At 70.2% G+C, this 115,343-nt stretch carries 93 protein-coding genes, 2 tRNA genes and 1 pseudogene (1 of these 96 running past the window's edge); 24 read left to right on the forward strand and 72 right to left on the reverse strand.

All coding sequences use genetic code 11. The annotated features are described in order from the left end of the window. Nucleotides 1-227: 227 nt before the first annotated feature. The gene (locus tag AC5P09_RS24230; protein WP_493875894.1) at nucleotides 228-2,393 is read left to right on the forward strand and encodes a hypothetical protein; all 2,166 of its coding nucleotides are present in this window, start codon (nucleotides 228-230) and stop codon (nucleotides 2,391-2,393) included. A 13-nt stretch (nucleotides 2,394-2,406) separates the two neighbouring features. Here AC5P09_RS24230 and AC5P09_RS24235 read toward each other — a convergent pair whose 3' ends face one another. The 9 genes from AC5P09_RS24235 to rplU form a co-directional block, all read right to left on the reverse strand. Continuing rightward, nucleotides 2,407-3,633: a glycosyltransferase family 2 protein gene (locus tag AC5P09_RS24235; RefSeq protein WP_493875895.1), complete on the reverse strand. Its 1,227-nt coding sequence runs from the start codon at nucleotides 3,631-3,633 to the stop codon at nucleotides 2,407-2,409. A gap of 242 nt (nucleotides 3,634-3,875) precedes the next feature. Continuing rightward, nucleotides 3,876-5,990 carry a hypothetical protein gene (locus tag AC5P09_RS24240; protein ID WP_493875896.1) on the reverse strand — a complete coding sequence of 705 codons (2,115 nt, stop codon included), beginning with the start codon at nucleotides 5,988-5,990 and terminating at the stop codon, nucleotides 3,876-3,878. Nucleotides 5,991-6,181: 191 nt separating this feature from the next. Beyond that, nucleotides 6,182-7,681 (reverse strand): SDR family NAD(P)-dependent oxidoreductase, encoded by a 1,500-nt coding sequence (locus tag AC5P09_RS24245; protein ID WP_493875897.1) that lies wholly within the window; start codon nucleotides 7,679-7,681, stop codon nucleotides 6,182-6,184. 184 nt (nucleotides 7,682-7,865) lie between these two features. Then, entirely contained in the window at nucleotides 7,866-9,056 is a 1,191-nt protein-coding gene (locus tag AC5P09_RS24250; protein ID WP_493875898.1) for a hypothetical protein, read from the reverse strand. 108 nt (nucleotides 9,057-9,164) lie between these two features. Continuing rightward, on the reverse strand, nucleotides 9,165-10,715 hold the full coding sequence (locus tag AC5P09_RS24255; protein WP_493875899.1) for an alkaline phosphatase D family protein: 1,551 nt from the start codon (nucleotides 10,713-10,715) through the stop codon (nucleotides 9,165-9,167). A 194-nt stretch (nucleotides 10,716-10,909) separates the two neighbouring features. Beyond that, nucleotides 10,910-12,397 carry an FG-GAP-like repeat-containing protein gene (locus AC5P09_RS24260; protein WP_493875900.1) on the reverse strand — a complete coding sequence of 496 codons (1,488 nt, stop codon included), beginning with the start codon at nucleotides 12,395-12,397 and terminating at the stop codon, nucleotides 10,910-10,912. 144 nt (nucleotides 12,398-12,541) lie between these two features. After that, nucleotides 12,542-13,978 carry a GTPase ObgE gene (obgE, locus tag AC5P09_RS24265; protein WP_493875901.1) on the reverse strand — a complete coding sequence of 479 codons (1,437 nt, stop codon included), beginning with the start codon at nucleotides 13,976-13,978 and terminating at the stop codon, nucleotides 12,542-12,544. Nucleotides 13,979-14,092: 114 nt separating this feature from the next. Then, nucleotides 14,093-14,347, reverse strand: coding sequence for a 50S ribosomal protein L27 (gene rpmA, locus AC5P09_RS24270; protein WP_020940020.1), 255 nt, complete (start codon nucleotides 14,345-14,347; stop codon nucleotides 14,093-14,095). A 14-nt stretch (nucleotides 14,348-14,361) separates the two neighbouring features. After that, nucleotides 14,362-14,682 carry a 50S ribosomal protein L21 gene (gene rplU / locus AC5P09_RS24275; protein WP_164320786.1) on the reverse strand — a complete coding sequence of 107 codons (321 nt, stop codon included), beginning with the start codon at nucleotides 14,680-14,682 and terminating at the stop codon, nucleotides 14,362-14,364. 356 nt (nucleotides 14,683-15,038) lie between these two features. On the opposite strand from rplU, the gene AC5P09_RS24280 reads away from it, so the two are divergent. Beyond that, nucleotides 15,039-17,069: a glycosyltransferase family 2 protein gene (locus AC5P09_RS24280; protein ID WP_493875902.1), complete on the forward strand. Its 2,031-nt coding sequence runs from the start codon at nucleotides 15,039-15,041 to the stop codon at nucleotides 17,067-17,069. Nucleotides 17,070-17,127: 58 nt separating this feature from the next. Beyond that, nucleotides 17,128-17,730 (forward strand): dTDP-4-dehydrorhamnose 3,5-epimerase, encoded by a 603-nt coding sequence (gene rfbC / locus AC5P09_RS24285; RefSeq protein WP_493875903.1) that lies wholly within the window; start codon nucleotides 17,128-17,130, stop codon nucleotides 17,728-17,730. A gap of 81 nt (nucleotides 17,731-17,811) precedes the next feature. On the opposite strand, the gene AC5P09_RS24290 is transcribed toward rfbC, so the two are convergent. The 11 genes from AC5P09_RS24290 to AC5P09_RS24340 all read right to left on the reverse strand — a co-directional run bounded on the left by AC5P09_RS24290 (nucleotide 17,812) and on the right by AC5P09_RS24340 (nucleotide 33,001). Then, nucleotides 17,812-18,606 (reverse strand): class I SAM-dependent methyltransferase, encoded by a 795-nt coding sequence (locus AC5P09_RS24290; RefSeq protein ID WP_493875904.1) that lies wholly within the window; start codon nucleotides 18,604-18,606, stop codon nucleotides 17,812-17,814. A gap of 127 nt (nucleotides 18,607-18,733) precedes the next feature. Next, nucleotides 18,734-19,081: a hypothetical protein gene (locus AC5P09_RS24295; RefSeq protein WP_493875905.1), complete on the reverse strand. Its 348-nt coding sequence runs from the start codon at nucleotides 19,079-19,081 to the stop codon at nucleotides 18,734-18,736. Continuing rightward, the gene (locus AC5P09_RS24300) at nucleotides 19,027-20,148 is read right to left on the reverse strand and encodes an FG-GAP repeat domain-containing protein (RefSeq protein ID WP_493875906.1); all 1,122 of its coding nucleotides are present in this window, start codon (nucleotides 20,146-20,148) and stop codon (nucleotides 19,027-19,029) included. Before AC5P09_RS24300 ends, AC5P09_RS24295 begins: the two co-directional genes overlap by 55 nt. A gap of 138 nt (nucleotides 20,149-20,286) precedes the next feature. Then, nucleotides 20,287-21,186 (reverse strand): dTDP-4-dehydrorhamnose reductase, encoded by a 900-nt coding sequence (gene rfbD / locus AC5P09_RS24305; RefSeq protein WP_493875907.1) that lies wholly within the window; start codon nucleotides 21,184-21,186, stop codon nucleotides 20,287-20,289. Further along, nucleotides 21,183-22,217: a dTDP-glucose 4,6-dehydratase gene (gene rfbB / locus AC5P09_RS24310; RefSeq protein ID WP_493875908.1), complete on the reverse strand. Its 1,035-nt coding sequence runs from the start codon at nucleotides 22,215-22,217 to the stop codon at nucleotides 21,183-21,185. Before rfbB ends, rfbD begins: the two co-directional genes overlap by 4 nt. After that, entirely contained in the window at nucleotides 22,214-23,281 is a 1,068-nt protein-coding gene (locus AC5P09_RS24315; RefSeq protein ID WP_493875909.1) for a glucose-1-phosphate thymidylyltransferase, read from the reverse strand. Before AC5P09_RS24315 ends, rfbB begins: the two co-directional genes overlap by 4 nt. Before the next feature lie 222 nt (nucleotides 23,282-23,503). Further along, complete coding sequence (locus tag AC5P09_RS24320; protein WP_493875910.1) at nucleotides 23,504-27,754, reverse strand: Rne/Rng family ribonuclease; 4,251 nt, start codon at nucleotides 27,752-27,754, stop codon at nucleotides 23,504-23,506. Nucleotides 27,755-28,000: 246 nt separating this feature from the next. Further along, a complete protein-coding gene (locus AC5P09_RS24325; protein WP_493875911.1) occupies nucleotides 28,001-28,780 on the reverse strand; it encodes a TIGR03936 family radical SAM-associated protein in 780 nt (259 codons plus the stop codon). Between the two features lie 48 nt (nucleotides 28,781-28,828). Continuing rightward, the gene (locus tag AC5P09_RS24330) at nucleotides 28,829-30,088 is read right to left on the reverse strand and encodes a hypothetical protein (protein WP_493875912.1); all 1,260 of its coding nucleotides are present in this window, start codon (nucleotides 30,086-30,088) and stop codon (nucleotides 28,829-28,831) included. Nucleotides 30,089-30,178: 90 nt separating this feature from the next. Then, nucleotides 30,179-31,336 (reverse strand): M20 family metallopeptidase, encoded by a 1,158-nt coding sequence (locus AC5P09_RS24335; RefSeq protein WP_493875913.1) that lies wholly within the window; start codon nucleotides 31,334-31,336, stop codon nucleotides 30,179-30,181. Nucleotides 31,337-31,429: 93 nt separating this feature from the next. Beyond that, complete coding sequence (locus AC5P09_RS24340) at nucleotides 31,430-33,001, reverse strand: AbgT family transporter (protein ID WP_493875982.1); 1,572 nt, start codon at nucleotides 32,999-33,001, stop codon at nucleotides 31,430-31,432. A gap of 113 nt (nucleotides 33,002-33,114) precedes the next feature. Between AC5P09_RS24340 and AC5P09_RS24345 the strand changes: the two genes are divergently transcribed. From AC5P09_RS24345 to AC5P09_RS24360, 4 genes are all read left to right on the forward strand, one after another. Further along, a complete protein-coding gene (locus AC5P09_RS24345; RefSeq protein ID WP_493875914.1) occupies nucleotides 33,115-34,134 on the forward strand; it encodes an Lrp/AsnC family transcriptional regulator in 1,020 nt (339 codons plus the stop codon). Next, nucleotides 34,131-35,525 carry a M20 family metallopeptidase gene (locus tag AC5P09_RS24350; RefSeq protein WP_493875915.1) on the forward strand — a complete coding sequence of 465 codons (1,395 nt, stop codon included), beginning with the start codon at nucleotides 34,131-34,133 and terminating at the stop codon, nucleotides 35,523-35,525. The genes AC5P09_RS24345 and AC5P09_RS24350 overlap by 4 nt, the downstream gene beginning before the upstream one ends. Continuing rightward, complete coding sequence (locus tag AC5P09_RS24355; protein WP_493875916.1) at nucleotides 35,522-36,106, forward strand: TerD family protein; 585 nt, start codon at nucleotides 35,522-35,524, stop codon at nucleotides 36,104-36,106. Before AC5P09_RS24350 ends, AC5P09_RS24355 begins: the two co-directional genes overlap by 4 nt. 129 nt (nucleotides 36,107-36,235) lie before the next feature. Further along, nucleotides 36,236-36,937, forward strand: coding sequence for a DUF899 domain-containing protein (locus AC5P09_RS24360; protein WP_493875917.1), 702 nt, complete (start codon nucleotides 36,236-36,238; stop codon nucleotides 36,935-36,937). 13 nt (nucleotides 36,938-36,950) lie between these two features. Here AC5P09_RS24360 and AC5P09_RS24365 read toward each other — a convergent pair whose 3' ends face one another. From AC5P09_RS24365 to AC5P09_RS24415, 11 genes are all read right to left on the reverse strand, one after another. Further along, nucleotides 36,951-38,915: a TIGR03960 family B12-binding radical SAM protein gene (locus AC5P09_RS24365; RefSeq protein ID WP_493875918.1), complete on the reverse strand. Its 1,965-nt coding sequence runs from the start codon at nucleotides 38,913-38,915 to the stop codon at nucleotides 36,951-36,953. Between the two features lie 112 nt (nucleotides 38,916-39,027). Further along, a complete protein-coding gene (locus tag AC5P09_RS24370; RefSeq protein ID WP_493875919.1) occupies nucleotides 39,028-40,533 on the reverse strand; it encodes a CYTH and CHAD domain-containing protein in 1,506 nt (501 codons plus the stop codon). A gap of 72 nt (nucleotides 40,534-40,605) precedes the next feature. Further along, nucleotides 40,606-41,805, reverse strand: coding sequence for a rod shape-determining protein RodA (gene rodA, locus AC5P09_RS24375; RefSeq protein ID WP_493875920.1), 1,200 nt, complete (start codon nucleotides 41,803-41,805; stop codon nucleotides 40,606-40,608). Next, nucleotides 41,802-44,048, reverse strand: coding sequence for a penicillin-binding protein 2 (gene mrdA / locus AC5P09_RS24380; RefSeq protein WP_493875921.1), 2,247 nt, complete (start codon nucleotides 44,046-44,048; stop codon nucleotides 41,802-41,804). The genes rodA and mrdA overlap by 4 nt, the downstream gene beginning before the upstream one ends. Before the next feature lie 128 nt (nucleotides 44,049-44,176). Then, nucleotides 44,177-44,857 (reverse strand): rod shape-determining protein MreD, encoded by a 681-nt coding sequence (gene mreD, locus AC5P09_RS24385; RefSeq protein WP_493875922.1) that lies wholly within the window; start codon nucleotides 44,855-44,857, stop codon nucleotides 44,177-44,179. Between the two features lie 12 nt (nucleotides 44,858-44,869). Further along, complete coding sequence (mreC, locus tag AC5P09_RS24390) at nucleotides 44,870-45,817, reverse strand: rod shape-determining protein MreC (protein ID WP_493875923.1); 948 nt, start codon at nucleotides 45,815-45,817, stop codon at nucleotides 44,870-44,872. Between the two features lie 157 nt (nucleotides 45,818-45,974). Continuing rightward, nucleotides 45,975-46,994: a rod shape-determining protein gene (locus tag AC5P09_RS24395; RefSeq protein WP_004931372.1), complete on the reverse strand. Its 1,020-nt coding sequence runs from the start codon at nucleotides 46,992-46,994 to the stop codon at nucleotides 45,975-45,977. A gap of 266 nt (nucleotides 46,995-47,260) precedes the next feature. Then, nucleotides 47,261-47,674 carry a nucleoside-diphosphate kinase gene (gene ndk / locus AC5P09_RS24400; RefSeq protein ID WP_266439546.1) on the reverse strand — a complete coding sequence of 138 codons (414 nt, stop codon included), beginning with the start codon at nucleotides 47,672-47,674 and terminating at the stop codon, nucleotides 47,261-47,263. 66 nt (nucleotides 47,675-47,740) lie between these two features. Beyond that, entirely contained in the window at nucleotides 47,741-48,097 is a 357-nt protein-coding gene (locus tag AC5P09_RS24405; protein WP_307674843.1) for a DUF4233 domain-containing protein, read from the reverse strand. A gap of 8 nt (nucleotides 48,098-48,105) precedes the next feature. Continuing rightward, entirely contained in the window at nucleotides 48,106-49,560 is a 1,455-nt protein-coding gene (gene folC, locus AC5P09_RS24410; protein WP_493875983.1) for a bifunctional tetrahydrofolate synthase/dihydrofolate synthase, read from the reverse strand. 322 nt (nucleotides 49,561-49,882) lie between these two features. Further along, nucleotides 49,883-52,507, reverse strand: coding sequence for a valine--tRNA ligase (locus AC5P09_RS24415; protein ID WP_493875924.1), 2,625 nt, complete (start codon nucleotides 52,505-52,507; stop codon nucleotides 49,883-49,885). A gap of 136 nt (nucleotides 52,508-52,643) precedes the next feature. Between AC5P09_RS24415 and AC5P09_RS24420 the strand changes: the two genes are divergently transcribed. Continuing rightward, complete coding sequence (locus AC5P09_RS24420; protein WP_493875925.1) at nucleotides 52,644-53,654, forward strand: hypothetical protein; 1,011 nt, start codon at nucleotides 52,644-52,646, stop codon at nucleotides 53,652-53,654. Nucleotides 53,655-53,767: 113 nt separating this feature from the next. Here AC5P09_RS24420 and clpX read toward each other — a convergent pair whose 3' ends face one another. The 5 genes from clpX to AC5P09_RS24445 all read right to left on the reverse strand — a co-directional run bounded on the left by clpX (nucleotide 53,768) and on the right by AC5P09_RS24445 (nucleotide 58,668). Further along, complete coding sequence (gene clpX / locus AC5P09_RS24425; protein WP_217239967.1) at nucleotides 53,768-55,054, reverse strand: ATP-dependent Clp protease ATP-binding subunit ClpX; 1,287 nt, start codon at nucleotides 55,052-55,054, stop codon at nucleotides 53,768-53,770. A gap of 184 nt (nucleotides 55,055-55,238) precedes the next feature. Then, a complete protein-coding gene (locus AC5P09_RS24430; RefSeq protein WP_323186068.1) occupies nucleotides 55,239-55,919 on the reverse strand; it encodes an ATP-dependent Clp protease proteolytic subunit in 681 nt (226 codons plus the stop codon). A 51-nt stretch (nucleotides 55,920-55,970) separates the two neighbouring features. Next, complete coding sequence (locus AC5P09_RS24435; protein WP_493875984.1) at nucleotides 55,971-56,576, reverse strand: ATP-dependent Clp protease proteolytic subunit; 606 nt, start codon at nucleotides 56,574-56,576, stop codon at nucleotides 55,971-55,973. 382 nt (nucleotides 56,577-56,958) lie between these two features. Beyond that, complete coding sequence (tig, locus tag AC5P09_RS24440) at nucleotides 56,959-58,386, reverse strand: trigger factor (RefSeq protein WP_493875926.1); 1,428 nt, start codon at nucleotides 58,384-58,386, stop codon at nucleotides 56,959-56,961. Between the two features lie 205 nt (nucleotides 58,387-58,591). Then, nucleotides 58,592-58,668 (reverse strand) — tRNA-Pro (locus AC5P09_RS24445). Between the two features lie 164 nt (nucleotides 58,669-58,832). On the opposite strand from AC5P09_RS24445, the gene AC5P09_RS24450 reads away from it, so the two are divergent. Beyond that, nucleotides 58,833-58,906, forward strand: a tRNA-Gly gene (locus AC5P09_RS24450). A 124-nt stretch (nucleotides 58,907-59,030) separates the two neighbouring features. Here the strand turns inward: AC5P09_RS24450 and AC5P09_RS24455 are convergent. Next, complete coding sequence (locus tag AC5P09_RS24455; RefSeq protein WP_030044846.1) at nucleotides 59,031-59,225, reverse strand: hypothetical protein; 195 nt, start codon at nucleotides 59,223-59,225, stop codon at nucleotides 59,031-59,033. A 615-nt stretch (nucleotides 59,226-59,840) separates the two neighbouring features. Between AC5P09_RS24455 and AC5P09_RS24460 the strand changes: the two genes are divergently transcribed. Further along, on the forward strand, nucleotides 59,841-60,995 hold the full coding sequence (locus tag AC5P09_RS24460; RefSeq protein WP_493875927.1) for an acyltransferase family protein: 1,155 nt from the start codon (nucleotides 59,841-59,843) through the stop codon (nucleotides 60,993-60,995). A 73-nt stretch (nucleotides 60,996-61,068) separates the two neighbouring features. Here the strand turns inward: AC5P09_RS24460 and AC5P09_RS24465 are convergent, their stop codons facing one another. The 14 genes from AC5P09_RS24465 to AC5P09_RS24530 all read right to left on the reverse strand — a co-directional run bounded on the left by AC5P09_RS24465 (nucleotide 61,069) and on the right by AC5P09_RS24530 (nucleotide 77,740). Further along, a complete protein-coding gene (locus AC5P09_RS24465) occupies nucleotides 61,069-62,499 on the reverse strand; it encodes a DUF6177 family protein (RefSeq protein ID WP_493875928.1) in 1,431 nt (476 codons plus the stop codon). Nucleotides 62,500-62,503: 4 nt separating this feature from the next. Then, nucleotides 62,504-66,478: a type VII secretion protein EccCa gene (gene eccCa, locus AC5P09_RS24470; RefSeq protein WP_493875929.1), complete on the reverse strand. Its 3,975-nt coding sequence runs from the start codon at nucleotides 66,476-66,478 to the stop codon at nucleotides 62,504-62,506. A 48-nt stretch (nucleotides 66,479-66,526) separates the two neighbouring features. After that, complete coding sequence (locus AC5P09_RS24475) at nucleotides 66,527-67,963, reverse strand: MinD/ParA family ATP-binding protein (protein WP_493875930.1); 1,437 nt, start codon at nucleotides 67,961-67,963, stop codon at nucleotides 66,527-66,529. Between the two features lie 79 nt (nucleotides 67,964-68,042). Further along, on the reverse strand, nucleotides 68,043-69,398 hold the full coding sequence (eccD, locus tag AC5P09_RS24480) for a type VII secretion integral membrane protein EccD (RefSeq protein WP_493875931.1): 1,356 nt from the start codon (nucleotides 69,396-69,398) through the stop codon (nucleotides 68,043-68,045). A 111-nt stretch (nucleotides 69,399-69,509) separates the two neighbouring features. Then, on the reverse strand, nucleotides 69,510-69,821 hold the full coding sequence (locus AC5P09_RS24485; RefSeq protein WP_493875932.1) for a hypothetical protein: 312 nt from the start codon (nucleotides 69,819-69,821) through the stop codon (nucleotides 69,510-69,512). A 51-nt stretch (nucleotides 69,822-69,872) separates the two neighbouring features. Beyond that, the gene (locus tag AC5P09_RS24490; protein ID WP_493875933.1) at nucleotides 69,873-70,316 is read right to left on the reverse strand and encodes an HD domain-containing protein; all 444 of its coding nucleotides are present in this window, start codon (nucleotides 70,314-70,316) and stop codon (nucleotides 69,873-69,875) included. A 97-nt stretch (nucleotides 70,317-70,413) separates the two neighbouring features. After that, entirely contained in the window at nucleotides 70,414-71,643 is a 1,230-nt protein-coding gene (locus AC5P09_RS24495) for a DUF6508 domain-containing protein (protein ID WP_493875934.1), read from the reverse strand. Between the two features lie 53 nt (nucleotides 71,644-71,696). After that, nucleotides 71,697-72,104, reverse strand: coding sequence for a hypothetical protein (locus AC5P09_RS24500; protein ID WP_493875935.1), 408 nt, complete (start codon nucleotides 72,102-72,104; stop codon nucleotides 71,697-71,699). After that, a complete protein-coding gene (locus tag AC5P09_RS24505) occupies nucleotides 72,097-72,498 on the reverse strand; it encodes a hypothetical protein (RefSeq protein ID WP_493875936.1) in 402 nt (133 codons plus the stop codon). Before AC5P09_RS24505 ends, AC5P09_RS24500 begins: the two co-directional genes overlap by 8 nt. A gap of 47 nt (nucleotides 72,499-72,545) precedes the next feature. Next, nucleotides 72,546-75,251 (reverse strand): ADP-ribosyltransferase, encoded by a 2,706-nt coding sequence (locus tag AC5P09_RS24510; protein ID WP_493875937.1) that lies wholly within the window; start codon nucleotides 75,249-75,251, stop codon nucleotides 72,546-72,548. Continuing rightward, complete coding sequence (locus AC5P09_RS24515) at nucleotides 75,248-75,640, reverse strand: DUF6507 family protein (RefSeq protein WP_329340572.1); 393 nt, start codon at nucleotides 75,638-75,640, stop codon at nucleotides 75,248-75,250. The genes AC5P09_RS24510 and AC5P09_RS24515 overlap by 4 nt, the downstream gene beginning before the upstream one ends. A gap of 41 nt (nucleotides 75,641-75,681) precedes the next feature. Then, nucleotides 75,682-75,996 carry a pore-forming ESAT-6 family protein gene (locus AC5P09_RS24520; RefSeq protein ID WP_266439520.1) on the reverse strand — a complete coding sequence of 105 codons (315 nt, stop codon included), beginning with the start codon at nucleotides 75,994-75,996 and terminating at the stop codon, nucleotides 75,682-75,684. Nucleotides 75,997-76,076: 80 nt separating this feature from the next. Beyond that, entirely contained in the window at nucleotides 76,077-76,403 is a 327-nt protein-coding gene (locus tag AC5P09_RS24525) for a hypothetical protein (RefSeq protein WP_493875938.1), read from the reverse strand. Between the two features lie 149 nt (nucleotides 76,404-76,552). Further along, the gene (locus tag AC5P09_RS24530) at nucleotides 76,553-77,740 is read right to left on the reverse strand and encodes a PP2C family protein-serine/threonine phosphatase (RefSeq protein WP_307674872.1); all 1,188 of its coding nucleotides are present in this window, start codon (nucleotides 77,738-77,740) and stop codon (nucleotides 76,553-76,555) included. 162 nt (nucleotides 77,741-77,902) lie between these two features. On the opposite strand from AC5P09_RS24530, the gene AC5P09_RS24535 reads away from it, so the two are divergent. Continuing rightward, nucleotides 77,903-79,132, forward strand: a complete 1,230-nt coding sequence (locus tag AC5P09_RS24535) for a GNAT family N-acetyltransferase (RefSeq protein WP_493875939.1) — start codon at nucleotides 77,903-77,905, stop codon at nucleotides 79,130-79,132. Nucleotides 79,133-79,150: 18 nt separating this feature from the next. Here the strand turns inward: AC5P09_RS24535 and AC5P09_RS24540 are convergent, their stop codons facing one another. Further along, nucleotides 79,151-79,960, reverse strand: coding sequence for an Fpg/Nei family DNA glycosylase (locus AC5P09_RS24540; RefSeq protein ID WP_493875940.1), 810 nt, complete (start codon nucleotides 79,958-79,960; stop codon nucleotides 79,151-79,153). Between the two features lie 127 nt (nucleotides 79,961-80,087). Further along, nucleotides 80,088-80,573, reverse strand: coding sequence for a ribose-5-phosphate isomerase (locus AC5P09_RS24545; RefSeq protein ID WP_493875941.1), 486 nt, complete (start codon nucleotides 80,571-80,573; stop codon nucleotides 80,088-80,090). A gap of 229 nt (nucleotides 80,574-80,802) precedes the next feature. Between AC5P09_RS24545 and AC5P09_RS24550 the strand changes: the two genes are divergently transcribed. Continuing rightward, nucleotides 80,803-82,251 (forward strand): amino acid permease, encoded by a 1,449-nt coding sequence (locus tag AC5P09_RS24550; protein ID WP_493875942.1) that lies wholly within the window; start codon nucleotides 80,803-80,805, stop codon nucleotides 82,249-82,251. A gap of 60 nt (nucleotides 82,252-82,311) precedes the next feature. On the opposite strand, the gene AC5P09_RS24555 is transcribed toward AC5P09_RS24550, so the two are convergent. Continuing rightward, the gene (locus AC5P09_RS24555) at nucleotides 82,312-84,504 is read right to left on the reverse strand and encodes a serine/threonine-protein kinase (protein WP_493875943.1); all 2,193 of its coding nucleotides are present in this window, start codon (nucleotides 84,502-84,504) and stop codon (nucleotides 82,312-82,314) included. 144 nt (nucleotides 84,505-84,648) lie between these two features. Between AC5P09_RS24555 and AC5P09_RS24560 the strand changes: the two genes are divergently transcribed. Both AC5P09_RS24560 and AC5P09_RS24565 read left to right on the forward strand, forming a co-directional pair. Beyond that, on the forward strand, nucleotides 84,649-85,371 hold the full coding sequence (locus tag AC5P09_RS24560) for an LPXTG cell wall anchor domain-containing protein (protein WP_493875944.1): 723 nt from the start codon (nucleotides 84,649-84,651) through the stop codon (nucleotides 85,369-85,371). Nucleotides 85,372-85,449: 78 nt separating this feature from the next. Next, nucleotides 85,450-86,802 (forward strand): FAD-binding oxidoreductase, encoded by a 1,353-nt coding sequence (locus AC5P09_RS24565; RefSeq protein ID WP_493875945.1) that lies wholly within the window; start codon nucleotides 85,450-85,452, stop codon nucleotides 86,800-86,802. Here AC5P09_RS24565 and AC5P09_RS24570 read toward each other — a convergent pair. Together AC5P09_RS24570 and AC5P09_RS24575 are read right to left on the reverse strand one after the other, a co-directional pair. Then, the gene (locus AC5P09_RS24570) at nucleotides 86,792-87,370 is read right to left on the reverse strand and encodes a biotin transporter BioY (protein ID WP_266439502.1); all 579 of its coding nucleotides are present in this window, start codon (nucleotides 87,368-87,370) and stop codon (nucleotides 86,792-86,794) included. The two genes, AC5P09_RS24565 and AC5P09_RS24570, sit on opposite strands and share 11 nt — an antisense overlap. A gap of 200 nt (nucleotides 87,371-87,570) precedes the next feature. Then, the gene (locus AC5P09_RS24575; RefSeq protein WP_493875946.1) at nucleotides 87,571-88,845 is read right to left on the reverse strand and encodes an RNA-guided endonuclease InsQ/TnpB family protein; all 1,275 of its coding nucleotides are present in this window, start codon (nucleotides 88,843-88,845) and stop codon (nucleotides 87,571-87,573) included. A gap of 423 nt (nucleotides 88,846-89,268) precedes the next feature. On the opposite strand from AC5P09_RS24575, the gene AC5P09_RS24580 reads away from it, so the two are divergent. Next, complete coding sequence (locus tag AC5P09_RS24580; protein WP_266439494.1) at nucleotides 89,269-89,910, forward strand: superoxide dismutase; 642 nt, start codon at nucleotides 89,269-89,271, stop codon at nucleotides 89,908-89,910. A gap of 124 nt (nucleotides 89,911-90,034) precedes the next feature. On the opposite strand, the gene AC5P09_RS24585 is transcribed toward AC5P09_RS24580, so the two are convergent. Then, nucleotides 90,035-90,808: an SAM-dependent methyltransferase gene (locus tag AC5P09_RS24585; RefSeq protein ID WP_493875947.1), complete on the reverse strand. Its 774-nt coding sequence runs from the start codon at nucleotides 90,806-90,808 to the stop codon at nucleotides 90,035-90,037. A 144-nt stretch (nucleotides 90,809-90,952) separates the two neighbouring features. On the opposite strand from AC5P09_RS24585, the gene AC5P09_RS24590 reads away from it, so the two are divergent. After that, nucleotides 90,953-91,186 (forward strand): hypothetical protein, encoded by a 234-nt coding sequence (locus tag AC5P09_RS24590; RefSeq protein ID WP_493875948.1) that lies wholly within the window; start codon nucleotides 90,953-90,955, stop codon nucleotides 91,184-91,186. Nucleotides 91,187-91,205: 19 nt separating this feature from the next. Here the strand turns inward: AC5P09_RS24590 and AC5P09_RS24595 are convergent, their stop codons facing one another. Then, complete coding sequence (locus tag AC5P09_RS24595) at nucleotides 91,206-91,868, reverse strand: mycothiol-dependent nitroreductase Rv2466c family protein (RefSeq protein ID WP_493875949.1); 663 nt, start codon at nucleotides 91,866-91,868, stop codon at nucleotides 91,206-91,208. A 136-nt stretch (nucleotides 91,869-92,004) separates the two neighbouring features. On the opposite strand from AC5P09_RS24595, the gene pepN reads away from it, so the two are divergent. Together pepN and AC5P09_RS24605 are read left to right on the forward strand one after the other, a co-directional pair. Beyond that, nucleotides 92,005-94,584 carry an aminopeptidase N gene (gene pepN, locus AC5P09_RS24600; protein WP_493875950.1) on the forward strand — a complete coding sequence of 860 codons (2,580 nt, stop codon included), beginning with the start codon at nucleotides 92,005-92,007 and terminating at the stop codon, nucleotides 94,582-94,584. A gap of 209 nt (nucleotides 94,585-94,793) precedes the next feature. Then, complete coding sequence (locus AC5P09_RS24605) at nucleotides 94,794-95,852, forward strand: hypothetical protein (RefSeq protein ID WP_493875951.1); 1,059 nt, start codon at nucleotides 94,794-94,796, stop codon at nucleotides 95,850-95,852. A gap of 79 nt (nucleotides 95,853-95,931) precedes the next feature. Here AC5P09_RS24605 and AC5P09_RS24610 read toward each other — a convergent pair. Next, nucleotides 95,932-97,179 (reverse strand): annotated as a pseudogene (locus AC5P09_RS24610) (RNA-guided endonuclease InsQ/TnpB family protein). A gap of 374 nt (nucleotides 97,180-97,553) precedes the next feature. Then, nucleotides 97,554-97,940 carry an ATP-binding protein gene (locus tag AC5P09_RS24615; RefSeq protein ID WP_493875952.1) on the reverse strand — a complete coding sequence of 129 codons (387 nt, stop codon included), beginning with the start codon at nucleotides 97,938-97,940 and terminating at the stop codon, nucleotides 97,554-97,556. A 265-nt stretch (nucleotides 97,941-98,205) separates the two neighbouring features. On the opposite strand from AC5P09_RS24615, the gene AC5P09_RS24620 reads away from it, so the two are divergent. Then, nucleotides 98,206-99,087 (forward strand): helix-turn-helix domain-containing protein, encoded by an 882-nt coding sequence (locus AC5P09_RS24620; protein WP_493875953.1) that lies wholly within the window; start codon nucleotides 98,206-98,208, stop codon nucleotides 99,085-99,087. A gap of 3 nt (nucleotides 99,088-99,090) precedes the next feature. Further along, nucleotides 99,091-99,309 carry a DUF397 domain-containing protein gene (locus AC5P09_RS24625; RefSeq protein ID WP_493875954.1) on the forward strand — a complete coding sequence of 73 codons (219 nt, stop codon included), beginning with the start codon at nucleotides 99,091-99,093 and terminating at the stop codon, nucleotides 99,307-99,309. Nucleotides 99,310-99,317: 8 nt separating this feature from the next. Here the strand turns inward: AC5P09_RS24625 and AC5P09_RS24630 are convergent, their stop codons facing one another. The 3 genes from AC5P09_RS24630 to AC5P09_RS24640 all read right to left on the reverse strand — a co-directional run bounded on the left by AC5P09_RS24630 (nucleotide 99,318) and on the right by AC5P09_RS24640 (nucleotide 102,865). Beyond that, nucleotides 99,318-99,518, reverse strand: a complete 201-nt coding sequence (locus tag AC5P09_RS24630) for a hypothetical protein (RefSeq protein WP_493875955.1) — start codon at nucleotides 99,516-99,518, stop codon at nucleotides 99,318-99,320. Nucleotides 99,519-99,532: 14 nt separating this feature from the next. Continuing rightward, the gene (locus tag AC5P09_RS24635; protein ID WP_493875956.1) at nucleotides 99,533-101,995 is read right to left on the reverse strand and encodes an ATP-binding protein; all 2,463 of its coding nucleotides are present in this window, start codon (nucleotides 101,993-101,995) and stop codon (nucleotides 99,533-99,535) included. A gap of 162 nt (nucleotides 101,996-102,157) precedes the next feature. Next, complete coding sequence (locus AC5P09_RS24640; RefSeq protein WP_493875957.1) at nucleotides 102,158-102,865, reverse strand: Crp/Fnr family transcriptional regulator; 708 nt, start codon at nucleotides 102,863-102,865, stop codon at nucleotides 102,158-102,160. Nucleotides 102,866-103,063: 198 nt separating this feature from the next. Between AC5P09_RS24640 and AC5P09_RS24645 the strand changes: the two genes are divergently transcribed. After that, nucleotides 103,064-103,810, forward strand: a complete 747-nt coding sequence (locus AC5P09_RS24645; protein WP_493875958.1) for a hypothetical protein — start codon at nucleotides 103,064-103,066, stop codon at nucleotides 103,808-103,810. A gap of 9 nt (nucleotides 103,811-103,819) precedes the next feature. Continuing rightward, complete coding sequence (locus AC5P09_RS24650; protein ID WP_493875959.1) at nucleotides 103,820-104,257, forward strand: hypothetical protein; 438 nt, start codon at nucleotides 103,820-103,822, stop codon at nucleotides 104,255-104,257. 29 nt (nucleotides 104,258-104,286) lie between these two features. Here the strand turns inward: AC5P09_RS24650 and AC5P09_RS24655 are convergent, their stop codons facing one another. Next, nucleotides 104,287-106,059 (reverse strand): TIGR03767 family metallophosphoesterase, encoded by a 1,773-nt coding sequence (locus AC5P09_RS24655; RefSeq protein ID WP_493875960.1) that lies wholly within the window; start codon nucleotides 106,057-106,059, stop codon nucleotides 104,287-104,289. A 210-nt stretch (nucleotides 106,060-106,269) separates the two neighbouring features. Next, nucleotides 106,270-106,752, reverse strand: a complete 483-nt coding sequence (locus tag AC5P09_RS24660; RefSeq protein WP_493875961.1) for an NUDIX hydrolase — start codon at nucleotides 106,750-106,752, stop codon at nucleotides 106,270-106,272. Nucleotides 106,753-107,012: 260 nt separating this feature from the next. On the opposite strand from AC5P09_RS24660, the gene AC5P09_RS24665 reads away from it, so the two are divergent. Next, on the forward strand, nucleotides 107,013-110,318 hold the full coding sequence (locus AC5P09_RS24665; RefSeq protein WP_493875962.1) for a S8 family serine peptidase: 3,306 nt from the start codon (nucleotides 107,013-107,015) through the stop codon (nucleotides 110,316-110,318). Nucleotides 110,319-110,399: 81 nt separating this feature from the next. Here the strand turns inward: AC5P09_RS24665 and AC5P09_RS24670 are convergent, their stop codons facing one another. The 7 genes from AC5P09_RS24670 to AC5P09_RS24700 form a co-directional block, all read right to left on the reverse strand. Then, nucleotides 110,400-110,780 (reverse strand): hypothetical protein, encoded by a 381-nt coding sequence (locus tag AC5P09_RS24670; RefSeq protein WP_493875963.1) that lies wholly within the window; start codon nucleotides 110,778-110,780, stop codon nucleotides 110,400-110,402. Nucleotides 110,781-110,782: 2 nt separating this feature from the next. Beyond that, nucleotides 110,783-111,310: a hypothetical protein gene (locus tag AC5P09_RS24675; protein WP_493875964.1), complete on the reverse strand. Its 528-nt coding sequence runs from the start codon at nucleotides 111,308-111,310 to the stop codon at nucleotides 110,783-110,785. A 68-nt stretch (nucleotides 111,311-111,378) separates the two neighbouring features. Further along, on the reverse strand, nucleotides 111,379-112,155 hold the full coding sequence (locus AC5P09_RS24680) for a hypothetical protein (protein ID WP_493875965.1): 777 nt from the start codon (nucleotides 112,153-112,155) through the stop codon (nucleotides 111,379-111,381). A 228-nt stretch (nucleotides 112,156-112,383) separates the two neighbouring features. Then, a complete protein-coding gene (locus AC5P09_RS24685; protein ID WP_493875966.1) occupies nucleotides 112,384-113,079 on the reverse strand; it encodes a hypothetical protein in 696 nt (231 codons plus the stop codon). Further along, nucleotides 113,076-113,597: an RNA polymerase sigma factor gene (locus AC5P09_RS24690; protein WP_493875967.1), complete on the reverse strand. Its 522-nt coding sequence runs from the start codon at nucleotides 113,595-113,597 to the stop codon at nucleotides 113,076-113,078. Before AC5P09_RS24690 ends, AC5P09_RS24685 begins: the two co-directional genes overlap by 4 nt. Nucleotides 113,598-113,708: 111 nt before the next feature. Further along, the gene (locus AC5P09_RS24695) at nucleotides 113,709-114,467 is read right to left on the reverse strand and encodes a hypothetical protein (RefSeq protein WP_493875968.1); all 759 of its coding nucleotides are present in this window, start codon (nucleotides 114,465-114,467) and stop codon (nucleotides 113,709-113,711) included. A gap of 3 nt (nucleotides 114,468-114,470) precedes the next feature. Beyond that, nucleotides 114,471-115,004 carry an RNA polymerase sigma factor gene (locus AC5P09_RS24700; protein ID WP_266439476.1) on the reverse strand — a complete coding sequence of 178 codons (534 nt, stop codon included), beginning with the start codon at nucleotides 115,002-115,004 and terminating at the stop codon, nucleotides 114,471-114,473. Nucleotides 115,005-115,319: 315 nt separating this feature from the next. Here AC5P09_RS24700 and AC5P09_RS24705 point away from each other — a divergent pair, with 315 nt between their 5' ends. Continuing rightward, a protein-coding gene (locus tag AC5P09_RS24705; RefSeq protein ID WP_493875969.1) for an aspartate-semialdehyde dehydrogenase crosses the window boundary here: on the forward strand, nucleotides 115,320-115,343 show its start. The gene runs 993 nt beyond the window's last position; the window shows 24 of its 1,017 coding nt (coding positions 1-24); its start codon is at nucleotides 115,320-115,322; the stop codon falls past the right edge of the window.

The raw sequence follows: 115,343 nt of genomic DNA on the forward strand, positions 1-115,343 counted from the left end.
TCGAGCGAAGTCGAGAGTGGGGGAATCGGCAACCGACGACAACGCCGCAGATCGGCGCCCGCCGCGGAGCGGCTGATTGTCACTGCTGCCCCGCGCCTGCGGCATGATCCGCCGGACAGGCCCTAGCGACAGTCAGCGGTCACTCCAGGGGCTGCCGGACACGTGCGTGTCGTCCGGTGGTCGGCGGGCGTTAACCCGGGCGCACGACGTCCTGCGCCGACCTTGGAGTGACCGCAGTGTCTGAACCCCTCCCCCGCCGGCGGCTCGCCGGACTCTTCCTCGCCCGGTGGACGAACCCGACAGGGCTCCTGCTCCGCCGGCACGCGCCCAGCGCGCTGCTCACCGCCCTGTTCGCGGCCTCCTTCACCGTCCAGGCCGTCGGGGCGCTCCTGCCCCACCTGCCACTGCTGCTCGCCGCGACCGTCGCCTCGGTGGCCGCGGAGGGCGTGCTGCACCGCTGGCAGCGCGGCATGGTGACGGTGCTCGCCAAGTCGCACGCCGACCTGACCGTGCGGCACGTCCTGCGCGACCTGCTGCTGGTCTTCGGGCTGCTGCGGCTGGGCGAGCAGGACCGGGAGACGGTCTACGCCCCGCTCGTCGCCGGTCTGCTCGCCTTCTACGCGCTGCACTGCGCGATCCAGGCGCTGTCGGTCCTGGTCCGCCGCACCCGCACCCTGCCCGTGGTCACCCGGAACATCGACGCCTCCGCGCTGCGTCTGTCCCCGGCCCCGCCCGTCCTGCTGCGCCGCCCCGGCCACCGCCTGCTGGTCTTCGGCCTGCCGTCCACGGCCGGCCTGCTGGCGACGGCCGCCACCGGCGACCTGCGCTGCGCGGCCCTGGGGATCGCGCTGTCCCTCGGGCTCGCGCTGATGGGCCTGTTCGACCTTCTCCTGTGGCTGCTGCCGAGCCGCCGTCCGGCGGGCGAGCAGGAGGTCCTCGACTGGTTCGACGCGTGGCTGGCCGAGTACCGGCCGACCGTCGGCCTCTACTTCTCCGGCGGCGCTTCCTCGGCATACCAGGCGAACATGTGGCTGGAACCGCTCGCCGGGCTGGAGGGCCGTCCGCTGATCGTGCTGCGCGAACGCTTCATGGTGCAGAAGATCGCCGCGACCGACGTGCCAATCGTCTGCCTGCCGAAGGTGTCCACCCTGATGCGCCTGGAGCAGTCCACGCTCCAGGTCCTGATCCACCCCTCGAACTCCGGCAAGACCTCGCAGGTCCTGCGCATCCCCACCCTCAAGCACACCTTCGTCAACCACGGCGAGAGCGACAAGCTGTCCTCCTGCAACCCCTACGCGAAGGCGTACGACGAGGTGTGGGTGGCCGGTCCGGCGGCGCGCGAGCGGTACGCGCTGGCCGAGGTCGGCGTCGAGGACAAGGACGTGGTGGAGATCGGCCGCCCGCAGCTGGACGCCGTACGGCCGTACGGGGGCCCGCCGACCGGTACGTACACCACCGTCCTGTACGCGCCCACCTGGGAGGGCTGGGACGGCAACCCCGGCAACACCTCGGTGATCGAGGCCGGCGAGAACCTCGTGCGGGCGCTGCTGGCGGATCCGGGCGTACGGCTGCTCTACAAGCCGCACCCGCTGACGGGATCCGTCGACCCGCGCGCCGGTGAGGCGGACCTGCTCATCCGGGACCTGATCCGCGCGGCGAACCGGAAGCGAACCGGTGACCGGCCCGCCGCCAACGGCGAACTCGCCCGCTTCACCAAGGAGTTGGACGCCCTCACCTCGATCGACTGCCGGTCCGGCGCCGACCAGGTCGAGCGGATGCTGCTGCAGTCCACGCCCGAGCCGGGGCGGGCCGAGGCGGTGGCGCGGGCGGCCAAGGCCTGGGACGAGGCGTACTGGGCCTCGCTGCCGGAGTGGGAGCACCAGGTCGTGACGGATGTCCGACCCGCGCTGTACTCCTGCTTCAACCGGGCCGATCTGCTGATCAGCGATGTGTCGAGTGTGGTCAGCGACTTCCTCGCGAGCGGGAAGCCCTATGCGGTGGCCAACACCAGCGGGCTGCCGGAGGAGACGTTCCGGGAGATGTTCCCGACGGTGCGGGCCGCGACCGTGCTGGCGCCGGACGCGGGCGGGGTGCCGGGGCTGCTGGAGGCGGTGCGGCATCCGGAGAAGGACGAACTGGTCGCGGCGCGGGCCGAGTTGAAGCGGTATCTGCTGGGACCGGACGAACCGACGTCGCAGGAACGCTTCAACGAGGCCGCGCAGGCGCTGGGTGCGGCGGCTCGGGAGCATCGGGTGCGGATGGCGGAGCGGTCGGCGGCGGAACTTCCCGGTCAGCGGCTGGAAACGGCGACACCCTTCACCGAGCCCAGGCGCAAGCCCGGATCCGAGCGCAGGCCCGAGACGGAGCCCGAGCCCGCCACACCATCCCGGTGAGCTCCCTGCCGCGTCACGCCGCCGCGGCCCGCCCGCCCCGCGCCGCCCCGTCCCGCGCCGGCAGCGCCCGCCGTACCTTGCGTGCCGCCCGCTGCACGAACGTGCCGACGATGTCCTCGCGGTAGCCCGGGAAGGTGCGGGCCTCGCGGGGGCCGGCGAGGTAGACCGAGTCGGGGATGCCGGCCGGGGCGTCGCGGAAGTGGGGGTAGGCGAGATAGAGGCGGCGGCCCTTCCTCTCCAGGACGGCCGGCGCCTCCTTCTTCGCCCGGACGAACTCCACGACGTCCTCGAGGAGGTCCGGCCGCCCGGTGGCGACCAGGTGCAGCCGCAGCCGCTCGTGGACCCTGAGGCGGCGGGCGACGTCCTCGTTCCAGTACATCTCCGTCAGCGGCCGCGCCAGTTCCATCTTGTGCCGCCGGACCTCTTCGGTGTCCTTGAGGTACCTGGGGCCGAACTGCGGCAGTAGCGTGACGAGGAAGGGCCGGACCATCAGCACGTCCCGCTTCGGGCCGGGCGGGAGCAGGTCGGCTATCAGGGTCATCAGGGCGCGTGCGGAGTCGAAGCGCAGGACGTAACTCCCGCTCTTCGTCACGTGCTTGCCGTCCTCGCGGCCCACCAGGTAGTAGCAGGTGTGGTCGGCGACCACGGAGACGCCGTCGGCCCGCAGGTAGGCCTCCATCGTGAACAGCGCGTCCTCGCCCGTGAACAGGGACTCGTCGAAGCGCATGCTGTGGTGTTCCAGCAGAGAACGGCGGAACAGCTTCTGCGCGCTCAGCGTGAACTTGATGTTGGAGGAGAAGACGTCGGTACGGCCCACCGACGTGCCCCACATCGACTTCGGCGCGGACCGGTTGACGCCCTCGACCTTGCCGAGGACGACGTCCGTGCCGTTCTCGTCGGCCATGGCGACCATGCGCCGGAGCGCCTCGGGGCCGAGGCGGTCGTCGGCGTCGAGGAAGAAGACGTAGCGGCCGGCGGCCTTGCCGAGGCCGACGTTGCGGGGGCCGCTGGGGCCGCCGGAGTTGTCCTGCCGGATCACCGTGACCGGCATGGCCGCGCGGGCCGCGAACTCCTCCAGGTACTCCCCGGTGCCGTCCGTCGAACCGTCGTCGACCGCGATGACCTCGATGCGCGTGGGATCGATGGTCTGGGCCTCGACGGACGCGAGGCAGTCGACCAGGTAGGGCATCGCTTCGTACGCCCCGATGATCACGCTCACATCAGGCTGCGTCAGGGTCACGCTTCCCCCTAGTCACTGACTATTTCCCCGTATCGCCTCATTGGCGACCTGATAGACGGACGGTCCGGGCAAGCGGTTGCCCTGGCACCCTGCTTTCGTGAGCCGAGTCACACGGTGAATCGACAGGGAGGACGGCGAGTCGACGGAGGCGCACACCAGGGGATACGTAGAAGGGGCCCGGTTTTCGAGGATCACTCCCTCGAAAACCGGGCCCCTTTCAGCGAAGGCGCTTCAGCCCAGCGTCACGCAGTCAGCCCGTCCGCCTCGCCCGCTGGTGCCGCCCCCGGCGCCGGCACCGCGTTCGCGAGCTCCGCCTCGGCCTCCGCGGCCTCGGCGGCACCGGTCGCCGCCCGTGACTCCTGGCCGACGTTGCGCGTCTCGGCCTTGATCGCGAGGTTGGCCACCGCGGTGTTGAACTGCTCGATGGAGGTCGGCTCGTCCGGGCCCAGCAGGTACTGCTTCAGCTCGGTCCGGTCCGCGGCCAGCGGATCGGCGGCCGGGTCGCGCACCGCGTCGAGGAGTTCGCCCAGCTCGGCCGCGCTGTTGGACAGGATCACCGCGGCGCGCACCGCCGTGTTCTGCCGCTTGAACTCCTCCACGCCCAGCTCGGCGGAGTCCGTGACCGCGTACGGCTTGCCGCTCGCGATGAAGTCGGAGACCACGCTGGAGATGTCGGAGACCATCGCGTCGGAGACGTTGAAGCAGTCGTACAGGCGCGGCTCGGCGCCGGTGACGACCCGGTGCTCCCAGGTGGGGAAGGAACGCCAGTACGCGTCGTTCCACTCGGCCCGCAGCCGGGCGATCTCCTCGTGCTTCTTGACGTCGACCAGGCCATCGCGGGTGGCCTCGGCCTCGTCGCCCTTCTCGCCGCCCTTGCCGACCAGCTCGGCGATCCGGGCCTCGATCCGGACCAGGTCCGCCTTGGCCTCGGCCTGTGCGGCCGCGTCGGTCGTGAAGCGCGGGTCGGCACCGCGCTGGGCGGCGGCCTTCCCCACCAGGGCGGTGATGCGCTGGTGGGCGGCCTTGGCCCGGGCGCTGACGGTGCCGGTGAAGGGGTGCGGCTTGTACAGCACACGGACCGGCGGGTCGGCCTTGACCAGCTTCTTCACGATGCTCTCGCCGGCCAGCAGGATGGACGTGTTGCCGGGGTTGTCGTCCCAGCCCTCCCAGGTCGGCGCGTAGAGCACCGTGGGGCAGCGTCCGTCAGCGGCTCCGCCGCGGGGCCCCTCCGGCACGCCCTGCCAGGTCTGGATGGGCGCCAGCTGCGGGCGGCCGACCTCGACGATGTCCTCGTCGCGGACGCCGACGTCGGCGATGGCGTACCGGTCCCGGCCCGCGCGCCCCGCGGTCCACACCTCGTCGTACACCTTGCTGAACGGGTTGACGCTGGCCAGCTTGTCGCTGTCGCCGTGGCCGATGAAGACGTGCTTCATGGTCGGGACGCGCAGCAGGTGGATGTTCTTGCCGACGTTCGCCGCGTACAGCGCGACCCGCACGGTGGACAGGTCCATGTTCATCAGGTGCACCCCTCCGGGTACGCAGATGACGGGGACCGTACTGGGCGCCAGGTTCTGCAGTATGACGCGCTCGCGCAGGATGATCAGCGGCCTGGAGTCCAGTTGCTCCATGGTCTCCAGCCACATGTTGACCTGGTACGCCGAGTCCTTGGAGCCGGAGAAGTACAGCACCGTCTCCGGCCGGTACTCGCGCAGCCAGTCGTCGACCGCGTCCAGCACCTTCTCGGGGGTGGGAGGGGTCTGCCGGCCGCGGACGTACGGCAGCAGCGCGGCCACGTACAGGGAGCCCAGGACCAGGGTGACGCCGATGCCGATGAAACCGGCGAGGGCGGAGTCCAGGCCGGCGGAGACGAGTATGCCGACCACGGCCGCGAGGTCGAGGTGGAGCATCTTCTCGGCGGAGCGGTTCAGCAGGACCTGCGGCGGGGCGTCCGGGATGCGGATGCGCGAGGCCAGGTCGACATTGCGGGTGGCGACCGGCATCCGGCGGCGGTTGCGGATCAGGGTGACCAGCGCGCCGTGCGGGGCCTGGAGGCCGTAGAACGCGATGAAGCAGGCGGTCGCCCCGTAGAAGACCAGGTCGTCCGAGAGGGACAGGCGGGCCAGCAGCAGGATCAGCAGAAGCTGTCTGATCAGGAAGCGGATCGACAGACCGGCCCGCACCTTGCTGAGGCGGTTGATCAGATAGCTGCCCTTGCGGTGCAGAAAGTGGTCCGCCAGGTACGTCACGGCGGTCGCGGCCGCGAAGGCGGGAACGCTCGGGACGAGCGCGGCCAGCATGAGGGTGGGGTAGCCCAGAATCATGAGGGCCGCTGCGGCCAGCTCTGCCGCGCTACCCACCCGGGCGACGCGAATAGCGGTGCTTATCACGGAGAAACCTGCTCTTGGAGGGGTGCCGGTTTGTGAAAGTCGAAAAAATCCGGAAAAAAGCTTGTGCACGGTCCGGTAATTTTACGGATTCAGGCCCCTGCGAATGCTCCGCGAACGAGCAGCCACAGAGGCCTGAATGACAGACGACTAATTGTCGGTGATTATGCCACGCCGTCCTGACGATCCAGGACACTGGCCAGCGCCTGCTCGAATCCGGAAGCCTGCCCGGCGGACGCCGTCGGGTCCTGCTGGCGGACGTCGATGACATGCCCGGTCAGCTCGGACAGCAGCACGTCGAGCGAGGTGCGGGCCACGGCCTCCGAGGAGAGCAGGCTGCCCGCGGGCTCCTGGCCGAAGGCCTTGGTGCGCATCGGCGTGGCGGTGCGCTCCGGGTTGACGCAGTTGACGCGGATGCCCTCGCCGGCCCACTCGTCGGACAGGGCCTGGGTGAGGTTCACCATGGCGGCCTTGGTCGAGGAGTAGAGGCTGTACTCGGCGCGGCCTCGGGTGTAGCTGCTGGAGGTGTAGAGCAGCAGCTGGCCCTTGGTCTCGGCGAGGTACTTGTACGACGAGCGGGCGATCTGCACCGGGGCCAGGTAGTTGACCTTCAGCGCTTCCTCGATGGTCGCGTTGTCGGTCTCCGCCAGCTTGCCGATGCGCAGCACGCCCGCGGTGTTGACGACGTAGTCGATGCGCCCGGTCTCGGCGTACGCCTTGGACAGCGCGTCGTCGACCTCCTCCGGGTTCTCGACGTGGGTGCCGGTGGTGGAGCGGCCCAGCGCGTACACCTTGGAGCCGTAGGACTCGGCGAGTTCGGCGATGTCCTTGCCGATGCCGTACGAACCGCCGAAGACGACGACGGTCTTGCCGGTGAGGAGTTCGCGGTAGAGCTCTTCACTCATCTGCTCGGGTGTGGCGGTGGAGGCCAGCTGGAACAGCTTGTCGGCGATGAAGACGTCGACGGGCTGAGTGACCTTCATGTTGTACTCGTCGCCCGCGACGACGTGGATCGGCACGTCGGGCAGGTACCTGAGTACGACCGAGCAGTCGTCCGTGGCCTGGAAGTTGGGGTCGCCGGCGGCGACCTCGTAGGCCCGGCGGATCGTGGACAGCTTGAAGGCCTGGGGGGTCTGGCCGCGGCGCAGTCGGGAGCGGTCCGGGATCTCCGTGATGAACTCGCCGTCCTCGCCGTGGGTGCGGGTCACGATGATGGTGTCCGCGGACGGGATGGCGACGTCGACGGCTTGGAAGCGCTCCAGGGCCGTGACGCAGTCGTCGATCACGCGCCGCGACAGCAGGGGGCGTACGGCGTCGTGGAACAGGACGTTCAGGTCCTCGCCGTCGGCCAGCCCCTCGCCCAGGGCGGCGATGGCGCGCTCGGTCGTCTCGTTCCGTGTGGAGCCACCCTCGATGATCTTCGTGACCTTCTGGAATCCGGCCTTCGTGACGATCTTCTCGATGTCGGGCACGTAGCCCGGCGCCATCAGCACGATGATGTCGTCGATCGAGTCCGCCTTCTCGAAGGTGGTCAGGGTGTGCTCGATGACTGCCTTGCCGGCGATCTTCAGCAGCTGCTTGGGGATCGAAAGACCCACGCGCTGGCCGGTGCCACCGGCCAGGATCACTGCGGTGGTACGGGGCTTGGCTATGCGCTGTGACACAGGTGACCTACCTTGGGGCGACAGGGAACTTGGAAATGGTCCCACTTGTGGTTACCGCAGTGCAAGGTGAGCGCCGTCCACCGCATATGTGCGCGCAACCTGTCATTCACCTTGTACTCCCGGTGTTTGAGTGACACCCCTTCCGCGGAGCCCTCGAAATTGCTGTGAGTAACTCCACAGGGACTCAGCGGCGCCGTAGCCGCTTCAGACAACGGTGCCCGAGTACCCGCACGAGTTCCTTCGACGACGTCTGGTGAACCGTACGCGCCTTGGCGGACGCGGTGTGCCTGACCGGCGCCGCGGCGGCCGCCGCGAGCGCGCCGTACAGGGCCTGTGCCGCCACCTCGGGCGCGATCAACGGTTCCCCGGGCAGCACCTCGGCGGGCTGCGGCACGACGGACAGCAGCGCAGGATCACCCAGGATGCGTACGCCCATTCCGCCGATCCGCCCCGCCATCTCGGCGCCGATCTCGGCGGCGGCCTCCACCGCCCACTGCGGAGTGCCGATCTTCACGTCCTGGGGACCGGGAACGCACGTATTCTTCATATGCATCACGGCGCCGTATCGGACGAGCTGCGAATAGAGCTCGTCCGGGAGGCCATTGCCGCGGAATTCCATATTAAGTTTCCGCAGCATTTCGGTCTCGGCGAGAGTAAGAGAACGGTTCGCCGCGTCCGGAACGGGCCGCAGGAGATTGTCGGGAAGTCCGAGGAGCTGCTCGAAGGTGCGCAGCAGATGGCCCCGGTCGCGGTCGTCGACCACGACGACGGTAATCCGCCCGGGACCGACCACCCGGGCCCAGCGTTCCACCAGCCGGTCGTGCCGGTGCCGGCGCCAGAAGCTCGGGTTGGGCTTCTCGTACGGGGCCTTCTTGAGCATGTGCTCAAGCCAGTTCTCGTAGCCCATGCGCAGGCCGTTCTGGACGTACTGCTGCCACTGCGAGGGCATGATCCTGGCCAGCGGGCGCAGAGTGACGAGGACGTGTACCCGCTCACCGCCGAGTTCCTCGACGACCCGGGCGATGGTCTCGTCGTCGGGCGCGTCGGCGAAGAACTCGCTGCTGATCACCGAGGTGCGTCTGCCGGTGGCCTTCACCTGGTCCACCAGGCGCTGCCAGTGCCGCTCGGTGGGCTGGGTGTTGCCCATCATCCCGGGGCGGGCGCACGCGGCCAGGACCGCTTCCATGGGGTGCCTGCTGTCCGCCGGGAAGACGACGCCGTGCTCGGGCATCGCGTCCTTGGCGGCGAACAGCGCGCCCTGGATCGAGGTCGTGCCGGTCTTGTGCGGGCCTATGTGCAGCAGCCGGGTGCCGGTGGGCAGCGGGGGGACCCCGGCGTTCACCGGAACGTCGTGTCTCGTACAGTCCGTCTCCATAGTCAGAGGACGGTAAGAGGGATTCCTGAGACTGCGCTGAGAGAGACCTGGGACCCGGATGAGTCCCCCGTGCCCCAGACTCCCGTCACGTTCGGTTCCAGGTCCAGGTCACACCAGCCGGACGCCGGGCCTGCCCGCCTCGACCCGCAGCTTGGCCAGCGTGCTGGGGGTGGCCTGCGGCTTCACCACCGTGTCGACGATTCTTACCTGCGCGTCGATACCGTCACGGCGGATGTCGAGCAGGTGGGAGCCGCGGTGGGCGTCGAGCAGCTTCCAGTGCGGGTTGTCCGCCATCCGCGGGTCCCACTCCTTGCGGAAGGCGGCCTGGTCCTGGTCGCCGTTGCTGGAGACGGAGGTGCCGACGAACTCGGCGCCGACGACCGCGGAGTCCGGGTTCGCGAAGTCCTCCTTGAGGTCGCTGATCATCGTCAGGTGCCGGTCGCCGGTGAGCACGACCGGGTTGCTGACGCTCTTGAACTCCTTGAGGAACGCGTTGCGTTCGGCCTGGTAGCCGTCCCAGGCGTCGTAGAACCAGAGCTTGCCCTCGCCGACCTGGAGGTCGGTCTCGGCCATCATGATCTGCGAGGCGATCAGGTTCCAGCGGGCCGGCGAGTCGCGCAGCCCGTCGAGCAGCCACTGCTTCTGGTCGGCGCCGAGCATCGTCAGCGACGGGTCCTGGGCGCCGGCCTGGCTGGTGGCCTGGTCGCTGCGGAACTGCCGGGTGTCCAGCACGTTGAGCCGCGCCAGCCGCCCGAACTCCAGGCGGCGGTGCATCCGGATGTGCGGGCCGTTCGGTACGGCGCTCGCGCGCACCGGCATGTGCTCGTAGTACGCCTGGTAGGCCGCGGTCAGCCGGGCCACGAACGCGTCGTGCGGCTGCTTGGCCGGGTCCTGCGGGATCTCGCCGGCGAAGTCGTTGTCGACCTCGTGGTCGTCGAAGGTGACCACGAAGGGCGCGTTCGCGTGCATCTCGGCGAGGTCGGGGTCGGTGCGGTACTGGGCGTACCGGTTGCGGTACTGGGTGAGGCTGTACGGCTCGCCGGTGCCCTCGTGACGTCGTACGGCCGTCGCCGACGGCGTCGACTCGTAGATGTAGTCGCCGACGAAGAGGACCACGTCGGGGTCCTGGGCCAGCATGTCGGCGTACGGCGTGAAGTAGCCGTGCTGCCAGTTCTGGCAGGAGGCGAGCGCGATGCGCAGGGGGCCGCGGGAGGTGAGCGGGTGGGGCGCGGTGCGGGTGCGGCCGGCGGGCGAGAACTGCGCACCGACGCGGAAGCGGTACCAGTACGCCCGGCCCGGACGCAGACCTCGCACATCCACGTGAACGCTGTGCCCGTACTCGGGCCGGGCCTGGGCGGTCCCCCGGCGTACGACCTTTCTGAACCGGGCGTCCTCCGCGAGCTGCCACTCCACCGGCACCGCACGGTCCGGCATGCCGCCGCCGCTGAGCGGGTCCGGGGCGAGCCGCGTCCACAGCACGATGCCGTCCGGAAGCGGGTCGCCGGATGCCACGCCGAGGCTGAACACACCGTCGGGCAGCGGCGTTTCGGCCGCTCGGGCGGTGTTCGGCAGCCACAGCTGGGCGGAGGCCGCGGCGCCGAGCACGGCGGCCCCGGCGGTCAGAAAGCGGCGTCGGTCGGGCGATACTGCTCCGGTCATCGGGCGAACTCCCCTGCCTCGCTGGCCTCTTGGACACTGGAAGCTCACGCCTTCGGTCGGTCCGCCCGCTGAACAGAGACCTTCGCGTGCATGACAGATGGGGAGACAACAGGAGACCCGTTACGGCACGTGGACAACACGATGAACGCGGTCCGGTCGCAACGGGTCACGCCTGCCCTGGCGATGACGGTTGGTCAGTACGCGAACCCGGACCCGAGCCGCGCGTTCGCCGCCACCGTGCCGAGCGTCCCGGCGCCGAAGGTGAACGAACCGGTCGGCGTGATACCGGAGGACGTCGACCGGAACACCCACACCGATCCGGCGTTCGCGTTCTCGCCCGGCGCGCCGACGGCGAGTTCGGCCCGGCCGTCGTGGTTCGCGTCCACGAGACGGGTCGTACGGCCGAAGGCGTCGGAGTTCTCCGCCGCGCCCGGCACGCCCGCCGTGTTCTGGCTGAACACCCGGGCGCCGGTGCCGGTCAGGCCCTTGGCGCCGCCGCGCAGGACGACCACGCTGCCGGCGCCGGTCAGCCCGCTGAAGTCCTCGCCTGGCACGCCCGCCGCGACATCGTCGTAGCCGTCGCCGTCGACGTCGGCGACCGAGACGTCGGAGCCGAAGGCGTCGCCGAGTTCCGCGGCGCCCGGCACCGAGGCACTGTCCTGGTTGAGGTACGTCGGCCGCGTCCCGTCGGGGCCGGACGCGGCGCCGGGGACGACGGCGACCCGGCCGCCCTTGGCGAGCGGGGTGGAGGCGTCGCTGTCGTAGCCGTCGAAGCGGCCCACGACGATGTCCTCGTACCCGTCGCCGTTCACGTCGCCGAGGTCGACGGACTCGCCGCCCTGCAGCCAGTGGCCGTTGCCGTCGAGGACCAGGGACGGCGGCGCGAGCCCGTCCGGGGTGCCCTGCCAGTAGGTGATGCGACGGAAGTCGTACTCGTCGCCCTGGTTCGTGGTCCCCACGATGTCGTCGACGCCGTCGCCGTTCACGTCACCGGCGGCCAGGTCCAGGACGCGGGGGTCGGAGTCGTCGATCCGGACGAACCGCTCCCCGCCGTGCGAGGCGCCGTCCCGCCCGAAGGGGCCCTTGACGGCCCGGAGTCTCCAGTCGTTCGCCACGGCCACCACATCGGACGCCCCGTCGCCGTCGACATCGCCGACCGTCAGCCTCCCCCGGCTGCCGAGCCTGCCGTACGCGGCATCGCTGCTCGTGACCAGCGAGGAGCCCCCCGTCAGACCCTGGGCACCGCCCCAGACGACCTGTACATAGCCGGAGTCGACGCCCCCGGCCGTCGTGTCCTCGCCGCCGACGCCGACGACCAGGTCCGCGTACCCGTCCTGGTCGAGGTCGGCGGTGGCCAGCGCGCTGCCGAACTCGTCGCCGCTCTCGGCGGCGCCCGGGATGCCGGCGATGTTCTGGCTGAAGACCTGCTTGGACGAGGTGGTCAGGCCCTTCGCCGAGCCGTACAGCACGGCCACGTAACCGGCCTTCGTCTTCCCGCCGACGCTCGCCTCGGGCGCGGCCACCGCGAGGTCCGGGTAGCCGTCGCCGTTGAAGTCGTCCCGCGACTCGGTGGCGGCGGGGTCGGCCGCCTGGGCCGTCGGGAGTGCGGTGCCGGTCGCGGCGAGCAGCGCGAGGGCGACGACAACGGTACGACGCAGGCTGCGCGGCAGGGGCTGGGGCACGGCGACTCCGGGAACCGAACGGGTTGTTGACTACCCGGTACGACTCGCCGGAGCGGCTGTTGGTTGCCCCGCCTTGCCCTGCCGTTCGCCGGAACCTTCCCCGGAGTCATCCCGTGCTGTGCCCCGGCCGGGCGCCCAGCGGGTCTAGAACGGCTCGAAGTCCTCGAACTCCTGCGTCGCCTCGTCCCGCTCCGCCTGCCGGTCCCGGCGCCGCTGCGCCGCGGGCCGCGGGGCCTCGAAGCGGTGGTCCTCACCACGTCGGCCGAGCATCTCCGCACCGGCCATCGCCGTCGGCTCCCAGTCGAAGACGACCGCGTTGTCCTCGGGTCCGATGGCGACGCCGTCGCCGGAACGGGCCCCGGCCTTCATCAGCTGGTCCTCCACACCGAGGCGGTTGAGCCGGTCCGCGAGATAGCCCACGGCCTCGTCGTTGCTGAAGTCGGTCTGCCGCACCCAGCGCTCGGGCTTCTCGCCCCGCACCCGGAACAGGCCGTCCTCCTCGAGCGTCACGGTGAAGCCGGCGTCGTCGACGGCCTTCGGCCGGATGACGATCCGCGTGGCCTCTTCCTTCGGCTTCGCGGCCCGGTGCGCGCCGACCATCTCCGCCAGCGCGAACGACAGCTCCTTCAGCCCCATGTGCGCCACCGCCGACACCGCGAAGACCCGGTAGCCCCGAGCCTCCAGGTCCGGCCGCACCATCTCGGCGAGGTCCTTGCCGTCCGGTACGTCGATCTTGTTCAGGACGACGATCCGCGGACGGTTGTCGAGCCCGCCGTACTCCCGCAGCTCCGCCTCGATGATGTCGAGGTCGGAGACCGGGTCGCGGTCGGACTCCAGCGTCGCCGTGTCCAGCACATGCACGAGCACGCTGCACCGCTCCACGTGCCGCAGGAACTCCAGGCCCAGGCCCTTGCCCTGGCTGGCGCCCGGGATGAGGCCCGGCACGTCGGCGACGGTGTAGACGGTTGAGCCGGCGGTGACCACGCCCAGGTTCGGCACCAGGGTGGTGAACGGGTAGTCCGCGATCTTCGGCTTGGCGGCCGACATCACGGAGATCAGCGAGGACTTCCCGGCGCTCGGGTAGCCGACCAGCGCCACGTCCGCGACGGTCTTCAGCTCCAGGACGATGTCCTGCATGTCCCCGGGCTCGCCGAGGAGCGCGAAACCGGGCGCCTTGCGCCGCGCGGACGCCAGCGCCGCGTTGCCGAGGCCACCGCGGCCGCCCTGCGCGGCGACGAACGACGTGCCGTGCCCGACCATGTCGGCGAGTACGTTGCCCGCCCTGTCGAGGACGACGGTGCCGTCCGGCACCGGCAGGACCAGGTCCTGGCCGTCCTTGCCGGAACGGTTGCCGCCCTCGCCGGGCTTGCCGCTGGTGGCCTTGCGGTGCGGGGAGTGGTGGTAGTCGAGCAGCGTGGTCACGGACTGGTCGACGGTCAGGATGACGTCGCCGCCGCGCCCGCCGTTGCCGCCGTCCGGGCCGCCGAGCGGCTTGAACTTCTCCCGGTGTACGGAGGCACAGCCGTGACCTCCGCTACCCGCGGCGACGTGCAGCTCGACGCGGTCCACGAAGGTGGTCATTGGGGGTGCCTCCAGCACTTTGGAAATACGTACAGATATGTCACTTGCGTAACAAGCGAAAGGCGGACCCGCTTCCCGTGAGGGAAGTGAGGTCCGCCTCGCGAAAGCTTCCGATCAGGCGACCGGAACGATGTTCACGACCTTGCGGCCACGGTGCGTACCGAACTCCACCGCACCGGGCTGCAGCGCGAACAGCGTGTCGTCGCCGCCACGGCCGACGCCCGCGCCGGGGTGGAAGTGGGTGCCGCGCTGGCGGACCAGGATCTCACCCGCGTTGACGACCTGACCGCCGAAGCGCTTCACGCCGAGCCGCTGGGCATTGGAGTCGCGCCCGTTCCGGGTGGACGATGCGCCCTTCTTGTGTGCCATGTCTCCTCAGTCCCTTACTTCGCAGCCGCGGGGATCTCAGTGACCTTGATCGCCGTGTACTGCTGGCGGTGGCCCTGACGACGGCGGTAGCCGGTCTTGTTCTTGTAGCGAAGGATGTCGATCTTCACACCCTTGTGGTGGTCCACGATCTCGGCCTGGACCTTGATGCCGGCCAGCACCCACGGGTCGCTGGTCACAGCTTCGCCGTCGACAACGAGCAGCGTAGAGAGCTCTACGGTGTCGCCAACCTTGGCGGTGGGAATCTTGTCAACCTCAACGATGTCGCCGACAGCAACCTTGTGCTGGCGACCACCGCTGCGCACGATGGCGTACACGCGGATCTCTCTCTCACTCGGGACGGACCCCCTGATGCCAGCCGCTCACACGGACCCGAAGGCCCGATGATCCGGATTGGACGAGCGGCCTCCCCTGCTCGGAGAGCAGGAGGTGGGGTGCTCAGGGGTGGGTGGGTACGGAGACACACCGAGGGTCAAGGTTACGGGCCGCCCCAGGCCCGGTCAAACCGGGCCCGCCCGCCCCGACGGGAGGAGCCACACCGGTTTCCCGGAAACCCCTTCAGGTACCCAGAACCCCTGCGGATACTCTGTGACTCCGCCCATACACACAATGGCCACCGGCCATACACGCGACGGCCACCCACTCAGGGCTTCCCGACAGGAGCAGGTAGCAGATGCCGACCAAGGTGAGCGTCATCATCCCGGTGTACAACCCGGGTAAGTACATAAAGCCTTGCATTGACTCACTGTTGAGGCAGACCCTGCCTGCCGACGAATTCGAAGTGCTCTTCGTCGATGACGGCTCGACCGATGACTCTCCTGCCGAGCTGGACGCCCTCGCCAAGGAACATCCGCATTTCCGGGTGATTCACATACCGAATTCCGGCTGGCCCGGAAAACCGAGGAACATCGGTGTGGGCGAAGCCGCGGGTGAGTACGTCCAGTTCGTCGACCAGGACGACTACCTCGCCTCCGACGCGCTGCGCCGGATGTACGACATGGGCCACCGCAACGGCTCCGACATCGTCATCGGCAAGGTGGCCAGCAACTTCCGCGGCGTCCCGCACGGCGTCTTCCGGGTGGACCGGGAGAAGTGCAATCTCCAGAACGCGCCGCTGTACGACAGCCTCACGCCGCACAAGATGTTCCGTGCGGAATTCCTCCGCGAGAACAACATCGCCTATCCCGAGGGCAAGCGGCGCCTCGAGGACCAGCTGTACATGATGGAGGCGTATTTCCCCGCCAAGGTCGTCTCCATCCTCGGCAGCTACACCTGCTACTACTACTCGAAGCGCGACGACGGAAACAACGCGGGATCCGCCAAGATCGTCCCTTCCGGTTATTACGGAAACCTCCGCGAGGTTCTCGACGTCGTCGTCGCCAACACCGAGCCCGGGGAATTCCGGGACCTGCTGCTCCGCCGCTTCTACCGGGTCGAAATGCTCGGCCGACTCAGCGAGCCCTCCGTCCTCAAGTACGACGCGGCCTACCTCGACGAGATGGTCGACGCCGTGCAGCCGCTCGCCAAGGACTTCATGACGGACGGGGTGCACGACGGGCTCGGAGCGCTCAGCCGCATCCGGTCCACGCTGCTGCGCCGCGACGACCGTGAGGGTCTGGTGCGGATCGCCCGCTTCGCCGCCTCCATCAAGGGCGCGGCCCGGCTGGAGGACGTCGCCTGGCGGCCCGACGGCAAGATGGACGTCACCGTCAGCGCCCGACTGGTCCACGGCGAGAACGCCGAACCGCTCAAGCTGCTGCGCCGCGACGGCCGGCTCTTCCTGCACCCCGAGTACACCGAGGGCGTGCTGAAGGACGGCGAGCTGGTCGACGTCACGGACGAGATGGACGGCTTCAAGGCCGAGATGTCCCTGCGCAACCGCGAGACGGCCGTCGAGTGGCCCTGTCCCGCGGAGTACACCTCCACCGTCGAGGACCTGGGCGACGGCGCCTGCGAGGTCGTCCTGCGCGGCACCGGCCAGGTCGGCCCGCAGGGCGCCAAGGGCCGCGGGCCCGTCTCCCGCGGCTTCTGGGACATCTGGGTTCCGGTCCGCGGTCTCGGCGTGGTCCGCAAGGCCCGCCTGGGTGCCGACCGCGCCACGCACGTCGACGCCGACTGCCGCCCCGCGCTGCTCGGCTCCCCCGCCCGCCCGGTCATTCCGTACTTCACCGACCCGCACGGCAACCTCACCCTCGACGTCGCCCGCCGCAGCAAGAAGCTGGTGCCGTATCTCGAAAGCCGCCCCGTGCTGCGGATGCCCGGCAGCCGGCCGGAACTGCGGCTCGATGTCTTCGCCCGCCCGAAGACCGCGCCGATGAAGACCCAGCTGGTCCTGAGCTCCGGGGACGGCCGTACGTACACGCTGCCCGCCGAGGTCCGTCACGTGGCCGGCCGCGCCCACATAGCCCTCCCCCAGCGCCCGGTGGCCGTACCCGCCGGCCGCTGGAACCTTTCGGCCGCACTGGATGGGGAGAAGAGCCCGGCCCTTGCGCTCTGCGAGGTGACCGTCGACGGCAAGGGGCGGCTGCGGCTCGGCGACGACCTCGCCGTCGTGTCCCCCGAGGTCGTACAGCCGGAGCTGGCCAAGCGGCGCAAGGCGGCCCTGCGGCGCAGGCTGCGCGCCGTCGGCGGCCCGATCGTCCGCAGGCTTCCCTCGCCGGCCCGCAAGAAGCTGCGCCGACTCGCGGCGAAGCTGGTCGGCTGACCGGCTCCGCACCCCGGACACTCAGTACGTACACGCACCACAGTAAGGATGTGATCACATGCGGGAGCTCGGCATCGCCGGCGCCTGGGTGCACGAACCGAAGGTCTTTCCAGACGCTCGCGGGAGCTTCCACGAGTGGTTCAAGGGGGCGGACTTCGCGGAGGCCACCGGCCACGGGCTGAACCTGGCCCAGGCCAACTGCTCGGTCTCCAGCCGCGGCACCCTGCGCGGCATCCACTTCGCCGACGTGCCGCCCAGCCAGGCCAAGTACGTCAAGTGCGTGCGCGGCGCGGTCCTCGACGTCATCGTCGACATCCGCACGGGTTCGCCCACGTACAAGCAGTGGGAGGCCGTACGGCTGGACGACGTGGACCACCACTCCGTCTATCTCTCCGAGGGGCTCGGGCACGCCTTCATGGCGCTGACCGACGACGCGACCGTGGTCTACCTGTGCTCCGAGGGGTACGCCCCGCAGCGCGAGCACGGCATCCACCCGCTCGACCCCGACCTGGGCATCGAGTGGCCGGAGGGCCTGACGCCCGTCCTGTCCGACAAGGACTCCGCGGCGCCGACGCTGGCCGAGGCCGAGGCTCAGGGCCTGCTGCCGTCGTACGAGGCGTGCCAGGCGTACGCGGCGCAGCTGCGCGGCGGAGACCGCTGAGAACGCTGAGACCGCTGAGAGCGACGAGGAGGGGCCCCGCGGACGGATCCGCGGGGCCCCTCCTCGTGTCGTACGGAAAGATCAGCCGCCCAGCGCCGCGATCTGGCCGCGCAGCTTCTCGAAGCCCGCGCGCGGGCGGCGCAGGTTCCGGGCGCGGACCAGGGCGGGCCAGAAGTCGGCCCCGAGCAGCGCCTCGGGCTGCACGGCGTTCTTGCGCACGAGGACCTCTTCGGGAACCGCCTGCGGGTCCGGGACGACGTACTCCTTGATGATGTCGTCGTAGTTCTCCTTGAGCACCGTGTTCTGCGGGTCGGCTCCGAAGACCACGGCGACACCGGTCGGCGCGGTGTCGATCTCGAGCACCGTCAGGTCGGGGCGGTACTTCCGCAGCACGGTCACCAGCTTGTAGACGTCGCCCGTCCAGAACTTGGTGTGCCGGTCGCGGGCCGCCTCGTCGACGTCGCGCGGCAGCATGTCGTCGAGGACGATCACGCTCGACCAGCGGGAGTGGCGCTCCACGTTCATGAAGTCGCGCAGCGCGTACTCGAAGAGGTGCATGCCGTCGATGAAGGACAGCTCGAGGGTGGGATCGCCGCCCAGCATCCCCAGCGGGTCGCGGCGGGCGAGGGCGCGGAAGGGGTTGCGGCCGCGGCGCAGGTGGACCAGCGGGTCCTTGCGGGCGAAGAAGTCGTCACTGGTCGACTGGACCAGGTGGACGTCGCAGCTGATCGAGGTCACCACCTTGAAGGCGGGGTCGATCGCGACGGACGCGACGCGCGAAAGTGCCAGGCTGCGGCCGTCGTTGACGCCGATCTCCAGGTAGTTTCGCGGCCGGTAGATACGGTGCAGTCCACGCAGGAGTTCATGACGGTCCACTGAAGCGGCCTTTCGAGGGGGTGCAGCTGTCCTTGTTTCCCGCGAAGTTACTCATTCAAAGGCTCTGGCGTAAGCTTTCTCGGAAGTTCACCATAGGTTTACATACTCGCCGGTAGGAAATCGGGCGTCATCCGACCAGCCCGAAGCTGGATCCCCCGCCCGATATGTTCGGTCCGAGATCGAGGTCAGCCTCCCTGAAGACCAGCGCCGGAGTGGGCTCGACCCCGTCCCGCCCGCCGAGCAGCACCCGGACCTCGCCCTCTCCCGGGCCCTCCACGGCGAGGTCGGCCGCTCGGTCCCCGTTCGTGTCCAGCATCGCGGCAGCGCCGCCGGGCAGGGACCGCGCCCCTTCGACCGTGAGGCCCCGGGCGCTCCCCTTCAGCAGGACGAGGCTGGTCGCGCCGTCCGGATCCGTGCCGGTCACGACCGAGAACGCCACGTCGGCGTATCCGTCGGCGTCGACGTCGCCGGCCAAGGGTCCGGAGCCGAACGTGCAGTGGAAGAAGGGGCCTTGAACAGGCAGCCCGGTGGTCTTCTCGGTGATGCGCGAGGGCTTGAGCTCCGCGCTCTGCCCCGAGGGGCCGCCGTACAGGACAACCACGCGGGTGCCGCCTCCGGGGTCGTGAGATCGCCGAGCATCTCGCAGGCGAGTCCCGCCACGACGTCGGCGAAACCGTCCTTGTTCAGGTCCCCTGTCCGGAGCGACCGGCCGTAGAAGTCCTTGCCCTGGTCGTCCTTCAGACGTGGGCCCTTGGCGAGCTTCCCGTCGGCGGTGCCGCGGTACACGAGAGTGGCGCGAGGAATGGGCATCTCGTCCGCGAAGACATGGGACCACGTGACCAGGAGGTCGTCCTTGCCGTCTCCCGTGAGGTCCCCGGCGGTGGCGGGCATCGCGGTGTAGTATCCCGGGTCGCCGCTCGGCGTCAGGTCGAGAGGGACCGTGCGGCGCGGCACGCCCTCGCGGCTGAACGGCCCCAGGAGGACCTGTGCGGTGTTGTCCTCGGTCCCGGTGACGACGAGGTCGGCCCGCCCGTCGCCGTCGAAGTCACCGGTGACAGGGGCGGCACCCGTCAGTCGGGCCCCTTTGGACAGCCCTTTGGCGCTTCCCCAGACGACGAAGACCGTGCTCCTGCCCGCCTGGGTGATGAAGTCGGCCCGCCCGTCCCCGTCGAGGTCGGCGGTCACACCCTGGCTTGCGAACCCGCCCCCATCGCCTGCCTTGCCGAGCCCCAAGTCGTCCTGGCTGACGACCTGTCGCCCTTTGAGCACCGGGCCCTTCGAGGATCCGCGGATCACGGCCGCGTACCCGGCGGCGTATTTCCCGTTGACGGTGGCCCTCCCGTCGGTGGCGACGAGATCCCCGTACCCGTCCCCGTCGAAGTCCGACGGGACGGCAGGCCGTCCCGTCCCTCTCTCCTCGGACTCCGACGGGACGGCGGTCCGGTGCGTCTCTCTGTCCTCCCCGTCCGAGTCCGACCCGCCCGCCCGGCAGGCGGACAGCAGGAGCACCAGGACCGCGCCGACGGCAAGCCTTTTAGTCATGGGAGTTGGGACCACCGAGCCTCGCCTTCGGTTGCACGGATCCCCCGAAAAGCCGGTGGCCGGGCCCTGCCCGAAGGCAGGACCCGGCCACCGCGGTCGTCCGCGCAGTCGTCCGCGCAGTCGTCCGATCGGCTCCCGTCAGCCCCGCTCCGCCGCGAGCAGCGCGGGAAACGCCTCGGTCAGCGCCTCGCGCCAGTCCCGGATCGGCTCGATGCCCGCCGCCGCCCACCGGTCGTGGCCCAGCACGCTGTACGCGGGCCGGGGCGCCGGCCGTACGAAGGCCGCGCTGGTGGTGGGGCGGACCCGCTCCGGGTCTGCGCCCAACTGCTCGAAGATGGCCCGCGTGAAGCCGTACCAGGTCGTCTCGCCGCCGCTGGTGCCGTGGTAGACGCCGGCCGGTGCGGTGCCCGCGAGGGCACCCTGGCCGAGGCGGACGAGGCGGTCGGCGAGGTCGGCGGTCCAGGTGGGCTGGCCGCGCTGGTCGTCGACCACGTCGAGGGTGTCCTTGACGCCCTCCAGCTTGATCATCGTACGGACGAAGTTGCCGCCGCCCGCGCCGTACAGCCAGGCCGTGCGCACCACGTAGCCGGTCTCCGGGAGCGTGGTGAGGACCGCCTCCTCGCCCGCCAGCTTGGTACGCCCGTACGCGCTGCGCGGCCCGGTGGGCGCGTCCTCGGCGTACGGCTTCTCGGCGTCCCCGGGGAACACGTAGTCCGTGGACACCTGAAGGAGCACGGCGCCGCTCTCCGCGCACGCCTCGGCGAGGTGGCGTGCGCCGTCGCCGTTGATCCGCAGCGCCTCGTCCTCGCGGGACTCGGCGTCGTCCACGGCCGTCCAGGCGGCGCAGTTGACGACCACGGCCGGGTGGTGGGCGGCCAGCGCCGCGCCCACCGAGGCCGGATCGGTGATGTCCAGGTCGGTGCGGGCGGCCGCGACAGCCGGGATCCCGGCGGCGGCGAGCCGCGCCAGGACGTCCTGCGCGAGCATGCCCCCGGCGCCGGTGATGAGCCAGTGCGGTGTCTCCTGGGTGCCGGTCACAGTGCCGCCCGCTCCTTCAGCGGCTCCCACCAGGCGCGGTTCTCGCGGTACCACTCGACCGTCTCCGCCAGGCCCTGCTCGAAGCTCTTGCGGGGCTCGTAGCCGAGCTCCTCGCGGATCTTCGTGCAGTCCACGGAGTAGCGGCGGTCGTGGCCCTTGCGGTCCTCGACGTACTCGACGCTGGTCTCCCAGTCGGCGCCGCACGCCTTGAGCAGCAGCTCGGTGAGTTCCCTGTTGGAGAGTTCGGTGCCGCCGCCGATGTTGTAGACCTCGCCCGCGCGGCCCTTGGTGCGGACCAGCTCGATGCCCTGGACGTGGTCGTCGATGTGCAGCCAGTCGCGGACGTTGCCGCCGTCGCCGTACAGCGGGACCTTCTTGCCGTCGAGGAGGTTGGTCACGAAGAGCGGGATGACCTTCTCGGGGAAGTGGTGGTGCCCGTAGTTGTTGGAGCAGCGGGTGACGCGGACGTCCAGGCCGTGGGTGCGGTGGTAGGACAGCGCGATCAGGTCGCTGGACGCCTTCGCCGAGGAGTAGGGCGAGTTGGGCTCCAGCGGGTGGGTCTCGGGCCAGGAGCCCTCGTCGATCGAGCCGTAGACCTCGTCGGTGGAGATGTGCACGAAGGTCTTGATGCCGGCCCGGTGCGCCGCGTCGATGAGCGTGTGCGTGCCGACCACGTTCGTACGGACGAACTCCGCGCCGCCGTCGATGGAACGGTCGACGTGCGACTCGGCCGCGAAGTGCACGACCTGGTCGTGCTCGGCCATCAGCTTGCCGACCAGCTCGGGGTCGCAGATGTCGCCCTGCACGAAGGCGAATCCGGGGTGCGCGCGCACCTCGTCCAGGTTGGCCGGGTTGCCCGCGTAGGTCAGCTTGTCCAGGACGGTGATCGCGACATCACCGGGGCCCTGAGGGCCGAGCAGCGTACGGACGTAGTGCGAGCCGATGAAACCGGCACCGCCGGTCACCAGGATCCGGGTGGGGCGGGAGGGGGAAGTCCGGGTCGGGTTTGTGGGAGAAGAGGGGACCGTCATGAAGAGATCTGCACCTTGCTGTGATCACCGAGCACGAGCCGGTGGGCCGAAGGGTTACGGGGAGCCGGCGTGACCTCGACATCGCGCCCGATCAGCGAGGCCTCCACCCGGCGCACGCCCGTCACGGACGAGCCGCGCAGCACGATGGAGTACTCGATTTCGCTGTCCTCGATCCGGCAGTCCTCGGACACGGAGGTGAACGGGCCGATGTACGCGTCGTTGACGACCGTGCCGGCTCCGATGATGGCAGGTCCGACGATCCGGCTGCCACTGACCCGGGCACCCGCCTCGATGCGCACCCGGCCGATGATCTCGCTGCTCTCGTCCACCGTGCCCGCGTTCACCGGCTCCACGGTCTCCAGGACGGACCGGTTGACCTCCAGCATGTCGGTGACGTTGCCGGTGTCCTTCCAGTAGCCGGAGATCGTGGTGGAGCGGACGTCACGCTTCTCGTCGATCAGCCACTGGATGGCGTGTGTGATCTCCAACTCGCCGCGCCAGGAAGGCTCGATGGAGCGGACGGCCTCGTGAATGGCCGGGGTGAACAGATAGACGCCGACGAGCGCCAGATCGCTCTTCGGCTGCTTCGGCTTCTCCTCCAGGCCCACCACCCGGCCGTCGCCGTCGAGTTCCGCGACACCGAAGGAGGTGGGGTTGGGCACCTTGGTCAGCAGGATCTGCGCGTCGGGCCGCTCGGCCCGGAACCCCTCCACCAGACCGGTGATGCCACCGACGATGAAGTTGTCGCCGAGGTACATGACGAAGTCGTCGTCACGGAGGAAGTCCTGGGCGATGAGCACGGCATGGGCGAGGCCCAGCGGCGCTTCCTGCGGGATGTAGGTGACCTGGATCCCGAAGCGGGACCCGTCGCCCACCGCCTCGCGGATCTCGTCCGCCGTGTCGCCGACGACGATGCCGACCTCGCTGATCCCGGCTTCGGCGATCGCTTCCAGGCCGTAGAAGAGCACAGGCTTGTTGGCTACCGGCACCAGTTGCTTGGCCGAGGTGTGGGTGATCGGGCGGAGTCGGGTACCCGCTCCCCCGGAAAGCACGAGAGCCTTCACGTATTGCGCCCCAATACTGTGCACATACGGGAATTAAAATCCCAGTTTGTCTGAATTTTTAACATCAATCTCGGCTCACATCATAACCGCGCCGCCGAGACGCTGATTCACTCATCGTTCACATACTCGATCATTGGATGCCTCCTCGGGGGCGGAAAACGTGATCCGCCCCCGGTCGGTCGGACCGGGGGCGGATCACGTTCTTCTTCGTACGACGGCGCGTCAGGCCTCGTCGGCAGGGGCCGAGACGGACCGGAGCGACTGCTGCTCGGCCGCCGCCGTCTTCTTCGACACCGCCTTCTTGGCGGTCGTCTTCTTGGCGGCGGTCTTCTTCGCAGCCGTCTTCTTGGCCGCCGTCTTCTTGGTGGCGGCCTTCTTCGCCGTGGCCTTCTTGGCCGTCTTACGGGCCGTCTTCTTGGCCGGAGCCGCTTCCTCGGCCTCGGCCACTTCCTCGGCCTCGGTCACGGCCGGCGCCTCCACCGGCTCCTCCGCGGCCGCCGGGACGACCACGACGGCCGCCTCCTCGGACGCGGTGGGGGCGGTGGCCTTGCGCACCGCACGGCGCCTCGGACGGGCCGGGGCGGCGCTCTCGGCGGGCGCCTCGGCAGCGGCCTCGGCGGCCGGCGCCGGAGCCTGGTCGGCCTGCGGCTCGGCCGCGGACACGGTCTCCGCGACCGTCACCACGGCCGCCTCGGCGCCCGCGGGCGAACCGGCCGGCGCGGACACCTTGCGGGTCGCCCGGCGGCGCGTACGGCCCTTGGGCGCGGCCTCCTCGGCGACCGGCTCCGCGGCCGGCGCCTCGACGACCGGGTCCTCGGCGGCGACGGGCGCCGTCTGCGCGACGACGGCCTCCGCCGGCTGCACCGGACGCTCGACCTCTTCCTCGGCCGTGACGTCCTGAGCCGTGGGAACCTCGGCCTGCACCGCGGCCGGAGCCTCGGCCCTGGCCTCGTCCCGCCTCTCACCGCGCCTGTCGTCCCGCTTCGGCGCGCCCGCCGGAGCCGACGCCCGCCGGCTCGTCCGGCGCCGCGAACGGCCCCGACCGGCCGCGGCCTCCGCCTCGGCGACGCTGCTGTACAGCTCCTCGTCCGGCTCGAACTCGGGCTCGGTCAGGACGAAGGGCTCGGCGACCTCGGCGGCCACCTCGGCCTCGATCTCCTCGGGAGCCTCGACGGTCTCCACGGCCGCCTCGTGCTCGTGCGTGTGCCCGTCACCGCCGCGCCCGCGCTTGCGGCGCTTGCCGCCGCCTCCGGCGGAGGTCGGCTGCTCCATGTGGACGATGACGCCGCGGCCGTTGCAGTGGACGCAGGTCTCGGAGAACGACTCCAGCAGGCCCTGGCCGACCCGCTTGCGGGTCATCTGGACCAGGCCCAGCGAGGTCACCTCGGCGACCTGGTGCTTCGTACGGTCGCGGCCCAGGCACTCCAGCAGGCGCCGCAGCACCAGGTCCCGGTTGGACTCCAGCACCATGTCGATGAAGTCGATGACGATGATGCCGCCGAGGTCGCGCAGCCGGAGCTGGCGCACGATCTCCTCGGCCGCCTCCAGGTTGTTCCTGGTGACCGTCTCCTCGAGGTTGCCGCCCTGACCGGTGAACTTGCCGGTGTTGACGTCGACCACGACCATCGCCTCGGTCCGGTCGATCACCAGCGAACCACCGCTCGGCAGCCAGACCTTGCGGTCCAGCGCCTTGGCGAGCTGCTCGTCGATCCGGTACGTGGCGAAGACGTCGACCTCGGAGGTCCACCTCTGCAGCCGCTCGGCCAGGTCGGGCGCGACGTGCGAGACGTACCCGTGGATGGTCTCCCACGCGTCGCCACCGCTCACGATGACCTTGGTGAAGTCCTCGTTGAAGATGTCGCGGACGACCCGGACGGTCATGTCCGGCTCGCCGTACAGCAGCGTCGGCGCGTTCGAGCTGCCGCCGTTCTTCGACTTCTTCTGGATGTCCTCCCACTGGCCCTGCAGCCGCTCGACGTCCCGGCGCAGCTCGTCCTCGCTCGCGCCCTCGGCGGCGGTGCGCACGATCACGCCCGCGTCCTCGGGGACGATCTTCTTGAGGATGGTCTTCAGCCGGGCCCGCTCGGTGTCGGGCAGCTTGCGGCTGATGCCGGTCATGGAGCCCTCGGGCACGTACACGAGGTAGCGGCCGGGCAGCGATACCTGGCTGGTCAGCCGCGCGCCCTTGTGCCCGATCGGGTCCTTCGTCACCTGCACGAGCACCGACTGCCCGGACTTCAGCGCGCTCTCGATGCGCCGCGGGCCGTTGCCCATGCCCAGCGCCTCGAAGTTGACCTCACCGGCGTACAGCACGGCGTTGCGGCCCTTGCCGATGTCGATGAAGGCGGCCTCCATCGACGGCAGCACGTTCTGCACCTTGCCGAGGTAGACGTTGCCGACGTATGAGGTCGACTGCTCCTTGTTGACGTAGTGCTCGACGAGCACGCCGTCCTCCAGGACGCCGATCTGCGTACGGTCGCCGTACTGGCGGACGACCATCACGCGCTCGACGGCCTCGCGGCGGGCCAGGAACTCCGCCTCGGTGATGATCGGAACGCGGCGGCGGCCCTGCTCACGGCCTTCCCGGCGGCGCTGCTTCTTGGCCTCCAGACGGGTCGAGCCCTTGATGGACTGCACCTCGTCGGACGGCTCGGCCCCCTTTTCCCGCTGGGGCCGGGGCTCGCGGACCTTGACGACGGTGCGCTCCGGGTCGCCGTCACCGGGCTCGGCCTCGGCCTCGGTGGAGCTGTCGCCGGCACGACGACGCCGGCGCCGACGGCGACGACTGCTGCTGGACCCGGAGCCGCCCTCGCGGTCCTCCGCGTCCGCGGCGTCGTCCGCGTCCTCCTCGGCCTGTTCGGCGGTGTCCTCGGCGTCCTGCGCGGCCTGCTCGTCGGCGAACTCGTCGCCGTCGGAGTCCTGGCCCTCGCCCGACTCGGAGTCGGCGGAGTCGCCCCGGCGACGGCGGCGGCCGCCGCGACGGCGGCGACGGCGCGAACCGGTGTCCTCGGACTCGTCGCCCTCGGCGGAGTCCTCGGCCTCCTCGGCCTCGTCCGGCTCCTCCTCCACGGCGGTCTCGAGGGCGGCGGCCTGCACGGCCTGGGCCTCGGGCTCCTGTGCGGGGGCGGAGCCACGGCGGCGGCGCCGACGCCGGCCGCCCTGCTCCTCGGAGGTCTCCTCGGTCTGCTCGGGCTCCTCGACCGCCGCGGGCTCGACCTCGGGCTCGGGCTCCGTCTCGGCCTCGGCGGCCGCGGCGGCAGCGGCCCGCTGCGGGGTCTGGAACTGCGGCTCGGCGAAGACGGGCGCCTGGAACACGGCGACGGCGGGCCGCGCCGGGCGGCGCGGAGCCTCCTCGTCCTGACCGGCGGCCGGCTGCGCGGGCGCGGCAAAGCCGGTGGCGGCCTTGCGGGCGACCCGACGACGCCGACGCGGGGAGGCGTCCTCGGCGGGCTCCTGCGGCGCTTCGGCGCGCTCGCTCTCGACGGGCGTGCTTTCGACGCGCTCGCTCTCGGCGGCGGGAGCCTCGGGCTCGGGGGTGCTCGTCACCACGGCCTCCTCGGCCGACTCGGAGTCGCTACCGGCGGGCGCGGTCACCCGGCGCGTGGCACGCCGGCGCGTCCGACGCGGAGCGGCGCCCTCGACGGCCGTCTCGGTGTCGGTCTTGGTGTCGGTCTTGGTGTCGGTCTTGGTGTCGGTCTTGGTGTCGGTCTCGGTGGGGATGTCCACGGCTTCGCCGGCGGCCTCGGCCGTCTCGACGGCCTGCGCGGCCTCCAGGCTCTCGGCGGCGTCCTCCGCCTTCGGCGCCCCGGCCGGTGCGGAGGCCCGGCGCGTGGAGCGGCGACGCGTGGTGCGACCGGCGGGCGCCTCGGCCGGAGCCTCGACGTCCTCGACGGCGGTGCTCTCGGCGACGGCCCCCGCAGCGGTGGGCACAACGACCTCGGCAGCCTCGGTGGCCTCGGCGGAACCCGGCGTCCCGGCGGGCGCGGACACCCGGCGGGTGGCACGCCGACGCGTACGAGGAGCGGGCGCGGCCTCTTCGGCCGCGGGGCTCTCGACAGCCTCGGCCTCCAGCGCCTCCTGAGCACCGGCGTCACCGGCAGCGCTCACGGGTACGACGGTCTCCGCGGCCTCGACAGCGGCGGCGGCAGCCCCGGCGGGCGCGGACACCCGGCGGGTGGCCCGCCGACGCGTACGAGGAGCGGGCGCGGCCTCTTCGGCCGCGGGGCTCTCGACAGCCTCGGCCTCCACCGTCTCGGTGCTTTCGGCGCCCTCGGCGAGTTCTTCCTCGTCGGTGACGAGATCCTCGGCATCCGCGGCCGGTATGGCCGGCGCGACGGTCTCCTCCGGAGCCTCGGACGAGGCGATCGGCGGACCCGCCGGGCGGGAAGCGGCACGGCGCCGACGACGCGGCGGCAGGGTGTCGCTCGGAGTGTTGGGTTCGGAACCCTCAGTGGGTTCGGTCGGTTCGAGCATGCGGGCATTTCTCCCGTCAGGCTCCCGGGCGCCGCGCCTGGTCCGGCGATGTGCCGGTGACGTCCGCGGCTCGCGCGTTGCGCGGTGCCGCCGTCCGGGGCGCGGGCGCCGCACGGGAGCTCTCTGTGTCCTGTCTCACCGGTTCCGTACGCCGAATGCGTACGGCCTGGCGAAAGTCTTCTGGTAGGTGCGCTGCCCGACCCAGGTGGCTCCCGAGTACCAGGGCGGCGCTTACGACGTACGTCCCTACGCGGAACCTTCCGGCACCGGTGCCGTCGCGGCGGCAGCCAAAGCGGCCGTCGAGAGGGCCGCCGCTGCCTCGCGGTCGGGTGCGAGCGGGTCGGTCACCGTGCCGGTTTCCTCATCGAACAGCCCCTGCGCCAGCCTGGTCACCGCAGCGGGGACCGGCGGCGCCAGGTCGGCCACGGCGTGGAGACCGGACAGGACGTCGTCGGGTCGAACGGCAGGCGTCACGTGCCGAACAACCAGCCGCAGTATCGCACAGGGCTGGTCGGTCGGCCTATCAGCCTGCTGAGCGTGCGTTTCAAGGTGCGCGACCGCCGGGCGGGCGTCGAAGGTCCGTACGCCGTTCTTGGTCTTGCGCCGGACCTCGACGGACTCGGCGGTGTTGAAGGCCGCGATCGCGCGTTCGGCGTCCGCCGGGTCCACGCCGTCCAGCCGTAGCTCCCAGACGGAAGCGGTGAGCCGGTCGGCGAGGCCGGAGGTCCGGGCCTCGACCGCGTCGATGACGTCGAGCCCGGCGGGCAGCGACTCGTCGAGCAGCAGTCTGAGCTTGTCCGGGTCACGCGTCTCGGTGAGGGCGATCTCCAGGTATTCCGCCTCACTGCCCGTGCCGGTGGGTGCGGCATTGGCGTACGACACCTTCGGGTGCGGTGTGAACCCCGCCGAGTACGCCATCGGCACCTCGGCACGGCGCAACGCACGCTCGAAGGCGCGCTGGAAGTCACGGTGGCTGGTGAACCGGAGGCGGCCGCGCTTGGTGTAGCGCAGTCGGATGCGCTGCACCGCGGGTGCGGGCGGCGGGCCTTCGGGCTGTCGCTTGCCCAGTGTCGTTCAGTCCTTCGTGAGAGCGGTCGTACTACTACCAAGAGTACGTGTCTCGCGGGCCTCAGGTTCCCGCCGTTCCACCACCTGCGGCTGCCGCGGCTCCCCGAAGAGCATCCGCCGGAAGTCGGCGCGCGCCTGCCGCGCGGACTCGCGGGCGGCGGCGAGCGCCTGCCGGGTGGCGCGTCCCACACTGCGCGCGGCCTCGGCGGCGGGCCGCAGGACGGCGTCCCGGACGACATGCCCGACCGGCGTCAGGACGGTCCGGTACACCCACCGCACGGGCTCTACGAAGATCCACCGGAAGAGGGTGCCGAGGAACCGCCCGACGGCGAGCGAGATGTGTCCCGCGATCCGCCAGGCATGCCCGAGGGCCTCCCCGATCTCCCGCGCGACAACGGCGAGCGCCCGTCCGACGGGCGCGAGGATCCAGCGCCAGACGGCAAGCGCGGGCAGGACGAGGAGCACCCGGGTGATCCAGTAGAGGGCGACACCCACCCCGGTGACGAGCATGCTCAGACACCACACGACTCCCCTGGCACACCAGGCGATCGCCCGCCCGACGGGCGCGAGGATCCAGCGCCAGACGGCGAGCGCGGGCAGGACGAGGAGCACCCGGGTGATCCAGTAGAGGGCGATGCCCACTCCGGTGACGAGCATGCTCAGACACCACACGACTCCCCTGGCACACCAGGCGATCGCCCGCCCGACAGGCGCGAGGAGCCACTCGTACACCCACACGGCGGGCACGACGAGGAGGTACCGCACCAGCCAGGCGACGGCCCCGTAGATGCCCGCCCCGAGGGCGGCGAACCCAGCTCCCACTCCCCTGAGCACCCACATCACGCCATGCCCCATCGGCGTCAGCACGCGCGCGTACACCCACGCCAGTGCGGCCCCGATCCCCCGCACGCCCCAGGTGAGGGCATGCCCGAGAGGCGTCAGCAGGTACCGGTACAGCCAGACGAGCGGCACGACGACGAGCACGTGCCCGAGCCATCCGAGCCCCTTGGCGAGCGGCACGAGCAGGTACCGCCAGAGACCCACGAACGGCCAGACGAACACAGCCCGCCCGACCCAGAGCAGCGCCCGCCCGAGCGGCCGCAGCACCACGTCGTTCAGGAACCGCCCCACGACGACCAGCGCGTCCCACAGCATCCGCACGGGCACGACCAGCACGAGCACGACGATCCGCACCGGAATGCGGATCGCGACAGCAAGACACCCCTCGGGGTGCTGCGGCTGCGGTGACGGCTTCTCCAGATCCATACCGAGGGAGACGCATCAGCTGCCCGTCCGGATGCACTACCTGCGACTTTCCACCCCTCTTGTCCTCGGACTCTCCACCGTCGGCCTCGGTCACCTCGTCGCGCAGGCCGTCAGCAGCCCCGCGATCAGTGCCGTGCGGGGCGGGATGTGGGCGAGCAGGACGTGCTCGTGCCGGGCGTGCGCGCCGTCCCCCACGCCGCCGAGGCCGTCGAGGACGGGGCGGCCGAGGGCCGCGACGAAGTTGCCGTCGCTCGCTCCGCCGACGGAGGTCTCCCGGGCCGCCCAGCCCAGGTCGGCGGCGATCGTCTGCGCCTGCTTGAAGAGAAGCTCGGAGGCCGGGCCCGGCACCATCGGCGGGCGGTTCCAGCCGCCGGTGAGGGTGGCCCTGACCCGGGTGTCGGTGGGCCGCAGGGCGGCCAGCGCGGTGTCGATCCGGTCCGCCTCGGCGGGCACGGCGATCCGTACGTCGATGCCGCAGTGGGCCTGCCCGGCCACGACGTTGCGTGCCGTACCGCCGCTGATCACCCCGACGTTGACCGTGGTGCCCAGCTCCGGCGAGCCCAGCGCGACGATCCGGGGGACGAGTTCGGCGAGGGCGTGCACGGCGCTCGCGCCGCGTTCCGGGTCGAGGCCGGCATGCGACTCCACCCCGTCCACCGTCAGCTCGAAAATGCCGCCGCCCTTGCGGGCCGTCTTCAGCGCCCCCTCGGACCCGGCCGCCGCCTCGCACACCAGCGTGGCCACCGTGTCCTCGCTCAGCCGCTCGACGTGCGGACGGGAGGCGGGGCTGCCGATCTCCTCGTCGCCGTTGAGGAACAGCCGTACCGCGGGGCGCGGCAGGTCCAGTTCGCGCAGCAGGCGCAACGCCCACACCGCCTGCATCAGGCCGCACTTCATGTCGAAGACGCCCGGCCCGCTCGCCCGGCCGTCCTCGTCGACGTGGAACGGCCACTGCGCGAGGGTGCCGGCCGGCCACACCGTGTCGTAGTGGCACAGCACCAGAACCGTCACGGGCGAGGTGCCGCGGTACAGCAGTTCCAGCATGTCGCCGTGCTGGCCGCCGTCGTGGCGCCGCGCCTCGTCGGGCGGGCCGAGCCGTTCGTACGCCCACGCCTCGACGGCCGCGAGACCGGCGTCCAGCAACTCCTTGTCGTCGCTCGGCGTTTCGTGTTCGACCAGCATCCGCAGGTCGTCGGTCATCTCGGGCAGGGCGGTGCGGGCGAGGGACTCGATGCGGTGGGGGGACACAGGCGGTTCTCCTCCTCCTACGTACGTACGTACGTACGTACGTACGTCGTCGGCGTCGTTCGTCGTCGTCGGCGGCGGCGGCGGCGGCGGCGGTCAGCGGACGGGCACCCCTGGCCCGAGCGGGATGCCCAGCGCCCACCAGGCGTAGAACAGCAGCGTCCAGGTCGCCAGCATGGTCAGGCACAGCGGCAGGGTCAGGGACAGCAGCGTGCCGATGCCGGCCGAGCGGCGGTAGCGCTGGACGACGCCCAGGGTCATCACGAAGTAGGCGCTCATGGGGGTGGCCGCGTTGGTGCACGAGTCGGCGATCCGGTAGACCGCCTGGGTCACCTCCGGCGGGATGTCGAGGAGCATGAACATCGGCACGAACACCGGGCCGACCAGGGCCCATTGGGCGGAGCCGCTGGTGACCAGCAGATTGATCACCGTGCACACGAGCAGGATGCCCAGGAAGGCCAACGGCCCGGTGATTCCGGCCGTCTTGAGCAGGTCGGCGCCGCGGATCGCCAGGACCTCGCCGACGCCGGTCCACTTGAAGTAGGCGAGGAACTGGGAGATCGCGAAGAACAGCACCAGGATCGGCGTCATCTCGCGCAGACCCTTGGCCATGTGGTCGGGGATGTCGCGGCCGGTGCGCACGGTGCCCACCGCCCGCCCGTACACGGCGCCGACGATCAGGAACGCCACCGCCAGGACGACCGCGATGCCGGTGAGCACCGGCGACTGCACGATGCTGCCGCCCTCGCCTCTGAGCGGCGATCCGGAGGGGATCATCGCCGCCACGATCAGCGCCGCGTAGACCAGGAGCACGAGGCCCGCGTGGCGCAGTCCGCGCCGCTCCTCGTCGCGCAGGGTCAGGGCGTCGGCCGCCGGGGGACCCTGGCCGTCCTCGGACTCCGGCTCGTCCTCCTCCGGCATCGCCGCCACCCGACGGGCGATGACCTTCTCGGTGACGACGGTGACGACGAGGGCCAGGACCACCGAGGACCCGATGGAGAAGAAGTAGTTGGACAGCGGCGTGACCACATAGCCCGGGTCGACGGTCTGCGCGGCCGCGGTGGTGAGCCCGGCGAGAATCGCGTCCGTCGGGGTGACCAGCGGGCTCGCGTCGTACCCGGCGGACACCGACACGAACGCCACCACGGCGCCCAGCATCGGGCTGCGCCCGACGGCCCGGAACGCCATCGCGCCGAGCGGGACCAGGACGACGTACGCGGCATCGGACGCGACGTGCGCCACCATCGCGGTGAACGCCAGCGTGAAGGTCAGCCAGCGGGCCGGGACCCGGGCGACCGCCGCTCTGAGCATCGCGGGGAGCAGCCCGGAGCGGTCGGCGACGGCCACGCCCAGCATGACCACGAGGATCGTGCCGAGCGGCGGGAACGTGGCGTAGTTGGTGACCGCGTCGTTGATCATCATCTGCAGGCCGGCGCCCGAGACGAGGCTCTGCACGGCCACGGTCTTGTCGGTGGCGGGGTTCAGCGCGGAGGCCCCGGCCGCGGCCAGCGCCCAGCTGGCCAGCGCGAGGACGACGCTGAGCACGCCGAACAGCCAGAAGGGGTGGGGCAGTTTGTTGCCCATGCGCTCGATGCGCATGAGCACCAAGAGCAGTCGGGTCAGCTGCTTCGAAGGGGCGGGGGACGGCGGGGAGGAAGTGGCGGTCACCTCCCCATTGACGACCCGGTCGGTGAGATCATGCAAGTAAAAAGCTTGTTGCGCTCGTATCGTTCTCGTGAAGCCGCCGGTTGACGGATTCGTTCTATGGATGGATGTACGACATGGACACTCTGGACGACGACGATCTCGACCTGGTCGCCGCGCTCCAGTACGCCCCGCGGGCCCCGCTGAGCCTGCTGGCGGAGGTGCTGGGCGTCTCGGCGAGCACCGCGGGACGCCGGCTGACCCGGCTGGAGTCCGACCGGCTGCTGCGGGTGATCGGCCAGCAGGCCTGGTCGGTGTCCGGCGAGGGCAACCCCTGGCACGTCTGGGTGACGGCCGAACCCGGGCGGGCCGCGGAGGTCGCCCGCCGGCTCGCCGACCTGCCCGAGGCGAGCCACGTCGCGGTCACCGCCGGACAGGCGGACGTCTACTGCACCGTCCAGCCGTCCCGGCGCGACCGCACCCGCGACCTGCTGACCCGGACCATCCCGGCCACCCCCGGCGTGCGCGCGGCCCGCTCCGAACTGATCCTCTCCTCCGCCACCAAGTCCGACTCCTGGCGCCTGCCCCGCCTGGACCCGGACCAGCTACGACGGCTCACGGAACACGCGGCACAGGACGAGGCCGTGAGCAGCCCGAGCCGCCACGGCACCCTCACCGACGACGAACTGCGCACGCTGCGCCTGCTCGCCGCCGACGGCCGGATGACCGCCGCCCAGGTGTCCAGAGAGCTCGGCATCGGACAGTCCACCGCCTACCGCACCACCCAGTCCCTGCTCCAGCGCGGCCTGGTCCGCCCCCGGGTGGAGATCGAACCGGGGCTGCTCGGCTACGCCCTGGAGGTCGTGATCCCCCTGACGGTGTCGCCGAGCGCGATGCGGGACGTGGCCCTCGCGCTCGCCCGGCACCCCTCGGCCCGGTACGTGTCCACCACCGCGGGCACCTCCTGCGTCGTCCACCACGGCGTCTTCCGCGACGAGGACGGCCTCACCGAGTTCCTCACCCGGGACCTGGCCGACCTGCCCGGGGTGACGTCCTTCGACGTCTCCGTCGTACTGGACGCCCTGCGGCGGCACTGGCTGGACCGCGAGGACGGCCGCCTGGCCGCGCACGACAAGCCCGAGAACGGAGCAGCATGACGACACGGGACACCGCCATCGACCGGGCGACCGCCTACTTCGACTCCGGGGCCTTCCTCGCCGACCTGAGCCGCAGGGTCGCGTACCCGACGGAGAGCCGGCCACCCGCCGACACCACGAAGCTGCGCGCGTACCTCGCCGACGAACTCGCCCCGGCCGCACGCCGCCTGGGCGCGACCACCCGCATCATCGACAACCCGGTACCGACCGCGGGCCCCTTCCTCCTCGCCCACCGCCACGAGTCCGGCGACCTGCCGACCGTCCTGGTCTACGGCCACGCCGACGTCGTCCCCGGCCAGGACGGCCACTGGCGTACGGGCCTGTCCCCCTGGCACCTCGTCGTCGAGGGCGACCGGCTCTACGGCCGCGGCACCGCCGACAACAAGGGCCAGCACACGGTCAACCTGGCCGCGCTGGAACAGGTCATGGCCGTGCGAGGCGGCACCCTGGGCTTCAACCTCAAGCTGCTGATAGAGACGGGCGAGGAGTCCGGCTCCCCCGGCCTGCACGAGTTCTGCCGCCGCTTCAAGGACGACCTCGCCGCCGACGTCCTGATCGCCTCCGACGGCCCCCGCCTCGCCGCCCACCGCCCGACCCTGTTCCTCGGCTCCCGCGGCGCCGCCAACCTCCGCCTGAGCGTGCCGCTGCGCGACGGCGCCCACCACTCGGGCAACTGGGGCGGCGCCCTGCGCAACCCGGCCACCGTGCTGGCCGCCGCCCTGGCCACCATGGTCGACGCCCGGGGCCGCATCCTCGTCGAAGGCCTACGACCACCCGCGATCCCCGAGCCCGTCAAGGCGGCCCTCGCGGACCTCACGGTCGGCGGCGGCGAGGACGACCCCGCGGTCGACGCGGACTGGGGCGAGCCGGGCCTCACCCCAGCCGAGCGTGTCTTCGCCTGGAACACCCTCGAAGTCCTCGCCCTGTCCGCGGGAGACCCCGCCAAGCCGGTCGGCGCCATCCCGGGCACGGCCCACGCGGACGTCCAGCTCCGTTTCGTCGTCGGCACGGACTGGCAGAAGCTGGCCGAGACGGTCCGCACCCACCTCGACTCTCATGCCCTCCCCTTCGTCGAGGTCGAACTCCTCCAGGCGGTCCCCGCCACCCGCCTCAGCCCCGACTCCCCCTGGGTGCGCTGGGCCACAACCTCACTCCACCGCACCACCGGCAAGACCCCGGCCGTCCTCCCCAACCTCGGCGGCACCCTCCCCAACGACGCCTTCGCCGACATCCTGGGCCTCCCCACCGTCTGGGTCCCCCACTCCCACCCCTCCTGCGCCCAACACGCCCCCGACGAACACCTGCTGGGCTCGGTGGCCCGAGAGTCTCTGGCCGTCATGGCGGGCCTGTTCTGGGACCTCGGCGAAAGCCCAGGCAGTATGAGCGCATGATTACGCTCACGAAGGAAGACGGCCCCGCGGATCTCGACGGGGTGACCCATCTGTCCATCGGGGTGTCCTGGGACCCCACCGCCGGCGCCAGCGGCGGAGTGCTGGGCAAACTCCGCCGGAAGACCGGCACCGACCTCGACCTCATCGCCATCGCCATGCACGACGGGGACCCGGTCCGCCTGGCGGGCATCGACTCCCTCGACCCCATCGGCAACGGCTCCCTGCTGCACAGCGGCGACAACCAGACCGGCCACGGAGACGGCGACGACGAGACCGTCACGGTCGAGTTCGCGAAGCTCCCGCCCCACATCACCTCGATCGTCTTCGTCGCCGCCGCCTACAAGAAGGGCAGCTCCTTCCAGAAGGCCCGCAACATCAGCTTCAAGGTCTACGACGCCACCGGCGGCACCACCCAGCAGGTCGCCGACATCTGGCCCAGCATGCTCACCCAGGACAACGGCTGCGCCGTCGCCAAGGCCGTACGGTCCGGCACCACCTGGAAGCTCCAGGTGATCAACACCACGGGAAAGATCAAACAAGGCGACCAACTCGCCCTGATGCGCTTCGCCGCCAACCAGTAACACCCGACCGCCGGCCGCCGCCGGTGCACGACACCGGCGGCAACCGCCGGCTGCCGACCGATGAGTTCCGGAGCCGGGTGGGGTCTGTCCCTGCACAAGCGAACGCTGCGCACGAGTCTGTGAGGGACCATGACCACCCACGCACTACCACCCGTCGTCGACACCGCAACCTGGGAGCGCCGGCTCGAAGCCCTGCGTGCCCGGGAGAAGGCCGCGACGCGGGAGCTCGACGCCATCGCCGCCGAGCGTCGTCGCCTGCCGATGGTCGAGATGCCCGACTACACCCTCGAGGGCGAGGACGGCCCCGTTCGGCTGGCGGACGTCTTCGAAGGCAAGAGGCAACTGATCGTCTACAACCACATGTGGTTCGCCGGCAAGGAATGGCAGTGCCCGGGCTGCACGGGGTTCACCTCGCACTACACCCGCCTCGAGTTCCTGGACAACTACGACGCGCGATTCGTCATCGTCACCCAGGGCCCGATCGACGAGGCACTCGCCTACAAGCAGCGGGTCGGCAACCGGATGACGTGGTACTCGACCGCGAAAAGCTCGTTCGGGGCCGACGTCGGCGCACCGCCCGACGGAGGATTCGCGGTCAACGTGTTCCTGCGCGACGGCGACACCGTCTACCGCACCTGGCACACGAACGGCCGGGGTACCGAGCAGCTCAGCCACACCTTCCCGCTGATCGATCTCCTGCCGTACGGCCGCCAGGAGGAATGGCAGGACTCGCCCGAGGGCTGGCCCCAGTCGCCCACCTACAGCCGGTGGACGACGTCCAAGGACATCGCCGCGCTCTACGGCCCGGGCTCGGGCTCCGGCAACGGCTGAACTTCGCTCGCCCTCAGTGCGAGTGCCCGGTGGGCGCCGGCGCGGCGTTCTTGACCGTCAGGGGCAGCAGCTTCTTGCCCGTGGGGCCGATCTGAATCTGCGTGTCCATCTGCGGACACACCCCGCAGTCGAAGCACGGCGTCCACCGGCAGTCCTCGACCTCGGTCTCGTCGAGTGAGTCCTGCCAGTCCTCCCAGAGCCAGTCCTTGTCGAGGCCGGAGTCGAGGTGGTCCCAGGGGAGGACCTCCTCGTAGGTGCGCTCGCGGGTGGTGTACCAGTCGACGTCCACGCCGAAGGGGACGAGAGCCTTCTCCGCACACCGCATCCAGCGGTCGTAGGAGAAGTGCTCGCGCCAGCCGTCGAAGCGGCCGCCGTCCTCGTAGACCGCGCGGATGACCGCTCCGATGCGGCGGTCGCCCCTCGACAGGAGGCCTTCCACGATGCCGGGCTTGCCGTCGTGGTAGCGGAAGCCGATCGAGCGGCCGTACTTCTTGTCGCCGCGGATCTTGTCGCGGAGCTTTCCGAGACGGGCGTCCGTCTCCTCCGCCGACAGCTGCGGGGCCCACTGGAACGGGGTGTGGGGCTTGGGGACGAAGCCACCGATCGACACCGTGCAGCGGATGTCGTTCTGGCCGGAGACCTCGCGGCCCTTCTGGATCACGCTCATCGCCATGTCGGCGATCTGGAGGACGTCCTCGTCGGTCTCCGTCGGCAGGCCGCACATGAAGTACAGCTTCACCTGGCGCCAGCCGTTGCCGTAGGCGGTGGCGACCGTGCGGATCAGGTCCTCCTCCGAGACCATCTTGTTGATGACCTTGCGCATGCGCTCGGAGCCGCCCTCGGGGGCGAAGGTCAGGCCGGACCGGCGGCCGTTGCGCGTCAGCTCGTTCGCCAGGTCGACGTTGAACGCGTCCACGCGGGTCGACGGGAGGGACAGGCCGATCTTGTCCTCCTCGTAGCGGTCCGCCAGGCCCTTCGCGATGTCGCCGATCTCCGAGTGGTCAGCCGAGGACAGGGACAGCAGGCCGACCTCCTCGAAGCCCGTCGCCTTCAGGCCCTTCTCGACCATGTCGCCGATGCCGGTGATCGACCGCTCGCGCACCGGGCGCGTGATCATGCCCGCCTGGCAGAAACGGCAGCCGCGCGTGCAGCCGCGGAAGATCTCCACCGACATGCGCTCGTGGACCGTCTCGGCGAGCGGGACCAGGGGCTGCTTGGGGTACGGCCACTCGTCCAGGTCCATCACCGTGTGCTTGGAGACGCGCCACGGGACACCGGACTTGTTCGGTACGACACGGGCGATACGGCCGTCCGCGAGGTACTCGACGTCGTAGAAGGCCGGGATGTACACCGAGCCCGTCTTCGCGAGGCGGAAGAGGACCTCCTCGCGGCCGCCCGGCTGCCCCTGCGCCTTCCACTCCCGGATGATCCGGGTCATGTCCAGCACGGCCTGCTCGCCGTCGCCGATGATCGCCGCGTCGATGAAGTCGGCGATCGGCTCGGGGTTGAAGGCGGCGTGGCCGCCGGCCAGCACGATCGGGTCGTCGATCGTGCGGTCCCTGGATTCCAGGGGGATCCCGGCCAGATCCAGCGCCGTCAGCATGTTCGTGTAGCCCAGCTCCGTGGAGAAGCTCAGCCCGAACACGTCGAAGGCGCGGACCGGGCGGTGACTGTCCACCGTGAACTGCGGGACGTCGTGCTCCCGCATCAGCGCCTCGAGGTCCGGCCACACGCTGTAGGTGCGCTCGGCGAGGACGCCCTCCTGCTCGTTCAGCACCTCGTAGAGGATCATGACGCCCTGGTTGGGCAGACCGACCTCGTACGCGTCCGGGTACATCAGCGCCCAGCGGACGTCCGTCGACTCCCACGGCTTGACAGTGGAGTTGAGCTCCCCGCCGACGTACTGGATCGGCTTCTGCACATGCGGGAGCAGAGCTTCGAGCTGCGGGAAGACCGACGCAGCGACTTCGGCAGGCATGTCGCGAACCTTCGTGAGCTTGGCTGAACTGACAGCTGAACTGACAGCTGAACTGACAGGGGTGACCATCTAGCCTAACGCGATCGCGACCACCCCTCGCACGCCCGGAAACTCAGAGGTCCGCCGCCCCGTCCTTGATCCCCGCCCAGAACGCGGGCAGCCCGGCCTCCACGGTCGCCGCCCGCCGCTCCTCGCGCCCGTAGAGCAGCCCGTACGTGAAGGCGCTCTCGCCGGCCGCGTGCGCGACGGCGGACAGCTCGCGCAGGGTCTGCCGGGCCATCACGCTGTCCTGGTGCTCCCCGAGCAGGCTCTGCAGGGACTTCATGGACTTGACCAGAGCCTTGGCCGGCTCGCCGAGGGCCGGCTTGGCCGCCTCCGCCGAGTAGCGGGTGCGCTTGGTCTTCTTGCGGGCCTCGTGCACGGCGAGGTCCCGGTCGGGCCCCGGCGACAGCTCCAGCGCCTGTCCGACGAGCCCGGTGACCTTGCCGAAGTCCTTCTTCACGGCCTTGGCGATCACCTTGCCCGGCTGTTTCCCGGCCGCCTTCAGCAGCGGCGGGGCGGCGATCAGCGCGTCCAGGGTGTCGAGCAGGGCGAGGTACCGGGCGGAGTCCAGGACGCCGATCAGCCGGCCGCGCGCCCCGCCCTGCTCGACGCTCGCCCACAGGCCCAGCCGCTCGGCGACCGGGCCCGAGACCAGCGTGCCGGGCACGTCGTCGAGGGCCGCCGTCAGCCGTTCGGTGAGCACCTCGTGGTCGCGGTCCACACCCAGCTCACCGGCCAGCCACTTCAGTTCCTCGCCGATCGGGTCGGTGACGGTCCGGTCGAGGACCTTGGCGTACGACTTGAAGGTGCTGCGCATCCGGCGGGTGGCGACCCGCATGCTGTGCACCGAGTCCTCGACGTCCTGGCGTACGGCCGGGTCGAGCTCGACGATCGCGTCTCGCTGGGCGCGGACGTACGCCAGTACATGGTCACCGGCGGTCACGGGGTCCTTGGGGGACCTGGCCCGGCGCTTCCTCCCTGGGGTCGTCTCGGCGAGGGCCCGAGCCAGCTTCGAGGAGGAGCCGGACGGCCGTACGCCCGCCTTGCGCAGCCGCTTCTCCACCTTGTCGAGGAAGTCCGGGTCGCCGCCGTCGGCGAGCTCCACCTCGATCTCGGTCCACTGGGCGACGCCGGCGCCCCCGGTCAGCCGCTCGGCGTGGACGGCGTCCACGCTGACCTCGGCGAGCAGTCGCCCCTCGGTGTCGAGGAGTTCGCGGACGTCCCGGGCCGAGCGCAGCCGGACCACGGGCAGCAGTTCGGTGTCCCGGACCCGGGAGCGGACCAGCCCGGCGAGCTCGTCGGGGAGGGTGTCGGAGAGCGGGGCCCGGATCTCGTCGCGCACGCCCTGGGCGACGGGCACCTTCAGGTGCCAGCCCGCGTCGGAGCCGCCGGTGCGGCGGCGGAGAGTGATCGAGGAGGCGGCGAGGCGTTCGTCGGCGGTGTCGTAGTAGGTGGCGTCCAGTTCCGCGACGCCCTTGTCGAGGACGGTCTCGACCCCGGCGACGCCGGTCAGATCGGGCAGTCCGCTGTCATCGGATTCGTACTTGCGCTCGATCTCGCGTTTCGTCTCCGCCATGACCTGAATCTAGTCGCAGTGCGGCGGGTAGGACAGAGGGCACCTGCCGTCCACACAGGGGCCACCTGCCGTCTATGCCGACATGGGCCGTTGCACCCGGATCGACTGCAGCAGCCCCACCGCCACCCACACCGAGAACATCGATGAACCGCCGTACGACACGAACGGCAGCGGCAGGCCCGTGACCGGCATGATGCCGAGGGTCATGCCGATGTTCTCGAAGGCCTGAAAGGCGAACCAGGCCACGATGCCGGCGGCGACGATCGTGCCGTACAGCTCGGTCGTCTCGCGGGCGATGCGGCAGGCGCGCCACAGCACCACACCCAGCAGGACGATGATCAGGCCGCCGCCGAGGAAGCCCAGCTCCTCCCCCGCGACCGTGAACACGAAGTCGGTCTGCTGCTCCGGCACGAACTGGCCCGTGGTCTGCGAGCCTTGGAAGAGGCCCGAGCCGGTCAGACCGCCCGAACCGATCGCGATGCGGGCCTGGTTGGTGTTGTAGCCGACGCCGGCCGGGTCGAGGCTGGGGTTGGCGAAGGCGGCGAAGCGGGCGATCTGGTAGTCGTCCAGGATGTGCAGCTGCCAGCCGGCGATCGCGCCGGCCGCTCCCGCACCCAGCAGCCCGAACACCCACCGGTTCGACGCGCCGGAGGCGAGCAGCACGCCCAGCACGATGATGACCATGACCATGACCGACCCGAGGTCGGGCATCAACATCACGACGAGCATCGGTACGGCGGCCAGGCCGAGGGCCTGGAGCACGGTCCGGTGGTCGGGGTACGCCTTGTCGCCCGCGTCCACGCGGGCCGCGAGCAGCATCGCCATGCCCAGGATGATCGTGATCTTCACGAACTCGGAGGGCTGGAGCGAGAAGCCGCCGCCGAGCACGATCCAGGAGTGCGCGCCGTTGACCGTCGAGCCGAGCGGGGTGAGCACCATCAGGATCAGGAACACCGAGAGGCCGTACAGGAGCGGCACGGCCGTGCGCAGAGTGCGGTGGCCGAGCCAGACCGTGCCGATCATCAGGGCGAACCCGATGCCGGTGTTCAGGATGTGCCGGAGCAGGAAGTAGTACGGGTCGCCCTGGTTGATCTCGGTGCGGTTGCGGGTCGCCGAGAAGACGAGGATCGCGCCGATGCCCGAGAGGGCCAGGGCCGCCAGCAGTATCGGCCAGTCCAGCCGGCGGGCCAGCGAGTCGCGGGCGAACAGGCGGGTCCAGCCCGCGCGTTCGGGCCCGTAGCCGGAGACCTGGAAGCTGTTCACTCCGGTCATGCGAGCATCCTCCGGCTTCCTCTGGCCCGCCGTCGCCGACGCGCGTTCCGGTTGCCCGTGCCGGCTGTCGCCACCGTGGCCGCCAGCTGCTGTACGTCCGGCTCCTCCGTGCCCTTCTGGCTGATCTGCTGGTCCTTGGCCGGGTCCTTGGAGATCTTCGGGGAGGTGATCGAACCGTCCGCCTTGATCTTCGGCAGGCTCTTCTGCGGGGTGGGCAACAGCGCGTTCTTGGGGTTGATCGTGCCGTCCTCCGAGACGCCGTACAGCGCGTTGTAGATCTTGCGCACGGCGGGGCCCGAGGCGCCGGAGCCCGTACCACCCTGGGAGATGGTCATGACGACGGTGTAGTCCTTGGTGTACGTGGTGAACCACGAGGTGGTCTGCTTGCCGTAGACCTCGGCCGTACCCGTCTTGGCGTGCATCGGGATCTTGTCCTGCGGCCAGCCGCCGAACCGCCAGGCGGCGGTACCGCGGGTCGCGACTCCTTCGAGGGCACCGTCTATCTCGCTGAGGGTCTTCTGCGTCATCGGCAGCTTGCCGTGCGCCTTCGGCTCGATCTCCTGGACGGTCTTGCCGTCGGGGCTGATGATCGCCTTGCCGACGGTCGGGTCGTAGAGGGTGCCGCCGTTGGCGATCGCCCCGTAGATCGTCGCCATCTGGATCGGGGTGACGAGTGTGTCGCCCTGGCCGATCGAGTAGTTGACGGAGTCACCGGCGCGCAGCCTGTTGCCCTCCAGGCAGTTCTCGTACGCGATCTGCTCGGCGTACGTGCCGCCCTTCTTGCCGTACTTGCACCAGGCGTCCTTGTTGGCCTTCCAGTAGCTCTGCTTCCACTGGCGGTCGGGGATGCGGCCGGTGACCTCGTTCGGGAGGTCGATGCCGGTCTCCTTGCCGAGGCCGAACTGGTGGGCGGTCTTGTAGAACCAGTCGCCGGGGTTCTTCTTGGGCTTGTTGCCGCCGTCCTTCTGCCACTCCTGGTGCGAGAGGCGGTAGAAGACGGTGTCGCAGGAGACCTCCAGGGCGCGGCCGAGGCTGATCGGGCCGTATCCCTTGGACTCGAAGTTCTTGAAGACCTGGCCACCGATCGAGTACGAGCTGGAGCACTGGTAGGGGCCGTCGAAGGAGTAGCCCGCGTTGACCGCGGCGGCAGTCGGGATGACCTTGAAGACGGAGCCGGGAGCGGACTGCCCCTGGATCGCGCGGTTCAGCAGCGGGTAGTTGGACTTCTTGCCGGTGAGCTGGGCGTAGTCCTTGGCGGAGATGCCGCCGACCCAGGCGTTCGGGTCGTACGTCGGGTTGGACGCCATGGCGACCACGCGGCCGGTCTTGGCCTCCATCACCACGACGGCGCCGGAGTCCGCCTTGTAGTTCTCGCCGGTGTTCTTGTCGTACGTCTTGCGGGCCTCCTTCATGGCGTCGTTCAGCTCGTACTCCGCGACGCGCTGAACGCGGGCGTCGATGCTGGTGACGAGGGAGGAGCCGGGCTGGGCGGGGGCGGCCTCGGCCTCGCCGATGACGCGGCCGAGGTTGTCGACCTCGTAGCGGGTGACGCCGGCCTTGCCGCGCAGCTCCTTGTCGTACTCGCGCTCCAGGCCGCTTCGGCCGACCTGGTCGGAGCGCAGGTAGGGCGAGTCGCTGTCCTGGGCCTTGGTGATCTCGTCGTCGGTGACGGGCGAGAGGTAGCCGAGGACCTGGGCGGTGTTGGCCTGGCCGGGGGCGGCGTAGCGGCGCACGGCCTCGGGCTCGGCGGTGATGCCGGGGAAGTCCTCGGCGCGCTCGCGGATCTGCAGGGCCTGCTTGGCGGTGGCCTCGTCGGTGATGGGGATCGGCTGGTACGGCGAGCCGTTCCAGCAGGGCTGCGGCGTCTTGGAGTCGCACAGCCGGACCTTCTCCATGACCTCCTGGGGCGTCATGCCCAGCACGGCGGCCAGCTTGGTGAGGACGGCCTTGCCGTCGTCTTTCATCTTCAGCAGGTCGGTGCGGGAGGCGGAGACCACCAGCCGGGTCTCGTTGTCCGCCAGGGGCACTCCGCGCGCGTCCAGGATCGAGCCGCGTACGGCGGGCTCGACGACCTGCTGGACGTGGTTGCCGGACGCCTCCTTGGCGTACTCGTCGCCCTCGCGGATCTGGAGGTACCACAGGCGCCCGCCGAGGGTGCCGAGCAGGGAGAGGACGAGGATCTGGATGACGACGAGCCGGATCTGGACCCGTGGGGTCCGGCCGGTCTCGGGGATGTTGGTCACTGCGGCTGCCTCCCCCTCTCAGTGTGCGGACGTGTGTGCGGACGTGTGTGCGCGTACGAATGATGAACGACGGGCCTGTGAGGCCACGTTCCGCCGGAACGACCCCGTTCGGGTGAACTCGTATGGGTTCACAGCCGCTTGACCCCCTTGATGCGGCCGGCCCGCGCCGTGCGGGCCCGGGCTGCCTTCACCTTCAGCCCGCCGAGGCCGCCCCGCTGTCCCCCGATCCGCAGGCCGGTGCCCGAGGAGAGCCAGCCGGAGGAGATGTCGGCGGCCTTGGCGGCGGAGTTGGTGTCCGCGAGGGGGTCGTTCTCCGCGCGCCGGGCCAGCGCCATGATGCCGGGGACGACGAACGGGGCGAGCAGCAGGTCGTACAGCGCGGCCGTGAACAGCAGGCTGCCGAGGCCCACATGGCGGGCGGCGGTGTCGCCGACGAGGGCGCCGACACCGGCGTACAGCAGGGTGGTGCCGACGGCGGCGGCGACCACGACGGCCATGGGGCCGGTGGCCGATTTCAGCCGGCCGTTCTCCGGTTTCGCCAGGCCCGCGAGGTAGCCGATGACGCACAGCACGAGGGCGTAGCGGCCGGCCGCGTGGTCGGCGGGCGGGGCGAGGTCGGCGAGCAGGCCGGCGCCGAACCCGACGAGGGCGCCGCCGACATGGCCGTACACCATGGCGAGGCCCAGGACGGTGAGGAGCAGCAGGTCGGGGACGGCGCCCGGCAGGTGGAGGCGGGCGAGGACGCTCACCTGGAGGACCAGGGCGACGACGACCAGGGAGGTGGACAGCAGGATCCGGTTGACGCGCATGGGCTACAGCTCCTACTGCTCTTCTTGGATCTGGCCGTCGACCGGCGCGTTCGCGGACGGGGTGACGGTCACCGTCACGGTCGGCGTGGGGGTCGGCTTGGGCTTGGCGGGCAGCACCGTGTCGCGCGGGTCCTTCTTGGGGGCCTGGACGACGACGCCGACGATGTCGAGCTTGGTGAAGCTGACGTACGGCGTGACGTAGAGGGTGCGGGTGAGGTCGCCGGCGGAGGGGTCGACGCGGGAGACCACGCCGACCGGTACTCCGGGTACGAAGGGCTTGTCGGCCTGCGAGCCGAAGGTGACCAGTCGGTCGCCCGTCTTGACCTCGGCCTTGCCGTTGAGGAGTTCGACGCGCAGCGGGCGGTCGCCCTGCCCGGAGGCGAAGCCGAGTTCGTCGCCGGCCTCCATGCGGGTGCCGACGGTGAAGTCGGGGTCGTTGGCGAGCAGCACGGTGGCGGTGTTGGGGCCGACGGTCGTCACGCGCCCTACCAGCCCGTCCCCGTTCAGGACGGTCATGTCGCGCGTGATGCCGTCGCCCGCGCCGACGTCGATGGTGATGGTCCAGGAGAAGCCCTGGGCCGCTCCTATCGCGATGACCTGGGCGCCCTTGATGCCGTACTGGCCGGCGCCGGAGAGCTTCAGCATCTTGTCGAGCTGGGCGAGGCGGCTGCGGTTGCGGTCGTCGCTGCCGAGCTTCGCCTCCAGGGCCGCGTTCTCCTTCTCCAACTCGGCGAGCCGGTCGTGCCGTTCGCCGGAGTCACGGATGGCCGATACGGCGTTGCCGACCGGGTCGACCGCGGCCGACACACCGTTCTCGATCGGGCCGAAGACCGTGGCCGCGGCCTGGCGGGCGCCGTCGACCGGTGAGTCCTCCCCGCCGCGGATGTCCACCGTGATCAGCGCGAACGCGACGGCGACCAGCAGCACCAGGAGCAGCCGGCTCTCTCGTGTGTCCCTCACGTGCGGCGGCCGTGCCCTTCCTCATAGGAATTCGTGTGCAGTGTTTACGTATATGGGCGCATTTGTGTGCGGCACTTATGCGCGAGCTTATGCCTCTATATCAACGATCCGCCGTACGAGAGGAGATCATCTCGTACGGCGGAATCGAAGAGTTGCTTCATCTGCGCGGCTGGGCGTCCAGCACCTGCTGCAACGCCTCGAACTCCTCGACGCACTTTCCGGAACCGAGCGCCACGCTGTCCAGCGGGTCCTCGGCGATGTGGATCGGCATGCCGGTCTCGCGCCGCAGCCGCTCGTCCAGGCCGCGCAGCAGCGCACCGCCACCGGTCAGAACGATTCCGCGGTCCATGATGTCGCCGGACAGCTCCGGCGGGCACTTGTCGAGGGTCGTCTTCACTGCGTCTACAATGGCGTTGACGGGCTCCTCGATCGCCTTGCGCACTTCGGCGGCCGAGATGACGACGGTCTTGGGCAGCCCGGAGACGAGATCCCGGCCGCGGATTTCGGTGTGCTCGTCAGCGTCGAGGTCGTACGCCGAACCGATCGTGATCTTGATCTGCTCGGCCGTCCGCTCACCCAGCAGGAGCGAGTACTCCTTCTTGATGTGCTGGATGATCGCGTTGTCCAACTCGTCGCCCGCGACGCGGATGGACTGGGCGGTGACGATGCCGCCGAGGGAGATGACCGCGACCTCCGTGGTGCCGCCGCCGATGTCCACCACCATGTTGCCCGTGGCCTCGTGGACCGGCAGGCCGGAACCGATGGCGGCCGCCATGGGCTCCTCGATGATGTGCACCTGACGGGCGCCGGCCTGGGACGACGCCTCGATGACGGCGCGGCGCTCGACGCCCGTGATGCCCGAGGGCACACAGACGACGACCCGCGGACGAGCCAGATACCGCCGCTTGTGGATCTTCAGGATGAAGTAGCGCAGCATCCGCTCGGTGATCTCGAAGTCGGCGATCACGCCGTCCTTCAGTGGACGCACGGCAACGATGTTGCCGGGCGTGCGCCCGATCATCTTCTTCGCTTCGGCGCCGACCGCGAGGATGCCACCGGTGTTGGTGTTGATCGCGACGACGGACGGCTCGTTGAGTACGATCCCGCGACCCCTGACGTACACCAGCGTGTTGGCGGTCCCGAGGTCGACAGCCATGTCACGGCCGATGAACGACATTGAGTTCCCCATCAGGATTCGACTGGCCTTCCCCATAGCTTTTGAGGGCTTTTCAGGTCGGCGGAGCGGGTGCGGTGACGTGAAGGCTTCCATCGTAGACGCGCCTTCGCGAACACTGCGTGAGGGTCTCCGCCATTGTCAGCAGATGCTGTGCGGGTTCGCTTCTGGAGACGGGCGTTCGGGGGCACTCGTTCCCTCGATCGCCACGCATATGCCAAAAGTCCGGGGACAAAAGCCCCCAGACTCTCACTCGGCCGTGTCGGGCGCTACGCGCGGCCAGGGAAGAAGATCTTCACCTCGCGCTCGGCGGACTCCTCGGAGTCGGAGGCGTGGATGAGATTCTCGCGCACGATCACGCCGTAGTCACCGCGGATGGAGCCGGGGGCCGCGGCGATCGGGTCCGTCGGACCGGCCAGCTGGCGCACGCCCTCGATCACCCGATCGCCCTCGACGATCAGCGCCACGACCGGGCCTGACGCCATGAACTCCACCAGCGGCTCGTAGAAGGGCTTGCCCTTGTGCTCGCCGTAGTGCTGTTCCAGCGTGTCCTGGTCCAGGGTGCGCAGCTCCAGCGCGGTGATCTGCCAGCCGGCCTTGCGCTCGATACGGCTGATGATCTCGCCGGTCAGGCCACGACGAACGGCGTCGGGCTTGAGGAGGACGAGGGTGCGCTGGCTCACGACGGGGCTCCTTCGGATCAAGGATTGTGCGGGATGCTGAGGTTACAGGGCGTGTCCGGCCCCTTGTTACGCAGCGTCAGGTGTAGAGGAGCCCGCCTGCGCGGCGAATCTCGCCTTCGCCTCGTCGATCTTCCGTCCGTAGTGCACGGACGCCCACCACAGGGCCGCGAAGATCGCGCCCAGGAAGAACATCGTCGGCACGACGACGCCGGAGGCGATCAGGGCGATCTGCAGGGCCCAGCCGAGGGCGACGCCGCCAGGGCGGGTGACCATGCCGCACAGCAGCAGGCACAGGAACATGGCGATGCCGCTGACCGTCCACACCGTGGTCATGGACAGGTCGGGGTCCTTCATCGCGACCAGCGCGGCGAAGCCGATGATGAAGACCTCGCCGATCAGGGTCGAAGCACAGAGCGTACGCATGCCGAGTATCAGCCCTTCCCCAGCAGCAGCCGGGCCTCGCCGACGGTGATGACGGATCCTGTGACGAGCACACCGCCGCCCGCGAACTCGCCCTCCTCCTCGGCCAGCGTGATCGCGGCCTCCAGGGCGTCCGGCAGCCGCGGCTCGACCTGCACCCGCTCGTCGCCGAACACCTCGACGGCGATCGCGGCGAGTTCGTCGGCGTCCATCGCGCGATGGCTGGAGTTCTGCGTGACGACGACCTCGGCGAAGATCGGCTCGAAGGCCTCCAGCAGCCCGCGTACGTTCTTGTCCCCGCTCGCCCCGACGATCCCGATCAGCCGGCTGAAGTCGAAGGCCTCTCCGACCGCCTCGGCGGCGGCGCGGGCGCCGGCCGGATTGTGGGCGGCGTCCAGGACGACGGTCGGGGACCGCCGTACGACTTCCATCCGCCCCGGGGACGACACGGCCGCGAAGGCCTTGCGGACCGTGTCGATGTCGAGCGGCTCGGGCCGCTGCGAGCCGACGCCGAAGAACGCCTCGACGGCGGCGAGGGCGACGGCCGCGTTGTGCGCCTGGTAGGGGCCGTGCAGGGGGAGGAACACCTCGGTGTACTCGCCGCCGAGCCCGCGCAGGGTGAGCAACTGCCCGCCGACGGCGATCTGCCGCGCCACCACCCCGAACTCGAGCCCCTCGCGGGCCACGGTCGCGTCGACCTCGACGGCCTTCTTCAGCATCACCTGGGCGGCATCGACCGGCTGCTGCGCCAGGATGACCGTCGCGTCCTGCTTGACGATGCCGGCCTTCTCGGTGGCGATCGCCGCGGTGGTCTCGCCGAGCCGGTCGGTGTGGTCGAGGTCGATGGGGGTGACGACGGCGACGTCCCCGTCGATGACGTTGGTGGCGTCCCAGGACCCGCCCATGCCGACCTCGACGACGGCGACGTCCACGGGAGCGTCGGCGAAGGCGGCGTACGCCATCCCCGTGAGCACCTCGAAGAACGACAGCCGGTACTCCTGCTGGGAGTCGACCATCTCGACGTACGGCTTGATGTCCTCGTACGTCTCCACGAACCGCTCGGCGGAGATCGGCGCGCCGTCCAGGCTGATGCGCTCGGTGATCGACTGCACGTGGGGGCTCGTATACCGGCCGGTGCGCAGATCGAAGGCGCCGAGGAGGGCCTCGATCATGCGGGCGGTGGAGGTCTTGCCGTTGGTGCCGGTGATGTGGATGGAGGGGTACGACCGCTGCGGCTCGCCCAGTACGTCCATCAGCGCGGCGATCCGGCTGACGGAGGGCTCCAGCTTGGTCTCGCCCCAGCGGGTGGCGAGCTCCGTCTCGACCTCCCTCAGGGCCTTGTCGACCTCGGGGTCCGCCGGGCGCGTCGGCACGTCGGCCTGCGGCGAACCGCCCTGCGTGCGCAGGGTACGGCTGCCGGCCTCGATCACCGCGAGATCCGGGTCCCGTTCGGTCTCGGCCGCCATGATCTCGTCGAAGTCGCTGCTGTCGTGCGGGGGCTGCGGCTGCTCACTCACGGGGCCAGTCTACGGAGGCCGGGGGGCGGGTGCGGGCCGGCGGGGGTGCCTGCCCCTGGGGGCTCCGCCCCCAGACCCCCGACCTATGCCCACCCACCACCCGACTCGGTCGGACAAGAGGTGACCCTCGCCCTGGGGGCTGCGCCCCCAGACCTCGCTGCCGGGTGCAGCGCTACGGGGTGCCGCTGCGCCCACCGCAAAGCGAAAGGCCCCCTGAGCCAACCAGCTCCGGGGGCCTTCACCGACGTACGCGAACCGCCTACGCCCGCACCTACGCCTGCGGCAACCGGTCCAGCTGCGCGGCGATCCGGGCGATGTCCGCGTCCGCCTTCGCCAACCGTGTCCGGATCTTCTCCACGACCTGGTCCGGAGCCTTCGCCAGGAACGCCTCGTTGCCGAGCTTCGCGTTCGCCTGGGCCTTCTCCTTCTCCGCGGCGGCGAGGTCCTTGGCCAGCCGCTTCCGCTCGGCCGCGATGTCGATCGTGCCGGACAGGTCGAGCGCCACCTCGGCCCCGCCGACCGGCAGGGTCGCCGTGGCGGTGAAGGCGTCGCCCTCCGGCTGGAGCCGCAGCAGCTGGCGGATGGCCGCCTCGTGCGGGGCGAGCGCCGTGCCGTCCAGCGACAGGCGGGCCGGGACGCGCTGCCCCGGCTGCAGGCCCTGGTCGGCACGGAAGCGGCGGACCTCCGTGATGACGGACTGGAGGGTCGCGATCTCCTTCTCCGCGCCCGCGTCACGGAAGCCGCTGTCCGAGGGCCACTCGGCGATGACGAGGGACTCGCCACCGGTCAGCGTGGTCCACAGCGTCTCCGTGACGAACGGGACGACCGGGTGGAGCAGGCGCAGGGTCACGTCCAGGACCTCACCGAGGACGCGCTTGGAGACCTCGGCCGCCTCGCCGCCCGCCTGGAACGTGGTCTTCGACAGCTCGACGTACCAGTCGAACACCTCGTCCCACGCGAAGTGGAACAGCGCGTCGGAAAGCTTCGCGAACTGGAAGTCCTCGTAGAACGCGTCGACTTCGGCGACCGTCTTGTTCAGGCGGGACAGGATCCAGCGGTCCGTCGCCGACATCTCGGACGGCTCCGGCAGCGGACCCTCGACCGTCGCGCCGTTCATCAGCGCGAAGCGCGTCGCGTTCCAGATCTTGTTGGCGAAGTTGCGGGAGCCCTGGACCCAGTCCTCGCCGATCGGGACGTCGACACCGGGGTTGGCGCCACGGGCGAGGGTGAACCGGAGCGCGTCGCTGCCGTACTTGTCCATCCAGTCCAGCGGGTTGACGACGTTCCCGAAGGACTTCGACATCTTCTTGCCGTTCTGGTCACGGACCATGCCGTGCAGGGCGATGGTGTGGAACGGCGGGGTGCCGTCCATCGCGTAGAGGCCGAACATCATCATCCGGGCGACCCAGAAGAAGAGGATGTCGTAGCCGGTGACCAGGACGGAGTTCGGGTAGAACTTCGCGAGCGATTCCGTCTGTTCGGGCCAGCCGAGGGTGGAGAAGGGCCACAGGCCGGAGGAGAACCAGGTGTCGAGGACGTCGGTGTCCTGACGCCAGCCCTCGCCGGTCGGGGCCTCGTCGTCGGGACCGACACAGACGACCTCGCCGTTCGGCCCGTACCAGACCGGGATCCGGTGTCCCCACCACAACTGGCGTGAAATACACCAGTCGTGGAGGTTGTCGACCCAGTCGAAGTACCGCTTCTCCATCTCCTGCGGATGGATCTTGACGCGCCCGTCGCGGACGGCGTCCCCGGCGGCCTTCGCGAGCGGCCCGACCTTGACCCACCACTGCATGGACAGCCGCGGCTCGATGGTCGTCTTGCAGCGCGAGCAGTGGCCGACCGAGTGGACGTACGGCCGCTTCTCGGCGACGATCCGGCCCTCGGCGCGCAGCGCGGCGACGATGGCCGAGCGGGCCTCCAGCCGGTCCTGGCCCTGGAAGGGGCCGTGGGCGGTGATGACGGCGTGCTCGTCCATGATCGTGATGGCGGGCAGGTCGTGGCGCTGGCCGATCTCGAAGTCGTTCGGATCGTGGGCCGGGGTGACCTTGACGGCACCCGTGCCGAACTCGGGGTCGACGTGCTCGTCGGCGACGACCGGGATGAAACGGTCGGTCAGCGGCAGCCTGATGAGCTTGCCGACCAGGTGCTTGTACCGCTCGTCCTCGGGGTGGACGGCGACGGCCGTGTCACCGAGCATCGTCTCGGCACGGGTCGTGGCGACGACGATCGTCTCGTCCCCGTCGCCGTACTTCATGGAGACGAGCTCGCCGTCGTCGTCCTGGTACTCCACCTCGATGTCCGAGATGGCCGTCAGACAGCGCGGGCACCAGTTGATGATGCGCTCGGCGCGGTAGATCAGCTCTTCGTCGTAGAGGCGCTTGAAGATGGTCTGGACGGCCTGGGACAGGCCCTCGTCCATGGTGAACCGCTCACGCGACCAGGCGACGCCGTCTCCCAGGCGCCGCATCTGTCCGCTGATCTGCCCGCCGGACTCGGCCTTCCACTGCCAGACGCGCTCGACGAAGGCCTCCCGGCCCAGGTCGTGCCGGGACTTGCCCTCCTTGCCCAGCTCGCGCTCGACGACGTTCTGCGTGGCGATACCGGCGTGGTCCATGCCGGGCTGCCACAGCGTCTCGTAGCCCTGCATCCGCTTGCGGCGGGTCAGGGTGTCGATGAGCGTGTGCTCGAAGGCGTGCCCCAGGTGGAGCGAGCCCGTGACGTTCGGCGGCGGGATGACGACGGTGTACGGAGGCTTGTCGCTCTTCGCGTCCGCCTCGAAGTAACCCCGCTCCACCCAGCGCTCGTACAGCGGCCCCTCTACATCGGCCGGCGCGTACTGGGTCGGCAGTTCGGTGTCGGGCGCGGGTGGCTGCTGCTGAGCGTTCTCGGTCACGGGCTCAGTTTAGGGGTGTCACCGGGCAGTCCCGAAACGCGATTCTTGTGTAACGGTGGGGCCCCCGCTGCCTTGCGTGGCCTGTGACTGCGCCAGGATGTCAGGAACACATAAGCATCTGGAGGGGAACCCAGAAATGAGTCACAACCAGCCGGGCCCGTACGGCGGTCAGCCCCAGCAGCCTGGACCGTACGGTCAGCAGGGTCCCTACGGCCAGCCGGGTCCCTACGGCCAGCCGCCGCAGGCTCCGCCCGCCCAGCCCGGCTACGGCTACCCTCAGCAGACGCCGCCCGCCCAGCCGGGCTACGGCCAGCCGCCGCAGCCCCCGCAGGGCGTCCCGCCCCAGCAGCAGCCGTACGGCCAGCAGGCCCCCTACGGCCAGCAGCAGGCGCCGTACGGTCAGCAGCCGCCCTACGGCCAGGCGCCGTACGGGGTGCCGCAGCCGCCGGCCGCCGGGGGCGGTAAGAAGAAGACGGGCATCATCATCGGCGCGGTGGCCGTCGTGGCCGCCATAGGTGTGGGGGCGTACTTCGTCATCGGCGGCGGCGGGGGCGGCCTGGAGGACGACGGCGCGCACAAGCTGGACACTCCGGCGACCGTGGCGAGCGAGTACAAGCGGGTCACCGAGGGCGGCGAGAGCAGCGACTCGAAGACCACCAAGTACCTCGAGACCAGCGGCGTGAAGGACGGCAAGGCCGTCGTCGTGCAGTACTCGACGGCCGACTTCACCGGCTACGACCCGAACGACCCGAGCACCTTGCCGCCCCAGTCCGAGCTGCTGGTCGCCAAGGGCGTCACGGTCGTGGGCGGTTACGGCAAGATCGCCGACCCCGAGAAGGCCCTGGACACGTACTTCGCCGCCATCACGAAGCAGATCGTGGACAGCTCGGCCAGCTCCTCCGGCAGCGGCGCCGAGCTGATCGGCCAGCCCGAGGAGGCCGACCTCGACGGGGCGCTCATGAAGTGCCAGTCGGCGAAGAGCACCAACAGCCTCACCAAGAAGGAGTCGACCGACTGGTTCTGCGTCTGGTCCGACTACAGCACGATCGCCATGGTCTCTCCCGGTGACAACACCAAGAGCACCACCAAGGACGTCGCGATCGACCTGACGAAGAAGATCCGCGGGGAGATCCGCGTCAAGGCCTGACGCTGAGGCTCAACTGCGAAACCGCCGAGGCTCAACTGCGAAGCCAAGGACTCAACTACGAAGGGGCCCCGGTCTGTTGACCGGGGCCCCTTCGGGTACGTACGTCTGTGTCGCTACGCCGTCTTCTGCTCGCCCGGTCCCCGGCCGCGCGCGTCCCGCGGGATCAGCGTCGGGTTCACGTTCGAGTGGACGACGTCGGCCGTGATGACGACCCTCGCCACGTCCTTGCGGGAGGGGATCTCGTACATCACGCCCTGGAGGACTTCCTCCATGATGGCGCGCAGGCCGCGGGCGCCGGTCTGGCGGAGGATGGCCTGGTCGGCGATGGCCTCCAGGGCCTCGCGCTCGAAGTCCAGCTCCACACCGTCGAGTTCGAAGAGGCGCTCGTACTGCTTGACGAGCGCGTTGCGCGGCTCGACCAGGATCTGGAGGAGCGCCTCGCGGTCGAGGTTGTGGACCGAGGTGATGACCGGGAGCCGGCCGATGAACTCGGGGATCATGCCGAACTTGACCAGGTCCTCGGGCATGACGGACTCGAACTGGTCCTTGGCCTCCAGCTCGCGCTTGGAGCGGATCGTCGCGCCGAAGCCGATGCCCTTGGCGCCGGCCCGGGACTCGATGAGCTTCTCCAGGCCCGCGAAGGCGCCGCCCACGATGAACAGCACGTTCGTCGTGTCGATCTGGATGAACTCCTGGTGGGGGTGCTTGCGGCCGCCCTGGGGCGGGACCGAGGCGGTGGTGCCCTCCAGGATCTTCAGCAGGGCCTGCTGCACGCCCTCGCCGCTGACATCGCGGGTGATCGACGGGTTTTCGCTCTTACGGGCGACCTTGTCGATCTCGTCGATGTAGATGATCCCGGTCTCGGCCTTCTTGACGTCGTAGTCGGCCGCCTGGATCAGCTTGAGCAGGATGTTCTCGACGTCCTCGCCGACGTAGCCGGCCTCCGTCAGCGCTGTCGCGTCGGCGATGGCGAACGGGACGTTCAGCATGCGGGCCAGGGTCTGGGCGAGGAGGGTCTTGCCGGAGCCCGTGGGGCCCAGCAGAAGAATGTTGGACTTCGCCAACTCGATGGCGTCGTCGCGGCCTTGGGCGCCGCCGTTCTCACCGGCCTGGACCCGCTTGTAGTGGTTGTACACCGCGACCGAGAGGGCTTTCTTGGCCGGTTCCTGGCCGACGACGTACCCCTCGAGGAACTCGTAGATCTCGCGGGGTTTGGGGAGCTCCTCCCAGCGGACCTCGCTGGTCTCGGCCAGCTCCTCCTCGATGATCTCGTTGCAGAGATCGATGCACTCGTCGCAGATGTAGACACCGGGCCCTGCGATGAGCTTCTTGACCTGCTTCTGGCTCTTGCCGCAGAACGAGCACTTGAGCAGATCGCCGCCGTCACCGATGCGTGCCACGGTGTGCTTCCCCTTCGCCTGGGAGACGCCTAGGTCCAGCGGCTCCTGGTGCTGCCTTATGTCCGACGGTACCTTGCCGGGCCCCTCGTTCGGGCCCCCCTTGGCACGGTTCACTTTGACGTGCACGTTGTCGTGCACCGTCCTGAACCGTGCCAAGGAGCGGCAGACGATACAGCGTCCGCCGTCAGCGCACGCTCGCGTTGTTCATCTTCCGGGTGGAGATGATCTGGTCGATCAGGCCGTAGGACAGGGCGTCCTCGGCCGTGAGGATCTTGTCGCGCTCGATGTCCTCGCGGATCTTCTCGATCGGCGTGGTGGAGTGCTTGGCCAGCAGGTCTTCCAGCTGGGCACGCATCCGGAGGATCTCGTTCGCGGCGATCTCCAGGTCGGACACCTGGCCGCGGCCGGTCTCGCTGTAGGGCTGGTGGATCAGCACCCGGGCGTTCGGGAGCGCCATGCGCTTGCCCGGCGTACCGGCGGCCAGCAGGATGGCGGCGGCCGAGGCGGCCTGGCCCATGCAGACCGTCTGGACGTCGGGCTTCACGAACTGCATGGTGTCGTAGATCGCAGTCAGCGCCGTGAAGGAACCGCCGGGGCTGTTGATGTAGACCGAGATGTCCCGGTCGGGGTCCATCGACTCCAGGCACAGCAGCTGCGCCATGACGTCGTTGGCGGAGGCGTCGTCGATCTGGACACCGAGGAAGATCACGCGCTCTTCGAAGAGCTTCGCGTACGGGTCGTACTCGCGGATGCCCTGCGAGGTGCGCTCGACGAAGCGCGGGATCACGTACCGGGACTCGGCCACGGGCACCGTGCTCTCGGCGCGTGCGCGGTCGTACAGGCCGCTGCCGGGGAAGTCGTTCACTGTCTCTCTCCTAGGGGCTGTGGCGGTCGGCTGGGGGCTTGCAGGAGGGCCTCAGGCCCCGGTGCCGCCGCCGCCCGGCATGTTGGCGGCCGTGGTGATGACCTCGTCGATGAGGCCGTAGTCCCTGGCCTCGGCGGCGTCGAACCAGCGGTCCCGGTCGGAGTCGCGGGTGATCTGCTCGATGGTCTGGCCGGTGTGGAAGGACGTCAGCTCGGCCATGCGCCGCTTGGTGTGCAGCAGCCGCTCGGCGTGGATCTTGATGTCCGAGGCCGAGCCGGCGAGGCCGGCGGACGGCTGGTGGATCAGGATCTCGGCGTTCGGCAGCGCGAAGCGCTTGCCGGGCGTGCCCGCGCTGAGCAGGAACTGGCCCATGGAGGCGGCGAGGCCCATGGCGATGGTCACCACGTCGTTCTTGATGTACTGCATGGTGTCGTAGATCGCCATGCCGGCCGTGATCGAGCCGCCGGGGCTGTTGATGTAGAGGTAGATGTCCTTGTCGGGGTCAGCGGCAAGGAGCAGGAGCTGTGCGGTGATCTTGTTGGCGATGTCGTCGTCGACCGCCTGGCCGAGGAAGATGATCCGCTCGCCGAGCAGCCGGTTGTAGACCTGGTCACCGAGGCCACCACCGATGGAGGGGTCGCCGGCGGCGGAGGGCATCAGATTCGTCACGTATCCACCTGCTCGTCTTACGACGGCGCCGGGCCGTCTCACGTTTCCCTGCGGGGCGGGAGCCGATTCGGGGACTCCCCTGCCCTCGTATTCATGGACCCTAACGCGCTGGTCCCTCCGGAGAATCCCGGAGAAGAGACTGTTCGCTGTCAGCGCATGTCGCTCCACTGGGTGGGGCGGGGTCCTCGCCGTGGGTCCACTGGCCGGTGGGCGGCTGCGGGTCCGCTGTGCTTCGCGCCCGCGCGGCGGAGCCGCATATTGATACAGCCCCGCGCCCCTTGAGGGCGATGTCCAGCCGTAACGCGAACAGGCCCCGGGGACGTGATGCTCCCCGGGGCCTGTCGTACGAGCGTCAGCGGCGCCGTGGGTGTCAGCCCTCGGTCTTCTCGGGCGCGGCCTCGGTGGTGGCCTCGGTGGTGGCCTCGGCCGCCGCCTCGCCGTCGGTCTCGGCCTCGGGCGTCTCGGTGGTGGCCTCGTCGGCCTCCTCCTCGTCGTCCAGGTCGATGACCTCGCCGTTGGTGTCCTTGACCGTGGCCTTCTCGACCACGACGGCCAGGGCCTTGCCGCGGGCGACCTCGCCGACGAGGAGCGGGACCTGGCCGCCCTCGACGACCGCCTGGGCGAACTGGTCGGGGGACATGTTGGAGGAGGCCGCGCGCCGCATGAGGTGCTCGGTGAGCTCCTCCTGGTTGACGTTGAGCTTCTCCTGCTTGACGAGCTCGTCGAGGACGAACTGGGTCTTGATGCCCTTGACCGCGGCTTCCTTGGTCTCGGCGTCGAACTCCTCGGCCGTCTTGCCCTGGATCTCGAGGTACTTCTCGAGGTCGAGACCCATCTGGCCGAGCTGGTGGTGCTCGAGGTTGTGCTTGCGGGTGTTGATCTCGTCCTCGAGCAGCTTCTCGGGGACCGGGACCTCGACCAGCTCGAGCAGCTTCTCCAGGACGCGCTCCTGGGCCTGCGTGGCCTGGTCGTACTGCTTCATGTTCTCGAGGCGCTTGCGGCTGTCGGCCTTGAGCTCTTCGAGGGTGTCGAACTCGGAGGCGAGCTGCGCGAAGTCGTCGTCCAGCTCGGGCAGTTCGCGGGCGGCGACCTGGGTGACCTTGACGGTGACCTCGGCCGCCTTGCCGGCTGCCGAACCGCCCTTGAGCTCGGAGGTGAAGGTGGCCTCGCCACCGGCCTCCAGGCCCTTCACGGCGTCGTCGATGCCTTCCAGCAGCTCACCGGAGCCGATGGTGTAGGAGACGCCGCTGGCGACGCCGTCCTCGAGGATCTCGCCGTCGACCTTGGCCTCGAGGTCGATGGTGACGACGTCGCCGTCCTCGGCGGCCCGCTCGACGGGGGACGTCGAGGCGAAGCGCTCGCGGAGCTGCTCGACCGACTTGTCGATGTCCTCTTCGGTGACCTCGACGGCGTCGACCTCGACCTCGATGCCGGAGAAGTCCGGGATCTCGATGGCCGGGCGGACGTCGACCTCGGCGGTGAAGTTCAGCGTCTCGCCGTCCTTCAGCTCGGTGATGTCGACCTCGGGCTGGCCGAGGACGTCGATCTCCGCCTCGTTGACCGCCTCGGTGTAGAACTTCGGAAGCGCGTCGTTGACCGCCTCCTCCAGGACCGCACCGCGGCCGAACCGCTGGTCGATGACGCGGGCCGGGATCTTGCCCTTGCGGAAGCCCTTCACCGTGACCTGCTGGTTGATCTTCTTGTACGCCGCGTCGAGGCTGTCCTTGAGCTCCTCGAAGGGCACCTCGATGCTGAGCCGAACCCGAGTCGGGTTCAGGGTCTCCACGGCGCTCTTCACGGTTCGGTCTCCTTGGGGGCTGACTTCTTGGTTTCTGCCGGAGCCAGACCGGCCCCGGCGGATTCGCCGCCCGGAGGACTTCATCAGAGGAGAGAGACACACGGGCGTGCGCTTGCATAGTAACGGCAGCGGCGACACGCCCCAAAGGCGATCACCTCAGGCGGTCACGCGAGGTGACCGCGCGGTGACCGGGTTGGCCGGTACATGGTCGGGGTGGCGGGATTTGAACCCACGGCCTTCCGCTCCCAAAGCGGACGCGCTACCAAGCTGCGCCACACCCCGTCTGGTGCGACACGTAGGCTACATGCCCGCAGGCAGCGGGGCCGCCGCATTTCACGAGCGGACCACGGCGCCCGGCGGGAGCAGAAACGCGGTGTGCGACGAACGGGGACGACCCGCTACGATGCCTTCAGTGCCGCGGTCACCTGACCTGCGGCGCGTGCTGTGCGGGCGTAGCTCAATGGTAGAGCACTAGTCTTCCAAACTAGCTACGCGGGTTCGATTCCCGTCGCCCGCTCCAACAGGCCTCCGGCCCGGTCCTTCGAGGATCGGGCCGGAGGTCTTTGCGCTGTCCGGGGGGTGTCGCCGGGGGGTGTCGTTCGAGGTCTGCGGCGGTCGGGCGGCGGCGGACCGGGCGGGCGCGGCTAGAACTGGATCGAGTTGATGGTCTCCGCTATCGAGTTCAGGAACCGCTGGATGTCGTCGGCCATGCCGGTCGAGGCGAGGAAGAAGCCGAAGAGCACCGCGACGACGGCTGGGCCGGCCTTCAGGGAACCTCCCCGGATCAACACCACCAGGATGATCGCCAACAGCAGCACCACTGACAGAGAAATGGCCACAACTGATCACACCCTTGGTCGGTCCGCTCTCCCGGCCCGGGGACGCGACCCCGCGCACCCCCGCCAGAACCATCGTGCCACCAAAGAGGTCCGCATATGCGGCGCGTGACTGAACGTTGGCTACTTCCGTGCCCGCGGCCGACCGCGGCCTAGTGTGCGGGCGGACCGACTCGGTCTGTCCGCACAGTAATTCGATCGTGCACCCGCACAGGGAATTCAACGGGTTCGTTTCCGTGTCCACACAACGTGTTCGCAGGTAATTCGAATTGACGCCACAAGCGCGCCAACAGCCCTACCAGACAGGCCCCCAAAGGCGTCTTATGCCCTGTTTAGTCAGGATGAATTACGACAAGAAGGGCCCATGTGGTGCACACCGTTGAACCCTGGACGGTGTGTTGGCCATCACGTGGACGACGAGGTCAACTCCCGGAAAACGGGGGTACTCGCAGCAATTAACCAGGAATGACGTGGAGGGTTTTACGAATACCCACAGCCGGGGCTAGGGTGCCTCAGATGTTCCACGCCGCCTCGTCCCCCGCAAGCGCAGCGAGGTCGCTGCGACCGCACGGCCAGAACCGCGCGCCACTCCCCCCGGCACACCCGTCGACGGACGGAGTGCCGAGTCCGCGTTCGCCGCAGAACACCCGAGCCGCCGCGGGCAACCAGCCTGCCCCGTCCGGCGACAAACCCGGCAAACAGCGCGACGCGTTCTTCGACAACGCCAAGTACCTGGCGATCGTGCTGGTGGCGATCGGCCACTCCTGGGAGCCGATCAAGGGCGACAGCCGGATCCTGGAGGGCCTGTACACGTTCGTGTACGCCTTCCACATGCCGGCGTTCATCATCATCTCCGGCTTCTTCTCCCGCAGTTTCGACATGCGCGCCGACCGGCTGCAACGCCTGGTCACCGGCGTCGTCGTGCCGTACGTCCTCTTCGAGACCGCCTACACCCTCTTCAACCGCTATGTCGGCGGTGAGCCGGACCAGGCGATCAGCCTGCTGGATCCCTGGTATCTGACCTGGTTCCTGGCCGCGTTGTTCGTCTGGCGGCTGACCACGCCGATCTGGAAGCTGGTGCGGTGGCCGCTGCCGCTGGCGCTCGGCATCGCCATGCTGGCGTCCGTCACCCCGGAGATCGGCAACGACCTGGACCTCCAGCGGGTGCTGCAGTTCCTGCCGTTCTTCGTGCTCGGCCTGCTGATGAAGCCCGAGCACTTCCGGCTGGTGCGGCGGCGCTCGGTGCGGATCCTGTCGGTGCCGGTGTTCGCCTGTGCGGTGGTCGTCGCCTGGTGGTCGGTGCCGCGCATGAACACGGGGTGGTTCTACCACCGTGACTCCGCACAGCAGTTGGGCGCGCCGTGGTGGACCGGACCGGTCATGGTCCTCGCCCTGTTCGGCTGCTCGCTGCTGCTGACCGCCTGCTTCTTCTCCTGGGTGCCGGGCCGCAAGATGTGGTTCACCTCGCTCGGCGCGGGCACGCTGTTCGGCTATCTGCTGCACGGCTTCCTGGTCAAGGGCGGCGACTACGGGGGCTGGTTCGACCACGCCTGGCTGCACCGGCCGCTCGGCGAGATCTTCGTGAGCGTCTGCGCGGGCGTCGCCGTCACGCTGCTGTGTACCGCGCCGGTGCGCCGCGTCTTCCGGTTCGCGATGGAGCCGACGATGGACTGGGCCTTCAAGCGGGACGCCGCCGAGGTGGCCCGCGGCCGCGAGCAGCGCGGGAAGACGCCCGTACAGGAGAAGGAGAAGGAGAAGGTCTCGGCCGGCTGAGACTGAGACTGAGACGACAAACGACCGGGTCCCCGCTGCTGAGCAGCGGGGACCCGGTCGTTTCCAGGCTGCTCTAGCTGCCCTTCAGGTGCCTCATCAGGCGCTCGAAGTCCTGCCAGCCGGACAGGTCCGACGGGTCGCCCGGCAGCGGGTAGTACAGGGCCGGGCGGGTCTTCGGGCCCAGCTCGCGCGGGGGCTCGGCGAGGGGCGTGCGGCGGGCCCGGTCGCCGGGCAGCTGGCGGACCTCCTCGGCGCCCAGGACGAAGGCGAACGGCACGCCGGGGCCCTCGAAGTGCGGCGGGACGGACAGGTCGCGGCGGGCGCGGCGGATCTGGACCAGCATGGACTGCAGGTCGTGCCGGGTGGCGAGGGCCTCGGCCGCGGCCTGTACGGCGTCCGTCGGCAGCTGCTCGCCGGGGCCGTAGCCGAACGCCATGGTGACGTCCTCCTCCACACCGCCCTTGGTGCGGGTGATGCGGACGGTCGCGATACCCGGGCGCTCCGGGGTGCCGACGACCACCAGCCAGGTCGGCGCGGGCGAGCGTTCGTGCGCCACGTCGGTCAACTGCCGCAGGGACCACGGGAGGTTGGCGGGTTCCTCGGTGCCCCAGCCGGCCGGCGGTTCACCGGTGATCTCCCGCCATACGGCCTCCACGGCGCCGCCGAGGACGAGGCGGTCGTCGGCCGGGTGGACGGTGCGGAAGGAGATGGCCAGCTGGCGTTCGCCGGTGTCGCCCTTCGCGGCGAGGCCTTCCTTGAAGGTGGCGGCGACCGGGGTGCGCGGGTCCTCCCGGGTCGCGTCCGGGGGTACGACGGTGGCGAAGAAGCCGTTGTTCCACTCCAGGACGGCTCCGGACAGGCCGTCGTAGTAGCCGTCCCGCTCGTCCTGCACCACCCAGCGCGAGGGCCAGCCCGGCAGGCTGCCGCGGACCGCCGGGGAGAGGCGGGTGCCGGCGGGGGTGACGATCTGGAGGCCGAGCTCGGCGTTCGCGGCGGCGCGGAAGGCGTCCGAGAGCCAGGCGGTCATCGCGACCACCGGGCGGTCCTGGATGATGACCGCGACCTTGTCGGTGAGGACGTCCACGGCGGGCTGGGCGGCGGCCGGGACCGGCGCCGCGCTCATCCCCTCCGTGTTGACCACGGCCAGCGACCAGGCGACCTCGGGCGGCCAGGCGGTGCCGCCGACCAGGGTGGCGAGCCGGGCGGCGAAGGTGCCGGCGAGCTGCTCGGCCTCCTTGACGCCGGTGGTGGCGCGGGCCTCGGTCCACCAGTACGGCACCTCGGGTGCGCTCGCCCCGAGCAGCCGTTCGGCCTCTCCCCTGACCTGCACCAGCAGCGGCGCCTCCACGGAGACCAGCGGGCGGCCCTGCTGGTCGCAGAGCTGCACCACCGCGCCCTCTCCCTCGGTGCCCACCAGCTGGTCCGGGCCTCCGGAGAGGAGCCCGGCGATCACGCTCAGCGGGTCGGGCATCTTCTTCGTCAGGGTGACGACGTCCTTCGTCATGGATTCACCTGGTCCCCGTGTAGACGGTCTGGATCAGCCGGCTCGGCTGTCCCCTGCGGACCAGCACCCCGCGGCCGGGCGGCTGCGCGCTGGCGTACACGCCGGGGAAGAGCTGGCCCTCGCTGCGGTCGCCCGACATCACCAGCGCCGAGGAACCGGACTCGCGCAGGCCCTGCAGCATCGGCTCGTACAGGCCGCGGGAGGCGCCCGCGACCCGTCGGGTGAGGATGAAGTGCAGGCCGATGTCGACGGCCGAGGGGATGTACGGCACGAAGGGCGCGAGCGGCTGCTGGCCGGCGGTGCTGAGGACGTCGTAGTCGTCGACGAGGATCACGATCCGGGGGCCGGAGAAGCTGCCCGGTTCCAGGTCCTCGCTGTCGGCGCTCTCGTCGGGCAGCCGCTTCTCCAGTTCGCCGGCGATGCCCGCGGCGAGGCCGGCGGCGAGCTTGGCGTTGTAGGCGTAGCCGCCCCGGTACTCCTCGGGGATGGCTCCGCGCAGGCCGCGCCGCGGGTCGAAGACGCCGAAGACGAGTTCGTCGTCGCCGTAGCGCTCGATCAGGCCCTGGCTGATCGCCTTGAGCAGGTTGGTCTTGCCGCACTCGCTGTCGCCCATGATCATCAGGTGCTGGTCGTGCTCGAACAGGTCGAGCAGGACGGGCGCCAGCTGGGTCTGGTCGAGGCCGATCGGGACGCGGCGCGGCTCGGACGCCGGGCCGGGCAGCAGCTCGGGCTCCAGGACGTGCGGCAGTACGCGCACCGGCTGGGCGACCTCGCCGGTCCAGGTGGCGCGGAGCTGGCGGGCGGTGCGCTCCAGGACCGCGCCGAGGTCGGCGGTGTCGGCGAGGCCGTCGGTGCGGGGCAGGGCGACCTGGGCGAAGAGCTTGCCGTCGGTGAGGACGCGGCCCTTCTCCTCCGGGGAGAGGGTCTGGGCGAGCTTGCGCTCGATGCTGGACTCGCTCGGGTCGTTCAGGCGCAGCTCGACGCGGGTGCCGAACTGTGACTGGGTGGCGATGCGGACGTCGTTCCAGCGGAGCATGCCGGCGACGACGTGGATGCCGTAGCCGCCGCCGCGCTTGAGGATGTCGATGACGGCGTCGTCGAGGTTCTCGAAGTCGTCGCGCAGGGCGCCGAAGCCGTCGATGAGCAGCACGATCTCGGTGGAGGCCAGCTCGGGCACCTGGCCGGCCGCGCGCAGGGTGCGCAGTTGCTCCAGCGAGTCGATGTTGTGGATGCGGAAGAGCTCCTCGCGCTGGTCGAGCATGGCGCGTACGGAGTCGATGGTGCGGGCGGCGCGCTCGCGGTCGGCGCGGCCGGCGACCCCGCCGACGTGCGGCAGCCCGGACAGGGCCTGGAGGCCGCCGCCGACGAGGTCGAGGCCGTAGATGCCGACTTCCTGCGGAGTGTGCGTCAGGGCCAGCGAGAGGGCGAGGGAGCGCAGCAGGGTGGTCTTGCCGGACTGCGGGCCGCCGATGACCGCCGCGTGGCCGCCGGACAGGGTGAGGTCCAGGTACCACTGCCCCTGCTGCTGCTTGGTCGGGTCGTCGATGATGCCGAGCGGCACCTGGAGGGGGCCGCGTCGCTTGGCGAGCTGCATGCCGCGCGCGCCGACCTCCACGGGCCCGGCGACCTTGTCGAGGGGGACGGCGGCGGGCAGCGGCGGCAGCCAGATCTGGCGTACCGGGCGGGCGCCGGCGTTCTCCAACTGGTCGATGAGCACGCCGAGTTGGGTGGGACCGGTCTCCCGGCGCCGCATCTTCGGCTCCTCGGGCGCCGAACTCCCGTCCTCGCCGAGGGTGTTGTACGCCTCGTACTTCAGGGCCAGCGGACCGGTGTCCTCCTCGTCGCGCTGCACGGGGCCGCTGTAGGCGCCGGAGACATAGCTGGCCTTGAACCGCTCGTAGTGGCTGGTGTCGACCTTGAGGTAGCCGAAGCCGGGCAGCGGGGGCAGGTGGAAGGCGTCCGTGGTGTCCAGGACCGTACGGGACTCGTCGGCGGAGAAGGTGCGCAGGCCGAGCCGGTACGAAAGGTAGGTGTCCAGGCCCTTGAGCTTGCCGCCCTCGATGCGCTGGCTGGACAGCAGCAGGTGGACGCCGATGGAGCGGCCGATGCGGCCGATGGACAGGAACAGGTCGATGAAGTCCGGCTTGGCGGTGAGGAGTTCGCCGAACTCGTCGATCACCACGAACAGGTGCGGCAGTGGGTCCAGGTCGGGGCGCTTCTCGGCGCGCAGGGCGGCGTAGTGGCCGATGTCGGCGACGTTGCCCGCGTTCTTGAGGACCTGCTGGCGGCGCTTGACCTCGCCGGCGAGCGAGGCGTGGACGCGTTCGACCAGGCCGGCCTGGTTCTCCAGGTTGGTGATGACGCCGGCGACGTGCGGGAGGTCCGCGAAGGGGGCGAAGGTGGCGCCGCCCTTGTAGTCGACGAGGACGAGGGAGAGGTCCTCCGGCGGGTGGGTGGCGACCAGGGCGAGGACCAGGGTGCGCAGCAGCTCCGACTTGCCGGAGCCGGTGGCGCCGACGCACAGGCCGTGCGGGCCCATGCCCAGCTCGGAGGACTCCTTCAGGTCGAGCAGCACGGGCTCGTGGGAGTCGCTGATGCCGATGGGCACGCGCAGGAAGGCGCGTTCGCCGCGCGGCGCCCACATCTGGTTCAGGTCGAGGCCCGCGACGTCGTCGATGCCGAGCAGTTCGGCGAAGTCGACCGGGCCGGTGAGCGGGGCGTCGACCATCGACTCGGCGGACAGCCTGAGCGGGGCGAGCATCCGGGCGAGGCCCTCGGCGAAGGGGATGCCGATCTCGTCGACGGTGCCGTGGGCGCTGATCGGCTCCGGCATGCGCAGGTCCTCGATGACGACCCGCTCGCCGTCGACGGTGATGCGCACGCCCACGCTGCCGGGCTCCTGGATCCGCTGGTCCAGCAGGTGCAGCACGGTGACGCTCATGTCGCGCAGGCCGACCGCGTCGTCGGGGCGCGGCAGGTCGACGGCGTCCTCGCCGTGCCCGTCGGCGACGACCAGCAGCCGGGAGGTCATGCCGAGGGCGTCCTTGCCGGACAGGCCGCGGCGCACCTCGGCCGCGTAGGAGGCGCGGCGGCGCAGCTCGGGGCCGATCTGGCGGGCCAGTTGGGGCAGCGAGGGCGCGATGCGGCGGGCGGCGACGGGGCCGTCGAACTGCTCGCTGTCGAGCAGGTGCGGCAGCCACTTGGCCCACTCCCAGTCGGCGATCCGGTCGCCGGGCGCGGCGAGCGCCATGGCCACGTCGTCGGGCGCGTGGGTGGCGGCGGCCTGCACGAGGAGCGCGCGGGCGACCCGGAGGGTGTCCTCGCGGCTGCCGATGACGGTGATGTTGCCGACCCGGTCGAGCGGGACGGTGAGCGGGAGTTCGGTGCCGATGCTGAAGCGGGACACCAGCGCGGACGCCTCGTTCAGCATGAACTGGTCGGGCGGGGTCAGCACGTTGGACGTCTGCTGGCCCACCTTCAGATCGCGCACGGGCATCTCGCCGGTGCCGACACGGACCCGCAGGAAGTCGGCGTCCGTCCGGCGCCGCTCCCACAGCCGGGCGGGGTCGCGCACGATGTCGTACAGCGCGTCCGGCGGCGGGTTGAGCACCTGGGTGCTCTCGCGCCGCTCCCGCTCCTCCTTGGACAGCTCCTCGCGCGTGTCCTCCAGGTAGGAGAGGTAGGCCTCGCGCTGGGTGCGGCGGGTGCGCTGGGCCTTCCCGCGCTGGGAGAAGAGCAGGACCATCGAGCCGACGATCGTGACGACGAGGATGATCGCGCCCAGCCCGGCGAACTGGCTGTTGCGCACGACGGTCATCATCACGACCGACGACATCACACCGGCGACGGGCAGCAGCGAGGTCGCGATCGAACCCGACTTGCCGTCGGGCAGGTTGGGCGGCGCCTCTATGGTGCGCGACTCCGGGGAGGCCGGGGGCCGGGTGGTGCGGGCCGGCCGGTGGATCAGTCGGGTGCTCATCGTCCTTGTCCTCGGTTGTCCGCAGGTTCCCTTCGTGCAGGGGACGGTTCAGCGGCTCTTCTGGGAGAGCTGGAAGACCTCCGCGGCCAGTCGTGTGGCGGCCTCCCGGGTGTCCCGCGCGAGCAGGTCGGTGCGGATGGTGCCGCCGGCCGCCAGATGCCGGTCGTACGGCAGGATCCGCACGCTCGCCCCGGTCGTCTTCAGCTGCTCGGCGGCCTTCTCGACGTCGACTCCGGTGTGCGGGACGGTCTCGGTGAGCACGACGACGGTCGAGGTGGTGATGTCCCGGGGCAGCCCGCGCATCCACTGCAGGACGGCGTGCGTGCTGGCGACGCCCTCCAGCGTGGCGGGCACGGTGAGGATGCGGGCCTGGGCGGCGGAGAGCGCGGTGCGGGCGACCTCGGCGGGCATCGTCTCGCAGTCGACGACGGTCACCCCGAAGTAGCGGCGCAGCGACACCATGACCCGCTCGTACGCCTTGGTGTCGAGCATGGCGCCGACCTGCCCCTGGCTGCCGGGCAACAGCCAGGCGTTGTCGGGCAGTTGGACCAGGTAGCCGGTGACTTCGAGGAGCGTCATCTGCGGCTGGACGACGTCGGCGAGGTCGCCGGTGGTCCAGCGCAGGGTCTCCGCGCCGAGCCGGAGCGGCAGCGAGCCGAGCGCCGGATCGGCCTCGATGACGAGGGTCGGGTCCTGACGGTAGTGGGCGTACGTGGTGCCGAGCAGGGCGGCGATCGTCGTCTTGCCGGAGCCGCCGCGGATGGAGGTCACCGCGATCTGCCGGCCGGTGGTGACCGGCTGCTGCAGTATCTCGGCGGTGGCGGTGGTCTCAGCGACCTCGCGCGCGGCCGAGGAGGACACGGTACGGCGTACGGCCCGCAGGGCGCGGGCGCTGAACGGTTCCCCGCGGCGCGGCCCGCGACCGGCGGCGGCGAGCTTCTTGTCCACGACCGGGCGGGAGTCGGGGGTGGCGCGGGGGGATCGGGCGCGGGGGGCGGGGGCCTGCTGGGGCTGCGGCTGGGGGTGAGCCTGCTGGGGCTGGGACTGCTGCTGGGGGTACGCCTGCTGCGGTTGCTGCGGCTGGGCGGGGTAGCCCGGTTGCGGATACGCGGCGGCCTGGTCGCCGTGTCCCTGCTGCGGGTAGCCGTACGGCTGCTGCGGCTGGGCAGGGGCTGCCTGCTGCGGGTAACCGTACGGCTGCCGCGGCTGGGCGGGGTCGGCCTGCTGCGGATAGGCGTACGCCTGGGGCTGGGCCTGCGGGTGGGGCTGGGCCTGCGGGTGGGGCTGGGCCTGCGGGTGGGACTGAGCCTGGCCCTGTCCCTGGCCCTGGCCCTGCGGCGGGACGTTCTGCGCGCCCGGCTGCTCTTCCGGCTGCTGGCCCGCCGCCTGCTGTGGCTGCGCGCCCGGTTGGGGGGCACGCTGCTGGGCCGCGCCGCCCTTCAGGTCGCGCAGCACGTCGCTCTGCCAGTTGTCCCCGCTCGGCATGTCGCCCTTCTCTCCTGCTACGCCGCCGCCTCGTCGCCCGCCCGGAGCGACGGCGCGGCGGCGTCTGGTCTTCGAAGCCTCAGAACTTGTTGAGCAGTTGCCCGTAGATGCCGAACGCCCCGATGGCGAGCGGGAAGAGCCCGATCACCCCGATGGACTCGATCAGGTCGGCGAACCGCCGCAGCCGTACCTGGACGTGTTCCGGCGGCTCGACGGCGAGGACCAGCAGCGGCAGCAGTGCCGCCGCGGCCAGCAGCACGAGCGCACCGGCACCGCCCGTGTGGTCCAGCCACAGCACCGCGAGCCGTACGACCAGCAGCGCCGCCGCCCCGAACAGCGCCACGACCTCGGCGACCAGCGGGAAGGCCCGCGCCCGCGACAGCAGGACGACGGCGGTGAGCGCGGCGAGGGTCACCGTCCAGACGGTCGGCTCCTTCGCGGTGGTCAACAGCCAGCCGCCCGCGGCGGCCGACGCGGCGGTGACGACGGTGGCGAGGGCCAGCCCGCGGTGGGTGGCGGCGAGGGCGTTGGCGACCTCGTGCCGGCTCACCGAGGTGCCCGAGGAACGCTTGTCGTCGAGCGCGGTGAGCCCCGAGGCCATCAGCGCGAACCGCGGCAGCAGCCCGAGCAGGATGACGGAGACCACGGCCATCACGGCGCCGATCCGGTCCGCCCGGTCCTGTACGAGGGCGACCGCCTCCCACATGGCGGCCACACCGACGACCGCCCCGGCCCCGATCAGCCCGCCGCGGCCGAGCGGCGAACAGTAGGCGAGCAGCACGAGCGTGAGCACCAGCGCGGCGGCGACACCGGCCAGCCGGGCCGTCCCGGACCAGTCGTAGGCGTCGGCGGCGGTCGTCGCGGTGAGCAGGCCGAGCCCGCCGGAGGCGAGCAGCAGCGCGGTGGCCAGAGCCCGGTTGCCCTCGCCGATCTTCGCGATCGCCGCACCGGCGACCAGGAACACCGCGGTGACGGCCGCGAGTCCGGCGGCGACCGACTCCAGCGCGAACTCGCGCCGGGCCAGCAGCGCCGCGGTCACGGCGAACACGATGGTGGCCACACCGGCGGCGGTACGGCGTACGGCCGGACGCCAGCGCCAGGCGCGCAGGTCGAGATCGTCGGCGACCTGGTCGGTGACGTCGTGCACGACCGGCGCCGGCGGTGCGGCGTGGGCGCGGACGAGACGCAGTACGGCGCCGTCGGGGACCTCCGCCGACGACAGCGTCGCGTCGTGCGGCAGCGCGGAGCCGTCGGAGGTGATCAGCTGCCGGGTGGTCGGCCGGGACGCGGCCCGGTCGTCGAGCAACTGCAGTATGTCGGGGAGCAGTTGGCCGATCGGAGTGTCCGACGGCAGCACGATGTCGGCGCGTCGCCGCTCACCGATCAGAGTGACCCTGCTCAGCTGGGTCCGGAACGTCGTTGCTGTGCTCACCACTCACCGGAACCTATCATCGCGTCGTTTCGGCCATCGGCGTTCGCTGACATGAGCACGCCTGGCCATGCACACCGTGTTCACTGCTTCTCCGCGTTCACTGCTTCTCCGCGCTCACTGCTTCTCCGCGCCCTGGTCGCCGGCGCCGCTGGGAGAGGCGCTGGGGGTCGGGTCGTACAACTGCTGTTGCTGCTGTTGCTGCTTGTCCTCCTCGGCCTTCTGCTTCGCCAAGGTGGCCTGGAGGAAGGACCAGCCGATGCATCCGGCGCACAGCACGGCCGCGATCGCGATGCCCGCGAACATCTTGCCGAACCGCTCGTCCGCCGTCCGCCGGGCGCGCTGCGCGCCGAACAGCAGCGCGTCGCGCATCCGGCGCCGGCGCACCGCCACCGACTCCAGCAGCTGGCTGTCGTAGTCCCGTGCCATTCAGTCGTCCTGTGTAGGGGGTGTACGTGATGTACGTGTGTACGTGAGGGGTCAGTCGCCCGGGGCGAGGCCGAGGCGGTGCCGCATGGCGGCGTACTTCTGCGTGAGCCGCCGGGCGGTGTGCTCGTCGAGTACGGCGAGACGGACCGGGTCGGCGTTGTGCGCGAGGTCGGCCGCCTTGACGAGCCGGGCGCCGGGGGTGGCCAGGATCCGTTGCGCGTACCCTTCCGGTTCCTCGTCCGGCCGCTTGGTCACGGCCCGTACGACGTCCTTGGTGCGCTGCGGGACCGCGGCGGCGTCGAGCCACTCCTCGCTGAGCACGCCGTCCTCCAGGGCGTCGTGCAGCCAGGCGGCGGCCACGAGTTCCTCGCCGCCACCCCGGGCCCGCACGCCCTCCGCGACGGCCGACAGATGCTCGGCGTAAGGCCGTCCGGCCTTGTCCGTCTGCCCGGCGTGCGCGGCACGGGCCACGGCCTCGACCTCGCTGAGACTCATCTCCTGCGGCATGCGGATCCCCCCTACTTCGCTTCCGCAACATAAGACATGGACGCGCCACGCGTACAGCCGGGGTACGGCCGCCTCTCGGGCTCTGTCACACCCCGCCCGACAATCTAGTCACGATCATGAAGAGCACCCAGAGGGCGGGGACGAGCGCGACGTAAGCGCGCGGGCGGCGGTGGATGGGCAGGCCGGGGTCGTACCGCGGCCCGAGCGTCCCCGGCCCCGGAGCCGGGAGCTTGTTCACCTTGCGTACGGCGAGGAGGTTCCGGACCAGCGTCAACGGGGCGAAGAGGAACAGGGAGAGAGGGCTCCACCAGCCCCAGGCGAGCGTGTGGGCCGTCAACGCCCGGTGCACGGCCAGTCCGCAGGTCATGCACATCGGGCCGTCCGTCTTCCTGAAGCCCATGAGGATGACGAGGCCTCGGTGGGCGCGGAAGGTTACGTCCGCTGCGGGGGAACCTCCGCAGAATCTGCACATGGGTGAGGCGGGGGGTTGAGGGTGCGTGGGGGGTTGAGGGTGCGCGGCGGGTTGAGGGTGCGCGGGGGGTTGAGGGTGCGCGGGGGGTTGAGGGTGCGCGGCGGCGGAGGTGCCCGGGTCTGCCTGGGGCTGCTCCTCGGCGGACGGATCGGCGTACCAGGCGCGGAGCGAGGTGGCTATGGCGTCCAGGAGGCCGTTCTTCAGGGCCTCCGCGATCTCCCCGTCGCTCATGCGCTCCGCGCTCACGACCGCGGTGGCGGCACGCACGGCGTCGGCGGGCCGCAACCCTCCTTCCGGCGGAGCCTGGGGCAACGGACTGTGCCGCCACCGGTACTCCGGGGTTACGGCGCCGACGCCGCGCAGGGCGCGAACAGCACGCTGGATCGCCTCGCTGTAGCGGGGGAACGGCACGTGAATGGCACCACTCGGTGACTTGGTCCCCCCGCCCCACTGCACGTCCCTGTCCTCGTCCGTGAGCGCGTCGAAGGCGTCGGCGAGCTCCTGCCACGCCTCCGCGTTGTCACGGTCGAGCTGGGCGAGCAGGCGCCGGTCGTCGGCCGGGGTGACGACACGGGCGAGTTCCTCGAGCGCGACGACATCGGGGGCCTCGGTGACCGGCCCGACACCGGGTTCGTGGCTGAGCAGGCCGAGGACACCGAGGGGAGTGAGGCCACGTTCGTGAGCTTCACGGACCTTGGTGTACCACTCCAACCCCGCCTTGTAGGCACTGGGGCTGCTGGCCTTCCGGTGCATCCACTCGACCTCGGTGGCATCACCCCAGGCGTATCCGACGACTTCGCCGTCGGGGGCGGTGACGGTGATGTAGTGCACGGGGCTGGTCATGCTGGTCAGGCCTCGGGGCCTGTTCCTCCATGGGTAATCGGTTGGTCAGGGGTTCACTGATCGGCTCGGGCGAGGGCCTTGACGACATCGGCGTTCGGGGCGTCGGTGAGGGAGCCTGGGAGGGGGCGGCCCCTGCCCGGCGGCTCCTGGTCAGCCAGGAAATCGGTGAGGGCCTGGGACGGTCGGATTCCCCTTGCCTTGGCTTCACGCAGCCGACTGATCCAGGAGATGCCCTCGTTTATCCCCCGGCCCCCGGCGGCCTGCCACGGTTCATACGCGGCGGCGTCGTCCTCGTCACTCGCCCACACATATCCGAGGGCCGCACCGCCCTCCTTGTCGACCACCGTGAAGTACCGCGCCGGCTTGTCCGTCCGGTCCCGGTAGCGCGGCGGACCGCCCGGCGCCTCCTCGAACCACATGTCCTCGGCAAGGCGCGGGTTGACCGGCTGTCCGTCATTCACCCTTGGCGAGGGACTTGACCGCGTCGGCGTTCGGGGCGTCGGTGAGGGAGCCGGGCAGGGCCCGTCCGCGGTTGCCTTCCGGGTTGGACAGCATCTCCGCGAGGGCCTGGGACGGCAGGATGCCCCGCCCCTTGGCCTCTTGCAGCCGGGCGTGCCAATGACCGCCCTCGGCGAGGGCCCGGCCTCCGGCGGCGTTGCGTGGCACCCACGCGGCGGCGTCGTCCTCGTCACTCGCCCACACATATCCGAGGGCCGTGCCGCCCTCCTTGTCGACCACTGTGAAGTACCGCACCGGCTTGTCGGTCCGGGTGCGGTACCTCGACGGACCCGGCGCCACGAGGTCGAAGTGCACGTCCTCGGCGAAGCGCGGGTTGATCGGTCGTTCGCTGCTCATGAAGTCCACGTTCCCTTAACTCTGCCTGATCCTCAACGCGGCTACCGCTACGGCTTCGGCCTCGGCAGGACCTCTCCGTAGATGTGCCACTTGCCGTGTGCCTCGTCGAAGAAGACACGCGTCACCCTGTAGTCGGAGCCCCGGGCCAGGAGCAGCTCACGTTCTCCGGGGTACTTGGAGAGGTGGTCGATCCAAAGGGCGGGGGTGTCCTTCGCCACACGCAAGTGCATCCACACGGGATTCTGGTCGAACGGGGGTGGCGGCGACTTGCCGAGTGCCGTGGAAGTGAACGCCTTGTCGTCGAAGGTCCCGCCGAGCATGTCGAGCGGTGAATCGATCGGGAGGCCGTCGACCTTGACGTGGTCGACCCCGGTGCCGCGGACGACCATGATGTCCTCGGGCACAGGGCGCATGTCCATGACCTTGTCCATCTCGTCGATGGTGTGCAGGAGCGAGGGGTCCACGTCGTTGCCGAAGCGCAGGTGTCCATTGATCAGGCGGTACTCATTACCGCTGTACGTCTTCAGCGCCTGCTGCGACTCGGCGGGCAGGTCGTCCAGGAAGTCGTTCCAGTACGCATTGCCGTACGCCAGCCCCGCCTCGTTGGTGACGCTGGGCGCGGGGTTCGTGCCACGCGCCAGTTCGGCCTCGGCCACCGCGTGCTTCTCGGCGTCGCTGAGGGCGTCGAAGGCCGCGTCCGACATCGTCGGCCTGTACTCGAACGCCTCCCCGGCCCCGCTCCCCGGCACATCCGCGCCCTGATGCCCCGGAGCGACCGGACCATCCGTGCCGTGGTGCGCCGCGGCGTCCCCGGCGTCCACATGGTCGCCGGTGTGCGCGGCATCGTCCGCGTGACCGACACCGTCGTCACCGTGTCCGGCACCGTGCGCGGCGTCGTCGGCGTGACCGGCGCCGGGAACGTCGTGACCCGTGCCGTGTGGGGTGGCGGGGACGTCGGGACCGCCGGGGTGCGGCGTGGTGGTCGGGACGTCGTGCGCGGGGGTCGCCGTGCCCTGGTGGTACCACGGGGTCGTGGCGCCGGGGTGGGCTACGCCGCCAGGAACGTCGTTACCGCCCGTGTGCGGCGTCGCGGTCGGCGTCTGGTCGTACGCGGACGGGTTCGGCCCGTAGTCGTAGCCGGACGGCGACGGCGCATGACCGTACGGCACCCCCGACGGGGTCTGGGCGTACGGGTTCGTCCCCGGCGTCTGGTCGTACGCGGACGGCGAAGGCGCGTGGTCGTACGGGGACCCCGAGGGGGCCTGTCCGTACGAACTCGGCGACGGCGCATGGTCGTACGACGTCGGCGACGGCGTCGTGTCGAAGGCGCCGCCCGGCGTGTGGCTCGCGGCGGTGGCCGGCGGCACGTTGTACTGCCCGGCGTTGTCGACCGTGTGCGCGGTCGCGTCCGCACCCGCGTGGCTCCCGGCGTACGACGGGGCGGGGGCACCCTGGACCGTCCAGTGGGCCGGCAGCGTGGGCGCCGTCCCATGAGGAACTGTCGGGGCGTTCGTCTCGTAGTGGACCGGCGTCGTGTCGATGGTGCCGTTCGGCGAGATGAGGTTGCCGTTCGGGTCCATGAGGCGACCGTCGGGCAGGCTGATGGCGCCGTCGGGGAGGGTGGGGATGTCGATGTTCCCGACGCCCTTCAGGCTCGTGGCGATGTCCCCGATCTTCGACAGACCGGCACCCGCGCCCTTGGCGATGTACGTCATCGGGTCGAGGACCCGGCCCGCCTTGCCTGCAACCGACAGGACCTTGGCGACCGCGCCCGCCTTGCCCGCAGCGGCCACGCCGGCGCCCGCACCACCCGTGAACACGGTGGTCACCACGTTGAAGGTGACCGCACCGGCCGCACGACCAGGGTTCCTGCCCCACTCGTCCCAGGCCACCAGCGCCTTGCCCGTCTCCTTCATCGCGGTGCGCGAATCACGGATCCAGGAGGGGAGTTTGTCATCCGGCAACGCCCAGAACAGCACCTGCGCGCCTGGCATCATGCTGAGCGTCAGACCGGTCGCCAGCTGGGCCAACCCCTTCCAGGCCTGGCCCATCGCGTCCCAGCCACCGAAGCCCACCAACATGCCGAGACCCTTGATCGTGCCCCAGATGCCGTCCACGATCAGGCCGTCCCACACGAACGACTTCACCCAGTGGCCGACCTCGTACCAGTGGTGCTTCTCCTCCACCGGGTCACCCCAGGGAAGCTTCGCGTTCTTCATGTCGTCCGCGGAGAAGCCGTACTGGTCCTTACGCTCCGAACCATCACCGGCGACCATCTGCGTGCCGCCCCACAACGCCGTGATCTTGTTGTGAGCGGTCCGCTCAGCAGCCCAGAACGCCGCCACCGTCGCGGTGATGTCGTCCCGGATCTGGTTGTGCTCCTCGACCTTGTCCCCGTCGTACTCCCACTCGTCGTCATCCTTGACGGACGAGACGAACGTGGTCGCGTCCGTCTTCAGCTGCTTCAGCTTGTCGACGAGGGAGCGGATCTCCGTCGCGTACGACGACAGGGCGGAGGACACCGTCTCGAGGTCGTCGGCGAATGTGTCCGCCCGGTCCTGGACCGGCTTCGTCGTCGCGAAGAGCTGTTCTGCCTCGGGGGCCGTGTAGTACGCCGACAGGCCCTGGAACTGGGAGTGCACGTCCCCGCCGGTCTTGCGGACGTTGCCAGCGTCCTTCTTCAGGTCCGCGTGGTCGATCTCCAGCTGGGCCAGGTCACCGGTGAACTGGGGAATCTGGTCCGGCTGGATCATGCCTTGCCCGCCCCCGGCATATCCAGCTTCGGCTCCGACAACGCAGCCCGCTGCGCCTCCGCCGCCATCTCCTGATCACCGTTGAGGTAGGCCGTGGTGGCGTCCACCGCACCCTGCAACGACTTCCCGGCCCGGGCGGCAACGTACTGAAGATCCTTCGACGCACGCTCCGCGAACTGCGACAACGCAAGGGCCACCAAGCCACCCGCCGCCTTCTCGCCACCCTCGCCGCCACCGCCACCCTCGGCGGAGATCGTGCCCGCGCTGGTCGCCGCCGACGTCAGATGCTCGCCGAACGCCTTCGCGTACTTCTCCAGATCCGACGCGGTCTCCCCCGTCGTCTTCAACACACTGGAAATGCCTTGCGGCTTCAGATCCCAGCCCGGCACAACAGCCCCCGTATCCCCGAAGTTCCCTCTGTCCTACAGACTCAGCCGATGTTGTCGACCGCGGCCTTCGCGCGCTGGGCCGTCGACTGCGCCGTGCTGTCGTTCTTCTCCAGCGTCGACTTCAGCAGCGCGATGATGCTCTTCACCTCGTTGGAGGCGTTGTTCCAACGCTGCTCCTTGCCGTGGTACTCGTCGGACACGCCGTCCGCCGTGAAGTCGGCCATCGCAGCCTTCACCTGGCTGTCACGGTTGCCGATCACCGTTTCGAGGCGACCGATCACCGCCTGGATGTTGGACTGGGCATCCGCCGACGCACCCGTGTCGTACGACCGACGATCCGCACCTGAAGGCGCCATCACACACCACTCCCCGAGAGTTGAAAGAAAGCCCACCAAGGGCCGACGAACTACAGAACGGCAGAACGAAGCCCGAGGGCTCAGCGGAAGCGCGCCGCATCGAAGTTCGCGGCACCCATCTGCTGCTTGGCGTTGTCACCCTGCTCCTGGTCACCGGAGCTGAACGCCGAGTCCATCCCCGACTGACCGCCGAGAATCGCCGCCAACGAGGCGTTGAGCTCCTTGGCGATCCCGTCCGCACGGTTCTTGAAGTCGTCGAACATCATGCGACCCGTACCGTTGAACTTGCCTTCCAGCGGCGCCGCCGCCTGCACCAACTGCCCGATCAGCGCGCCGAGGTCGTCGCTCGACCCCCGCGAATCACGCTGCAGCTGCGACAGCGTCTGCGCACCCATGTCGAACTTCATCACGCCACCCCCGTTGGGTCCTGACCACCACATCGTGTGCATTACATCTCTACCAACTCCCTGATTGCCCATGCAATCGAGAACCGGTGGTAGTTACAGAGGCAGCACAAACCCATACCCGAAGCATGGGTGCGTATGCGGACAAACACTCACTGGGTGGACGACGCGGCCGCCGCCGTCGGCCCCTCGCGGCAGATCAGCAGCAGCGCCCGGTCGTCATTGACGTCCTTCGCCACCGCCTCGATCAAGTGCCACGCCGCTCCGTGGAAGCCGCCGGCCACATAGCGATCGGCCTCGCCGGTGAGGCGGTCGATGCCCTCGACGATGTCGCGTTCGGACGTTTCCACCAGACCGTCCGTGAACAGCATCAACACGTCGCCCGGGCGCAGCGAGCCCTTCACGGGGTCGAACTGCGCACCGTCGTACACACCGAGCAGCGGGCCCTCCGCGGCCTTCTCCTCCCAGCGGCCGCTGCCCGCACTGAGCTGGAGCCCCGGCGGGTGGCCCGCGGAGTACAGCTCGTAGTCCCCCGAGTCCAGGTCCAGGACCAGGTGGATCGAGGTCGCGAAGCCCTCGTCCCAGTCCTGGCGGAGCAGGTAGCCGTTGGCGGCCGGCAGGAACGCGTGCGGGGGGAGCGAGCCGAGCAGGCCGCCGAAAGCGCCCGACAGCAGCAGTGCGCGCGATCCCGCGTCCATGCCCTTGCCCGACACGTCCGTCAGGACGACCTCCATCGTGCGGCCGCCGTTCGTGCGGGCCGCGACAACGAAGTCACCGGAGAACGACTGACCGCCCGCCGGGCGCAGCGCCATCTCCCGGTGCCAGCCCTGCGGCAGCTGCGGCAGCTTGCTCTGCACGCGGATGCGTTCGCGCAGGTCGAAGAGCATGGTGCCGCCGCGCCGCCAGGGCACGCCGACCCGGCTGCGGAACTGGGCGATGAGGAGCCCGAAGAACCCGCAGGCGGCGACCACCAGGACCACGCCAGGGGTGACCCTGGACGGTCCCTCCGTGTACGGGCCCAGCTGCACCGACTCCACGATCAGCGCGGTCGCCGCGGCCGCGTACAGGCCGAGCAGGCTCGCCGGGCGCAGCAGCAGGCCGCCCGCGACGATCGGCAGGACCAGCGCGGCCGGGGAGCACCACACCGAGTTGGCCAGTGTGGTGGCCGCGATCAGCGGGACGGTGATGAGCAGGCCGACCATCGCGACCCAGTCCGAGCCGTCGCCGCGGAAGTAGTCGACGGCGCTTCTGCGCATGCCGACGCGGGCCCGGTGCCACTGCATCTTCCACCGGGCCGTGAACGTCTCGGCTTCCGCGCGCCGCTCTCGTCCTGCTGCCATTAGTTCGGGACCCTATCCATCGGACCAGGCGCTTGGCACGGGAGGTCCCACTTGTCCCCCGTCCGAGGCTCAACTTCACAGTGAACTTCACAGAAAGCCATCGTGGCGCCATCAAGGCGAAATTCCCTGGCCCGTCCCGCAATGCCCTGGTAGGCATGGTTCATGGGGACTGACGTGCGGGTACTGCAGCGGGACGACTGGGACCAGTGGTACGACAACCTGATCCGCGCCTTCGGCGGGGTTCCGGAGTCGTCCGAGGAGCGGGAGCTGTGGAACTCGCTCACCGAGACCGACCGTTCCATCGGGGCCTGGGACGGTGACGTGTGCGTGGGCACGGCGGGGGCGTTCAGCTTCCGGCTGACCGTGCCGGGCGGCGCAGCGGTGCCGGCCGCCGGCGTGACCATGGTCAGCGTGGCCGCCACGCACCGGCGGCGCGGGGTGTTGCGCTCCATGATGCGGCGGCAGCTGGACGACGTACGGGAATGGGGCTGGCCGCTCGCCGTGCTGACGGCCTCGGAGCCCCCGATCTACGGGCGGTTCGGGTACGCCGCGGCGACGCACTGCGTGAACGTCGAGGTCGACACGACGCGCGTACGGCTGTCCGTGCCGCCCGGCACCGATGACGTACGCCTGCGGTACGCCGCGCCGGCCGACGTCCTCGACGCCTGCGAGGCGGTGTACGCGCGCAAGGTGCCCGGCCGGCCGGGGATGTTGGCGCGGTTGCCCGGGTGGGAGCGGCTCGGGGTGCTCGACCCGGAGAGCGAGCGGGGCGGGGCGTCGCCGCTGCAGTGCGTGGTGGCCGAGCGGGGCGGCGAGGTCGTGGGGTACGCGCGCTTCCGGATCAAGCCGGAGTGGGACGCCGCCGGGCCCAAGAGCGTGGTGGTCCTGCGCGACACGGAGGCGCTGGACGCGGCGGCGCATGCCGCGCTGTGGCGGTTCCTGTTCGAGATCGACCTGACGTCGACGCTGAGCGCGCCGGGACGGCCGTCGGACGAGCCGTGGCTGTCCATGGTGTCCGACATCCGGCGGTGCGGGTTGCGGGTGCGGGACTCCTTGTACGTCCGGCTGGTGGATGTCGGCGCCGCACTGGAGGCGCGGACCTATCAGGCGCCGGTGGACGTGGTGTTCGAGGTCGAGGACGACTTCTGCCCCTGGAACGCGGGGCGTTGGCGGCTCGCCGGGGACGCGAAGGGCGCGTCGTGCGCTCGTACGACGGATGCGGCTGATCTCGCCCTGTCGGTACGGGAGTTGGGGGCGGCGTACCTCGGCGGTGTGAGCCTGGTGTCGCTGGGCGCGGCCGGTCGGGTGCGGGAGCTGCGGCAGGGGGCGCTGGCGGAGGCGGCCGTGGGGTTCGGGTCGACGGTCGCGCCCTGGCTGCCCCACGGGTTCTAGGCCGGTTCCGGACCTGCCTCAGGGCTTCTGGCAGGTCGGGCACCAGAAGAGGTTGCGGGCGGCGAGATCGGCGGTGCGGATCTCGCCGCCACAGATGTGGCAGGGCAGGTTGGCCCTGCGGTACACGTAAACCTCGCCGCCGTGGTCGTCGACGCGCGGCGGGCGGCCCATCGCCTCCGGGGTGTGTTGGGGGCGGACGGTGTCGATGCGGTTGTTGCGGACGCCCTCGCGCATGAGGTCGACGAGGTCGTGCCAGATCGCGTCCCACTCGGCGGGCGTGATGCTCTGGCCGGTGCGGTACGGGTCGACGCGGTGCCGGAAGAGGACCTCGGCGCGGTAGACGTTGCCGACGCCGGCGACGACCTTCTGGTCCATCAGCAGGGCGGCGATCGTCGTACGGCTGCGGGAGATCCGTCGGTACGCGGTGTCCGGGTCGGCGTCCTCGCGGAGGGGGTCGGGGCCGAGGCGGTCGTGTATCGCGTCCTTCTCGGTGTCCGTGATCAGGGCGCAGGTCGTGGGGCCGCGGAGATCGACGTACGACGTGCTGTTCGCGAGCCGGAGACGGACGGTGTCCGTGGGCGGGGGTGCGGGGGCCGGGCCGAAGGTGACCTTGCCGAAGAGGCCCAGGTGGATGTGGATCCACTCACTGTCGCGGAAGCCTAGGAAGAGGTGCTTGCCGTGGGCCTCGGTGGCGGTGAGTTCCGTGCCGGTGAGGAGGGCGGCGGAGTCGGTGAACTTGCCCTGGGGGCTGGTCACCTGCGGTGCGGTGTTTTTGAAGGCCGCGGCGTAGTCCTGTGCCAGCCGGTGGATCGTGTGCCCTTCCGGCACGGTGCTGTTTCCTTTCCGCGACCCCTGGGGCTCCGCCCCAGACCCCGCCAAGGGGCTCCGCCCCCTGGACCCCCTTACCTATGCCCACCCACCGCCCGTCTCGGTGGGTCAAGAAGAACCGCAGTGACTACTGCTGCGGGTGGTGCGCCGGGATCGGCGGCAGGTCGCCCGTCGTCTCGTAGTCGGCCAGCATCTCGATGCGGCGGATGTGACGCTCGTCACCGGAGAACGGCGTGTTCAGGAAGGTCTCGACGAACTTGGTCGCCTCCTCCTGGGTGTGCATGCGCGCGCCCACCGCGACGACGTTCGCGTTGTTGTGCTGGCGGCCGAGGGACGCCGTCTCCTCGCTCCAGGCGAGGGCCGAGCGCACGCCCTTCACCTTGTTCGCGGCGATCTGCTCGCCGTTGCCGGAGCCGCCGATCACGACGCCGAGGGCGTCGGGGTCCGCGACCGTCCGCTCGGCGGCGCGGAGGCAGAACGGCGGGTAGTCGTCCTGGGCGTCGTAGATGTGGGGACCGCAGTCGACCGGGTCGTGGCCCGCTGCCCTGAGCCACTCGACGAGGTGGTTCTTGAGTTCGAAGCCGGCATGGTCGGAGCCGAGATACACGCGCATGGGACGAGTGTGACACGGGTGTTTCAGGGCAGCAGCCCGGGGGGTCAATCCAGAAAACTGTGGGCAACACTGCAGAACCTCAGGAAAACCTCAAGTAACGATCTGGAATCAAAGGTTCACCTATCTCTTTGCCTCCGATTCACTGGACCGACCCGTATACCGCTCCTACGGGTTCCCGTATCCACCCCGTACGGGAAACAGCTCACCCGGCGCAAAGGAACCCCCTCCTATGACCTCGCAGCCGACCCTTCCCAAGGCCGGACAGGACCCCGGAGCCTCGGGCCGACCCGGCGAACCCGGCAACGGCCTCCAGGCGGGACTCAAGAACCGTCATCTCTCGATGATCGCCATCGGCGGTGTCATCGGGGCCGGACTGTTCGTCGGGTCCAGCTCCGGTATCGCCACCGCGGGCCCCGGCATCCTCCTGTCGTACGCGCTCGTCGGCACGCTCGTGGTGCTGGTGATGCGGATGCTCGGCGAGATGTCCGCCGCCAACCCGACCTCGGGTTCGTTCTCCGCGCACGCCGACCGGGCGCTCGGGCCATGGGCCGGGTTCTCCATCGGCTGGCTGTACTGGTTCTTCTGGGTCGTCGTCCTCGCGGTGGAGGCCACCGCCGGTGCCAAGATCCTCGAAGGGTGGATTCCCGCCGTACCGCAGTGGGGGTGGGCCCTCATCGTGATGGTGGTCCTCACCGCCACCAACCTCGTCTCCGTCGGCTCCTACGGCGAGTTCGAGTTCTGGTTCGCCGGGATCAAGGTCGTGGCGATCGGTGCCTTCATCGTCGTCGGCGGCCTCGCCGTCTTCGGCGTGCTGCCCGGCGCCGACAGCGACCAGGCCGGGCTCGGCAACCTCACCGACCACGGCGGCTTCCTGCCCAACGGGCCCGGCGCGATCCTCACCGGTGTGCTGCTCGTCGTCTTCTCCTTCATGGGCAGCGAGATCGCGACCCTCGCGGCCGGCGAGTCCGAGGACCCGCAGCGGGCCGTGACGAAGTCGACCAACAGCATCATCTGGCGTATCGGCGTCTTCTACCTCGGCTCGATCTTCGTCGTCGTCACGCTGCTGCCCTGGGACGCCCAGTCCATCCAGGACGACGGTTCCTACGTCGCCGCCCTCGACTCCCTGGGCATCGCGCACGCCGGTCAGATCATGAACTTCATCGTGCTGACCTCGGTGCTGTCCTGTCTCAACTCCGGGCTCTACACGGCCTCCCGCATGGCCTTCTCGCTCGGCCAGCGCGGTGACGCGCCGAAGGCGTTCGCGCGGACGACGAGCCGTGGCGTCCCGCTCGCGGCGATCGTGGCGTCCGTCGTGTTCGGGTTCGTGGCCGTGTTCTTCAACTACAAGTTCCCGGACTCCGTCTTCCTCTTCCTGGTCAACTCCAGTGGTGCGGTCGCCCTGTTCGTGTGGCTGGTGATCTGTTTCTCGCAGCTGCGGATGCGGAAGATCATCCAGGCCGAGGCGCCGGAGAAGCTGGTCGTGAAGATGTGGCTGTACCCGTACCTGACCTGGGCGACGGCCGCGCTGATCGTCTTCGTCCTCGGCTACATGCTGACCGACACCGAACACGACGGCCGCGACACCGTGCTGCTGTCGCTGCTCGTCGCTGCGGGCGTGATCGTCATCGCCTTCGTGAAGGAGAAGGTCAAGGGCGGGCGCGCGGTCACGAAGGTCTGATCGCCACGCACGCCGGAGGGGGCGTACGGCACGTGCCGTACGCCCCCTCCGGCGTCCCTCTCACAGCACCGTGAAGCTGTCCCTCACCTTGTGGTACGTCTCGAGGGCCTGCGCCTCGATGTCCGGCTGGTACCAGGTGTTGATCTGGTACGACTTTCCGTTCTCGTTGAAGCCCAGCAGCTGGGCGTGCCAGGGGACGCCCTCCAGGGTGAAGGTGTACTCCCAGACGACCGCGGGGTTGCCGCGGAACGTCGTCTCCTCCAGGCGGATCTTCTGGTAGTCCCTGCCCTTGCGGGCGTTCTGTTCGGATGTCCGCCAGCTCTCCATCAGGTCGCCGCGGGCGAGGGAGGACTTGGCGGCCAGTTCCTGCTTGCCGTCCGGGGACGTGTAGTGCACCTCGGCGCCCGTCTTGATGTCCCGCCGCCAGCCGGCCGGCGTCGCCCACGCGAACCCGCCCGCCTCCCGGCGCACACCCGGCGGCAGGCTCTGCGGCCTCGACGTGCCCTCGACGGTGGGCGCCGGGCTGTCGCTCGGGGTGGCGGACCGGGCCTGTGACGGGGCCTGTGAAGAGGAGGCCGACGGGGACCCTCCCGCCCGGTTGTCGTCCGGCGAGCCGCTCGTCGCCGCCAGGACGATCGCGACGACCGCACCGGCGGCGACCACGCCCACGGCGGCGACCAGGCCCGTACGACGTCCCGCGCGCCGCCTGCGCCGGGGGTCCGCCGGGACGGCGGGGCCGGGGAGTTCGCCCGGCGGCATGGGGAGCGGGGCGGGGGTGGCGGGTGCGGGGCGGCGTTCTGTCTGCGCCTGGGCGCGGAGGAGTGAGACGCCGGTGACGGTGGGGGCGGCCCCTCCGGCTGCTGCGGTGCCCACGGAGTTGCCGGACGGGGTCCGGGAGCGGGTCTCCGAACGAAGCTCGGACGCGGCTTCGGTGGAGGCGCTGGCCGGTTGGGGAGCGGGGACAGGGGTGAAATCCGGTGTGGATTCGGGAGTGGATTCGGGTGTGGGCACCGGTCCCGACCGCGATACGGGTGTGGCCTCCGGCATCGGTGCCGGTGTCCTGGGGTCGCGCAGCGTGCGCAGATGCCGGGTGTTCACGAACGGCGGCGTGGGCGACTCCTCGGCTGCCGAGGGGAGGAGTGGCGTCGCGTCCTGGATGTCGGGCACCTCCGGTTCGGCCGCCGGCTCGGGTACTGGTTCGAGTTCTGGTTCCGGCTCCTCGTCCCGGCCCAGGACCGGCCGATCCTCAACCGGCCGCTCCTCGGCCAACTCTTCTTCCGGAGGTGCCGGAGCTTCCGGAGCCGCCGGGGGCGCCGGAGCCGCCGGAACCGCGCCCTCCCGAGAAACGCCCCCCGCCTCTCCCCCGCCCACCGGCACGGTCGGCATCGTCGGCGGCGCCGGATACGCAAGCGGCCGTAGGGACGCCTCCAGCTCCTCCAGCCCCGGCCGTACCGTCGGCTCCTTCTCCAGCAGGGCCGCCAGGATGTCCCGCAACGGGCCTTCCGCGGCAGGGAGTTCGGGCTCCTCGTACAGGACGGCGTGCAGCGTCGCCAGTGTCGTGTCGCGGGAGAAGGGGGAGCGGCCGCCCATGGCCGCGCACAGGGTCGCGCCGAGGGACCACACGTCGGACGGCGGTCCCTGCGGGCGGCCGGAGACCCGCTCGGGGGCCATGTAGTCGGGCGAGCCGACCAGCATGCCGACCATGGTGAGCGCCTTGGCGTCCTGGATGGCGGCGATGCCGAAGTCCGTGAGCACGATGCGCCCTGCGCGGTTCTCCACCAGGACGTTGCCGGGTTTGATGTCCCGGTGCAGGACACCTCGGTCGTGCACCTGGCGCAGCGCCTCCACCAGGCCGAGTCCGAGCCGTGCAGTCTCGCGGGGGCCGAGCGGGCCGTCCTCGGCCATGATGCGTTCGAGGGAGCGGCCGGCGACCAACTCCATGACGATCCACAGGCGTTCGCCCTCGTCGACGACGTCATACACGCGAACGACGTTGGGGTGGTCGATCCTCGCGGTGGCCCGGGCCTCGCGCAGGGTCCGTTCTCGGCGGGTGCGGGCGTCCTCGGCGTCGAGACCGTCTATACGCATCTCCTTGACGGCGACCTGCCGGTCGAGTATTTCGTCGGCGGCTCGCCACACCCGCCCCATTCCCCCCTGGCCGATACTTTCGACCAGGCGATAGCGTCCTGTCACCAGAAGCCCTGGAACTCCACCGCTCCTCGTATTCCCCGTATTCCCCGCATTCCCCGGCAATCCGCTGCACCCCCCTCACATGCCTTCGGACGTTCCCGACCGGAACACAATGGTCACACTTCGCGCCGTACCAGCATAGTGCGGAGAAATCTTGTGGTACCTCTTCAAGTACTGCGAATTCAGGCGCAGCCAAGGGGGACGAACATGAGTTCTCGTCGTGCGACGACCATCGCGGGATCGCTGGTCACGGCATCTTTCTCGGCCGTGTTGATCCTTTCCGGAACCGCCGGTGCGGATGACCAGGGACCCGGGAGCAGCAAGGGGGGAAAGGCCGTTGACGAGGCGCCGGCGGGCGTGAAGCTGACGACACTGCTGCCCGAGAAGATCTCGGTCGACAACAGCTCGCAGGAAACGGACATCACCGCCACGGTGAAGAACGAGGGGACCAAGGACAGCGGGAAGATCAGGCTTTGGGTCGTCGGTTTCGACGGGCTCACGGTCAAAAACGTTCAAGGCTGCTCTCCGATTGACGAAAAAGACCTTCCGGAGGGCTCGAACAGCGGTTTCACCTGCCCCATCGACAATCTCGCGACCGGTAAGTCGGAGTCGTACGCCGTCGACGCGACATTCGATCTCGGAAAGACCGGAAAGATCTGTCTGCCGGTGCAGACCGGCGACGGGAAGAAGACGTTCTGGCAGCAGGGCCCGGTTCCGTTCGGGACGACGAACCCGTCGCCGAACGCCCCGGCCACCCCGCTGCTGCTCGGCACCGACAACAAGCCGGTCGGGCCGGGCGGCGACGAGCTGCCGAACACCGGTTTCGAGCGTGACGTCCTGCCGCTGGGGGCGGCGGGCACGGCGCTGCTGGCCGTCGGCGCGGCCGGGCTGTGGTGGTCGCAGCGGCGGCCGAAGCAACAGGAGAACTGATCCCGCAGGTTCTCGGATTCTCGGTGACGAGGCATAACCTGACGGCACCTGTCAGGTTATGCCTCCACCATCAGCCGTATGAATCACCTGACCGACACGACAGACCTGCACGCTCTGCCCGTCCTCCGCCCCGGCGACCCCGGCTACGACGCCGAACTCGCCGGTTTCCAGACCGGGTTCGTGCAACGCCCCGCCCTCGTGGTCGCCGCCCGCTCCCCCGGTGACGTGGTCGCCGCCGTGCGGTACGCGGCCGACCGGAAGCTGCCGGTCGGCGTCCAGGCCACCGGGCACGGCCTGCCGGGCGCCTCGGAGGGTGGCGTCCTCGTCACGACCGTGCGCATGGACGCGGTTCGTATCGATCCCGAAGCGCGCACCGCCCGCCTCCAGGCCGGCGTCCGTTGGGGCCGGGTCGTCGAGGCCGCCGAGCCGTACGGACTCGCGCCGCTCAACGGGTCCGCGCCGTCCGTCGGTGCTGTCTCCTACACCCTGGGCGGCGGACTGGGGATCCTAGCCCGCGAGTTCGGCTACGCGGCCGACCATGTGCGCGCGCTGGACGTCGTCACCGGCGACGGCGAGCCGCGGCACGTGACCCGCGCGTCCGACCCCGACCTGTACTGGGCGCTGCTCGGCGGCGGAGCCGCCCTCGGCATCGGCATCGTCACGGAGCTGGAGATCGGCCTCGTTCCCGTCCGCACGCTCTACGGCGGCTCGCTCGCCTTCGACGGCCGCGAGGTCGGTCCGGCGGTCGTGCTGCGGGCGTACGAGGAGTGGACGCGGACCGTGCCCGACGGAGTGACCTCGTCCTTCGCCGCCGTACCGTATCCGGACCTGCCGGCGTTGCCGCCGCACCTGCGCGGGCGGTACGTCGTGTCCGTACGGGTCGCCCACACCGGCGCCGACGGCGATCAAGACGGCGATCAACTCGTCGCCCCGCTGCGGAAGATCGGGCCGGTGCTCGCCGACTCGCTGCGCGAGATGCCGTACGCCGAGAGCCACACCATCCACAGCGACCCGGACTTCCCGCACGCCTACTACGGGGACAGCGCGGTGCTGAGCAGGCTCGACGTCGACGGGGCCGCCGAGCTGCTCGCGCGCACCGGGCCGGACGCGGGCGCCATGTGCGTCGTCCAGGTCAATCACCTGGGCGGGGCACTCGCGCGGCCGGCGCCGAACTCGGTGCCGTATCGGGAAGGGCGTTTTCTGGTGCGGTTGTTGGCCATGGGCGAGCGGGAGGCGGCCCGCCGGATCCTGGACCCCGCCTTCGCGCTGCTCGCGCCCGTCACGCTCGGGCGGGCGGCCAACTTCGCGTTCGGGGCGGGCGACCGGGCCGAGGGGCTGTACGACGCGGAGACGCGGAAGAGGCTCGCCGCAGTGAAGTCGCAGTACGACCCGGCGAACCTCTTCCGGAACAGCTACCGGGTCAGCGCTTGACGAGCTTCCAGGCGGAGGGCAGCAGGCCCATCGCCAGGGCCGCCTTCACGGCGTCGCCGATCAGGAACGGGGTGAGGCCGGCCGCGATCGCGGCGGACGCCGACAGGCCGGCCGCGTAGGCGAGGTACGGGACGCCGACGGCGTAGATGATCGCCTCGCCCACCAGCATCGTGCCCGCCATGCGGAGCATCGAGCGGTCGGCGCCGCGGCGGGCCAGGGCGCCCACGGCGGCGGACGCGAGCAGCATGCCGAGGATGTAGCCGAAGGAGACGGAGACTCCGGAGGTGCCGTTCGCGAACCACGGCACACCGGCGAGACCGGCCAGCGCGTAGACGACGAGCGCGGAGAGGCCGCGGCTCGCGCCGAGCGTCGTGCCGACGAGCAGCGCGGCGAAGGTCTGGCCGGTCACCGGCACCGGGGAGCCCGGCACGGGCACCGCGATCTGGGCGGCGAGGCCGGTGAGCGCGGCGCCGCCGACCACGAGGGCCACGTCCCGGACACGGGAGGCGGGGAGCAGGTCGGCGAGGACCTGCCCCGGGCGAGCGGGGGCGACGGCAGCGGTGCTCATGGGGACTCCGCGGGGTGAAGGGCACGGGGGACATGGCGACGCTATCCCAGCGCCCTCGCGCCGATCACCGTCAGCGCTCGACAAAGGGTGGAGCGCGGGCTTGGTGGGCTCCGGACAAAGGGTGGGAGTTACACGGTGTTCGGGGTGATGCTGGTCACTGAGTTGAATCCTTCCCCTCGTGAACGAGGGGGATTCCTGGCTCAGGCCGCCTTCTGGAGCAGCGCTCCAGAAGGTCTTACGCCCTCGACACCAGCCGGGTTGAGACCAGCCCGGACGAGCATCACGCGGGCGGAGTTCTTGTCTCTCGGCGAGACGGCTCCGCACGCGGTGCAGGTGTAGGTACGTTCCGACAGCGGCAGTGCGTGCTTGGCTCTCGCTCCGCAGTGCGCGCAGTCCATGGTGGTGTGTGCAGGGTGCACGAGCCGGACATCCCGCCCGTGCTTACGGCTCATCTCGGTCAGAGCCTTCTTGGTGGCGCCGATCGCGGCGTCGGCCGCCTTGCGGGCCATCGAGGACTTGGCAAGGAACTTCGGGCGGAAATCCTCTACCGCGATCGTGTCATGGTCGGTCACGACCTTCTTGGCCCACTTGCGGCCGGTGTCCTCACGTTGCCGGGCGGCCTTCTTGTACGCCTTCGCGCGCAGCTTCTTGGCCTCGCGGTAGCCCTTCGAGCCGGGCTGCCCCCTGGCGGGTTTGCGTCGGGCCATCATCCGGTCGTACCGCGACAGCTTCGCCTGGGCTTTCCTGCCGTGCTCGGCGTGCGGGAGGTCGTGGGCATCCGAGGTGGTGGTGGCGGTCTCCTTCACGCCCCAGTCGACACCGATCACCTCGCCCGTCCCGGGCAACGGCTGGATTTCGGCCGGGACGACGAACGAGGCGTACCAGTGGCCGACGCTGTCCCGGTACACCCGCACCGAGGAGGGATCGGCGGGCAGGTCCCGCGACCACACGACCGTCAGCACGATGGTGCCCGCCAGGTGCAGGAGGCCGTCCTTGATCCGGAAACCGCGCTTGGTGTAGTTCAGGCTCGGGTCGGCCTCACGCTTCCTCTTCCACCTGGGCATCCCGGCCCGCTGCCGCTGGGGCAGACGATCCCGAATGTCCTTCTGTGCCTTCGCACGGGACTTGCCGAAGTCGCGGATGATCTGCTGCTGCGGAACCGACGAGCCCTCTCGCAGCCACGGAGTACGGGCGCGGGCCTCGGTCAGCATCTTGTCGAGCTGCGCAGGACCGCACGTCCGCTTGCCCTCACCCTCGGGCCGCTGCTGGTTCCAGGCGTGCCCGGCCCTGGACTTGGCGACACACTCGTTCCACACCCACCGGCACCGGTCCCACTCAGCGAGCAACGCGGCGCGGGCGATCGACGACACGCGCAGCCGGTACGTGTACCGGGCCTGCCCGCCCTCCCCTGCCTCCTTCACCACCGGCACGACATCACCCCCTCCCTCGCCCAGCCCACTCGTCCCGGCTTCCATGACGAGACCATACGTGCGACACCCGCACACCAGTACCCTCATCGCGCCACCGTCACCACAACCAGCGAACACGAGCACACGCGTTCGCTTCCCCGGGCTCCCTCGGTGGTATTACGGGCGCTCCGCGTCCCAGGAGGGCGAGCGCGCCACCGCGGAAGCAGACGACTAACGGCGATTCGTCTATTTCTGCCCCGCTCCGCGGGGAGCCGGATTCCTCCCCGGCCTGAAGGCCGGGGCATCCTCCGGTTACCAGGTGATCGAGGGGGACGCGTCGCACTACACCTCCGTGGCTGCGTAACCGCCCCTCCGTCGACAGAAGGCCCTCACGTACGACACGTGGGGGCCTTCTTCTTGCCAGCCCTTCTTGTTGATAGCGTGCAGTTGCAAGCTATTTGCAATAAGAGGTTCGGAGGGGACCCCGTCATGCCCGTGTACACGCTGCCTGAACTGCCCTACGACTACTCCGCGCTCGCCCCCGTGATCAGCCCCGAGATCATCGAGCTGCACCACGACAAGCACCACGCGGCCTATGTGAAGGGCGCGAACGACACGCTGGAGCAGCTCGCGGAGGCGCGGGACAAGGAGTCGTGGGGCTCGGTCAACGGCCTGGAGAAGAACCTGGCCTTTCATCTGTCCGGGCACATCCTGCACAGCATCTACTGGCAGAACATGACGGGCGAGGGCGGCGGCGAGCCCCTCGCGGTGGACGGTGTGGGCGAGCTGGCGGACGCGATCACCGAGTCCTTCGGCTCCTTCGCGGGCTTCAAGGCCCAGCTGACCAAGGCGTCAGCGACGACCCAGGGCTCCGGCTGGGGCGTCCTCGCCTACGAACCCCTCAGCGGCCGCCTCGTCGTCGAGCAGGTCTACGACCACCAGGGCAACGTCGGCCAGGGTTCGGTGCCGATCCTCGTCTTCGACGCCTGGGAGCACGCCTTCTACCTCCAGTACAGGAACCAGAAGGTCGACTTCATCGAGGCGATGTGGCAGGTCGTCAACTGGCAGGACGTCGCCCGGCGTTACGAGGCCGCGAAGTCCCGCCCGGACGTGCTGCTGCTGGCGCCCTGACGCCTCTGTAGAGCGTCCTGCCTCGTGATCGTCTTCTCACCCTTCACCTGGCAGGCGGAAAGAGGGGAAGCCCCCGCGAGGACGTGACTCGCGGGGGCTTCCTCAGCTCGACGGCGGATGCTGCTCAGGGCTTGCGGGCCAGGCCGCCGTGCTGGCCGATCGGGTCGGGGACGGTTCCCTCGGGGCGCCACAGGGGCACCGACACGACACCCGGGTCCACCAGTTCCAGGCCCTCGAAGAAGGCGGCGATCCGGTCGACCGGGCGCAGGAAGTAGGGGACCGCACCGGTCTCGTTGTAGGCGTCCTGGGCCTGCTCGTAGTCGGGGTCGGTGCCGCGGGAGCCGTCGTTGACGCAGAGGTAGCTGCCGGAGGGGAGGCCCGCAAGGAGTCGGCGGACGATGTCACGGGCCAAGTCGTAGTCGGCGACGTGGCCGAGGATGCCGCTGAGGATCAGCGCGGTGGGCCGGGTGGGGTCGAGGGTCTTCGCGGCGGCCCGCAGGATCTGCTCCGGCTCGAAGAGACTGATGTCCTCGTACGCCGTCGCGCCCTGAGGCGTGGACGTGAGCAGGGCGCGGGCGTGGGCGAGGACCAACGGGTCGTTGTCGACGTAGACGATCTTCGACTCGGGGGCGAGGCGCTGGGCGACCTCGTGGGTGTTGTCGACGGTGGGCAGGCCGGTGCCGACGTCGAGGAACTGGCGTACGCCCGCTTCCTGCACCAGGTACCGGATGCTGCGGCCGAGAAAGGCGCGGCTGCTGCGGGCGATGGTCACGATGCCGGGGAAGACAGCGGTGTACGCGTCGCCGGCCAACTCGTCGACGGGGTAGTTGTCCTTGCCGCCGAGCCAGTAATTCCAGATCCGGGCCGAATGCGGCACCGACGTGTCGATCTCCGTCATGTGCCCATGGTGCTACGGCGCCTTCGGGTTCGCACGGCTAATCGAGTGAGAGAAGTGCGCCAAAACCGTCGGACTTCGCGGGCCCCCGTGAACACGCGGCTCACGGGGGCAGCGGAATGCGAGGTTTCGCGCGATCGTGGCGGAATGCCCAAGGAGAAGATGCTCGCCTGCCACACCTGCGGGACCTACCAGCCGCACCGGCAGCCGAAGGACGACCGGGAGCGGCAGGTCATCCGCACGCTGAGACAGCTGAAGCCCCACACGTACGTCGAGGACTACTGGATCTGCGTCAGCGACGAACGGGACTGCCGCAACATCCGCCACCGGTGGAACGTCAAACCGCTCGACCCTCCGGAGAAGATGCCCGAGCCGGAGTGAGCCCCGGCGGGGAGGCCGCTCACAGGTTGCTGAAGTCCGGGCCCTTGGTCCGGGTGCGCTTGATCTCGTAGAAACCGGGGATCGAGGCCACGGCGAGCGTGCCGTCCCACAGCCTGGCGGCCTCCTCGCCCTTGGGTGCCGGGGTGACGACCGGGCCGAAGAAGGCGATCTGCTCGCCGTCGGGGCCGGGGACGGCGATGACCGGGGTACCGACCTCCTGGCCGACCTTGTCGATGCCCTCCTTGTGGGAGGCGCGCAGCTCGGCTTCGAACTCGAAGTCCTTCTGGTCGGCGTACTCGATCAGGTCGGCGGGCAGGCCCGCGTCCGCCAGGGCCGCCGCGATCGCCTCTTCGGTGGGGCCCTCGCCCTGGTTGTGGAAGCGGGTGCCGAGGGCGGTGTAGAGCGGGCCGAGGACATCGGCGCCGTGCTTCTGCCAGGCGGCGGTCGCCACCCGCACCGGCTTCCACGCCTTGGTCGCGAGCATCTCCCGGTATTCCTCGGGCAGTTCGTCGATCCTGTCCTCGTTCAGCACCGCGAGGCTCATGATGTGCCAGTGCACCTCGATGTCGCGGACCTTCTCCACTTCCAGGACCCACCGGGAGGTCATCCACGCCCAGGGGCACAGCGGGTCGAACCAGAAGTCGACGGGGGTCTTGCCGGAGGCGGTCGCGGTCTCGGACATGGGTCTCCTCACAATGCGGGTCTTTCCGAGCTGCAACAGTGACCGGTCCCCGCCCATTCCCAGCTGCCGGGCGCCGGGGGCCCATGGCAGGATCAGCCTGTCCGCATACTGAACACCAGCCCAGGGAGTACCGCCCGTGCCCGGTGAGAACCTGTCCCGCGACGAGGCCCGGGAGCGGGCCGCCCTCCTGTCCGTGGACGGCTACGACGTGTCCCTCGACGTCCGCTCCGCCGTCGGCGACGACACTGCGGACGGACCGAAGACCTTCCGCTCGGTCACCACGATCCGCTTCCGCTGCGCCGAGCCCGGCGCGTCGAGCTTCGCGGACCTGATCGCGCCGAGTGTGACCGCCGTCTCCCTCAACGACCGGGACCTCGACCCGGGCGAGGTCTTCGACGGCTGCCGGATCGCCCTCGACGACCTGGCCGCCGAGAACGAGCTGGTCGTCGACGCGCAGTGCGCGTACTCCCGTACCGGCGAGGGACTGCACCGCTTCGTCGACCCGGAGGACGGCGAGGTCTACCTCTACACCCAGTACGAGCCGGCCGACTCCCGCCGCGTCTTCGCGAACTTCGAGCAGCCCGACCTCAAGGCCCCGTTCCGCTTCGAGGTACGGGCGCCCGAGGGGTGGACGGTGTGGAGCAACGGTGCCGGTGAACCGGACGACGGACTCTGGCGGTTCGCGGAGACCAAGCCGATCTCGACGTACATCACGTGTGTGGTGGCGGGCCCGTACCACTACGTCACGGACTCCTACTCCCGCGTCCTGGCCGACGGCACGACGCTGGACATCCCCCTCGGCGCCATGTGCCGCAAGGGCCTGGCCCCCCACTTCGACTCCGACGACGTCTTCCTCGTCACCAAGCAGGGCCTGGACTTCTTCCACGACCACTTCGACTACCCGTACCCCTTCGGGAAGTACGACCAGGCGTTCGTCCCCGAGTACAACCTCGGCGCGATGGAGAACCCGGGCCTGGTGACCTTCCGCGAGGAGTTCATCTTCCGGGGCAAGGTCACGCAGGCGTCCTACGAGGGCCGGGCCAACGTGATCCTGCACGAGATGGCGCACATGTGGTTCGGCGACCTGGTCACCATGGAGTGGTGGGACGACCTGTGGCTCAAGGAGTCCTTCGCCGACTTCATGGGCGCCTTCGCCCTGGTCGGCGCGACCCGCTTCAAGGACGGCTGGATCACCTTCGCCAACCGCCGCAAGGCCTGGGCCTACCGCGCCGACCAGCTCCCCTCCACCCACCCCATCACCGCCGACATCCGCGACCTCCAGGACGCGAAGCTGAACTTCGACGGCATCACGTACGCCAAGGGGGCTTCCGTACTGAAGCAACTGGTGGCGTACGTCGGCCAGGACGCGTTCCTGGAGGGCGCGCGGCGCTACTTCAAGCGGAACGCCTACGGCAACACGCGCCTCGGTGACCTGCTGTCCGTGCTGGAGGAGACCAGCGGGCGGGACATGGCCACCTGGTCGCGGGCCTGGCTGCAGACGGCCGGCGTCAACTCGCTGACCCCGCAGGTGCTGTTGGCGGCGGACGGCCGGGTCGACGAGCTGGCGGTCGTGCAGGAGGCGGCCGAGTCCCATCCCGAACTGCGGCCGCACCGGGTGGCGGTGGGCCTGTACCGGCGTTCCCCGGACGGCTCTCTGGCCCGGTACGCCCGTGCCGACGTGGACGTGGACGGCCCGCGTACGGTCGTGGCGGAGCTGGCCGGTGCGGAGGCACCCGAGCTGGTGCTGGTCAACGACGACGACCTGACGTACTGCAAGATCCGCTTCGACGAGACGTCACTGGAGACGCTGCGGGGCGGGCTGGGTGACCTCACCGACCCGCTGGCCCGGGCCCTGTGCTGGTCCGCGCTGTGGAACATGACCCGGGACGCGCTGCTGCCGGCGCGGGACTTCGTGGACCTGGTGCTGCGGTTCGCGGGGCGCGAGTCCGGCATCGGTGTCCTGCAGATGCTGCACGCGTGGGCCAACTCGGCGCTGGTCAACTACGTGGCGCCCGAGTGGCGGCCGGTCGGTGAGCGCCTGCTGGCCGAGGGTGCGCTGCGGGAGCTGCGGTCCGCCGAGCCGGGCAGCGAGCGCCAGCTGGCGTGGGCGCGGTTCCTCGCGACCGTGGCGTCCGGTGCGGAGGAGCTGGGGTTGCTGCGCGGCCTGCTGGACGGCACGGCGAAGATCGACGGGCTGGACGTGGACCAGGAGCTGCGCTGGGCGTTCCTCCAGCCGCTGACGGCCCACGGGGTCGCGGACGAGGGGATGCTGGCCGCCGAACTGGCCCGCGACAACACCGCGTCCGGCAAGCGCCACCAGGTCCGCTGCCTCGCCGCTCGCCCGTCGGCGGCGGTCAAGGCGCAGGCGTGGGCGCAGCTCGTGGAGTCCGACGCGCTGTCCAATGCCCTCGTCGAGGCCACCCTCGCGGGCTTCGCCCAGCCCTCCCAGCGGGAGCTGCTCGCGCCGTACGCCGAGAAGTACTTCGCGGCGATCGAGCGGGTGTGGCGGGAGCGGTCGATCCAGATCGCGATGCACGTGGTCGAGGGCCTGTTCCCGTCCCTCCAGCACTCGCGGGCGACGCTGGACGCGACGGACGCGTGGCTGGCGGCCCACGAGGACGCGGCCCCGGCGCTGCGGAGGCTGGTGCTGGAGGCGCGGGACGACCTGGCGCGGGGGCTGCGGGGACAGGCGTGCGACGCGGGTGCGGCCGGCTGACGATCTTTGGCCTGTGATGGGGCGGTCCGTGACCGTTACAGAATTCAGGCAAGAGGAGCCGTAACCCCTGGTCCCACCCGAACGGGCCAGGGGTTTTCCGTACCTACTCGGCATCCGAACAACTGTCCTTTAGTTCTGCCTTGTTGGGATTTGTCGACGAGCGTGTAACAGCGGTTAGAAGGCCGGCGGACCGCGGCAATCTCCACGCCATGAACCACAAAACCCCGGTCCCGCCGGTCTCCCCCCGCCCCCTGCACCACCTCGCCGAGGTGCACCGCCGCGTCGTGACGGCCGCGGCCCTCCGCTCGCACGGCGTCACCCCGGCCGAGACGAACGAGCAGTGCCGCCCCGGCGGCCCCTGGCAGCAGCTGCTCCCCGGCGTCTTCCTGCTCCGCCCCGGCCCGCCGACCAGCGAGGAGCGGCTGCACGCGGTGCTGATGTACGCGGCGAAGGAGCGGACGGCAGGCGTCCCGGCCCAGCCGGGCGCGGAGGAACCGCACCGCCCCGTGTACGCGGAGGCGATGATCACGGGCCTGGCGGCCCTCACCCTGCACGGCTTCTCCGCCACACCCCCGCTGACGGCCCTGGACCGCATCGACGTCCTGGTCCCCCGCCTGCGCCGGCTCCGCTCGACGGGCTGCGCCCGCATCGTCCGTACGGCATCCATGCCCACCCCGCAGCAGGTCACCGGCGTCCCGGTCGCCCCCGTCCCGGTCGCCCTCGCCGACGCGGTGACCGAACTGACGGACGGGGGCGCCGTATGCCGGCTGCTGACCGAGGCGGTACGCGGGGGCCACTGCGAACCCGCCGCGGTGGTACGGGAGTTGAACAACGCCAAGCTGCTGAGCCACCCGCACGTGGTCGACGCGGTGGACTCGCTGCTGGCGGAGGGCCGGGCGATCGCGGAGTACCGCCTGTACACGATGGTGAGTGCGTACGGCCTCCCGGACCCGGTCTGGAACGTGGACCTGCGGCTCCCCGGCGGCCCGCACCTCGGCGGCCTCGACGCGTACTGGCCCGAGCAGGCGGTCGCGGTGGAACTCGACACCCGCGCCCCCCGCAAAGGCCATCGGCAGGACGACGACGCCCTCTGGGCCGAATACGCCCGCAAGCGCGAGCACCTGGAGCGCCTCGGCATCACGGTCGTCCACATCACCCCGAAGAAGCTCAGGGACGCGCTGGAGCAGCAGGCGGCAGTGGTCCGCACGGCACTCATGGCGTCCGGCGACCGCGAGCCGGCGGCGTATGTCGTGGTGCTGCCCCGTTGACAATCGCGGACCGGCCACGTATTTCGTGGTACTGCCCCGGTATTGACTGCTCCCTCTTACGGACGAGGGGATTCCTGGCTCAGGCCGCCTCCTGGAGCAGCGCGCCAGGAGGTCTTACGCCCTCGACACCAGCCGGGTCCAGACCAGCCCGGACGAGCATCACTTTTGCGGAGTTCTTGTCCCTGGGGGACACGGCTCCGCACGCGGTGCAAGTGTAGGTACGTTCCGAAAGAGGAAGTGCGTGCTTGGTTCTCGCTCCGCACGATGCGCAATCCATGGTGGTGTGCGCGGGGTGCACCAGGCGGACGTCCCGCCCGTGCTTGCGGCCTATCTCCAGCAGTGCCTTCTTGGTGGCGCCGATGGCGGCGTCGGCCGCCTTGCGCGCCATGGTGGTCCTGGCGAGGAACTTCGGCCGGAAGTCCTCCACCGCGATGGCGTCGTGGTCGCGCACAACGCGTTTGGCCCACTTGCGGCCGGTGTCCTGCCGCTGCCGGGCGATCTTCTGGTACGTCTTCGCCCGCAGCTTCTTCGCCTCGCGGTAGCTCTTCGACGCCGCTTGCCCTTTGGCGGGTTTGCGGCGGGCCATCATCCGGTCGTAGCGGGTCAGCTTCGTCTTGGCCTTCTTGCCGTGCTGGGCGTGGGGGAGGTCGTGGGCATCCGACGTGGTGGTCGCGGTCTCCTTCACACCCCAGTCGATCCCGATCATGCGGCCGGTCTCCGGCAGCGGTTGGACTTCGGCGGGAACGACGAACGATGCGTACCAGTGGCCGACGCTGTCGCGATACACGCGCACGCTGGACGGCTCGGCGGGCAGGTCCCGCGACCACACCACGGTCAGGACGATGCCGCCCGCGAGGTGCAAGCGGCCGTCCTTCAACCGGAAGCCGCGCCGGGTGTAGTTCAGTGTCGGGTCCGCCTCGCGTTTCTTCTTGTACGTGGGCATCCCGGCTCGCTGCCACTGAGGCAGACGGTCCTTGATGTCCCTCAGTGCCTAGGCACGGGACTTGCCGAAGTCGCGAATGCGCTGCTGCTGCGGCACCGACGACCCCTCAGCCAGCCACGGCGTCATCGTGCGGGCCTCGGTCAGCATCCTGTCCAACCGGGCAGGGCCGCACTTCTCCCCCTCACGGTGGGCCTTCTTAGAACGAGCAACGCACTCGTTCCAGATCCACCGGCAGCGGTCCCACTCCGCCAGCAGCGCCGTACGAGCCGTCGACGACAAGCGAAGCCGGTACGTGTACCGGGCATGCCCGATCTCTTCGGCCCCCTTCACCACCGACACGACACCACCCCTCCCGCACCCACAATGAGACCGTACGTGCGACATGCGCACACCCGTCCCCTCATCACGACACAGCCACCACAATCAGCGAATACAAGAACAGGCGTTCGCTGTCACCGACACCGCTGGGCGGCCTCGCCAGCACTATGACGCGACCATCGCCCGCCCCAACACACGCCATTCGCCTCTACTCGGTGCACCGAGGGACCCGCCCACTACGCAGCTGACCCGCTCCGCAACCTGCCTCAGTCGCTCGCTTTCCGGGCCGTTCGCTCGCTTCTTCCCAGTACTGGAGCGGGCCGAGTCGAGGGTGGAGCGAAGTGAAATCGGCGTAGCCGAAGCCACCAGAGGAAGCACCCTCGACGCGGGCCGCGGCCCGCGGAGGCACGGTACTGGCCGGAGAGTGAGTGGCCCGACGGTCACTCCACAGCTGGCGACAGGACAGCCTGAGTGGTGGGCACGAATCGAGCGCGGACCGTCTTGCCAATGTCCGAACGCAAGAACCAGTCGAGTTCGGCGGCGAGTTGATCGACGACCAGGAGTCCGCGTCCGCTCTCGCCGTCGGCCTCTCCTCTGAGCTCGGGGAACACCCGCACCGGGTCCGACACGTCGATGATCAGCGCGTGGTCGTCCAACTCCCTGACTCTCAGCCACAGTTCATGCCCGGGCAGCCGACCGTGCCGCACGGCATTGGTGACCAGCTCTGAGGTGACCAGCACGGCGTCGTCGATGTCCCCTGCCCAGTCCCACATCGTGAGCCGACGGCGGATGTGGAGGCGGGCGAGACGGACGCTGCGAGGGGTCATGGGGTAGCCCATGGACCAGTCGTGAGTGATGAGGATTGGGGGCTGGGGGTTAAGCATGTGGGGGGTCCCATCTGTGCGCCGGGGCTGCTCAACCACAGTGAAGGGGCCTCCCATTCGACTTCAATCGAAACTCGCATGATTAATCAGGCGGATGAGAATTGGACTATGCCGAGTTCTGCGCAACCGGCTGCGCGGAAGGCAAACGGACTGTCACACTCTGCACACTGAACCAAGCAAGACGTACTGGAGCACGAAGGCGGTGCACATGGCAGCCAAGCGTGGGCGGACGGCGCAACGACTCGAACTCGGCCTACAGCTCCGACAGTTGCGTGAGAACTGCGCCCGGGGCGACCGAGGCGGCGGCCTCACCCGCAGGCAGGCCGTCGTAGGGCTTCGGATCTCCGAGGCCTCGTTGCAGCGGATCGAGTCGGGATCCCTGAACTTCCGGAACGTCGGAGATCTGCGCAAGCTCCTGGACAAGTACGGGGTCACCGACGAAGAGGTGATCGAGTCCCTGATCAACCTCAACCGGGATTCCAACCAACAGGATTGGTTGACCCAGTACCGAGGGCTCATGCCGGCCGGGCTCCCCGGGTTCGTCGGACTCGAACCCGAGGCCCGCTCCATGAAGGCCTACCACCCCACGGTCATCTACGGTCTGCTGCAGACCGAGGCCTATGCCTTGGCAACGCACGAGTTGCACAAGCCGATCGAGGAGTACACCTCGGAGTTCATCCGAAGTAGCGTGGAGCTGCGGATGCGGCGCCAGGAAGTACTCACCCGGGAGAACCCGGTCAAGCTGCACGTCATCCTCGGGGAAGCGGCGCTGCGATATCCGGTCGGGAGTGCTGAGGTGATGCGCGAACAGTACGCGAGGATCGAGAAGTTGTCGGGCTGGGACCACATCACCATCCAGGCGCTGCCGTTCCGCCGGAGCTACCGTTCGACCAACGACTTCGCGATCCTCGACTTCGGCAACGAGCTGCCGCCGCGCGTCCAGACCGACAGCGCCTGGGGGTCCGTATCCACCTCGGACAAGCCTCGTGAAGTGGACCGGTTCCATCGCCGGTTCGACGCCATGGCAGCATCAGCACTGCCGCCCGAGGACACGCCAGAATTCCTGCACCGACTAGACCGAGAGCTGTAGGACATGCCCACTCACCGCTCTGCCCACGAACTCGCGCCCAACCAGGACTGGTTCAAGTCGTCGTACAGCGACCCCGGCCAGAACTGCGTAGAAGCCGCCCACCTCACCCTCACCCCCGCCATAGCCATCCGCGACTCCAAAACCCCCACCGGCCCTGCCCTACTCCTCCCCGCCCCCACCTGGTCCGCCTTCCTCACCCACCTCCGCGACACCACCCCCTGAACCTGCGGTCAGCTCTCTTCCTGGTCGCCCGCGTCTTCGTGGTGGATGTGGATGTCTCCGTTGGCGGCGGCATAGACGGTGCCGTCGTCCTTCGCCGTGTTGGTCTGGGTCGTCTCAGCGGGTTGGGTCGCCTTGACGCGGTTGTTGTCGCCGACCACGACAGGGCCGGAAGCGTTGCCGCCGATGCGGACGGAGTTGTTGCGTGACATGGTTGGACTTCTCCTTATGACTCTCGGGTCATGGTGTACGACCCACAGGCGTAGCACGTGACCCGGTCGTTGACACCCGACTCAAGTTCCGTGGTCGCCTCGGCGGACTGTCCGTCCGGGTCGATGGTGATCGTCGTGCGGACCTCGCCGATGGCCTCGCAGGTACTGCTGGACTCGTCGTACATCGACTCCGTGGCGGAGTAGGTGTCATCGCTCCCCGTGAACTCCACAGTGGTGATGTTGCCGCACGGATCCGCGACCTTTGACGTGTAACTCCCCCATCCCGTCTCGACGAACGCCATCGTCCCCCTCTGGCTCGACGACCACACCCCCGCGAGGCCGGTCGGAGTCGGCGACGGTTCCTCCGTCGGTTCCTCGTAGAGGTCTGTGTCCGTCGGATACGGATCCACCGAAGGCGTGTCGATGACCGACGTGTCCGTGGCATGGTTCTGCTCGGCCTGGTACTGGTCGATGGCGACTCCGCCGATGACCACGGCGACGATCGCCGCGACCACCTTGAGGGCCGTGGCCGCGCTGGCGGCGGCTGCCTGTGTCGCGCCCGCTCCCCCGACTCCCGCGCCTCCGGCCCCGACGCCCGTGGAAGCCGCCGTGTGGGAGCCGCCCATCGCCGAGTTCGTGACCGTGTGGTGGGCGGCGGCCGTCACCGGATCGGTGGGGACGCTGGTCGCGTGCGTCGCCGCGCTGTGCGCGGAGGACACATCCGGCGGGGAGTTCACGCCGTGCAGGGAGGACGACGGGTCAGCGCCGGGCGCGGTCGTAGTATGCGCGGCCGACGACGGGTCGACGCCGGGGGACGTGGCACTGTGCGCCGCCGACGACGGATCCGCACCCGGGGACGTGGCACTGTGCGCCGCCGACGACGGATCCGCACCCGGAGAACCCGCCCCCTGCGCGGCCGACGGGTCCGGCGCGGAGCCGTTGCCCAACGCCTGCCCGCCGCCCCCGTCCGTGTGGGGCACCGAGGCCGAGGGCTGTGGCATGTACTGCTGGGCCGCCGACGCCGCGTTCACCCCGTGCGTGTCGCCCAGTAGCCGCCAGAGAACCGCCGCTTCCGCGAGCAGCACCCCGGCGAGGACCCGGTTGCCGGTCAGGAAGGCGCGGATGCCCCGCTCGTGGGTGAAGTACGCCTCGGCCTGCCGGTCGTTCGCGCGCTGGGCGGCGGGGAGTCCCTGGTCGAGGAGGCGGCCCCAGACTCCGAAGCGGAGGGAGCGGGCGATGGCGGGTGAGGCGGCCCGTACGACCCGGACGGCGAGGTCGGGCCGTCCGGCCCGCTCGGCGAGTTCGGCGACCGCCTCCAGGGCCCTGGCGTGGCGCGCGACGTCGGCCGGAGTGGTCGTCGGGCGGGCGATCCAGGTGGCGAAGTGGTCGCACAGCCGGTCGATCGGGACCGGCTCCGGACCGCCGCCGCGCCCCAGCTCCGGTACGACGTCGGAGACGAGGCGGCAGCCACCCTCCTCCGTCTCCTCGGTCAGGCCGAGCCCGGTCAGGCTCGCGCACAGCGCGGCCGCGTCCGGGGCGACGCTGAGGGCGCCGATGTGCTCCGGGGCGAGTTCGGCGTCGCCGAGGGTGGCCAGGAGGTGCAGGACGCGCATCGACGGCCTGTCTAGTCGGTCGAGCAGCAGGGGCAGCAGCTCCGCGACCGCGCCGGGCTTGGGCAGTACGGACTCGCCCGCCGCATCGAGACGCGAGAGGGCCGCCGCGCGGAGCAGCAGCAGGGGGCGGCCGTGCGCGGTCGTCCAGAGGGCGGCGGCGGTGTCCCACTGGTCCCCTGTGGCCACGGGCCGGCCCAGTTCCCGGGCCAGCAGCTCCTGCGCGGCGTCCCAGTCGAGGCCCTGCAGTCGCAGCGCCGTGCCGTCGCCCAGCAGCGTCCTCTCCCTCGCGGCGAAGACGAAGGTGGCCTTCGGGGCCGCGTCCATGAGCGTGCCGAGCTGTTCCCGGGTGTACGTGGCGTTGTCGACGTACACCGTCACCTCGAAGTCGGCCATCAGCCGGCGCAGTTCGGTGCGCGAGGGGGCGTAGCCCTGGGACTCGTAGCAGGCTTCGAACATGTCCTGGGCGAGGTCCTCGGGCTCGCGCCCGGCGGCGTCGAGGAACAGCACGCCCTGTGGTCCACCGGGGAGTTCGTGGGCCGCGTGCCGCAGGAGTGCGCTCTTGCCGACTCCGGGCGGGCCCCACAGCTGCACCGCGTCGCTGGTCCGCAGGGCGTCCCTGAGCTGCTCCAGCTCGTTCTCCCGGCCCAGCAGGGCTCCTTGTCGCCCTCGGCGAGGGGGCAGTTCGACGCGCTCGCGTGCCTTCGGCTTCGGCCGCTCGCGCTCCAGGAGCACGGACAGCGTGGACCCGTTGTCCACGTCGAAGACCACGTTGTGGTTGCCCGCGACCACCGGCCCGTGGGCGTCCCCGCGGACTTCCGCCCGGTTCTCGGTCCGCCCGTTGTCCTCGTCGTCGTTGCTCGCCATGGCCACCCCCGATGTCGTGATCGCGCCCTGGTCTGTCGAGGCGTCACGCTAGCCACAGGAGCTCACCGCACCCCCGTCGAATTACGGGTTTCTCGCGGGCCCATCCATCTTCGCCACCGGTTCCTCACAACTGGACTCAACTCCCTTGAAAATCAAGGGAGTTCACGACTCCAGACCGGCGATCCGGCGGAGCTCGTCGAGGTCGTCGACGTGGATGGAGCGGTAGCCCGACGTGACCACTCCCGCCTGCCTGAGCAGGCGCAGGGTCTTCTGCACGCTGGGTTCCGACGCGCCCGCCAGGGTGGCGAGTTCGGGCTGGGTGATCGGCCAGCGGATCTCGGCGCCCGCGCCGACCGGTTCGCCGTACGCCTTCGCGAGATGGTGCAGCACCCGGGCGATCCGGGTGGCCGCGTCGCAGCCGGTGAAGGTGACACGGTGGGCGGTGGCGGCGCGCAGCTTGGCGACGACGGTCCGGTGGAGGGCGTGGGCGATTCGGGGCTCACGGCGGGTGCAGGCGAGGAAGTCCGCCCGGGTCACGCTCCGCGCGACGACCGGCCCGCAGGCGGTCACCGTGGCCGAGCGGGGTCGTCCGTCCACCGCGGCGAGTTCACCGACCACGTCTCCTCCCACCCGTACGGCCAGCAGGGCGTCACGGCCGTCGTCGGCATACCCGGTGACCTTGACCAGGCCGTCGAGCAGGAGCAGCACGAAGTCCGTCGTGTCCCCTTCCCGCATGAGCACCCGCCCTGCCGGGTACGGCATGCGCGTCCCCAGCCCGAGCAGCAGGCCGCGATCGGCCGGGCCGAGACCACCGAGCATGGTCGACGGCGGCCAGTCCCCCACCACGCGGCTCGCTTCTGCGCTCTCCATTGCACCAGCCCCTCCCTCGGGATCACACCACCCGAGCACAGTGTGCGCACCGGGGCCCACACGGCTCCCCACGACACCTCGTATTCCTACGAGGTGTTCACCCTCCCACTCGGGCAACACTGGTGTACGGGGGACGGCGCGGAGCCCGCACACCCGCGCTCCGCGCCGCGCCCCGCCGCCGATCCGGAGAAGGGCCGCATGGAAACACAGTGGGAGTACCGGGCCGTACTGGCCGTGGACATCGAGAAGTCGTCGGGGCGGGGAAACGTGGCCCTGCTGCGAAACCGGGACGCGCTGCGGACGATGCTCCGCGAGGCGTTCCGGCGCAGCGGCATCGACTGGGACGCGTGCGTACGTGACGATCTGGGCGACGGTCTGCGCGTGACCGCACCCGCCGGGACGCGGAAGGCGAGTCTGGTCCACCCGCTCGTCCACGAGCTCGCGGAGCTGCTGCGCGACCACAACGCCCGTACGCGGCAACCTCAGACCCGGATCCGGGTCCGCGTCGCGCTCCACGCCGGAGAGGTCTGCCTCGCGCCGACGGGCGAGGTCGCCGGGGCCCCGCTCGAGACCCTGGCCCGGCTCCTCGACGCCCCGCCCGCACGCACGGCCCTGGCCCGGGCTCCGGAGACGGTGCCCGTCTCACTGCTGATGTCGCAGCACTTCCACGACGAGACCGTACGGCACGGCTACGAGGGCATCGATCCAGCCACCTTCCACAAGGTGGGGTTCACCTTGAAGGAACTCACCGCCGATGCCTGGCTCCACATGCCCGGGTGGACGCCGCCACAGGAGCCGAAGGCGGCTGCTGAGAAGGCCGCCCCCAGGCAGCGTGACCGGTCGCGGGGCGGCGCCACGAAGATGGTCAACAGGGCTTCGGGAAACGGCGTCATCAACGCCACGCAGAACGGCGACATGCACATCCGCTTCACTGGAAGGCCGTGAGGAGCCACTGTGAACGACGAGTTGACCGTACTGGCACAGGCGGGCGCCGCCGCGGTGGTCACGGCGATGGCCACGGACGCATGGCAGGAGACGAGGAGCGCGGTCGTCGGGCTGTTCCGGCGCGGGCGCCAGGCCGCGGTGGAGGCCCAACTCGACGGCAACGCCGAGCTGGTACGGGAGTCCGCGACACCCGACGACGTACGGCGAGCGCTGTTCGGCTACTGGACCCAGGAGTTGGCGGCGCTGCTGCACAGCGACCCTTCCTGCCGCGATTCCCTCGCCCGCCTGGCCGACACCGTCGACGGCACCCTGGCGGACGGCCGCCGAGCTCACATCTTCCAGCAGACGAACACGGCCCGGGACTCCGCGACCGTGTTCGCCGTGCAGAACGGATCCCAGCACGCCTGCGGCGGGACGGCGCGGACGGCTCGGAGAGCGGAGAACTGACCGCTGCGGCCCCGAACAGAGTCAGCCCTTCAGCCCTTCTTCAGCAGCAGTTCCGTGTTCCGGTCCTTGGCCTCCCCGGCCAGGTCCGTACGGGCGCCCGGCGCGTTGTAGGAGAGCTCTCGGTAGAGGGCCGCCAGGCCGGTCTGGGAGAGGTCGCTGAAGTCGGTGCGGTGGGGGGCCGAGGACTCGATGCACGTGGTGAAGATCGAGACGGTGCCGTCCTTGTTGTCCGCCAGCTCGATGACGCGGGCGAGCTGGGGATAGTCGACGTGGGAGGCGGTGGAGATCTCCCAGAAGGAGCGGCCGTCGGGGGCGTAGTGCGGGGTGATGGCGTTGCGGTGGATGTGGCCGTTCACCCAGGCAAGAACGTTGGCGTGATTACCGAGGAGGGCGACGACCTCCTGGCCGTTGTGCCGCTTCTCGCCGGGACGGGCCGGGTCGGGGCGGGTGTTGGTCATCGACGTGCTGGTGTGGTGGCTGAAGACGACCGCGTACGAGTCCTTGTTGTCGCGCAGGGTCTTGTCCAGCCACTTCAACTGGGCCGTCCCGATGGAGCCGTTGTAGTGGCCGCCGGGGTCGGTGGTGTCGAGGCTGATGCCGATGACGTCGTCGGCGATGCGGAAGCTGTAGTACTGGGTGCCCGCGTCGACGTTGGCGGAGGAGTAGCCGTGGCCGACCGGGCCCACACCGCGGTAGGCCGGGTCGAGGTGGGCCTTGAGGTAGTCGGCGGCGGTGTACGGGGCGCGCTTCTCGTCCGGCGTGACCGAGCGCATGTCACGGACGTGTGCCTTGAGGAGGTCGCGGAACGCGGTCCCCATGGGGTCCTTGCCGTTCCTGATGGAGTCCTGGAGCTTCTTCGCCTCGGACGCGGACAGGCTCATCAGCTTCTTGCCGCCGATGGCGTACTCGGCGAGCCAGGAGTCGCCCAGGCCATAGCAGCCGAGCGGCAGGGAGTCGTGGTTGCCGACGGTGGAGTACCAGGGCAGGTTGAGGCCGGGGCTGTTCAGCTCCCGTACGGCGGCGGCCAGGAAGCCCTCCAGCTGCGGGAAGCCGTACTGCTTGTCGGTGTCGCGCAGGGCCGCGTCGGGCTGCCAGTACTGCTTGAGGCCGCTGTTCTGGACGCCCTCGTAGCGGCGGGGGTCACCGGAGTTGGGGGTGATCCGGCCGCCGCTCATCACGGTCAGGTACCACTCCAGCTCGGTCCTCGCGTTGTTGTCCGTGTTGTCGCCGGTCGTCATCGCGAAGTGCAGCGGGGCGCCGGTGACGGGGGCGCCCCGCAGCGCGTTCACCCGCTCGACGAGGGAGACCGCGCCGTGCACGGTCAGCGCCTCGTGCGGCCGCCAGGCGTGGATGTCCGTGGCCCGCATGTACTCCAGGCGCATCGGGTGCTGGGCGTCGATCAGGTGCAGATCGGTGAGCTGTACGAACGCGGCGAGCGTGGTCCGGCGTCCGGCCCGGCCGGTCTTGGCGGCGGCGAGCTCGTTGCGGACCCCCCGCCGCCAGCCGGGGCCGTTGCCGAGGCGCCGGAAGCCGGAGTTCGTCCGCGGGGCCGCGACGGTGGCGAGGGTGGTGCCACGGGTGTACGGCGCCAGGGGCGTGGCCGGCGCGGTGCGGGACTGGGCCACGGGCGCCCCGGCGGCTTCGGCGCCCGAGGCGGAGGTGGCGGAGGTGGCGGCCCGGCTGTCGGTGGGCCGCAGGGCGTAGCCGACGCCCGCGGAGACGGACACGGCCGCGGTGGCGGCGAGGACGGTACGGCGGTTGACCCCCAGCGCGGAGCTGGCGACAGAGCGTGTGCGCGACATGGCGCGATCTCCCCGAGTGCGAACTGCGTCGGCAGTGGTCGCGGGCGATCGCCGGCAGTGGCTGCCGCGAACTTCCCGCTCTCACTGGATCGTTGGCACCGGGGATGACCTGCGCGTGAACGAGGCGGCAACGCGCAACGCCGATCACCGTACGTGGATCTTGGACTACCCTGCGCGTCCGCGAGCGCTCCTCAGGTGGCCCGGAGGCGGTTACTCCGCGTTCATCTTTCCGGGTAGGGGAGGTGTTCCCGGGGGCGTTTGCGCGGTCGTTTCGGCCAGCAGCCGCAGCCCGATGTCGACCAGCCCCACCCGGTTCAGCTCCGGTACGGCGTCGAGGTCGTGCCAGGCCGCCATGTCGGTGGAGCCGCCGATCTCGTAGCGGAGGTCGCCGCCGGTGATCCTGGCCGCGTAGAGGAGCCGCACGCCGTGGTGGTCGACGGTCCGGCCGAAGCGGAGCGGGAGGGTACGGCGGGACGAGTGCACGCCGAGCAGGCCGGTGACCTCGATGCGGTACCCGGTCTCCTCGGTCACCTCCCGCAGGACGGTGTCGTGCGGATCCTCGCCGTGCTCCATGCCGCCGCCGGGCAGGACCCACTCGGGCGGGCCGCCGTCCGGTGCCGGGGAGCGGGAGAGCAGGAGTTGTCCGTCCCGGACGCACAGGGCGTAGGCCGCCACCCTCAACTTCCGTCGCATCGAAGGACGTTAACCCGGGTCGGCAGCCGCTTACGCCCTGAAGTGCACCGCTGGGTGACTTGCCCTGTTTGCGACTCATCTCCCTAAAGGGCATCGGGGGTTTTCCCCATCCGCCCATATCGATTCGGTCAACTCTCCCTAAACATCCTTCCCATGCGTAAAGCTGTGCGATCGTCCGGGATCGCATTCCGGGCCACCGCGACCAGGGCCGATCGGCCCCGGTCGCCCCCCGCTCGTTCCTTTACCTACAAGGGATGCCGATGACCCTCACCCCCCAGCGTGAACCGATACCCGGCGCGAGACGCGTGGCCCGGATAGCCGTGGCCGCCGGTCTGGTGGCCGCGCTCTCCGCGGCGGGGCCGATACCCATGGCCCTCGCCGACGCCGAGGCGCCCGTCGCGGCCGACCCGGGCGTGAAGTCCGCCCACGACAAGCTCGGCTCCGACGACGCCGACCTCCTAGCCGAGGCCAAGGCCGACGACGACAAGACCGTCACGATGATGGTCGCCACCGCGCCCGGGCAGACCGAGAAGGTCGCCGAGCAGCTCGACGCGGTCCAGGGCGGCCTGGTCGGCCGTACCTACGACAAGCTCGGCTACGTCCGCGCGACGGTCCCCACCGGCAAGGCGGACTCGGCCATCGCCGCCGCCGCCAAGCTGACCTCCGTGCACGGCATCGACCTGCGGCAGGACATCCCGCTCGACGACCCGACGCCGGCCGCGGACACCGTCAAGGGCGCCGCGAACAACGGCACGGCCGTCTACCCGGCGCCGAACAGGAAGACCCCCGCCGAGAACCCGTACAACCCGTCCTTCGAGACGGGCGCCGTCGACTTCGTGGAGGACCACCCGAAGGCGGACGGCCGCGGCGTCACCATCGGCATCCTCGACTCCGGTGTGGACCTCGCCCACCCGGCGATGCAGAAGACCACCACCGGCGAGCGGAAGATCGTCGACTGGGTGACGTCGACCGACCCGGTCTCCGACGGCGACGGCTCGTGGCTGCAGATGAGCACCTCGGCGGCCGGTCCGGCGTTCTCCGCGACCCCCCGCGGCGGCGCCACCGAGACGTTCACCGCTCCGTCCGGTTCGTACAAGTTCAGCTACTTCTACGAGTCCGCGACCGCCGGTGGCGACCAGCTCGGCGACGTCAACCGCGACGGCGACAAGACCGACGTCTGGGGCGTGCTGTACGACGCCGCGGCCGGCACGGTGCGCGTCGACCTCGACGACGACCACGACTTCGGTGACGAGCAGCCGATGAAGCCGTACAAGGACGGCTACCAGATCGGCTACTTCGGCACCGACAACCCGGCGACCGAGGTCGCCGAGCGCATCCCGTTCGTCGTCGAGATCCGCAAGGACGTCGTCTACAACGCCGCCGGCGCCAAGGCCGACTACGTCAACATGGGCATGATCTCCAGCGAGCACGGCACCCACGTGGCCGGCATCACCGCCGCGAACGGCCTGTTCGGCGGCAAGATGAACGGTGCCGCGCCGGGCGCGAAGATCGTCTCCTCGCGTGCCTGTGAGTTCGGTCCCGGATGCAGCAACGTCGCGCTCACCGAGGGCATGATCGACCTGGTCGTCAACCGCGGTGTCGACATCGTCAACATGTCGATCGGCGGTCTGCCGGCGCTGAACGACGGCAACAACGCGCGCGCCGAGCTGTACACGCGCCTCATCGACACCTACGGCGTCCAGCTGGTCATCTCGGCCGGCAACTCCGGCCCCGGTGCCAACACGATCGGCGACCCGGGCCTGGCCGACAAGGTCATCTCGGTCGGCGCGTCCATCTCCAAGCAGACCTGGGCCGCCAACTACGGCTCGGTCGTGGAGAAGAAGTACGCCATGATTCCGTTCTCCTCGCGCGGTCCGCGTGAGGACGGCGGCTTCACGCCGACCCTCGTCGCGCCCGCCGCCGCGATCAACACCATCCAGACCTGGCTGCCGGGCGCCCCGGTCGCCGAGGCGGGCTACTCGCTGCCGGCCGGCTACGCCATGCTCCAGGGCACCTCGATGGCGTCCCCGCAGGCCGCGGGCGCGTCCGCGCTGCTGCTGAGCGCCGCCAAGGCGAAGAAGATCGACCTCACCCCCGCCACCCTGCGCACCGCACTCACCTCGACCGCCGACCACATCAGTGGTGTGCAGGCGTACGAGGAGGGGGCCGGCCTCATCAACGTCGTCGACGCCTGGGACTCCATCCTGGACGGCGCCACCGCGCACGACTACACGGTCAAGGCGCCGGTGGACACCGCGATCGACCAGTTCCTGGAGACCCCGGGCTTCGGCACGGGTCTGTACGACCGTGAGGGCGGCCTCAAGGCCGGTCAGAAGAAGACGTACGACGTCACGATCACCCGTACGTCCGGCGCCGACAGGGCGATCCGCCACGAGCTGCACTTCGAGAACAACGCGGCGAGCACCTTCAGGATCGTCGGCTCGGACGAGGTGAAGCTGCCGCTGAACCAGCCGGTGACCGTCAAGGTCCAGGCCGCGCCGAGGTCCGCGGGTCTCAAGAGCGCGATCCTCGAGGTCGACGACCCGAAGACCGAGGGCATCGACAAGCTGGTCATGACGACGGCCGTGGTCTCCGCGCCGCTCAAGTACACCTACGCGGCGTCGAACACGGTCCAGCGCAACAGCACCCAGTCGTACTTCGTGACCGTGCCCGAGGGCGCCAAGTCCCTTGAGGTCGCCATCGGCGGGCTGAAGGACAAGAGCCAGACCCGGTTCATCGCCATCCACCCGTACGGCGTTCCGGTCGACTCGACCAGCACCCCGAACTGCTACAACAACTACCTCGACGGCAACGGCTGCAGGCCCGACGTACGTTCGTACGCCGACCCGCTGCCGGGCGTCTGGGAGATCGAGGTCGAGTCGCGCCGTACGTCGCCGCTGCTCGACAACCCGTACAAGCTGGACGTCGCCGTCCTCGGCGCGGTCTTCGACCCGGAGACCGTGACCGTGCCCGAGGCCAAGGTCGGCACCCCGGCCACCGCCTCCTGGAAGGTGACGAACAACTTCGCCGCGATCGACGGCAAGCTGGCCGGCGGCCCGCTGGGCTCGGCCAAGACGGCCCGTCCGACCATCGCGGACGGCGAGACCCAGACCACCACGGTCGCGGTGCCCGAGGGCGCCGAGTCCCTGGACGTCACCATCGGCAACGTCTCCGACCCGGCCGCCGACCTCGACCTCGTCGTCTACGACGCGGCGGGCGAGGAAGTCGGCAGCTCCGCCGACGGCGACTCGGAGGAGTCCGTGTCCGTGGCCGACCCGGCCGCCGGCACGTACACCGTCGTGGTAATCGGCTACGCGGTCCCGGCCGGTTCCACCGCGTACGACTACCAGGACGTGTTCTTCTCCGCCGCCCTCGGCAGCGTCACCGTCGACGACTCGACGCCGGTGAAGCTCGCCACGGGCGCCTCCACGACGGTCTCCGGCAGCGTCACCGCCGCCGCGGCCGCCCCGGAGGGCCGGGAGTTCTTCGGCCAGGTCCAGCTGCTCAACGCCCGCGGCACGGTCGCGGGCACCGGCAGTGTGAAGATCGAGAAGGTCACGCCGTAGCGCTCGGGCTGATGTAAGCCAAAAGGAAGAAGGGGCGGGTGTCCGGGAGGACACCCGCCCCTTCATTCATTTCCGCGTTTCCTATTCGGACGCCCGGATGCCTCCGATGTTGACGTCCTCACACACCTGCTCGATGAACTCGCCCACCCTGTAACTGGATCGGCGGGCGGACTCCTCGCGATCCGGTTCGGGATGCTCGTACCAGGCGAGCAGCCGGTCGAAGTCCTCGGAAATGCCGCCCGGCAGGCCCTCGTCGAGGTCCTCGATGACGTGCATCCGCTTGTGCGGGGTGAGTTCCTCGCTCTTCTGCAGGTCCAGCGCGGCCGCCGTACGGCAGAACGCCCTGCTCTTGGCCGAGTCCTTGAACTCGTCCACCTCCGACTCGTCGAGGACCAGGAACCCGGTGGTGCCGAGCGCGAGCACCGCCGCGGTCACCGAGGTGACGAGGATGCCTTTTCTCATGGTCAGGTCCCCGCCGCGATCGCGTTGAGGTCGTGCTGGTCGTAGTGGGTGGGCCAGACACCAGCGCCCCGCATGCAGGAGTTGTTGTCGGTGTCGTTGCTCGACGACCGGTGCCCCAGGTCCGCCGTGTGCCCGAACTCGTGGCAGCCGAGGCTGCGCCACTTGGAGGCGCTGATGCTGTAGTAGGTGTTGAGACGGACGCGGATGATGTCGCACGACGTCCACAGCGCGTTCCAGTTCGTGCAGTCCGTACGGCCGTGCCAGTCGCTGTCGCCGTAGTTCCCGTCGTAGACCTCGATGTCACCGCCGCCCCACGAGGTGGTGATGACGCTGCGCTCCAGTTCGGCCTTGCCGTGGTTCATGGCGCTGGTGCCGTTGGCGGTCAGGCTGATGCCCTTGACGGCCTGGTTTCTGTTGTCCGGGTCGGTCCCGCTGTCGTCGTGGCCGGCGCGGGCCGCGGAGGGGATCGCCAGGGTGAGGGCGGCCGCCAGGGCGAAGGAGGTGGTCAGCCGGGGAGAGAGTCTCGGCACGGGAGTTCGCTTTCTGTCGGGACGAGCGGCGGGCAGGGCGGTGCGCGGCGTCGGGAGCGGGAGCGGGGTCATCCGCTCGTCGGAGTCGCCGAAGGGCTGGGCTCCGAGCCGTCGTCGACCGAGTCGTCGGGGTACGGCTCCTCGCTCCCGTCGTCGGGCGCCGGCACCGTCTGGGAGGCGCTGGGCGCGGCCGGCGGCTCCTGGACGGTCTCCAGCTGGTCGCTGTTCTCCGGCTGAAGCAGGTACTTGATCTGCCAGTGGAGCTCGATCGAGTCGAACCGGCCCGCGGTCTGGACCAGCTCCGACTCGGGGTCGGCCGACCACTTGAGGAAGTAGTCGTCGGTCTCCAGGGCCCGCCCCTGGGTGTTGACCAGCTTGTAGCGGTCGGCGACCGTGCTCCGGGTGAGGAAGTAGTAGCCCGTGTCGCCCACCTTGCTCCAGGCGACGTTCTCCACCTGGTAGCCCGCGCCCTCCTCGTCCCATCCCCACTCCTCCACGACGAGCGTGGACGGCAGCAGGGACTTCTTGTAACTCGTCTCCACGGAGAGGGTGACGTCACGGGCCTGGTCGGCACCGCCGTCCTCCGCGGTGCCGATACTCCGCCCGGGCTGGATGGCCGTCACGGTCGCCTTGACGATGTACGGCGTCGATCCGACCAACTGCTCCAGGCTCTTGAACTCGAGGGTCTCCCGCCCGTGCATGATGCGCTCGGCCTGCGTGTCGAGACTCCGTCCGCCCCCGGACTCCTCGCCCACGGCGCTCCACGCGCCGACGCCGATCACCGCGCTCGCCACGACCGCGGCGACCGTGGCTCTCCACGAAACCCTTGCCCTGTTCGTACTCACGGCACTTCCCCCCACTTGTGATGAACGGCTGAGGCGCACGCCCGGGCAGCACACCGCATGGCATGCACCTGCCATGAAGATCACGCACAGGGAACGTAAAGGAAAGGTGATCGAATGCGCAATGAACTTTTCAGGCCCAACAGGGCCGGGACACCGGCTTGTTGTGGTCTGACCTCATTCGCCGGTCTGACCTGATTCGCTGGTCCGCCCTCATTCGCCGGTCCGCCCTCATTCGCCGGGGCACTCCAGCCCCACCGCGCCCGGGAGCGCCTTCTCGACCCACTGCCGGCCCCACTCCAGGGCGTCGCGCGCCTGCCCGGGCGGGTCCTCGGAGGGAACAGGATCGTTGGCCCGGTAGGTCTCGGGTCCCTCCGACGGGAGCCGGGAGACCACGACCAGCATCCGCACACCGGCCCGGTAGTACCCCTTGGCTCCTTCGGAGGTGAAGGTCAGCTGCGGCCTCCCGCTCTCCGGCTTGTAGTAGCGGTCCACATCCAGGACAACCCTGAACTCCTCGCCGCCGTCCAGGGATTCGACTCGGGCCACCGTGCCCTCGGCGACCGCCGAGGAGCAGGCGATGATCCCCTCGTCGGTGAGCCGGGCCTCGGCACCGCTGTCCTCCGCGTCGCCGCTGTGGGCCACGGAGTACAGCACGCCGGTGCCGACCAGCGCGACGGCAACCGACGCCGCCAGCACGAACACACCCCGCCGCCGCCATGACGCCCTCGCACGCCTCGGCGGCCCCAAGGCCCCCTCCCGGGCCAATCCGCCCCCGATCCACTGCAGTTGCTCGCGCACCAGGCCCATGTCCCGTTCCGCGGCCGTGTACCGGTCGGCGGCGAGGCCACCCTCCGAAGGCGAGGGTTCGTCCAGGAGGACCGCCATCAGCTGCTCGTCCGGCTGCTCGTCCCTCTCCACCCTCACGCCACCTCTTCTTCCACCTGAAGCCGCTCCCGCAGGAGTCTGGCCGCCGCGTACAGCCTGCTCTTGACCGTTCCCACCGGGACTCCGAGATGTTCGGCGATCTGCGGCACCGACAGATCCGCGTAGTAGCGCAGGACCAGCGCCTGCCGCTGTGCGGTCGGCAGGGCGTCGAGTCCTTCGGCGACCGCCATCGCCACGAGACGGTTCTCGGGACCGCCCTGGACCTGGTCGTCCGGCGGACTCAGCAGGGTGAGACGCTCGCTGACGCGCTCCTGGCGGTGCTTCGCGCGGTGCCAGTCCACCGCGATGTTCGACGCCACCACCGCGGCCCACGCCCCGACGTCGCGCGGGGGTTCCTCGCCCCGCGCCCGACGCTCCAGCAGACGCAGCCGTACCTGCTGCAGGCCGTCCTGAAGATCGTCCTGCGGAACCCCGCCGAGGGCCAGTACGGCACGGACCCGGTCGGCCTGCGCCGCGTCGAGCGGGTCCGCCGTGTTCCGGGATCTCCTGATCGGCACCCGCGTTCTCCCCCCTGATCGCTTGATTCCCCGAATCGTGTTGCTCCTATGACGCCGGAGCAACACGAAACGTTCGATCAGGCCGCCCGGCCCGCTCCCGGCCGGGCCTTCTCATCCACCTTCGCAGTCCAGGGTGCGGGCCTCGGGCAGCGCTTTGGTGATCCACCGCCGCTCGCGGGCGATGTCCTCCTCCCCGACGGTCCAGATGTCCGGGGTCGCCGCATCACGGGGAATGCCGATCAGCGCGTGGTCGCCCTCGCGCAGCCTCGGGCGGACGTCCTTCGTCATCACGAAGGTGATCTCGTCCTTGCCCTTGTCCGGCTTGTAGTAGCGCTCCACCTCGAGGGTGATCCGGTCCTGGACGGCCCCGGGGAGCGGCTCCACGTCCGTGACCGTGCCTTCGACGACCAGGCGGGCGCAGGCGAGGTAGCCGGCGGAGGTGCGCCCGGCCGCCTGCTCCTTCGCGCCGCCGTCCGCGGCGCTCTGCGCGCCGGACCCCGAGTCGCTCCCACTCACCCCGCCCTGTGCCACCAGCCAGCCCATGCCGACGACCAGCGCGGCGGCGCAGGCGGCGGCGAGGGTGCCCAGGACGAGGGCCAGGGGACGGCGGTTCCGGGGGGCGCGGGAGGAGCGGCGGGTACGGCTCCGTGACACCGGGGTGGGTGCCGGGGCAGGCTCCGCCGCCTGCTCCCCGCCCGCCAGCGTGTCCCCGATCAGGGCGAGCTGCTCGCGCAGCAGTGCCACGTCGGCCGCGGCCGAGCGATGTTCCGCCATGAACTCCGGGTCGCCCTGGACCCGGTCGGGCAGGTCTTCGTCCAGGATGGCGGCCAGCAGCGCGTCTGCGGCCGGACCGCCTTCGTACTCGGCCACGTCTCACACCACCTCGTCCTCGTGCAGCCGCGCCCTCAGGGCCCGTACCGCCGTGTGCAGCCGGCTCTTCACCGTGCCCTCGGGGATGCCGAGTTCCTCGGCGATCCCGCGCACCGGGAGGTCGGCGTAGAAACGCAGGACGAGGACCTGGCGCTGGGCGTCGGGCAGTTCGTCCAGGCCTTGGGCGACGGCGAGGGACAACACACTGGTGTCCTCGCCGGAGGGATGCTCCAACTGGCGCAGGGAGGCCAGGCGTTCGCCGACGCGCTCCTGGCGGCGCTTGGCCCGGTGCCAGTCCATCGCCAGGTTGGAGGCGACGACCGCCGCCCACGCGGACACGTCGCGCGGAGCCTCGTCCCCCCGCGCCGCGCGCTCCAGCAACCGCAGGCGGACCTGCTGCACCCCGTCCGGCAGGTCCGCCTGCGGTACCCCGCCGAGCGCGAGCACCGCCCGCACCCGGCGCTCCTGGGCCGCGTCCAGCGGGTCGTCGAGCACGTCCTCCTGGCCGCGGCGGGCCTTTCTGCGCAGCACAGACACCCCTCCCCTCACCGCGTCACCTCTACGACGCCGCAGCGGGCGGAAACGTTCGGCGGCAGGGTGGGAACTGGTTCGGAGGCGTACGTCACACCATCGCGGCCGGCCGCACAGCTTGCGGCGCGGAACGGTCGCAGGGCGAATTCCTGCAGCTCAGGGGAGGTGTGGGCAGGAGTTCCGCACGTGTCGGCCGCCCTGGTGTGTCCCAGTCCTCGGGCATGGTGACCAAAGAATTGGACAGGTAGGCCCATGTCGGCCGCATCATGGAAAAGTCTCGGCCAGGCAACACGCACGTAAAGACAGACAGAGGGAGTCACCGTGAGGGTCGGAATCGTCGGAGCC

This window comes from Streptomyces sp. a15 (assembly GCF_059026085.1).

What these genes read in the sequence shown, in the direction of transcription:
- AC5P09_RS24250 (WP_493875898.1), bottom strand. Translation starts at nt 9,056, where the DNA reads ATGGAGACGGACTGTACGAGACACGACGTTCCGGTGAACGCCGGGGTC.
- AC5P09_RS24255 (WP_493875899.1), bottom strand. Translation starts at nt 10,715, where the DNA reads ATGACCGGAGCAGTATCGCCCGACCGACGCCGCTTTCTGACCGCCGGG.
- obgE (WP_493875901.1), bottom strand. Translation starts at nt 13,978, where the DNA reads ATGACCACCTTCGTGGACCGCGTCGAGCTGCACGTCGCCGCGGGTAGC.
- rpmA (WP_020940020.1), bottom strand. Translation starts at nt 14,347, where the DNA reads ATGGCACACAAGAAGGGCGCATCGTCCACCCGGAACGGGCGCGACTCC.
- AC5P09_RS24280 (WP_493875902.1), top strand. Translation starts at nt 15,039, where the DNA reads ATGCCGACCAAGGTGAGCGTCATCATCCCGGTGTACAACCCGGGTAAG.
- rfbC (WP_493875903.1), top strand. Translation starts at nt 17,128, where the DNA reads ATGCGGGAGCTCGGCATCGCCGGCGCCTGGGTGCACGAACCGAAGGTC.
- AC5P09_RS24300 (WP_493875906.1), bottom strand. Translation starts at nt 20,148, where the DNA reads ATGACTAAAAGGCTTGCCGTCGGCGCGGTCCTGGTGCTCCTGCTGTCC.
- rfbB (WP_493875908.1), bottom strand. Translation starts at nt 22,217, where the DNA reads ATGACGGTCCCCTCTTCTCCCACAAACCCGACCCGGACTTCCCCCTCC.
- AC5P09_RS24320 (WP_493875910.1), bottom strand. Translation starts at nt 27,754, where the DNA reads ATGCTCGAACCGACCGAACCCACTGAGGGTTCCGAACCCAACACTCCG.
- AC5P09_RS24330 (WP_493875912.1), bottom strand. Translation starts at nt 30,088, where the DNA reads ATGGATCTGGAGAAGCCGTCACCGCAGCCGCAGCACCCCGAGGGGTGT.
- AC5P09_RS24345 (WP_493875914.1), top strand. Translation starts at nt 33,115, where the DNA reads ATGGACACTCTGGACGACGACGATCTCGACCTGGTCGCCGCGCTCCAG.
- AC5P09_RS24350 (WP_493875915.1), top strand. Translation starts at nt 34,131, where the DNA reads ATGACGACACGGGACACCGCCATCGACCGGGCGACCGCCTACTTCGAC.
- AC5P09_RS24355 (WP_493875916.1), top strand. Translation starts at nt 35,522, where the DNA reads ATGATTACGCTCACGAAGGAAGACGGCCCCGCGGATCTCGACGGGGTG.
- AC5P09_RS24360 (WP_493875917.1), top strand. Translation starts at nt 36,236, where the DNA reads ATGACCACCCACGCACTACCACCCGTCGTCGACACCGCAACCTGGGAG.
- AC5P09_RS24365 (WP_493875918.1), bottom strand. Translation starts at nt 38,915, where the DNA reads ATGCCTGCCGAAGTCGCTGCGTCGGTCTTCCCGCAGCTCGAAGCTCTG.
- AC5P09_RS24370 (WP_493875919.1), bottom strand. Translation starts at nt 40,533, where the DNA reads ATGGCGGAGACGAAACGCGAGATCGAGCGCAAGTACGAATCCGATGAC.
- rodA (WP_493875920.1), bottom strand. Translation starts at nt 41,805, where the DNA reads ATGACCGGAGTGAACAGCTTCCAGGTCTCCGGCTACGGGCCCGAACGC.
- mreD (WP_493875922.1), bottom strand. Translation starts at nt 44,857, where the DNA reads ATGCGCGTCAACCGGATCCTGCTGTCCACCTCCCTGGTCGTCGTCGCC.
- AC5P09_RS24395 (WP_004931372.1), bottom strand. Translation starts at nt 46,994, where the DNA reads ATGTCGTTCATCGGCCGTGACATGGCTGTCGACCTCGGGACCGCCAAC.
- AC5P09_RS24405 (WP_307674843.1), bottom strand. Translation starts at nt 48,097, where the DNA reads ATGCGTACGCTCTGTGCTTCGACCCTGATCGGCGAGGTCTTCATCATC.
- folC (WP_493875983.1), bottom strand. Translation starts at nt 49,560, where the DNA reads ATGGCGGCCGAGACCGAACGGGACCCGGATCTCGCGGTGATCGAGGCC.
- AC5P09_RS24420 (WP_493875925.1), top strand. Translation starts at nt 52,644, where the DNA reads ATGAGTCACAACCAGCCGGGCCCGTACGGCGGTCAGCCCCAGCAGCCT.
- AC5P09_RS24435 (WP_493875984.1), bottom strand. Translation starts at nt 56,576, where the DNA reads ATGCCCTCCGCCGCCGGCGACCCCTCCATCGGTGGTGGCCTCGGTGAC.
- AC5P09_RS24465 (WP_493875928.1), bottom strand. Translation starts at nt 62,499, where the DNA reads ATGACGAAGGACGTCGTCACCCTGACGAAGAAGATGCCCGACCCGCTG.
- eccCa (WP_493875929.1), bottom strand. Translation starts at nt 66,478, where the DNA reads ATGAGCACCCGACTGATCCACCGGCCGGCCCGCACCACCCGGCCCCCG.
- AC5P09_RS24475 (WP_493875930.1), bottom strand. Translation starts at nt 67,963, where the DNA reads ATGCCGAGCGGGGACAACTGGCAGAGCGACGTGCTGCGCGACCTGAAG.
- AC5P09_RS24485 (WP_493875932.1), bottom strand. Translation starts at nt 69,821, where the DNA reads ATGGCACGGGACTACGACAGCCAGCTGCTGGAGTCGGTGGCGGTGCGC.
- AC5P09_RS24490 (WP_493875933.1), bottom strand. Translation starts at nt 70,316, where the DNA reads ATGAGTCTCAGCGAGGTCGAGGCCGTGGCCCGTGCCGCGCACGCCGGG.
- AC5P09_RS24495 (WP_493875934.1), bottom strand. Translation starts at nt 71,643, where the DNA reads ATGACCAGCCCCGTGCACTACATCACCGTCACCGCCCCCGACGGCGAA.
- AC5P09_RS24505 (WP_493875936.1), bottom strand. Translation starts at nt 72,498, where the DNA reads ATGAGCAGCGAACGACCGATCAACCCGCGCTTCGCCGAGGACGTGCAC.
- AC5P09_RS24510 (WP_493875937.1), bottom strand. Translation starts at nt 75,251, where the DNA reads ATGATCCAGCCGGACCAGATTCCCCAGTTCACCGGTGACCTGGCCCAG.
- AC5P09_RS24520 (WP_266439520.1), bottom strand. Translation starts at nt 75,996, where the DNA reads ATGGCGCCTTCAGGTGCGGATCGTCGGTCGTACGACACGGGTGCGTCG.
- AC5P09_RS24525 (WP_493875938.1), bottom strand. Translation starts at nt 76,403, where the DNA reads ATGAAGTTCGACATGGGTGCGCAGACGCTGTCGCAGCTGCAGCGTGAT.
- AC5P09_RS24530 (WP_307674872.1), bottom strand. Translation starts at nt 77,740, where the DNA reads ATGGCAGCAGGACGAGAGCGGCGCGCGGAAGCCGAGACGTTCACGGCC.
- AC5P09_RS24535 (WP_493875939.1), top strand. Translation starts at nt 77,903, where the DNA reads ATGGGGACTGACGTGCGGGTACTGCAGCGGGACGACTGGGACCAGTGG.
- AC5P09_RS24545 (WP_493875941.1), bottom strand. Translation starts at nt 80,573, where the DNA reads ATGCGCGTGTATCTCGGCTCCGACCATGCCGGCTTCGAACTCAAGAAC.
- AC5P09_RS24550 (WP_493875942.1), top strand. Translation starts at nt 80,803, where the DNA reads ATGACCTCGCAGCCGACCCTTCCCAAGGCCGGACAGGACCCCGGAGCC.
- AC5P09_RS24560 (WP_493875944.1), top strand. Translation starts at nt 84,649, where the DNA reads ATGAGTTCTCGTCGTGCGACGACCATCGCGGGATCGCTGGTCACGGCA.
- AC5P09_RS24565 (WP_493875945.1), top strand. Translation starts at nt 85,450, where the DNA reads ATGAATCACCTGACCGACACGACAGACCTGCACGCTCTGCCCGTCCTC.
- AC5P09_RS24570 (WP_266439502.1), bottom strand. Translation starts at nt 87,370, where the DNA reads ATGAGCACCGCTGCCGTCGCCCCCGCTCGCCCGGGGCAGGTCCTCGCC.
- AC5P09_RS24575 (WP_493875946.1), bottom strand. Translation starts at nt 88,845, where the DNA reads ATGGAAGCCGGGACGAGTGGGCTGGGCGAGGGAGGGGGTGATGTCGTG.
- AC5P09_RS24580 (WP_266439494.1), top strand. Translation starts at nt 89,269, where the DNA reads ATGCCCGTGTACACGCTGCCTGAACTGCCCTACGACTACTCCGCGCTC.
- AC5P09_RS24585 (WP_493875947.1), bottom strand. Translation starts at nt 90,808, where the DNA reads ATGACGGAGATCGACACGTCGGTGCCGCATTCGGCCCGGATCTGGAAT.
- AC5P09_RS24590 (WP_493875948.1), top strand. Translation starts at nt 90,953, where the DNA reads ATGCCCAAGGAGAAGATGCTCGCCTGCCACACCTGCGGGACCTACCAG.
- AC5P09_RS24595 (WP_493875949.1), bottom strand. Translation starts at nt 91,868, where the DNA reads ATGTCCGAGACCGCGACCGCCTCCGGCAAGACCCCCGTCGACTTCTGG.
- AC5P09_RS24605 (WP_493875951.1), top strand. Translation starts at nt 94,794, where the DNA reads ATGAACCACAAAACCCCGGTCCCGCCGGTCTCCCCCCGCCCCCTGCAC.
- AC5P09_RS24615 (WP_493875952.1), bottom strand. Translation starts at nt 97,940, where the DNA reads ATGACCCCTCGCAGCGTCCGTCTCGCCCGCCTCCACATCCGCCGTCGG.
- AC5P09_RS24620 (WP_493875953.1), top strand. Translation starts at nt 98,206, where the DNA reads ATGGCAGCCAAGCGTGGGCGGACGGCGCAACGACTCGAACTCGGCCTA.
- AC5P09_RS24625 (WP_493875954.1), top strand. Translation starts at nt 99,091, where the DNA reads ATGCCCACTCACCGCTCTGCCCACGAACTCGCGCCCAACCAGGACTGG.
- AC5P09_RS24630 (WP_493875955.1), bottom strand. Translation starts at nt 99,518, where the DNA reads ATGTCACGCAACAACTCCGTCCGCATCGGCGGCAACGCTTCCGGCCCT.
- AC5P09_RS24635 (WP_493875956.1), bottom strand. Translation starts at nt 101,995, where the DNA reads ATGGCGAGCAACGACGACGAGGACAACGGGCGGACCGAGAACCGGGCG.
- AC5P09_RS24640 (WP_493875957.1), bottom strand. Translation starts at nt 102,865, where the DNA reads ATGGAGAGCGCAGAAGCGAGCCGCGTGGTGGGGGACTGGCCGCCGTCG.
- AC5P09_RS24645 (WP_493875958.1), top strand. Translation starts at nt 103,064, where the DNA reads ATGGAAACACAGTGGGAGTACCGGGCCGTACTGGCCGTGGACATCGAG.
- AC5P09_RS24655 (WP_493875960.1), bottom strand. Translation starts at nt 106,059, where the DNA reads ATGTCGCGCACACGCTCTGTCGCCAGCTCCGCGCTGGGGGTCAACCGC.
- AC5P09_RS24660 (WP_493875961.1), bottom strand. Translation starts at nt 106,752, where the DNA reads ATGCGACGGAAGTTGAGGGTGGCGGCCTACGCCCTGTGCGTCCGGGAC.
- AC5P09_RS24665 (WP_493875962.1), top strand. Translation starts at nt 107,013, where the DNA reads ATGACCCTCACCCCCCAGCGTGAACCGATACCCGGCGCGAGACGCGTG.
- AC5P09_RS24670 (WP_493875963.1), bottom strand. Translation starts at nt 110,780, where the DNA reads ATGAGAAAAGGCATCCTCGTCACCTCGGTGACCGCGGCGGTGCTCGCG.